This is a genomic window from Pseudactinotalea suaedae, assembly GCF_009733815.1.
In the GTDB taxonomy this organism is placed as follows: domain Bacteria; phylum Actinomycetota; class Actinomycetes; order Actinomycetales; family Beutenbergiaceae; genus Pseudactinotalea; species Pseudactinotalea suaedae.
In genome coordinates, this window is sequence record NZ_WNXY01000007.1 from 1 (window position 1) to 115,343 (window position 115,343).

At 72.3% G+C, this 115,343-nt stretch carries 100 protein-coding genes (1 of these 100 running past the window's edge); 31 read left to right on the plus strand and 69 right to left on the minus strand.

Annotated features, from left to right (window positions below; translation table 11 throughout):
- Positions 1 to 810: 810 nt before the first annotated feature.
- The 11 genes from GPA04_RS11680 to hemE all read right to left on the minus strand — a co-directional run bounded on the left by GPA04_RS11680 (position 811) and on the right by hemE (position 12,306).
- Complete coding sequence (locus tag GPA04_RS11680) at positions 811 to 2,133, minus strand: glutamate-1-semialdehyde 2,1-aminomutase (RefSeq protein WP_156224289.1); 1,323 nt, start codon at positions 2,131 to 2,133, stop codon at positions 811 to 813.
- Complete coding sequence (gene hemB, locus GPA04_RS11685; RefSeq protein ID WP_156224290.1) at positions 2,130 to 3,116, minus strand: porphobilinogen synthase; 987 nt, start codon at positions 3,114 to 3,116, stop codon at positions 2,130 to 2,132. Before hemB ends, GPA04_RS11680 begins: the two co-directional genes overlap by 4 nt.
- Entirely contained in the window at positions 3,113 to 3,844 is a 732-nt protein-coding gene (locus GPA04_RS11690) for a uroporphyrinogen-III synthase (RefSeq protein WP_156224291.1), read from the minus strand. The genes hemB and GPA04_RS11690 overlap by 4 nt, the downstream gene beginning before the upstream one ends.
- Entirely contained in the window at positions 3,841 to 4,728 is an 888-nt protein-coding gene (gene hemC, locus GPA04_RS11695; RefSeq protein ID WP_156224645.1) for a hydroxymethylbilane synthase, read from the minus strand. Before hemC ends, GPA04_RS11690 begins: the two co-directional genes overlap by 4 nt.
- A 5-nt stretch (positions 4,729 to 4,733) precedes the next feature.
- On the minus strand, positions 4,734 to 5,999 hold the full coding sequence (locus tag GPA04_RS11700) for a ferrochelatase (protein WP_156224292.1): 1,266 nt from the start codon (positions 5,997 to 5,999) through the stop codon (positions 4,734 to 4,736).
- A complete protein-coding gene (hemQ, locus tag GPA04_RS11705) occupies positions 5,996 to 6,679 on the minus strand; it encodes a hydrogen peroxide-dependent heme synthase (RefSeq protein WP_156224293.1) in 684 nt (227 codons plus the stop codon). Before hemQ ends, GPA04_RS11700 begins: the two co-directional genes overlap by 4 nt.
- 69 nt (positions 6,680 to 6,748) lie before the next feature.
- A complete protein-coding gene (locus GPA04_RS11710; RefSeq protein ID WP_156224294.1) occupies positions 6,749 to 8,068 on the minus strand; it encodes a protoporphyrinogen/coproporphyrinogen oxidase in 1,320 nt (439 codons plus the stop codon).
- Positions 8,069 to 8,087: 19 nt separating this feature from the next.
- A complete protein-coding gene (locus GPA04_RS11715; protein ID WP_156224295.1) occupies positions 8,088 to 8,888 on the minus strand; it encodes a carbohydrate ABC transporter permease in 801 nt (266 codons plus the stop codon).
- Positions 8,885 to 9,757, minus strand: a complete 873-nt coding sequence (locus GPA04_RS11720) for a carbohydrate ABC transporter permease (protein ID WP_156224296.1) — start codon at positions 9,755 to 9,757, stop codon at positions 8,885 to 8,887. Before GPA04_RS11720 ends, GPA04_RS11715 begins: the two co-directional genes overlap by 4 nt.
- Before the next feature lie 3 nt (positions 9,758 to 9,760).
- Positions 9,761 to 11,131: an extracellular solute-binding protein gene (locus tag GPA04_RS11725; protein ID WP_156224297.1), complete on the minus strand. Its 1,371-nt coding sequence runs from the start codon at positions 11,129 to 11,131 to the stop codon at positions 9,761 to 9,763.
- 101 nt (positions 11,132 to 11,232) lie between these two features.
- Positions 11,233 to 12,306, minus strand: a complete 1,074-nt coding sequence (gene hemE, locus GPA04_RS11730) for a uroporphyrinogen decarboxylase (RefSeq protein WP_241680757.1) — start codon at positions 12,304 to 12,306, stop codon at positions 11,233 to 11,235.
- Between the two features lie 269 nt (positions 12,307 to 12,575).
- Here hemE and GPA04_RS11735 point away from each other — a divergent pair, with 269 nt between their 5' ends.
- From GPA04_RS11735 to GPA04_RS11745, 3 genes are all read left to right on the plus strand, one after another.
- A complete protein-coding gene (locus tag GPA04_RS11735; protein ID WP_156224299.1) occupies positions 12,576 to 13,817 on the plus strand; it encodes a glutamyl-tRNA reductase in 1,242 nt (413 codons plus the stop codon).
- 125 nt (positions 13,818 to 13,942) lie between these two features.
- Positions 13,943 to 14,572: a hypothetical protein gene (locus tag GPA04_RS11740; RefSeq protein ID WP_156224300.1), complete on the plus strand. Its 630-nt coding sequence runs from the start codon at positions 13,943 to 13,945 to the stop codon at positions 14,570 to 14,572.
- Positions 14,573 to 14,620: 48 nt separating this feature from the next.
- Positions 14,621 to 16,402, plus strand: coding sequence for an ABC-F family ATP-binding cassette domain-containing protein (locus GPA04_RS11745; RefSeq protein WP_156224301.1), 1,782 nt, complete (start codon positions 14,621 to 14,623; stop codon positions 16,400 to 16,402).
- 32 nt (positions 16,403 to 16,434) lie between these two features.
- Here GPA04_RS11745 and GPA04_RS11750 read toward each other — a convergent pair whose 3' ends face one another.
- The 4 genes from GPA04_RS11750 to GPA04_RS11765 are packed head-to-tail and all read right to left on the minus strand — an operon-like array spanning position 16,435 to position 20,095.
- On the minus strand, positions 16,435 to 17,460 hold the full coding sequence (locus GPA04_RS11750; protein ID WP_156224302.1) for a glycine betaine ABC transporter substrate-binding protein: 1,026 nt from the start codon (positions 17,458 to 17,460) through the stop codon (positions 16,435 to 16,437).
- Entirely contained in the window at positions 17,460 to 18,230 is a 771-nt protein-coding gene (locus GPA04_RS11755) for an ABC transporter permease (protein WP_156224303.1), read from the minus strand. The genes GPA04_RS11750 and GPA04_RS11755 overlap by 1 nt, the downstream gene beginning before the upstream one ends.
- A complete protein-coding gene (locus GPA04_RS11760) occupies positions 18,223 to 19,461 on the minus strand; it encodes an ABC transporter ATP-binding protein (protein ID WP_156224304.1) in 1,239 nt (412 codons plus the stop codon). Before GPA04_RS11760 ends, GPA04_RS11755 begins: the two co-directional genes overlap by 8 nt.
- The gene (locus tag GPA04_RS11765; protein WP_156224646.1) at positions 19,454 to 20,095 is read right to left on the minus strand and encodes an ABC transporter permease; all 642 of its coding nucleotides are present in this window, start codon (positions 20,093 to 20,095) and stop codon (positions 19,454 to 19,456) included. The genes GPA04_RS11760 and GPA04_RS11765 overlap by 8 nt, the downstream gene beginning before the upstream one ends.
- 227 nt (positions 20,096 to 20,322) lie before the next feature.
- On the opposite strand from GPA04_RS11765, the gene GPA04_RS11770 reads away from it, so the two are divergent.
- Positions 20,323 to 20,820: a septum formation family protein gene (locus GPA04_RS11770; RefSeq protein WP_162458593.1), complete on the plus strand. Its 498-nt coding sequence runs from the start codon at positions 20,323 to 20,325 to the stop codon at positions 20,818 to 20,820.
- Positions 20,821 to 20,845: 25 nt separating this feature from the next.
- Positions 20,846 to 21,235, plus strand: a complete 390-nt coding sequence (locus tag GPA04_RS11775; protein ID WP_156224306.1) for a DUF4280 domain-containing protein — start codon at positions 20,846 to 20,848, stop codon at positions 21,233 to 21,235.
- Here the strand turns inward: GPA04_RS11775 and GPA04_RS11780 are convergent.
- The 3 genes from GPA04_RS11780 to GPA04_RS11790 all read right to left on the minus strand — a co-directional run bounded on the left by GPA04_RS11780 (position 21,216) and on the right by GPA04_RS11790 (position 27,175).
- A complete protein-coding gene (locus tag GPA04_RS11780; RefSeq protein ID WP_156224307.1) occupies positions 21,216 to 21,824 on the minus strand; it encodes a type III secretion system chaperone family protein in 609 nt (202 codons plus the stop codon). The two genes, GPA04_RS11775 and GPA04_RS11780, sit on opposite strands and share 20 nt — an antisense overlap.
- A complete protein-coding gene (locus GPA04_RS21150; RefSeq protein ID WP_206674207.1) occupies positions 21,821 to 25,087 on the minus strand; it encodes an eCIS core domain-containing protein in 3,267 nt (1,088 codons plus the stop codon). The genes GPA04_RS11780 and GPA04_RS21150 overlap by 4 nt, the downstream gene beginning before the upstream one ends.
- Positions 25,088 to 25,201: 114 nt before the next feature.
- Positions 25,202 to 27,175, minus strand: coding sequence for an ATP-binding protein (locus GPA04_RS11790; protein ID WP_156224308.1), 1,974 nt, complete (start codon positions 27,173 to 27,175; stop codon positions 25,202 to 25,204).
- A gap of 140 nt (positions 27,176 to 27,315) precedes the next feature.
- Here GPA04_RS11790 and GPA04_RS11795 point away from each other — a divergent pair, with 140 nt between their 5' ends.
- From GPA04_RS11795 to GPA04_RS11810, 4 genes are read left to right on the plus strand one after another with little or no spacing between them, the layout of a single operon-like run.
- Positions 27,316 to 27,882 carry a Pvc16 family protein gene (locus GPA04_RS11795; RefSeq protein ID WP_162458594.1) on the plus strand — a complete coding sequence of 189 codons (567 nt, stop codon included), beginning with the start codon at positions 27,316 to 27,318 and terminating at the stop codon, positions 27,880 to 27,882.
- A complete protein-coding gene (locus GPA04_RS11800; RefSeq protein WP_156224310.1) occupies positions 27,879 to 30,092 on the plus strand; it encodes a carboxypeptidase-like regulatory domain-containing protein in 2,214 nt (737 codons plus the stop codon). Before GPA04_RS11795 ends, GPA04_RS11800 begins: the two co-directional genes overlap by 4 nt.
- Positions 30,093 to 30,094: 2 nt before the next feature.
- Positions 30,095 to 32,620, plus strand: coding sequence for a carboxypeptidase-like regulatory domain-containing protein (locus GPA04_RS11805; RefSeq protein ID WP_156224311.1), 2,526 nt, complete (start codon positions 30,095 to 30,097; stop codon positions 32,618 to 32,620).
- Positions 32,617 to 38,430, plus strand: coding sequence for a carboxypeptidase regulatory-like domain-containing protein (locus GPA04_RS11810; RefSeq protein WP_156224312.1), 5,814 nt, complete (start codon positions 32,617 to 32,619; stop codon positions 38,428 to 38,430). Before GPA04_RS11805 ends, GPA04_RS11810 begins: the two co-directional genes overlap by 4 nt.
- Before the next feature lie 40 nt (positions 38,431 to 38,470).
- Here the strand turns inward: GPA04_RS11810 and GPA04_RS11815 are convergent, their stop codons facing one another.
- The 7 genes from GPA04_RS11815 to GPA04_RS11845 are packed head-to-tail and all read right to left on the minus strand — an operon-like array spanning position 38,471 to position 44,596.
- Positions 38,471 to 38,938, minus strand: coding sequence for a hypothetical protein (locus GPA04_RS11815; RefSeq protein ID WP_156224313.1), 468 nt, complete (start codon positions 38,936 to 38,938; stop codon positions 38,471 to 38,473).
- On the minus strand, positions 38,938 to 39,555 hold the full coding sequence (locus GPA04_RS11820; protein WP_156224314.1) for a phage tail protein: 618 nt from the start codon (positions 39,553 to 39,555) through the stop codon (positions 38,938 to 38,940). The genes GPA04_RS11815 and GPA04_RS11820 overlap by 1 nt, the downstream gene beginning before the upstream one ends.
- Entirely contained in the window at positions 39,552 to 41,498 is a 1,947-nt protein-coding gene (locus tag GPA04_RS11825; protein ID WP_156224315.1) for a putative baseplate assembly protein, read from the minus strand. Before GPA04_RS11825 ends, GPA04_RS11820 begins: the two co-directional genes overlap by 4 nt.
- On the minus strand, positions 41,498 to 41,938 hold the full coding sequence (locus GPA04_RS11830) for a GPW/gp25 family protein (protein WP_156224316.1): 441 nt from the start codon (positions 41,936 to 41,938) through the stop codon (positions 41,498 to 41,500). Before GPA04_RS11830 ends, GPA04_RS11825 begins: the two co-directional genes overlap by 1 nt.
- A gap of 11 nt (positions 41,939 to 41,949) precedes the next feature.
- On the minus strand, positions 41,950 to 43,716 hold the full coding sequence (locus GPA04_RS11835) for a phage baseplate assembly protein V (protein ID WP_156224317.1): 1,767 nt from the start codon (positions 43,714 to 43,716) through the stop codon (positions 41,950 to 41,952).
- Positions 43,713 to 44,378: a CIS tube protein gene (locus GPA04_RS11840; RefSeq protein WP_156224318.1), complete on the minus strand. Its 666-nt coding sequence runs from the start codon at positions 44,376 to 44,378 to the stop codon at positions 43,713 to 43,715. Before GPA04_RS11840 ends, GPA04_RS11835 begins: the two co-directional genes overlap by 4 nt.
- Positions 44,378 to 44,596 carry a hypothetical protein gene (locus GPA04_RS11845; RefSeq protein WP_156224319.1) on the minus strand — a complete coding sequence of 73 codons (219 nt, stop codon included), beginning with the start codon at positions 44,594 to 44,596 and terminating at the stop codon, positions 44,378 to 44,380. Before GPA04_RS11845 ends, GPA04_RS11840 begins: the two co-directional genes overlap by 1 nt.
- A 1,027-nt stretch (positions 44,597 to 45,623) precedes the next feature.
- Between GPA04_RS11845 and GPA04_RS11850 the strand changes: the two genes are divergently transcribed.
- Positions 45,624 to 46,466, plus strand: coding sequence for a hypothetical protein (locus tag GPA04_RS11850; protein ID WP_156224320.1), 843 nt, complete (start codon positions 45,624 to 45,626; stop codon positions 46,464 to 46,466).
- A gap of 345 nt (positions 46,467 to 46,811) precedes the next feature.
- Entirely contained in the window at positions 46,812 to 47,519 is a 708-nt protein-coding gene (locus GPA04_RS11855) for a hypothetical protein (RefSeq protein ID WP_156224321.1), read from the plus strand.
- A 184-nt stretch (positions 47,520 to 47,703) separates the two neighbouring features.
- On the opposite strand, the gene GPA04_RS11860 is transcribed toward GPA04_RS11855, so the two are convergent.
- The 5 genes from GPA04_RS11860 to GPA04_RS11875 form a co-directional block, all read right to left on the minus strand.
- Entirely contained in the window at positions 47,704 to 48,177 is a 474-nt protein-coding gene (locus GPA04_RS11860) for a phage tail protein (RefSeq protein WP_156224322.1), read from the minus strand.
- Entirely contained in the window at positions 48,164 to 48,337 is a 174-nt protein-coding gene (locus tag GPA04_RS21105; RefSeq protein ID WP_170299361.1) for a DUF6760 family protein, read from the minus strand. Before GPA04_RS21105 ends, GPA04_RS11860 begins: the two co-directional genes overlap by 14 nt.
- 6 nt (positions 48,338 to 48,343) lie before the next feature.
- The gene (locus GPA04_RS11865) at positions 48,344 to 48,838 is read right to left on the minus strand and encodes a hypothetical protein (RefSeq protein WP_156224323.1); all 495 of its coding nucleotides are present in this window, start codon (positions 48,836 to 48,838) and stop codon (positions 48,344 to 48,346) included.
- Positions 48,835 to 49,308 carry a phage tail protein gene (locus GPA04_RS11870; protein ID WP_156224324.1) on the minus strand — a complete coding sequence of 158 codons (474 nt, stop codon included), beginning with the start codon at positions 49,306 to 49,308 and terminating at the stop codon, positions 48,835 to 48,837. The genes GPA04_RS11865 and GPA04_RS11870 overlap by 4 nt, the downstream gene beginning before the upstream one ends.
- A gap of 67 nt (positions 49,309 to 49,375) precedes the next feature.
- A complete protein-coding gene (locus tag GPA04_RS11875; RefSeq protein WP_156224325.1) occupies positions 49,376 to 50,941 on the minus strand; it encodes a phage tail sheath family protein in 1,566 nt (521 codons plus the stop codon).
- Between the two features lie 350 nt (positions 50,942 to 51,291).
- Between GPA04_RS11875 and GPA04_RS11880 the strand changes: the two genes are divergently transcribed.
- From GPA04_RS11880 to GPA04_RS11890, 3 genes are all read left to right on the plus strand, one after another.
- Positions 51,292 to 53,871, plus strand: a complete 2,580-nt coding sequence (locus GPA04_RS11880) for a helix-turn-helix transcriptional regulator (protein ID WP_156224326.1) — start codon at positions 51,292 to 51,294, stop codon at positions 53,869 to 53,871.
- Positions 53,858 to 56,482: a helix-turn-helix transcriptional regulator gene (locus GPA04_RS11885; protein ID WP_156224327.1), complete on the plus strand. Its 2,625-nt coding sequence runs from the start codon at positions 53,858 to 53,860 to the stop codon at positions 56,480 to 56,482. Before GPA04_RS11880 ends, GPA04_RS11885 begins: the two co-directional genes overlap by 14 nt.
- Positions 56,483 to 56,552: 70 nt before the next feature.
- Complete coding sequence (locus tag GPA04_RS11890; protein ID WP_156224328.1) at positions 56,553 to 59,090, plus strand: DEAD/DEAH box helicase; 2,538 nt, start codon at positions 56,553 to 56,555, stop codon at positions 59,088 to 59,090.
- A 13-nt stretch (positions 59,091 to 59,103) separates the two neighbouring features.
- Here GPA04_RS11890 and GPA04_RS11895 read toward each other — a convergent pair whose 3' ends face one another.
- Positions 59,104 to 59,625 (minus strand): GNAT family N-acetyltransferase, encoded by a 522-nt coding sequence (locus GPA04_RS11895; protein WP_241680758.1) that lies wholly within the window; start codon positions 59,623 to 59,625, stop codon positions 59,104 to 59,106.
- 137 nt (positions 59,626 to 59,762) lie between these two features.
- On the opposite strand from GPA04_RS11895, the gene GPA04_RS11900 reads away from it, so the two are divergent.
- Both GPA04_RS11900 and GPA04_RS11905 read left to right on the plus strand, forming a co-directional pair.
- Positions 59,763 to 60,419 (plus strand): TetR/AcrR family transcriptional regulator, encoded by a 657-nt coding sequence (locus tag GPA04_RS11900; protein WP_241680759.1) that lies wholly within the window; start codon positions 59,763 to 59,765, stop codon positions 60,417 to 60,419.
- Between the two features lie 52 nt (positions 60,420 to 60,471).
- Positions 60,472 to 61,353: an alpha/beta fold hydrolase gene (locus GPA04_RS11905; RefSeq protein ID WP_156224329.1), complete on the plus strand. Its 882-nt coding sequence runs from the start codon at positions 60,472 to 60,474 to the stop codon at positions 61,351 to 61,353.
- Between the two features lie 2 nt (positions 61,354 to 61,355).
- On the opposite strand, the gene GPA04_RS11910 is transcribed toward GPA04_RS11905, so the two are convergent.
- Together GPA04_RS11910 and GPA04_RS11915 are read right to left on the minus strand one after the other, a co-directional pair.
- Positions 61,356 to 62,333 carry an ABC transporter permease subunit gene (locus GPA04_RS11910; protein WP_156224330.1) on the minus strand — a complete coding sequence of 326 codons (978 nt, stop codon included), beginning with the start codon at positions 62,331 to 62,333 and terminating at the stop codon, positions 61,356 to 61,358.
- Positions 62,330 to 63,280 (minus strand): ABC transporter ATP-binding protein, encoded by a 951-nt coding sequence (locus GPA04_RS11915; protein ID WP_156224331.1) that lies wholly within the window; start codon positions 63,278 to 63,280, stop codon positions 62,330 to 62,332. Before GPA04_RS11915 ends, GPA04_RS11910 begins: the two co-directional genes overlap by 4 nt.
- Before the next feature lie 98 nt (positions 63,281 to 63,378).
- On the opposite strand from GPA04_RS11915, the gene GPA04_RS11920 reads away from it, so the two are divergent.
- The 4 genes from GPA04_RS11920 to trxA are packed head-to-tail and all read left to right on the plus strand — an operon-like array spanning position 63,379 to position 66,273.
- Positions 63,379 to 64,473 (plus strand): DUF2510 domain-containing protein, encoded by a 1,095-nt coding sequence (locus GPA04_RS11920; RefSeq protein ID WP_162458595.1) that lies wholly within the window; start codon positions 63,379 to 63,381, stop codon positions 64,471 to 64,473.
- Positions 64,470 to 65,066: a pentapeptide repeat-containing protein gene (locus GPA04_RS11925; RefSeq protein ID WP_156224333.1), complete on the plus strand. Its 597-nt coding sequence runs from the start codon at positions 64,470 to 64,472 to the stop codon at positions 65,064 to 65,066. The genes GPA04_RS11920 and GPA04_RS11925 overlap by 4 nt, the downstream gene beginning before the upstream one ends.
- Positions 65,067 to 65,106: 40 nt before the next feature.
- On the plus strand, positions 65,107 to 65,832 hold the full coding sequence (locus GPA04_RS11930; protein ID WP_156224334.1) for a YggS family pyridoxal phosphate-dependent enzyme: 726 nt from the start codon (positions 65,107 to 65,109) through the stop codon (positions 65,830 to 65,832).
- Positions 65,833 to 65,892: 60 nt separating this feature from the next.
- Positions 65,893 to 66,273 carry a thioredoxin gene (trxA, locus tag GPA04_RS11935; RefSeq protein WP_156224335.1) on the plus strand — a complete coding sequence of 127 codons (381 nt, stop codon included), beginning with the start codon at positions 65,893 to 65,895 and terminating at the stop codon, positions 66,271 to 66,273.
- A gap of 13 nt (positions 66,274 to 66,286) precedes the next feature.
- Here the strand turns inward: trxA and lplAB are convergent, their stop codons facing one another.
- From lplAB to GPA04_RS11970, 7 genes are all read right to left on the minus strand, one after another.
- Entirely contained in the window at positions 66,287 to 67,333 is a 1,047-nt protein-coding gene (gene lplAB / locus GPA04_RS11940) for a lipoate-protein ligase LplAB (RefSeq protein ID WP_156224336.1), read from the minus strand.
- 53 nt (positions 67,334 to 67,386) lie between these two features.
- Positions 67,387 to 68,220 carry an endonuclease/exonuclease/phosphatase family protein gene (locus GPA04_RS11945; RefSeq protein ID WP_156224337.1) on the minus strand — a complete coding sequence of 278 codons (834 nt, stop codon included), beginning with the start codon at positions 68,218 to 68,220 and terminating at the stop codon, positions 67,387 to 67,389.
- Positions 68,217 to 69,836 (minus strand): citramalate synthase, encoded by a 1,620-nt coding sequence (cimA, locus tag GPA04_RS11950; RefSeq protein ID WP_156224338.1) that lies wholly within the window; start codon positions 69,834 to 69,836, stop codon positions 68,217 to 68,219. The genes GPA04_RS11945 and cimA overlap by 4 nt, the downstream gene beginning before the upstream one ends.
- A 280-nt stretch (positions 69,837 to 70,116) precedes the next feature.
- Complete coding sequence (locus tag GPA04_RS11955; protein WP_156224339.1) at positions 70,117 to 71,526, minus strand: ABC transporter substrate-binding protein; 1,410 nt, start codon at positions 71,524 to 71,526, stop codon at positions 70,117 to 70,119.
- Between the two features lie 10 nt (positions 71,527 to 71,536).
- On the minus strand, positions 71,537 to 72,463 hold the full coding sequence (locus GPA04_RS11960) for a carbohydrate ABC transporter permease (RefSeq protein WP_156224340.1): 927 nt from the start codon (positions 72,461 to 72,463) through the stop codon (positions 71,537 to 71,539).
- A 9-nt stretch (positions 72,464 to 72,472) separates the two neighbouring features.
- Entirely contained in the window at positions 72,473 to 73,378 is a 906-nt protein-coding gene (locus GPA04_RS11965; RefSeq protein WP_156224341.1) for a carbohydrate ABC transporter permease, read from the minus strand.
- A gap of 29 nt (positions 73,379 to 73,407) precedes the next feature.
- Positions 73,408 to 74,670: an ROK family transcriptional regulator gene (locus GPA04_RS11970; RefSeq protein ID WP_156224342.1), complete on the minus strand. Its 1,263-nt coding sequence runs from the start codon at positions 74,668 to 74,670 to the stop codon at positions 73,408 to 73,410.
- A 90-nt stretch (positions 74,671 to 74,760) separates the two neighbouring features.
- Here GPA04_RS11970 and GPA04_RS11975 point away from each other — a divergent pair, with 90 nt between their 5' ends.
- The gene (locus GPA04_RS11975; protein WP_156224344.1) at positions 74,761 to 76,431 is read left to right on the plus strand and encodes a bifunctional 3'-5' exonuclease/DNA polymerase; all 1,671 of its coding nucleotides are present in this window, start codon (positions 74,761 to 74,763) and stop codon (positions 76,429 to 76,431) included.
- A 22-nt stretch (positions 76,432 to 76,453) separates the two neighbouring features.
- Here GPA04_RS11975 and GPA04_RS11980 read toward each other — a convergent pair whose 3' ends face one another.
- The 5 genes from GPA04_RS11980 to GPA04_RS12000 form a co-directional block, all read right to left on the minus strand.
- Positions 76,454 to 77,542, minus strand: a complete 1,089-nt coding sequence (locus tag GPA04_RS11980) for a branched-chain amino acid aminotransferase (protein ID WP_156224345.1) — start codon at positions 77,540 to 77,542, stop codon at positions 76,454 to 76,456.
- A 114-nt stretch (positions 77,543 to 77,656) separates the two neighbouring features.
- Positions 77,657 to 78,712 carry a 3-isopropylmalate dehydrogenase gene (locus GPA04_RS11985; RefSeq protein ID WP_156224347.1) on the minus strand — a complete coding sequence of 352 codons (1,056 nt, stop codon included), beginning with the start codon at positions 78,710 to 78,712 and terminating at the stop codon, positions 77,657 to 77,659.
- Between the two features lie 48 nt (positions 78,713 to 78,760).
- On the minus strand, positions 78,761 to 79,456 hold the full coding sequence (locus GPA04_RS11990) for a GNAT family N-acetyltransferase (RefSeq protein ID WP_156224348.1): 696 nt from the start codon (positions 79,454 to 79,456) through the stop codon (positions 78,761 to 78,763).
- A complete protein-coding gene (locus GPA04_RS11995) occupies positions 79,453 to 81,678 on the minus strand; it encodes a hypothetical protein (protein ID WP_156224349.1) in 2,226 nt (741 codons plus the stop codon). Before GPA04_RS11995 ends, GPA04_RS11990 begins: the two co-directional genes overlap by 4 nt.
- A 159-nt stretch (positions 81,679 to 81,837) precedes the next feature.
- On the minus strand, positions 81,838 to 82,455 hold the full coding sequence (locus GPA04_RS12000; protein ID WP_156224351.1) for a hypothetical protein: 618 nt from the start codon (positions 82,453 to 82,455) through the stop codon (positions 81,838 to 81,840).
- A gap of 134 nt (positions 82,456 to 82,589) precedes the next feature.
- Between GPA04_RS12000 and GPA04_RS12005 the strand changes: the two genes are divergently transcribed.
- Positions 82,590 to 83,048 (plus strand): DUF4870 domain-containing protein, encoded by a 459-nt coding sequence (locus GPA04_RS12005; RefSeq protein ID WP_156224352.1) that lies wholly within the window; start codon positions 82,590 to 82,592, stop codon positions 83,046 to 83,048.
- 63 nt (positions 83,049 to 83,111) lie between these two features.
- On the opposite strand, the gene ilvC is transcribed toward GPA04_RS12005, so the two are convergent.
- The 4 genes from ilvC to GPA04_RS12025 form a co-directional block, all read right to left on the minus strand.
- Complete coding sequence (ilvC, locus tag GPA04_RS12010; RefSeq protein WP_156224354.1) at positions 83,112 to 84,140, minus strand: ketol-acid reductoisomerase; 1,029 nt, start codon at positions 84,138 to 84,140, stop codon at positions 83,112 to 83,114.
- Positions 84,141 to 84,204: 64 nt separating this feature from the next.
- Entirely contained in the window at positions 84,205 to 84,729 is a 525-nt protein-coding gene (gene ilvN, locus GPA04_RS12015; protein WP_156224356.1) for an acetolactate synthase small subunit, read from the minus strand.
- 7 nt (positions 84,730 to 84,736) lie between these two features.
- Positions 84,737 to 86,572 carry an acetolactate synthase large subunit gene (locus GPA04_RS12020; protein WP_206674208.1) on the minus strand — a complete coding sequence of 612 codons (1,836 nt, stop codon included), beginning with the start codon at positions 86,570 to 86,572 and terminating at the stop codon, positions 84,737 to 84,739.
- A gap of 283 nt (positions 86,573 to 86,855) precedes the next feature.
- The gene (locus GPA04_RS12025) at positions 86,856 to 87,503 is read right to left on the minus strand and encodes a 4a-hydroxytetrahydrobiopterin dehydratase (protein ID WP_156224359.1); all 648 of its coding nucleotides are present in this window, start codon (positions 87,501 to 87,503) and stop codon (positions 86,856 to 86,858) included.
- 132 nt (positions 87,504 to 87,635) lie between these two features.
- Here GPA04_RS12025 and GPA04_RS12030 point away from each other — a divergent pair, with 132 nt between their 5' ends.
- Genes GPA04_RS12030 through GPA04_RS12045 form a run of 4 tightly spaced genes read left to right on the plus strand, consistent with a single transcriptional unit; the run spans position 87,636 to position 91,847 of the window.
- Positions 87,636 to 88,709, plus strand: a complete 1,074-nt coding sequence (locus tag GPA04_RS12030) for a glycoside hydrolase family 172 protein (RefSeq protein ID WP_156224361.1) — start codon at positions 87,636 to 87,638, stop codon at positions 88,707 to 88,709.
- Positions 88,710 to 88,721: 12 nt separating this feature from the next.
- Entirely contained in the window at positions 88,722 to 90,062 is a 1,341-nt protein-coding gene (locus tag GPA04_RS12035; RefSeq protein WP_156224363.1) for an ABC transporter substrate-binding protein, read from the plus strand.
- On the plus strand, positions 90,059 to 91,003 hold the full coding sequence (locus GPA04_RS12040) for a carbohydrate ABC transporter permease (protein WP_156224365.1): 945 nt from the start codon (positions 90,059 to 90,061) through the stop codon (positions 91,001 to 91,003). The genes GPA04_RS12035 and GPA04_RS12040 overlap by 4 nt, the downstream gene beginning before the upstream one ends.
- On the plus strand, positions 90,993 to 91,847 hold the full coding sequence (locus tag GPA04_RS12045; RefSeq protein WP_156224366.1) for a carbohydrate ABC transporter permease: 855 nt from the start codon (positions 90,993 to 90,995) through the stop codon (positions 91,845 to 91,847). Before GPA04_RS12040 ends, GPA04_RS12045 begins: the two co-directional genes overlap by 11 nt.
- Positions 91,848 to 91,880: 33 nt before the next feature.
- Here the strand turns inward: GPA04_RS12045 and ilvD are convergent, their stop codons facing one another.
- A complete protein-coding gene (gene ilvD, locus GPA04_RS12050) occupies positions 91,881 to 93,590 on the minus strand; it encodes a dihydroxy-acid dehydratase (protein WP_156224369.1) in 1,710 nt (569 codons plus the stop codon).
- A gap of 199 nt (positions 93,591 to 93,789) precedes the next feature.
- Here ilvD and GPA04_RS12055 point away from each other — a divergent pair, with 199 nt between their 5' ends.
- Both GPA04_RS12055 and GPA04_RS12060 read left to right on the plus strand, forming a co-directional pair.
- Entirely contained in the window at positions 93,790 to 94,329 is a 540-nt protein-coding gene (locus tag GPA04_RS12055; RefSeq protein WP_156224371.1) for an aromatic ring-opening dioxygenase LigA, read from the plus strand.
- Positions 94,330 to 94,401: 72 nt separating this feature from the next.
- Positions 94,402 to 94,995: an alpha/beta hydrolase family protein gene (locus GPA04_RS12060; RefSeq protein ID WP_156224373.1), complete on the plus strand. Its 594-nt coding sequence runs from the start codon at positions 94,402 to 94,404 to the stop codon at positions 94,993 to 94,995.
- A gap of 125 nt (positions 94,996 to 95,120) precedes the next feature.
- On the opposite strand, the gene GPA04_RS12065 is transcribed toward GPA04_RS12060, so the two are convergent.
- The 8 genes from GPA04_RS12065 to GPA04_RS12100 all read right to left on the minus strand — a co-directional run bounded on the left by GPA04_RS12065 (position 95,121) and on the right by GPA04_RS12100 (position 102,768).
- A complete protein-coding gene (locus GPA04_RS12065; RefSeq protein ID WP_156224375.1) occupies positions 95,121 to 95,951 on the minus strand; it encodes a DUF4097 family beta strand repeat-containing protein in 831 nt (276 codons plus the stop codon).
- Positions 95,948 to 96,094 (minus strand): hypothetical protein, encoded by a 147-nt coding sequence (locus GPA04_RS12070; RefSeq protein ID WP_156224377.1) that lies wholly within the window; start codon positions 96,092 to 96,094, stop codon positions 95,948 to 95,950. Before GPA04_RS12070 ends, GPA04_RS12065 begins: the two co-directional genes overlap by 4 nt.
- Before the next feature lie 34 nt (positions 96,095 to 96,128).
- On the minus strand, positions 96,129 to 96,665 hold the full coding sequence (locus GPA04_RS12075; protein ID WP_206674209.1) for a toxin-antitoxin system HicB family antitoxin: 537 nt from the start codon (positions 96,663 to 96,665) through the stop codon (positions 96,129 to 96,131).
- Positions 96,666 to 96,766: 101 nt separating this feature from the next.
- On the minus strand, positions 96,767 to 97,579 hold the full coding sequence (locus GPA04_RS12080) for a bifunctional allantoicase/(S)-ureidoglycine aminohydrolase (RefSeq protein ID WP_156224379.1): 813 nt from the start codon (positions 97,577 to 97,579) through the stop codon (positions 96,767 to 96,769).
- Entirely contained in the window at positions 97,576 to 98,922 is a 1,347-nt protein-coding gene (allB, locus tag GPA04_RS12085; protein WP_156224381.1) for an allantoinase AllB, read from the minus strand. The genes GPA04_RS12080 and allB overlap by 4 nt, the downstream gene beginning before the upstream one ends.
- Positions 98,919 to 100,082 carry a glycerate kinase gene (locus tag GPA04_RS12090; protein ID WP_156224383.1) on the minus strand — a complete coding sequence of 388 codons (1,164 nt, stop codon included), beginning with the start codon at positions 100,080 to 100,082 and terminating at the stop codon, positions 98,919 to 98,921. Before GPA04_RS12090 ends, allB begins: the two co-directional genes overlap by 4 nt.
- Positions 100,079 to 101,326 carry a DUF6986 family protein gene (locus GPA04_RS12095; RefSeq protein WP_156224385.1) on the minus strand — a complete coding sequence of 416 codons (1,248 nt, stop codon included), beginning with the start codon at positions 101,324 to 101,326 and terminating at the stop codon, positions 100,079 to 100,081. The genes GPA04_RS12090 and GPA04_RS12095 overlap by 4 nt, the downstream gene beginning before the upstream one ends.
- Entirely contained in the window at positions 101,323 to 102,768 is a 1,446-nt protein-coding gene (locus GPA04_RS12100; RefSeq protein WP_156224650.1) for an NAD-dependent malic enzyme, read from the minus strand. Before GPA04_RS12100 ends, GPA04_RS12095 begins: the two co-directional genes overlap by 4 nt.
- Before the next feature lie 173 nt (positions 102,769 to 102,941).
- On the opposite strand from GPA04_RS12100, the gene GPA04_RS12105 reads away from it, so the two are divergent.
- Positions 102,942 to 103,700, plus strand: a complete 759-nt coding sequence (locus GPA04_RS12105) for an IclR family transcriptional regulator (RefSeq protein WP_156224387.1) — start codon at positions 102,942 to 102,944, stop codon at positions 103,698 to 103,700.
- A gap of 20 nt (positions 103,701 to 103,720) precedes the next feature.
- Here the strand turns inward: GPA04_RS12105 and pucL are convergent, their stop codons facing one another.
- The 5 genes from pucL to GPA04_RS12130 form a co-directional block, all read right to left on the minus strand.
- Positions 103,721 to 104,668, minus strand: a complete 948-nt coding sequence (gene pucL / locus GPA04_RS12110; RefSeq protein WP_241680760.1) for a factor-independent urate hydroxylase — start codon at positions 104,666 to 104,668, stop codon at positions 103,721 to 103,723.
- A 3-nt stretch (positions 104,669 to 104,671) separates the two neighbouring features.
- Positions 104,672 to 105,025, minus strand: coding sequence for a hydroxyisourate hydrolase (gene uraH, locus GPA04_RS12115; RefSeq protein WP_156224389.1), 354 nt, complete (start codon positions 105,023 to 105,025; stop codon positions 104,672 to 104,674).
- The gene (gene uraD / locus GPA04_RS12120) at positions 105,022 to 105,519 is read right to left on the minus strand and encodes a 2-oxo-4-hydroxy-4-carboxy-5-ureidoimidazoline decarboxylase (RefSeq protein WP_156224391.1); all 498 of its coding nucleotides are present in this window, start codon (positions 105,517 to 105,519) and stop codon (positions 105,022 to 105,024) included. Before uraD ends, uraH begins: the two co-directional genes overlap by 4 nt.
- A 68-nt stretch (positions 105,520 to 105,587) precedes the next feature.
- A complete protein-coding gene (aceB, locus tag GPA04_RS12125) occupies positions 105,588 to 107,174 on the minus strand; it encodes a malate synthase A (protein ID WP_156224393.1) in 1,587 nt (528 codons plus the stop codon).
- A gap of 55 nt (positions 107,175 to 107,229) precedes the next feature.
- On the minus strand, positions 107,230 to 108,981 hold the full coding sequence (locus tag GPA04_RS12130) for an alpha-amylase family glycosyl hydrolase (protein WP_156224395.1): 1,752 nt from the start codon (positions 108,979 to 108,981) through the stop codon (positions 107,230 to 107,232).
- Between the two features lie 33 nt (positions 108,982 to 109,014).
- Between GPA04_RS12130 and GPA04_RS12135 the strand changes: the two genes are divergently transcribed.
- Positions 109,015 to 109,524, plus strand: a complete 510-nt coding sequence (locus tag GPA04_RS12135; protein WP_156224397.1) for a PaaI family thioesterase — start codon at positions 109,015 to 109,017, stop codon at positions 109,522 to 109,524.
- A gap of 199 nt (positions 109,525 to 109,723) precedes the next feature.
- Here the strand turns inward: GPA04_RS12135 and GPA04_RS12140 are convergent, their stop codons facing one another.
- Complete coding sequence (locus GPA04_RS12140) at positions 109,724 to 109,972, minus strand: hypothetical protein (protein WP_156224399.1); 249 nt, start codon at positions 109,970 to 109,972, stop codon at positions 109,724 to 109,726.
- 28 nt (positions 109,973 to 110,000) lie between these two features.
- On the opposite strand from GPA04_RS12140, the gene GPA04_RS12145 reads away from it, so the two are divergent.
- Positions 110,001 to 111,221, plus strand: a complete 1,221-nt coding sequence (locus tag GPA04_RS12145) for a PQQ-binding-like beta-propeller repeat protein (protein WP_156224400.1) — start codon at positions 110,001 to 110,003, stop codon at positions 111,219 to 111,221.
- Here GPA04_RS12145 and GPA04_RS12150 read toward each other — a convergent pair.
- From GPA04_RS12150 to GPA04_RS12170, 5 genes are all read right to left on the minus strand, one after another.
- A complete protein-coding gene (locus GPA04_RS12150) occupies positions 111,206 to 111,442 on the minus strand; it encodes a hypothetical protein (protein ID WP_156224402.1) in 237 nt (78 codons plus the stop codon). The two genes, GPA04_RS12145 and GPA04_RS12150, sit on opposite strands and share 16 nt — an antisense overlap.
- A gap of 54 nt (positions 111,443 to 111,496) precedes the next feature.
- Positions 111,497 to 112,999: an Asp-tRNA(Asn)/Glu-tRNA(Gln) amidotransferase subunit GatB gene (gene gatB / locus GPA04_RS12155; RefSeq protein ID WP_156224404.1), complete on the minus strand. Its 1,503-nt coding sequence runs from the start codon at positions 112,997 to 112,999 to the stop codon at positions 111,497 to 111,499.
- Entirely contained in the window at positions 112,996 to 114,519 is a 1,524-nt protein-coding gene (gatA, locus tag GPA04_RS12160) for an Asp-tRNA(Asn)/Glu-tRNA(Gln) amidotransferase subunit GatA (RefSeq protein WP_156224406.1), read from the minus strand. The genes gatB and gatA overlap by 4 nt, the downstream gene beginning before the upstream one ends.
- Positions 114,519 to 114,818 carry an Asp-tRNA(Asn)/Glu-tRNA(Gln) amidotransferase subunit GatC gene (gatC, locus tag GPA04_RS12165; protein ID WP_156224408.1) on the minus strand — a complete coding sequence of 100 codons (300 nt, stop codon included), beginning with the start codon at positions 114,816 to 114,818 and terminating at the stop codon, positions 114,519 to 114,521. Before gatC ends, gatA begins: the two co-directional genes overlap by 1 nt.
- 162 nt (positions 114,819 to 114,980) lie before the next feature.
- Positions 114,981 to 115,343 carry the 3' portion of a VOC family protein gene (locus tag GPA04_RS12170; RefSeq protein ID WP_156224410.1) on the minus strand. Its footprint extends 9 nt past the window's final position, so the window shows 363 of its 372 coding nt (coding positions 10-372); its start codon lies off the right edge, out of view — the gene reads right to left on this strand; its stop codon occupies positions 114,981 to 114,983.

Genomic DNA, 115,343 nt, shown 5'->3' on the forward strand with positions numbered 1-115,343 from the left:
GGCCCAGTCCACGGCACCGATCAGGATCTGCACCTCGGCCGCGTCAGCAGTTCGGCGAGCTTCCCTCACCTGACCCAGCAGGTCCACATCACCACCGGCACCCTCACCACCACCGGCAGCCGAGGCCACGGTGGAGGGAGCAACAGCGGTGGTGGTCATGACTCAAACCTACGTTCGACCACCGACATCGCACCCGAGCACCTCACGACCAGCACAGCGCCATCGTCACCACCGGCGGCAGGAGCCGCCAGGGACGAGAGTGGAAGCGCCGGAGTTCTCATGAGCCAAACCTACGTTCGACCACCGACATCGCGCCCGAGCACCTCACAGCCAGCAAGGCGCTATCGACACCGGCGGCAGGGGCCGCGGGCGTCGACAGCGGAAGCGCTGGGGTGCTCATAGATCAAACCGACGTTCCACCACCGACATCCGACCCGAGGACCTCACCACCAGCGGGGCGCTGTCGACATCACCGGCGGCAGATGCCGCGGCGGAGGGAGCAACAGCGGTACTCATGGATCAGACCGACGTTCGACCACCGACGTCCCACCCGAGCACGCCCCAGTCAAGCCGAGCACGAGCGGACGCCTAGGAGATCGGAGGCCCAGCCGCTCAGGCAGTCCAGCGCCGCCCAGATCGAGGCCCAGATGAGCGAGGCCCGGAGCTGGAGAACGCCGGTGCCGGCTCCCCAGGACCGTCACCACGGATGCTGGCGCAGTACCGATGGCTTCACGGAGATCGAGGCCACGCCACGATCGGACCCCAACCGTGCGAGAGTCACCCACTCCGACCGCTGCCCAAACCAACGCCTCACACAGGCGCTGACACCCCTGCCGCAGCCCGCGCCGCCGCTGGGAGAGCCTCGAGGATCTGCCCGACCGCGTCCTCGTGGTGCGCAGCCGAGACGAACCACGCCTCGAACGCCGACGGCGGCAGGCTGACCCCCGCGTCCCGCATCGCGTGGAAGAACGCGGGGAACCGCCAGTGCTCGCTCGTCTGCATCCCCGCGTAGTCGCGCGGCCCGGCAGAACCGCCCCACAGGGTCGGCTCACCGAACGCGACAGAGAACAGGTTGCCGGCACGCTGCACGTGCGCCGCCACCCCCTCCTCCGCGAGTGCCCGCTCGACGGCGGAGCTCACCTCGTGCGCGACGGCGTCCAGCCGCGCGTAGACGGCCTGGTCGGCAAGCCGCAGCGTGGCGGCGCCGGCCGCCACGGCCACCGGATTCCCGCTGAGGGTGCCCGCCTGGTAGACGGGCCCGAGCGGTGCGAGCAGGTCCATCAGCGCGGCCGGTCCGGCGAGCGCCGCGACCGGGAGTCCGCCGCCCACGACCTTGCCGAAGGTCAGCAGGTCGGGCTGCCACCCGGTTTCCCGGTCTCGCTCGATCCCCCACCAGCCGGAGGCGTGCACCCGGAACCCGGTGAGCACCTCGTCGGCGATCACCAGCGCGCCGTGCGCGTGCGCGAGCGCGGTCAGATCCGTGTTGAAACCGGGGTCCGGCGCGACCACGCCCATGTTGGCCGCCGCGGCCTCGGTGATGACGGCCGCGATCCTGCCGGGGTGGGCCTCGAACGCGGTACGAACCGCGTCGAGGTCGTTGTAGGGCAGCACGATCGTGAGCGCGGCGAACGGCTCCGGCACGCCCGCAGAACCGGGCAGCCCGAGCGTCGCGACCCCGGACCCGGCGGCGGCCAGCAGCCCGTCGGAGTGCCCGTGATAGTGCCCGGCGAACTTGATGATCAGATCCCGACCGGTCGCCGCCCGGGCGAGCCGGATCGCCGTCATCGTGGCCTCGGTACCGGTCGAGACGAACCGGATCTTCTCGGCCACCGGCACACGCGCCCGCACCAGCTCGGCCAGCTCCGCCTCGCCCGGCGTCGATGCCCCGAACGACAGACCGCGCGCAGCCGCCTCCTGCACGGCCGCGACCACCTCCGGGTGCGCGTGCCCGAGGATCGCCGGACCCCAGGACCCGACCAGGTCCACGTACTCGCGCCCGCTCACATCCGTGACACGAGCACCCGACGCCGCCACCAGCATCAACGGGTCTCCCCCGACCGAGCCGTGCGCCCGCACCGGCGAGCTCACACCGCCCGGCATCAGGCCCCGCGCGCGCGTCAACGCCTCGCTCATCGTCTCGTCCACTCCGCCAGCTCCATCGCCCAGTACGTCAGCACCGCGTCGGCGCCCGCGCGCACGATCGCGGTCACGGACTCCATGATCGCCGCCTCGCGCGCGATCCAGCCGTTCGCCGCTGCCGCCTCCACCATCGCGTACTCCCCCGACACCTGGTAGGCCCACACCGGCACCGGGCTGACGTCGGCGACCTCTCGCAGCACGTCGAGGTAGGGCAGCGCCGGCTTGACCATCACGATGTCGGCGCCCTCCGCCACGTCCAGCGCGGCCTCGCGCACACCCTCGCGTGCGTTGGCGGGGTCGAGCTGATAGGTGCGCCGGTCGCCCTGCAGCTGGGAGTCGACCGCCTCGCGGAACGGCCCGTAGAACGCCGAGGCGTACTTGGCGGCGTAGGCCAGGATCGCGATGTCGGTACGGCCTGCGGCGTCGAGGGCCTCGCGCACCGCCGCCACCTGTCCGTCCATCATCCCGGACAGCCCCAGCAGGGCGGACCCGGCCTCGGCCTGGGCGAGCGCCATCTCGGCGTACCGCACGAGCGTCGCGTCGTTGTCGACCCGCCCCTCGCCGTCGAGGACCCCGCAGTGGCCGTGGTCGGTGAACTCGTCCAGGCACAGATCCGTGGATACCACGACGGCGTCGCCCACCTCGGCGGCGACGGCCGCCGTGGCCCTGTTGAGGATCCCCTCGGGGTCGGTCGCCCCCGACCCGACGGCGTCGCGGTGCTCGGGGATTCCGAACAGCATGACGCCGCCGACACCAGCCTCAGCCGCCTCGGACGCCACCCGGCGGAGGGAGTCGATCGAGTGCTGCACCACGCCGGGCATCGATGACACAGGGCGATCGTCCGCGTCGTCCGGCCCATCGATCACGAACATCGGCAGCACCAGCTGGCTCGCGCGCACCTGCGTCTGGCTCACCAGCCGGCGCATCGCGGCGCTGCTCCGCAGCCGCCGGGGTCGGATGGGGATCCTGGCACTCATACGACGCCTCCGGTGGAGTCGATGGTCGAGGCGATCGTGCGGGCCGCGCCCAACATCTCGGCGATCGACGGCGCCGCCGCCACCGCCGAGATCGTCAGCCCGGCGGCGCGGGCGTCCTCGGCGGTCTGGGCGCCGATCGCGACCAGCCGGGTGTCGTCGGGCAGACCGACCTCGGCGAGGCGGCGCGCCACGCTGCCGCTGATCACGAGCGCGATGTCGGCCTTGCCGGTGCGCAGCGCGTGCTCCTCGCTCGCGCTCAGGCTCGCGGGCGCCGTGCGGTAGGCGACCACGAGGTCGACGTCCCAGCCCTGGGCGCGCAGGCCGTCGGCGAGCAGCGGCCGCGCCAGGTCCGACTGCACCACCAGCACACGCCCTGGCCCCGGGGCCGGCCATGCCGCGAGTAGCTCCTGCGCCCCGCCGGACCCGGTCAGGCCGACCGTGAATCCGGCCTCCTGCAACGCGGTCGCGGTCGCGCGGCCGACGGCGGCCACCTGCGTCCGCTCCGGGATGTCCACGCCCTCCAGGGCCGGCACGGCGGCGGCGCTGGTGATCGCCAGCCAGTCGTAGTCACCGGCCCGCAGCCGCGCGAGCGCCTCGCTCAGCTCGGCCGACGGCGCCGGCAGCACCTCGATGAGCGGCAGCACCCACGGGACCAGCCCGACCTCGGTGGCCTCGGCAGCGACCGCAGCACCCCACATCCCGCCACGCGGCACCAGCACGACGCTCATGCCGGACCCTCCTGCAACCACTCCTGCACGCCCGCCTCGATCAGCGAGCGGGCGGCTCGCACGCCGATCTCCGCAGGGTCGCCCAAGCGGTCGTCCAACCGGGTGCCGTGACGTCGCCGTCCATCGGTCGAGTAGGCGACCGCCCGCAGGCTGACGCGGCCGAACCGTACCGCGGCCGTCGCGGCGACCGGCGCCGCGCAGCCGGCCTCGAGCTCGGCGAGGAAGGCGCGCTCCACCGCGACCGCCTGCCCGGTGCGCTCGTCGTCGACCTGCCTGACCTGCTCGATCACCTTCTCGTCCCCGGACCGGGCCTCGATAGCCAGCGCGCCCTGCGCGGGCGCCGTCGGCCACTCGAAGACCTCCGCGGTCAGCTCCTCCCGGCCGATCCGGGCGAGCCCCGCGGCGGCGAGCACCACGCCGTCGAGGTCGCCCTCGGTCACCATGGCGAGCCGGGTGTCGACGTTGCCGCGGATGTCCACGATCTCGAGGTCCTCGCGCGTCGAGAGCAGCTGGGCGCGGCGCCGCGGCGAACCGGTGCCCACCCGGGCACCCTCGCGCAGCTCCGCCAGCGGCGTCCGCGCGCACAGCACGTCGCGGTGGTCGGCGCGCGCCGGCGTGGCCACGACCTCCAGCCCCGGGTGCGGCGTGGTCGGCAGGTCCTTGTAGGAGTGCACCACCACGTCGCACTCGCCCGCGAGCAGCGCCTCCCGCAGCGCCGCCGCGAACACCCCGGTGCCGCCCAGGCTGGACAGCGACGCCCGGCTCGAGTCGCCGTGGCTGCTCATCGGCACGAGCTCGACGTCGACTCCGTGCCCGCGCAGCGCGTCCGCGACCATGCCCGCCTGGGTCTGGGCGAGCACGCTGGCGCGGGTACCGAGACGCATCGTCGTCACGGCGCGACACCTGCCACTGCCGGCGCGAACGGCCGGCGCGCGTTGGCGCAGCACTCCGGCCGGCACACGTCGATGTCGGGGCCGAGCTCGGTCAGCGCGGCGCGCTGGGAGCGCGGGCGGCCCTCGGCACGCTCCCGCACGAGGTCGGCCAGCCCGGCGACGAACGTCGGGTCCGCACCCGGGGTCGGCACGCGGATCGCGTCGAACCCGTGCTCGGCTGCGGTCTCCATCGCCTCGTTGTCGAGGTCCCAGAGCACCTCGAGGTGGTCGGAGAGGAACCCGATCGGCGCGATCACCAGCGCGTCGGGGCGGTCGGCACCGGTCTCCTGGGCGTCGCGGGCGATGTCAGCGATGTGGTCGTTGATGTCCGGCTCCAGCCAGGGCTGGCTCGGCGGGCCCGAGCGGGACTGGTAGACCAGCGCCGAGTCGAGCGCGACGCCGTCGGGCACGCCGGTCCGTTCCATGACGACCCTGCCGACGGCGAGGTGCTGGGCCTCGTAGGCCCCTCCCGGTCCGAGGTCGCGCCCGGGCGCGCCGGAGCGCTCGGCGTCACCGGTCGGGATCGAGTGGGTCGCGAACAGGACGGTGATGCGCCGCCTGCCCCGCCCGGCCAGCTCGGCCACCGCCCCCTCGACCGCCGTGACGAACGACTCCACGAACCCGGGGTGGTCGAAGAAGCTGCGGATCTTGTCGACCTCCAGCACGTCGGCGAGCCCGGTGGCCGCGAGGGCGTCCGCGAGGTCCTCGCGGTACTGCCGGCAGGAGGAGTAGGAGGAGTACGCGCTCGTCGCGAGCACCAGCAGCCTGCGGTGGCCGGCCTCGTGCGCCTCGTGCAGCGCGTCGGTCAGGTAGGGCGCGAAGTTGCGGTTCCCCCACAGCACCGGCAGCGCGGGCCCGGTGCGCGCGAGCTCCTCCTCCAGCGCCTGCCGCAGCGCACGGTTCTGGGCGTTGATCGGGCTGACGCCGCCGAAGTGGTGGTAGTGCTCGGCGACCTCGGCCAGGCGCTCGTCCGGGATGCCGCGGCCGGCGGTGACGTTCCGCAGGAACGGCATCACGTCCTCGGAAGCCTCCGGGCCGCCGAAGCCGAGCAGCAGCACGGCGTCATAGCTGGTCGGCTCGGTGACGTAGGTGGCGCCGCCTCGTGCCGCGGCGGTCGCCGCCGGCACCACAGCACCCGGCGCATAGGTCGCCTCGGTCGCGCGGGGCGGCTTCCCGCCCGCGCCGGCGCGCAGCCCGACCGTCGGCTGGCTCGCCCCGCTCATGACAGCACCTCCGCCAGCTCGGCGGGGGTGACCCGGCGGCCCGTGAAGAAGGGGACCTCCTCGCGCACGTGGCGGCGGGCCTCGGTGTAGCGCAGGTCACGCATCAGGTCGACGAGCTCCATCGGGTCGTCCGCCTCCAGCGGGAGGATCCACTCGTAGTCGCCGAGCGCGAACGCGGCCACGGTGTTGGTCAGCACCCCGCGGTGCGCGGCGCCCTTGCGTCCGTGGTCGGCGAGCATCGTGCGCCGCTCCTCCTCCGGCAGCAGGTACCACTCGTAGGACCGGACGAACGGGTAGACGCACAGCCAGCCCTTGGGCTCCAGGCCGCGCATGAAGGCCGGCACGTGCGAGGCGTTGAACTCGGCGGTCCGGTGCACGCCGGCGGCGTGCCAGGCCGGCGCAAGCGGTGCGAGCAGCGCGGTGCGGCGCAGCGTGCGCAGGCCCGCCTGCACGGCCGCCAGATCGGGTCCGTGGAGCCAGATCATGACGTCGGCATCGGCACGCAGGCCGGAGACGTCGTAGAGGCCGCGGATGCGCACGCCGGTGTCCTCGACGGCGGAGATCGCCTTCTCGAGCTCATCAGACCGGCCACCCGACGGCTGCTCGAGGCGGGCGAAGGTCGCCCACAACGTGTACTCGGTGGTCTCGCTCTCGGGTGCGGTGGCAGCGGATTCGGTCACCCCTCCACCCTAGGTCGGATCCCGGAGCAGGCGTCGCGACGTCGCGTCAGGTCACGGGTGGCGCGTGCCTCAGGACAGCAGGCGGCCGGCCGCCGCGGAGCCGTCCGCGATCGACCAGGCCAGACCGGTGCCGGCGAGCCAGCCACCGGCGGCCTCGAGGTCGGGCACCTCGGCCAGGCGGTCGCGCATCGTGTCGCGGTGCTCCGCCATCGAGGGCTCGACGGCGGAGCGAGCCATGCTCCATCGCGTCCGGTCGGACGCGCGCAGGTCGGCGACCGACCAGGCGCCGCCCGTGAGGGCGCCGGCGTCGGCGACCGCCTGCTGCACGAGGTCGTCGTCGGGGTGCTCGAGCGCGTCGTAGGTCAGCCGCAGCACCACACGGCCACCGGCCTCCTGCGCCAACCAGGCCCACTTGGCGCTCGAGAACGTCAGGGACCGGGCACGGACCCGGCCCCCGCCGTCGGCGACGATGACGCCGGAGCGCTCCGCACCGCCGTCGTGCGCGAGCACGAGCGTGACGAGGTCGACCGGCCGCGGCGCCGGCCACGAGCGGCCCGTGGCCGCGACCGGCTCGGGCAAGCCGCTGGGCCACCACCAGGGCGGGCACGCGAGCAGCACACGGTCGGCGTGGATCACCGTGTCGCGCGAGGTGCGCACCCGCCAGCCGCGCAGGTCGCGCTCGAGCGCGGTCGCCGCGGCGGGGACCATCGCCGCCCCGAGCGTGGTCAGGTCTCCGACCAGCGCGTCGACCACCTGGCCGAGACCACCGACCAGGCCGCCGAGCTGACCGCCGCCGCCTCGGAGCGCCGCCGCGAGCGAACCGCGCTCGGCCATCCGGCCCAGCACACCGGGCAGCAGCGTCTCCGGTGGCACCTCGTCGACATCGAGCCGGTGCACACCGCGGACCAGCGGTCGCGGCCAGGCGTCGAGCACGGCCTCACCCATGCGCGCGCGGACCAGCTCGCCGAGCGTGGTGGCGTCCGCACCCACGGCCGCCGGTAGCGACTCGTCCTGGCGGGCGCGCCGGTGGGCCGCCTCCCCCAGCACCGCGAGCGCGGGATCGGCGAGGTCCGTGGGGATGCCGAGCGCAGCGCCGTCAGGGATCCGCATCGAGCCCTCCGGTCGGTGCACACGCGTCCCGACCGGTTCGGGTGAGCAGATCCGGTCGGCCACGCCGAGCTCGGTCAGCAGGGCGTGGACGGTGCCGCCGCGCGTCGCGAAGCCCTCGGCGCCGACGTCGAGGTCCAGCCCGTCGAGGTGACGCCGGGCGATCGCGCCGCCGAGGTCGTCGGCGTCGAGGACCGTCACGACCTGGCCCTCCCGCGCCAGCGCGCGTGCGGCCACGAGCCCGGCGATACCGCCCCCGATCACGACGGTGGAGCTCAGCACCCTTCGAGCCTAACCCTGCTCATTCCCGCACAGCACCCTCGACCATGCCGCGGATGAAGTGCCGCTGCAGGAACAGGTAGACCACCACCACGGGCAGCGCCACGAGCACCGCGGCCGCGGCGAGCAGCCCGGTGGCCTGCACGTGCTGACCCTTGAAGAGCGCGAGCGCCAGTGGGGCCGTCCGGAAGGTGCCGTTGGGGCTCATGACCAGCGGGATCAGGAACTCGTTCCACGTCCACATGAACACCAGCAGCACCAGCGTCACGACCGCTGGTCGACCGATCGGCACGAGGATCGACCACAGCGTGCGCCAGGAGCCGGCCCCGTCGAGGACCGCGGCCTCCATCACCGGGCGCGGCGCGGCGCGGAAGTAGGCGCGCATCCAGTAGGTGCCGAAGGCGATCGACTGCGCGATCTGCGGCAGCGCGACCGCCCACAGGGTGTTGGTGAGCCCGAGCGTCCGGAGGTCGTAGAACAGCGGCACCACGATCGCCTCGGCGGGCACCATCAGACCCAGCAGGAAGAGCGGGAACAGCCACCCCGAGCCCCGCACCCTCATGGTGCCGAACGCGTACCCGGCCAGGATCGAGGCCAGCACCGCGACCGTGACGACGACGGCCGCCACGGTGGCCGAGGTCAGCATGTAGCGGCTGAACTCGCCCTCGGTCCAGGCCTGCCGGAACACCTCGAGGCCGCCGGGCGAGGTGGTGCTGGGCGTCAGCGCGGTGCCGAGCGCGACGACGATCGGAGCGAGCGCGAAGGCTGCGAACAGCACCAGCACCGCGTAGTTGGCTGCGCGCTCGGCGCGGGAGACGATCACGGCTCGACCCGGTCCACGTACCGGTTCACGACCAGGTTGATCGCGAAGATCAGCACCGTCAGCGTCACCGCGATCGCCGTGGCCGAGCCCACGGCACCCTCGCGGAAGGCGCGCTGGAACACCTCGTACGCCGGCACGGTGGTCGAGGTCCCCGGACCGCCGCCGGTCGTGACGTAGACGAGGTCGAAGGTCTTGAGCGCCGCCACGATCGTCAGCGTGAGCGCGACGGCGATCTCGGCGCGGATCGAGGGCAGCGTGAGCGAGAAGAACTCGCGCACCGCGCCCGCGCCGTCCAGCCGCGCGGCCTCGTACTGCTCGCGGGGCAGCCGCGCCATGCCGGCGAGCAGCAGCACCGTGACCAGACCCGTCTGCACCCAGGTCCCGACCATGCCCACGGCCGGCAGCGTCCAGGTGTAGTCACCCAGCCAGCTGCGGGTGAGCTGCTCCAGCCCGACCGCGCGGAGCACCGTGTTGAGGGTGCCCTCGGGTGCGTAGATCTGCCGCCACGCCACCGCCACGACCACCATCGCGATCACCTGCGGCAGGAACACCACGGTCCGGAACAGGCCCAGCCCACGCACGCGGCCCCGGTTGAGCACCGCGGCCAGCAGCAGCCCGATCGCCAGCGGCAGCACCGCGAAGAAGCCGATCAGCACCAGCGCGTGCCCGAAGGCGTCCCGCAGCTGCTCCTCCTGCACGAGCGCGACGTAGTTGTCCAGGCCGACGAACGTCGAGGCGCCCAGCCCGTCCCAGGAGTACAGCGAGTACTGCACGGACCGCGCCAGCGGGTACAGCAGGAAGCCGCCGAACAGCAGCAACGCCGGTCCCAGGTAGGCGTAGGGCAACCAGCGGCGCTGACCGCGCCGCAACGCTCAGCCGCCCTGGGTGAAGGCGCTGTAGTCGGCCTCGAGCCCCTCGAGGAACTCGGTGGGCGTGGCCTGGCCGCCGATGAGGTCCTGCAGCCCGGCGCCCAGGGTGTCGCCCATGGTCGGCGTCGCCCAGTCGAGGTAGGGCAGCAGGCTGCCGCTCTCGCTGACCGTGCCGAACGCCTCGAAGATCTCCGCGTTGACGCCCTCCGCCGGCGCGAGCTCGGCGGTGCGGTTCACCGGCATGTTGCCGGTGTCGGCCAGCATCTGCATGGCGTCGTCGCTGGTGATGAAGTCGATGTAGGCCGCGGCGGCCGCCGCGTTCGGGCTCTGCGCCGTGATCGCGAACGGCAGGCCGGTGCCGCCGGTGGTCGCGACCGGTCCCCCGGCCTCGGCCGGCGGCGGAGCCATGAAGCCCACATCCTCAGCCATCGCGGCCTCCAGGTCCGCGGCCAGCCAGGAACCGCCGATCAGGAAGACGGCGGAGCCCTCGGAGAAGGACTGCCAGGCGGCGTCGTAGTCGGTCCCGTTGGGCCCGTCGTTGAAGTAGCCCGCCTCGACCCACTGCTGCAGCTCGGCGGCGGCCGCCTCGTTCTCGGGCGTGGTCCACGACGCCCCCGCGTTGCCCATGCCGAGGGCGGCGATCTCGTCGGCGGGCACGTGCTGGCCCTGGATCGGGCCGAAGACGTGCCCGGCGGGCCAGCCGTCGAGGTTGCCGAGCTGGATCGCCGTCGCGCCGCTGCCCTGCGCGGTCGCGAGCGCGGCGGTGAAGTCCGACCAGGTGCCGCTGCGGAGCGCCTCCTCGTCGATCCCGGCGGCGGCGAGCGCGGCGCGGGAGTAGAAGATGCCGACGATCTCGCCGGTCTGCGGCAGCCCGTACAGCGCGCCCTCGCCGAATGTGGCGCCGCCGTCCCCGTAGGAGGACACCGCGAGCACGGACTCGCTGTAGCGGTCACGCCAGCCGTAGGCGTCGGCGTAGTCGTCGAGGTCGAGCAGCAGCCCCGCCTCGACGAACGCGCCCATGGTCCCGCGGGTGTTGTTCGCCTGGACGACGTCGGGCGCGTCGTCGCCGGTGAGCGCGCCGCGCAGCGTGGTCTCCAGGTCGTCGAAGGACGACGAGACGCGGTCGATGGTGACGTTGGGGTAGAGCTCCTCGAACGCCGCGTTGAGCTGGGTCATCTGCTCGTCCTGCCCGCCGCGGACCTCCTGGTCCCACACCGTCAGCGTGATGTCACCGAGCGCGGCGACATCGGTGCTGATCTCCTGCGGCTGCTCCGAGGGGGACTCCTCGGTCCCGGTACCCGGCGCGCACGCCGCCAGCATGAGGGCCAGGGCGAGCCCTCCGGCGGTCGCAGCGGTGGCGGTGGAGGATCTCATCGGTGCTCCTTCAGCGGAATTCGGTGGGGCGTCCGTGCCCGGCGCACAGTCTCCCACGCACGCTCCGCTCGCGGCGTGCGCGGCCCGCCGATCCGGTCGCGCTACAGGCTGTGCACCAGCTCCACGATGCGGGTGAGCACCGCCGGGTCGGTCTCGGGCGGGACGCCGTGCCCCAGGTTGACCACATGGCCGGGTGCCGTGCGGCCACGGGCCACGACGTCGCGGACGTGCGCGGCCAGCACCTCCCAGGGAGCACCGAGCAGGGCGGGGTCGATGTTTCCCTGCAGCGGGACAGCGGGCAGCTGAGCGGCAGCCTCGTCCAGAGGTGTGCGGTGGTCGACCCCCAGGACATCGGCGGCGCGCGACATCGCCGGCAGCAGGTGACCGGTGGCGGTGCCGAAGTGCACGGTCGGCACACCGCGCTCGCGCGCGGCCTGCAGCGCGGTGATCGAGGCCGGCAGCACCGCGCGCTCGTAGTCGATCAGCGACAGCGAACCGGCCCACGAGTCGAACAGCTGCACGGCGCCGGCGCCGGCCTCGACCTGCGCCAGCAGGAACGCCGAGGACAGCTGCGCCGTCCAGGCCATCAGCTGCTGCCACGCCTGCGGGTCGGCATGCATGAGCGCGCGGGCGGCCAGCTGATCCTTGCTGGGTCCGCCCTCGACGAGGTAGGCCGCGAGCGTGAACGGGGCGCCCGCGAAACCGATGAGCGGTATGCCCCCGGCGCCCTCGAGCTCGGCGACGACGAGCCGCGCGGCCTGGGCGACGGCGTCGAACATCTCGCTGCTCGCGCCGTCGGGTGCGTGGGCGACCAGCTCGCGCACGTCGGCAGCGGTGCGGACCGGGTGCGCGAGCACCGGGCCCTTGCCGGGCACGATCTCGACGTCGACGCCGACCAGCTTGAGCGGGACCACGATGTCGCTGAACAGGATCGCGGCGTCCACGCCGTGGCGGCGGACCGGCTGGAGTGTGATCTCCGCCGCAGTCGCGGGGTCCAGACAGGCGTCGAGCATCCGGGTACCGACCCGGAGCGCGCGGTACTCGGGCAGCGAGCGGCCGGCCTGTCGCATGAACCACACCGGCAGCCGTTCGGGCCGCTCGCCCCGGTAGGCGCGCAGCAGCGGCGAGGAGGCCGAGGCGGCGGCGGTGGGCAGGGCGGGCGATGGCGTGGACACGCCCCGATCGTGCCACTGCCGAGGACCGTGCAGTCGTGACGCCGTGTCGCTTCCCCGGCCGGCCGCGCCGGCGCGACGCGGCGAGGAGCAGGCCGGGCAGAACTCGTCGCGCATGGCGCCCAGGTGGCCGTCGCAACCGGTTGCCGCTCCGACCGGCGACGAATACTGCCCGCGCCATGGCTCGTCCGCGCCGGCGCGGACGAGCGACCACCTGGCGGACGTGACGGGGCGTCAGCAATCGGGGTGCGTCGGGCGCCTACCCTGTGAGGGTGCTCGTGTGCCTGGGAGCGAGCCACCGCACGGCGACGTTCGACCTGCTCGAGCGGCTCGCCTCGGGGCTCGCAGACGTCGTCGCCCCCGCCGCCGCCCGCGGTCGGGTGGCTCTGGCGACCTGCAACCGCTACGAGCTCTACCTCGACGTCGAGGAGGGCACGGACCCCTCCGAGCTGCTGGGCGACCTCGCCGCGGCAGCGGACGTGGACGCTGAGGAGCTGGCCGGCGGCATGCGGGTGATCGAGGGCAGCCGCGTCAGCGCGCACCTGTTCGCGGTGGCCTCGGGCCTCGACTCGATGATCTTCGGTGAGCGCGAGATCACCGGCCAGGTGCGCCGCGCGCTGGCCGACGCCCAGCGCGCCGGGGTCACGACACCCGCGCTGGAGCGGCTCTTCCAGGGTGCGACGGCGACGTCGCGCGAGGTGCGCGCGATCAGCGGCATCAGCCAGGGCGGGCAGTCGATCGTGCAGCTCGCGCTCGACCTCGCGGAGACGCGGGTCGGGCCGTGGCGCACCGCACGCGTGCTCGTGATCGGCACCGGCAGCCACGCCCGGGCCCTGTGCGGAGCGCTGCAGGAGCGCGGCGTCCCCGCGATGGCCGCGTGGTCGCCCTCTGGCCGCACCCTCCCCCACCCCGCCGTGCGCATGGTCGCCGACGACGCGAGCCACGCGCTCGACGCCGAGCTCGGCCAGGCCGACCTGATCATCACCTCGACCACGTCGCAGTCGCTGACGGCCGCGCGGCTCGCCGCCGCGCGTGAGCGGACGCAGCAGCCGACGCTGGTCGTCGACCTCGGCATGCCCGCGAACGTCGAGCCCGCCGTCGCCGAGCTGGGTGGCGTCGAGCTCCTCGACCTGCCGACGATCGGGCTGCACGCCCCGGTCCCGGAGCTGCAGGCCAGCGCGCAGGCCCACGACCTGGTGGAGTCCGCGGCGGGCGCGTTCGACGCCAGCGCCGCGGCCGGCCCGGTGATCGCGGCGTACCGCGACCACGTGAAGCGGCTGCTGGAGCAGGAGCTGGGGCGCATGCAGGCCCGGCCCGGGACGTCGGCGGAGACCGCCGAGGCCACGGAGCGGGCGCTGCGCCACTTCGCCGGCGTTCTCGTGCACGGCCCGACGACCCGCGCTCACACGCTCGCGGCCGAGGGCCGGCTCGCCGAGGTGATCGCCGCCGTCGAGACCCTGTACGGCCCACAGCCGGCGCTGGACCAGCAGCCGAGCCGCGCGGCCACCGGCTGAACCGGGCGGGCGCTCCCTGCCCGCCGGCGTCTGCTTCCTGCCTCCCCCCGTCGCGTCGCCGCTTTCACCCCGTTCCATCCGTCCCGAGCCGGCCGGACGATCGAGCGCCTCGCTAGCGTCGTCGAATGCGAACCCGACCCACCACCGTGGCCGCCGCGGCGCTGCTGATGACGTGTCTGCTCGTCGGCTGCAGCGAGCCCGAGGGTGTCGCGGTACCGACCGAGCCGACCTCGACCACGGCGACGGCGACGGCGACGGCGACGGCGACGGATGACTCCACCGTCGAGGACGAGCCGACCGTGACGGACGAACCCACCGTCGAGGTCGAGCCCACCGTCGAGGTCGAGGTCGCTGCGGGCGGACCGCAGACCTGCGGCACGGTCACGAGCGTCGTCGGCCAGCAGCTCACGGTCGAGATCGTCGTCGGTGACGTCGACTGCGCGTTCGCCGAGAACCTGCTGGACACCTACTACAACGATCCGCCCAGCCCGCCGGAGGGCAGCGGTGGCTATCTGGTGATCGGCGACTGGGAGTGCAACAGCTCCTCCAGCCAGGAGCCAGGTCGGGCGTCCACCTGCCACGGACCGGACGACGGCCTCGTCGTCGCGGTCCCGGCCGGCGGTGACAACGACCCGCAGCCTGGACCGGTCTGCTCGCAGATCGACCGGCCGACGTTGGATCAGATCTTTCCCGAGGGCGGTTTCGACGAGGCTCGCTGCCAGTCCTACATCGACGGGGAGAACGCGATCGGCTGACGTGACCGTGGTGACCCCGGTCGCCGACGCGCCGTAGGCTTGACCCCCGTGGCTCACCTACTCGGCGCGGAATCGGTGAGCGTCTGCTACCCCACGGCGACCGTGCTGCAGGGCGTCACGCTCGGCGTGGACGAGGGCATGCGCATCGGGATCGTCGGCCGCAACGGCGACGGCAAGTCCACGTTGCTGCGTGTGCTGGCCCGCCAGCAGGAGCCCGACGACGGCCGGGTCACCCACCGCGGCGGTCTCCGGGTCGGCGTGCTCGGGCAGACCGACGACCTCGCCGAGGACGCGACGATCACCGAGGCGGTGCTCGGCGACCTCGCCGATCACGAGTGGGCATCGGACCGACGCTCGCGGGAGGCGGTCGAGGCGCTGGTCGGCGACCTCGACATGAGCACCACGATCGGGAACCTCTCGGGAGGGCAGCGCCGCCGGGCCGCGCTCGCCGCGCTGCTGCTCGGCAGCTGGGACGTGCTGGTGCTCGACGAGCCCACCAACCACCTCGACGTCGACGCCATCACCTGGCTGGCCCGCCACCTGCGCGACCGCTGGCCGAAGGGACAGGGTGCCCTGCTGCTCGTCACGCACGACCGGTGGTTCCTCGACGAGGTGGCGACCACCACGTGGGAGGTCCACGACGGCGTCGTCGACCCCTTCGAGGGCGGCTACGCCGCGTACGTGCTGCAGCGGGTCGAGCGCGATCGGCAGAACGCGGTCCTGGAGGCCAAGCGGCAGAACATGATGCGCAAGGAGCTCGCGTGGCTGCGCCGGGGCGCCCCGGCGCGCACCTCGAAGCCGCGCTTCCGCATCGAGGCCGCCAACCAGCTGATCGAGGACGTGCCGCCGCTGCGGGACCGCGTCGAGCTGTCCCGGATGGCGACGGCGCGGCTGGGCAAGGACGTCGTCGACCTCCACGAGGCCGGTGTCACCTACAAGGGCGCCCCCGCGCCGGTGCTGCGCGACATCGAGTGGCGCATCGCACCGGGCGAGCGCACCGGGATCGTCGGCGGCAACGGTTCGGGCAAGTCCACCCTGCTGGCGCTGATCGCGGGATCGCTGGCGCCCACGGCGGGCCGGGTCAAGCGAGGCAAGACGGTACGCATCGGCATCCTCGACCAGCAGTTCGACCAGCTGGCGCAGATCAGCGGCGACCGGGTCCGGGACGTGCTGGCCCGGTACCAGACCACGTACTCGATCGACGGGTCCGATCTCACCCCGGCACAGCTGCTGGAGCGGCTCGGCTTCCGCACCCCGCTGCTGTCGGCGCGGGTGGGCGACCTCTCGGGTGGGCAGCGGCGACGTCTGCAGCTGCTGCTGGTGCTGCTCGACGAGCCGAACGTGCTGCTGCTCGACGAGCCCACCAACGACGTCGACACGGACACCCTCGCCGCGATGGAGGACCTGCTCGACACCTGGCCCGGCACGCTCCTGGTCATCAGCCACGACCGGTACCTGCTCGAGCGGGTCACCGACAACCAGTACGCGATCCTCGACGGCCGCCTGCGTCACCTGCCCGGCGGGGTCGACGAGTACCTGCAGCTGCGGGCGGCGATGTCCGCGCAGGCGGCGCCCGAGCCCGCGACCGCGGGTTCCGACACCGGTGCCACCGGCGCCCAGCGGCACGCCGCGCAGAAGGAGATCGCCTCGCTCGAGCGCCGAATCGAGCGGCTGCAGGCGCAGATCGAGGCCGAGCGCGCCGCGCTGGCCGAGCACGACCACTCCGACTACGTCGGCCTCGGTGCCGCGGCGGGGCGGATCGAGGGGCTGCAGAGCGAGCTGTCCGAGCTCGAGCACCGCTGGTACGAGGCGATGGAGGTCGCGGGTTAGCTAGCCGAGCACCGGCGACGACCGGGCGTGGCTCACGGCTCGGTGACGAACCCCATCTCGACCATGAAGTCGAAGGCCACGTCGGCGGGGAGCTCGCCGCCCTCGTCGACGCGCAGGTTGAGCTCGCGCAGCCGCTCGTCGGTCAGCTCGGCGGTCACCAGGTCGTAGATCTCCTCGAGCTCGGGGTACTCCTCCAGCGTCTCGGTGCTGAGCACCGGAGCCACGTTGTAGGCGGGGAAGTAGCCGCGGTCGTCCTCGAGGACGGTCAGGTCGAGGCTGTCGATCCGGCCGTCGGTGGTGAACACCTCGCCGAAGTTGCAGGTGCCCCGGTCGGTGGCCGTGTACACCGCGCCCGTGTCGAAGATCATGATGTTGTCGTTCGGCACCCCCTCGGGCGTGCCGCGCGGGATCTCGTAGGCATCGAGCATCGGCCCCAGCCCGTCGGCGCGCGAGTTGAACTCCGCCTCCACGCAGATCGTGCGCTCCGCGACCGGGAGGTCGGCGATCTCGCTGAGCGTCGAGATGCCGCCCAGCTCCTCGACCGCCTCGGAGCGCACCGCCATGGCGTAGGTGTTGTTCAGCGGTCCCGGCGTCAGCCACGTCAGACCGTTCTCGAGGTCGGCGTCCCGCACCGCCTGCCACTGCTCCTGCTGGTCCGGGATGCCTTCGGCCTGTCCCAGGTACGTCAGCCACGCCGTGCCGGTGTACTCGTAGGTGACGTCCGCCTCGCCCGAGAGCATCAGCTCGCGCACGGGCACGCTGCCCGGCACGTTGGTCAGGTCGGTGACCTGGAACCCGGCCGCCTGGGCGGCCATGACGGCGATCTTGCCGAGGATCAGCTGTTCGGTGAAGTTCTTGCCGGTGACGGTGATCGAGGCGTCCTCGGGCAGCCCGTCGATCTCATCGATCGTCCCGGGCGCGACCGGTGGCGTGTAGGCGGTCGCGGGATACAGCCCGCACCCCGCCAGCAAGCCCGCCGCGAGCGCGGCCAGGGCCCCACCGGCGCGCCGGCGGCCCCGGCGTCGTGTGCCCGTGGTCGTGGTCGTGGTCGTGGTCATCACATCCCCTTCGGCCGGGCCACGTGCTCGACCACGCGGCCGGCCCAGTCGATCAGCAGCGCCAGCAGCGCCGTCAGCAGGGCACCGGTCACCAGCACCCGGAGCTCGTAGAGGTTCACGCCCGTGGTGATCAGCAGCCCGAGCCCACCGCCGTTGATGAAGCTCGCCAGCGCCGCCGTGCCGACGAGCAGCACCAGCGCGGTGCGGACCCCGGACAGCATCACGGGGACGGCGAGCGGGAGCTCGACGCGGAACAGCACCGCGGGTGCCGTCATGCCCATCCCACGCCCGGCCTCGACCAGGCGCTGGTCGACCCCGCGGATCCCGACCATCGTGTTGCCCAGGACCGGCAGCGCCGCGTAGATGACGAGCGCGATGATCGCCGCCCAGAACCCGTCGGGCAGGAACGGTGCGGCCGCGATCAGCACGATCAGACCGACCGCGGGTGCGGCCTGGCCGAAGTTCGCGACCGCGAGCACGCCGCCGGCGAACCTCCGCATCGGGCCTCGGGTCAGCAGCACGCCCAGCGGCACCGCGATCGCCAGCACGATCACCGTGCCCACGACCGTCAGCCACAGGTGCTGGCCGATCAGCTGCAGCAACGACCTCGCGTTCAGCGTCTCCCGCTCGACCGGGCTGAGGTCGGCGGTGAGCAACCAGATCACGAGGGCCGCCGCCGCGGCGAGGATCGCCACGACCTGGACGACCAGGGGTCGCCATGCCCGCCTGGTGGGCGCGAGGTCGGTCGGGCTCGCGAGCGCCTCAGCCATCGCTGCCCCTGGCTGCCGGGTCCGAGGCGTTGGTGCCGACGGGGGCGCCGGCCATCGCGTCGCTCGCGGCCGCGCGCACGGCGCTGATGGCGGCCATCACGACCTCGACCGTGATGACGCCGACGAAGGCGCCGCGGTGGCCGGTGACGAGCGCGGCGCCGGCGCTGGAGACCAGCATCTCGTCGAGGGCGTCGTTGAGCGTGGCGCCGCTGCCGACCACGGGGGTCTTGGGGTCGGCGGCCTCGGGGATCGATGTCATCCGCTGCAGCGCACGGCGTGACGGCCAGCTCAGCGGCCGGTCGCGCTCGTCCACGACGACGACGTGGCCGTGGCCGGCTGCCTCGGCCCGGGCGAGCGCGTCGGCGGCGGAGTCCCCCGGGCGGGCGGTGACCGCTTCGGCCAGGTCCACGTCGCGGACGCGCTGCAGCCCCAGCTGCTTGAGCCCGGCGCCGCTGCCGATGAAGGACTCGACGAACTCGTCGGCGGGCTCGGCCAGGATCCGCTCGGGGGTGTCGTACTGCGCGATGTGCGCGCCCTCGCGGAACACGACGATCCAGTCGCCCAGCTTGACCGCCTCGTCGAAGTCGTGGGTGACGATGACGATCGTCTTGCGGAGCTCGTGCTGGATGCGGATCAGCTCGTCCTGCAGCCGCTGCCGCGTGATCGGGTCGACCGCGCCGAAGGGCTCGTCCATGAGCAGCACGGGTGGGTCGGCCGCGAGCGCGCGTGCCACCCCGACGCGCTGCTGCTGCCCGCCCGAGAGCTCCTTCGGGTAGCGGTCCCGGTAGGTGTCGGGGTCGAGCGAGACGAGGTCGAGGAGCTCGGTGGTGCGCTCCTTCACGCGGGCGTCGTCCCAGCCCAGCATCTTGGGCACGATCGCGATGTTCTGGGCGACCGTCATGTGCGGGAACAGGCCACCGGCCTGGATGACGTAGCCGATGCGGCGCCGCAGGTCGTCGCCGTCGATGTCGGTGACGTCCTCCTCGCCGAGGACGATCCGGCCCTCGGTGGGTTCGATCAGCCGGTTGATCATCTTGAGCGTCGTGGTCTTGCCGCACCCGGAGGGCCCGACGAGCATCACGACCTGACCGGCCGGGATCTCGAGGGTCACGCCGTCGACGGCGGGGCGCTGCTGCCCGGGGTAGCGCTTGGTCACGCCCTCGAGGCGGATCGCCTTGCCGGTGATCGTTCTCTCGTCGCCCTCGGAGCGGGCGGTAGCGGTGTCAGACACGGATACCTTTCGGGGTGGTGAGCCGCCCGATGGCGAGCAGCGCGAGGTCGAGCACGAGGGCGAGCACGATGACGCCCACCACGGCGGTGACGATCGACTCGATCGACCCGGCACCGCCCATGCGGGAGAGCCCTTGGAAGATCAGGCCACCGAGACCGGGACCGAGCACGAAGGCGGCGACGGCCGCGATGCCCATCACCATCTGACCGGAGATGCGCACGCCGCTCAGGATCACCGGCCAGGCGATCGGCAGCTCGACCCTCCAGAAGGTCCGGAACCGGCTCATGCCGATGCCGCGAGCCGACTCCACGACCGCCTGGTCGACCCCGGCGAGACCGACCACCGCGTTGCGCAGGATCGGGAGCACGGCGTAGAAGACGACAACCACGACCGCGGGTGTCACGCCGAAGCCGAGCGGTGCGACCATCAGGCCGATGAGGGCGAACGCGGGGATCGTCAGCCCGATCGCGGTGACGCCGTTCGCGACGGCGCTGAAGGTCGCGTTGCGATAGACGAGCGCGGCGATGCCGACGCCGAGGACGGTGGCGATCACGAGGGACTGCGCGACGAGACTCAGATGCTGCACCGAGGCGAAGGCGATCTCCCCGACCCGACCCGTCACGAACTCGCCCATGTTGTTGCCGACCCCATCGGTTTCGTATGACATCTCACGTTCCGTACCCAGCTGGCCCCTCCCGCACGCAGGAGGAACGGCCCAAGACGCTAGCGGCTCCCTGAGGACCTGTCCATCCGAGCGGCCGGCCCCGGATGTCAGTAACGACTACCGATGCCCGCGACGAGGCCCTCCGAGTAGCGTCGAGGTGGCGGGGATCGCCATGGAGCAGAAGGGGGCCGGCGCCCGTGCCCGGAGCAGACAGCACAGCAGCACGAGCGGCGCTCGCGCTGGTGGCGGCGACGCTGCTGGCGGGTTGCTCGAGCCTCGACGGCGACACCTCGACGACCTCGGTGTTCGACCTCGAGCCGGGCGTCTGCGTGCTGGCCCCGAGCCACGAGGACGTGGCGGTCGAGCTCTCGGAGGTGGCCACCGTCCCGTGCGAGGAGCCCCATCAGCTCGAGGTCTTCGCGCTCGTCGACTTCCCCGAGCGCAGCGACACCGACACCGAGCAGGCGGGCAGCACCTTCCCGGGTGATGCCCTGCTGAAGGACTTCGCCGACGGCGCGTGCGCCGAGCAGTTCGCGGCCTACGTGGGCGTCGACTACCGGGACTCCGAGCTGTTCTTCACCTACCTCGTCCCGTCGGCGCGCAGCTGGCAGGCCGAGGACGACCGCACCGTGCTGTGCCTGATCACCACCACCGGCGAGGACCTCAGCCAGTCCGTGGCCGGCACCGGCTGGTGACGGCGCACCGACGAGAGGAACCACGATGGGCAGACCAGCAGGCGCGACCGGCGGCACGCTGATGTGTCCGTTCGGGGCCGCGACGTCCGCGGTGGTCGGGCTCGCGTCTCCGACCGTCCTCATCGAGGGCAAGCCGGCCGTGACCATGCGGGACAACCTGCCGATGGCCAACGTGCCCTCGTTCGGTCTGTGCAGCTCGCCGTCCAACCCCACCGTGGTCGCCGCCACGGCGGCCGCGATGGGGGTGCTGACCCCGATGCCCTGCGTGCCTGTGCTGACACCCTGGACCGGTACGGCGACCAGGACCCTCGTCGGAGGGGCACCCGCGCTGGCGGCCGGGTCGATGTGCACCTGCGTCTACGGCGGGGTCATCCAGCTGGTCAACCCGGGCACGGTCAGGACGATGGTGGGCTGAGCCTGGCGTCGAGCGTGGAGAGCTCGGCCGCCAGCGCGTCGAGGTCGGCGCCCCGTGCGCTCGCCGCTGCGTCCGCCGGGCTCGTCTCGCCCGCGGCGACGGCCTCGATCGCCGCCCGGTAGCGCAGCAGCCGGCTCTCGGCCGCGTCGAGCGCGGTGCCGAGCAGGCCGCCCAGCACGTCCACGGAGATCTCCACGTCGCCGAGACTGACCGAGCTGCGGGCCGCGAACGTCCCGGACGTCAGGTCGACCTCGAACGCGACGTCGAACTCGGCGTCGGTCGCCCGCATCGCCAGCTCGACCGCCTGCGGCAGCAGCGGCGGCGGCACCGGCGTGGGGTGCACGGCGTAAAAGCTGACGCTCCGCGCGATCGGACGCACGACACCCAGCACCCGGCCCACCCACGGGTCGGCGGCGTCGACGTCGACCGTGGCGAGGTCGACGTCGAGCTCGAGGTCGTGCCCGCTCACCACGAGCGCAACCGCGACGTCCCTCAGGAAGGTGGGCTCGACGCCGTCGAGCTGGGCGTACGCGGCCCTGACGTCGACGGTCGACGCCGTCCCGGGGGTGCCCTCACCGGCGTCGGTCACGGGGCGCCCGCCCCGGCCGGGACGGACGAGCCCGACTTCAGCTTGATCAGGTCGCGGATCAGCTCGATGCCTGCCGGCGAGTTGCGTCGCGGCTTGCGTGCGAGCTCCGCCTCGAGGTCGGCCAGCGTCAGCTGATCCGTCCAGGCGTCCAGGTCCGCCTGGGACGTGTGGCGTCCGAGTGCGGTGTCTCCGATGATGGCGATCACTCCCTTGGGCAACGGTTCGACGTCAGCGTAGGCCTGCGTGCGCTCGGTCAGCTTGCCGCGCTTCTCGCTCGAGAGGAACATCCGCACCCGCCAGCCGAAGCCGCGGTCGGTCTTCGCGTTGTCACCCAGGTGACCCTTGGTGGCGAGGTCGTTGCGCTGCTGGGCGAGCGTCCCGGTGTCCTTCCACGTGGTGCGTGCCGACGCCACCGTGTCCCCGACGGTCTTGCGGACACCCTTCGCCTGCTCGAGATGGCCCATGATCTCGTCATAGGTGGTCTTGGGATCCGCGCTGGTGCTCATCGAGCCGAGCACCGCCGTGCGGATCTTGGCCAGCAGGATGCTGTGCTCGCCGCCGCCCTCCTCCGGATCGCTCCCCGGTCGCACCGACGAGGGGGTGATCTGCTGCACGTACGCCGCGGTGATCCGCTTCCCCTCGACGCGGTAGTGGGACAGGAACTCGAGCGCGACCTCGTCACCCTGTGCGGCGCGCACGACGATGCCGTCGACCGCCATCTTCGGGTGCTGCTTCAGCTCGTCCTCGGCGGCGCCTTCCAGGTGCAGCAGCTCGGACTCCTTCTGAGCGCGCTTGGCCATCGCGGCGAGCACGTTGTCCGCGATGAAGTGCCCGAGCGCGTGCAGGTTGTCGAGCACGGCCTTGCCGGACTTGATGGCGAGCGGGATGCCGTACCCGCCACCGCTGGCGAGCTGCGCGATCGACAGCACGAGGTCGCCGATCCCGGAACCGAGGGTCCAGCAGTGGTTCTCGAGCTGCTTGGTGTAGACCTGCGAGACCTTCATCAACGGGTACACCGTGACGTCGACCTTGTCGGTGGAGCGCGCCCGCGCGCCGAACATGCTGACGTCGGTCTCGCGCTGGCGCATACCCGTCATCGTGACGTCCATCGTCGCCTTGACGATCGACAGCACCGCCGAGGCGATGTCCAGCCCCGGCACGACCTTGGCGACGCCGGCCGAGACACCGGAGTCGATCAGCTTGGCGAGGTTCGCCGTCTGCTTCGCGGCCCCCACCAGCCCGTCGAGACCGGCAGCTCCCGCCTTGGTGGCCTTCAGGCCCTCGTAGGCGTCGTTGTTCTCCCACGCCGACTTGATGGACGTCACCATCGCGAAGGCCGACTGCACGGCGCCGAGCAGGCTGGTGAAGATGCCCGCGACCTGGCCGAAGCCGGTCTTGACCTTGGTCGCGTCCGACATCGGCAGCGCCGCCGGACCGTTGAGCTGGTCCTTCGACTTCCAGTCGTGGGCCTGCCGGCTGTCCCGGACGGCCTGCGAGATGCCCTGGTCGATCTTCGACGGCAGCACCGGGCCGTAGCTGGTCTTCTCGATGCCCTGCTCCTCGCGGAGCTTCTTGTCCTGGGGCTTGCCGATCTGGCCGGCGATGCCGCCGCCGACCACGTTGATCGCCGTCATCGCGGCGCCGCCGTAGGTCTGGACGTCCTTGAGCACCGCGCTGCCCTGGGTCAGGGCGTCGTCCTCCTTCTTCTGGAAGGCGACCGGGGTGGCGTCGAGCTCCTGCTGCTTCTCCGCGCGCTTGTCCTGCGGCAGCAGCATCAGCGAGGTCTCGATCGAGTCGCGGTCTCGCTGCGCCTGCCGCTGCTTGGCCGCGACGCGCTCGGAGGCCTGCGCCCACGCGGCGACGTCGAGCGCGCCGTCCTTGGGCGGCATCTGGTCCGCGAGCTTGTCCTCGAGGCTCGCGCGCACGGTGGCTGCTGCCTGGTCCTGCGCCAGCGCGGGATGCAGCGAGGGGTCCTTCGCCAGCAGCTCCCCGCGCAGCACCGCCATCCGCTCGTAGGCGAGCTCGACGTTCTTGCCGAGCATCCGCAGCTTGATCGTGGCGGTGTCGGCGGAAGTGTCGTCCTCGAGCTGCTGCTGCCGCACCGCACCATCGGTGCGGACCCGACGCACCTGGATCACCAGCCGCTCCGCGGCGGTCTCACGCGGTGGTCGCACCGACTCCAGCGCGCGGTACTTGACGTGCCAGGTCTCGTGATAGGCCTGGTCCGCTGCCTCCTGCTCGCTGAGCGGCTGGCCCCCGGACCGCCGGCTGCGCGGCAGCAGGAGGGTCTTGAACAGGCCGGTCTCGTAGTCGAGCGCCTCCTGGAACTGCTTGTTGACGGCGGCCATCCGGACGCCGGAGTCGTCGTCACCGCTCAGACCCGGACGGTAGATGGCGTCGCCCAGGGCGGCGCGGCCGGCCTTGCCCTGCTTGCGGGACTCGCTGAGGTTCTTCTTCTCGGTCTTCTCGGTCTTCTTGCTCTGCTTGGCGGCAGCCTTGCGCGCCTTCTCCTCGTCCTTGGCGCGCTGCTCCTCGGCCTTCTTCTCCGCCTGCTCGCGCTTCTCCTCCTCGGTCAGCTCCTCCTTGCCGAAGAGGCGCGTGACGAAGTTCCGCCGGACCGCCCGGGTGCCGGCCGGCTCCGAGATCACGTGCGCGATCTCGTGGGCGAGGATCCCCTCGGCGGCGGGCCCGCCCGCCGCGGCGCGGGACCCGAGGAACACGTCGTCGCCGACCGTGAACGCCTCGGCCGACATCGCCTGGTTCAGGCGCGAGGCCTCACCCCCGCGATGCACGCGCACCGACGACAGCGAGGTACCGAAGGCGCTCTCCATCCGGGTGCGCTCGAGGCCGCCCAGCCCGGTTCCGGTGGCCCGGGCCGCCTCGATCCTGCCCGACAGCGCGCCGTCGACCGCACCGCCCGCGGGCCCGACCGCGGCGCCCGGGAGCGCCACCGGTGTCGAGGACCGCCGCAGGTGCCCGCACCCGGCACCGTGGCGATGGGCCTCCGCGCCCTCGTGCGCCTCGGGGCTCGCCTCGGGACCGGGATCCCGGCGCAGGCGTGCCAGCGCGGTGTCGGCGAGTCGGTCGGCGTGGTGCTCGGCGGGATCGTCCGCACGCCCGACGACCAGTCCGCCCTCGGTGGCGGCGACCCCCGCCAGCGGCACCGGTGCGGCCGGCGCGGGCGCTGCCGAGGCGGCGTCCTCGTTCCGGACCGCGCGGGTCGTTCCCGCAGGCACGTGTGCCCGGGTCTCGTGCGTGCTCATACGCCCTCCGTCCGCCGCCGTGCGCGCAGGGTCTTCCCGACGGCCGACCCCGCTGGTAGCAGCGTGGCGCGCAGGGCCACGCGGGGGCATCGGTAACGGCTACCGAGATTCGCCTCAGCCGCGGGCGCGGCCGCTGCCCCAGCGCGCGTCGCCGATGCGGCGGCCCAGCTTGGCCATCTCGCGCTCGGACGCCAGCCGCAGGTCGCCCATGCCCACGGGACGTCGCGCGGCCACCGCGTCGTAGGTCGCCGCGAGCACGATGTTGCGGATGTCTCCGCCGGCGATCTCCAGGGCACCGGAGAGCAGCTCCAGGTCCACCGGGTCCTCGGGGTCGGTCCCGGGCAGCTGCGCGAGGTGGTGCTCCCACAGCCGCAGCCGTGTCGGCGCGTCCGGGTCGGGGAAGTGCACCATGAAGTGCAGCCGGCGGGCGAACGCCGGGTCGAGGTTGCCGCGGAGGTTGGTGGCCAGCACCGTGATGCCCTCGAACGCCTCCATCCGCTGCAGCAGGAACGCGACCTCCTGGTTGGCGTACCGGTCGTGGGCGTCGTTGATCGAGGACCGGCTGCCGAACAGGGCGTCGGCCTCGTCGAAGAACAGCACCGCGTTGAGCGACTCCGCGCGGGCGAAGGTCCGCTCGAGGTTCTTCTCGGTCTCGCCGATGTACTTGTCGACGACGGTCGACAGGTCGACCTGGAACAGGTCGGCACCGAGGGAGTCGGCGACGACGTGCGCGGCGAGGGTCTTGCCCGTGCCGGGGCTGCCGGAGAACAGCGCGCAGATCCCGGTGCCCTTGCCACCCTTGCCCTGCAGGTCGCCCAGCCCCAGCACCTCGTCCCGGTCCCTGGCCCAGCCGATCAAGCGCTCGACCTCGCGCCGGGTGTGGTCGGGCAGCACCAGGTCGGTCAGCGTCGCCGGCGAGGTCGCGGCGCCCACGCGCGAGCGGTGGCCGGCGCCGAGCCGTCGCACCGCGTCCCGCACGTCCTCGACCGAGGGCGCCCGGTCCGCGCGCGTCGCGTCGGAGCGCGCGCGCGCACCGACGAGGTCGATCTCCTCCGGCGTGATCCGCATCGCGAGCACCTCCTCGGCGACACCGGCAGGGCCGACCGCGTGCTGCCACAGGTCCTCGCGCTCGGCGCGGCTGAGCCGCCCCGCGGGCACGGTCGCGGCCAGCCGGTCCGACCAGTGCGGGTCCCACGGCGTGCGTCCCACCGCCACGACCGGCACCACGGCTCGCTCGAGCAGGTCCAGGTGGCCGGCCGCGTGCTGGGCTCCGAGGAGCACCAGGACCGAGCCCTCCAACGACGCCTCCAGAACCAGCGCGCGCAGGGTCGGCCGCACCAGCGCCGCGCGGGGGCCCTGGTCGGGCTCCGATCCGTCCGACCCGGTCGCGCCCTCCCCCGGTACCCGGTCCAGATCGCCCACCAGGCAGCCGACGCCGAGCTCGCGGCAGGCGGCCACCGCGAGGGCGGCCCCGGCCGTCCCCGCCGGTGCGTGCACCCACACCAGCGGCTCCCCCGCCTCGAGCGCGGTCGCGACCTGTCGGAACCCCTCCACGTCCACGGCGCGCGGCTGCGCGAGCACGCGGACGACCTCCTCGGGCACCAGGGTGGAACCGAGCAGGTGCGCACGCACGCGGTCGGGGAGCCGGAGCCGCCGCGACAGCAGCACGTCGTCGCCCTCGACGGCGATCAGGCCGGTGGCACGCAGCACGCCGCCGGCGTCGAGCAGCGCGTGGGAGTCGGGGTCGACGGTCCCGGTCGCGGCCGACTCCCAGCCCAGCGCCACGCTCGGCCGCGCCGGACCGGCGTCGCCGGAGAGGAGGCCTGCGAGGAGGTGGGCGCTGGGGTGGGCCTCCGGCAGCACCGCCACGGCGAGCAGCATCCGCTCGCGGTGCTCGAGCCCGAACCGGTCGCCCAGCGCCGTCAGTCGGACCTCGAGGGTGCGCAGCACCTCGGCGTCGGCCTGCAGCGCGGCCAGGCTGCTGCGGGCCGCGCCAGCAGGCTCCCAGCCGCCGGCGCTCTCCCGGCGGTCCACCGCACGTTCCCACGCGGTGAGCACGCCGTCGACGAGGCTGCCGGTCGCGGTCATGGCTGCACCTTGGCACAGCCGCGGAGCCTCCTGGAGGAACTTCCGTAGCGATTACCGATGCTCGGTGCCGCACGCGTTCCTAGCCTGAAGCAGCCGCGGACGAGGACGCTCTGGCACGGCGCCGCAGCAAGGGAGAAATGGTGCTGATCTCTGCAGTCGAGGAAGGCATCGAAGACCTCCTGCGACGCACGCTGCCGCTCAGCCGCGAGCAGGGCGACGTCTCCTTCGAGGCTCCGTCGACCACGTGGTCGGCGACCGTCAACCGGCTGACGGTCAACGTCTTCCTGTACGGCGTGGCGCGATCACCGCAACCGCCCCGGGTCCAGGCCCCGCAGCGCACCGACGGGCTCGTGACCCGACGATTCGCGCTGCCGATGGTGCAGCTGACCTATCTCGTGAGCGCGTGGGCGGGCTCGCCGCGCGACGAGCACGAGCTGCTCGGCGACGTCTTCCTCCGGTTCCTCACGAACCCGATCATCCCTAGCACCGAGGAGGGTGCGCTGGAGACCGCCGTCCAGCTCGCCGTCGAGAGCGACGAGCACAACCGCCCTCGGGACGTGTGGAGCGCCGTCGGTGGCCACCTCAAGGCCTCGTTCTGCCTGCAGGCGACCGTCGCTGCCGACGCCTACCCGTGGGAGACCGCCCCGCCGCTGGTCGACCGCATCAGCGCACGCGCGTTCCCCATCCCGGAGCCTCGCCGCCCATGAGGGTCGCCAGCACCGTCGAGCGCGCCGAGATCGCTCCCGGGGAGTCCGGGACGATCCCGCTCGACGTCGTCAACACCAGCGCGGTCATCGACGCGCTGAGCGTGCGGGTGCTCGGCTTCCCCGCCTCGGCGACCGTGCGCAGCCAGCCCGAGCACCTGACGCTGTTCCCGCAGTCCGAGGGTGCGCTCGAGGTGCACATCGGGCTGCCGGCCACGTTCCCTGCCGGCACCTATCACGTGACGCTGGTCGTCGAGGGTCGGGCTGCGGGCGCGACCGACGCTTACCACGACCTCGAGGTCGTCGTGCCGCCGCAGCCGGCGGTGTCGGCGAGCGCCACCCCGTCGGTGGTGCGCGCCCGTGGCCGCGCGCTGTTCACGGTCACGGTCGCGAACGAGGGCAACACCCCGCTCGACCTGGCGCTGCGCGTGGTCGACACCGACCGCAGCCTGCGGACCACGCTGACGCCCTCGACGCTCTCGGTCCCGATCGGCCGCACCGCGGTGACGACCGTGTCGGCGCGCGGGCCCCGCCAGCTGCTGGGTGCGGACCGGGACCGGCCGCTGCGTGTGGTGGCCGAGGCCGAGGGCGCCGCCGCCGAGGTGGCGCTCACGCTCAAGCAGCGCTCGACGTTCGGCCGCGGGCTGATCACCGCGCTGATCCTGCTGGTGATCCTGGCGGCGTGGGCGGTGGCGGTGACCGTGGGGATGCGCGCGGTGCTGGGCGCCGACCCCGGCACCAAGGTCGCGCCCCCCTCCTTCTTCGCCGCGACCGAGGTCCCCGGCGAGGCCGCGGGGGCGGCTCCCGCGGGCGCGCTGCCGCGCGACGGCCTGCTGCCCGCCGGCGTCGGCGCGACCATCACCGGAACGGTGCAGGGCGCCGAGGACCCGGTCGGCGTGGGCCGGCTCACGGTCGAGGCGCTCCGGACGTCGGCCGACGGGCTGGTGCTGGTCTCCTCCGCCGCGACCCAGGCCGACGGCACGTACTCCTTGGCGGGCCTGTTCCCCGGCGAGTACCTGCTGCGGGTCGCCGCCGACGGCTACGAGACCGTCTGGTACCCCGGCGCGGCCGACTCGGCGGGCGCCACCGGCGTGCAGGCGTCCGCGCAGCAGGTCACCACCGACATCGACCTCGTCGTGGCCGGGGACCTCGCCACGATCACCGGGATGGTCCACGCCGGAGGTGAGGACGACGTCGTCGTCACCGTGACGGCGGTCCCCGTCTGGCTCGCCGGCGACGACGCAGCAGCCGCCCCGATGCAGGTGCAGGCGGCCGCCGACGGGAGCTACGCACTGCCCGGTCTCGTCGCGCCCGGCAGGTACGACCTCACCTTCGAGGCACCCGGCTACCAGCCGACCACCATCACCGAGCAGGTGCTCGGCGGGCAGCAGCGGCTGGCGCTGGACATCACCCTGGGCGCCGGGCTCGGTCAGATCGAGGGCACGGTCACCGACGGCTTCGCCGCGCTCGGCGGCGTCGAGGTCTCGACCACGCTCGACGGCGAGGAGATCGTCGTCGGGACCCCCACCCAAGGTCGGGTCGGCACCTTCGTGATCCCCAGCCTGCCGACACCGGCCACCTACGTGCTGACCGCCAGCAAGGAGGGCTACGGCACCCAGACGGTCGTCGTCGCCCTGGCCGCCGGGGAGTCCAAGAGCGACGTGACGCTGCTGCTGACCGGCGGGGTGGGAACCATCTCCGGTCACGTCGTGGGGACCGACGGGCAGGGCGTCGGCGGCGTGACGGTCGTGGCCGGCGGCACCTCCGAGGGGGTCAGCGCGACGAGCCTGACCGCCGGTGACGTCGGTGCCTTCACGCTCACCGGCGTGCAGGGCTCGGCCACCGTGACGCTGACCTTCACCAAGGAGGGGTACGCGCCTGCGTCGGTCCCCGTCAGCCTGGCCGAGGGGCCACCGGGCGACATCCGGGTCACCCTCAGCACGATGCTCGGTGCGGTCCAGGGCCGCGTCACCGACGGCGGTCAGGGCGTGACGGGGGTCCGCGTCGAGGCCACCGACGGCAGCACCGTGCACAGCACGGTCTCGACGGCGACCGGGTCCGAGGGTTCCGGCTCCTACCTGATCCCCGACCTCCGGCCGGGCACCTACGCCGTGACGGTCGTGAGCTCCGGCCGTGTCGTGACGACGGCGATCGTGACCGTGCTGCAGGGCAGCACGGCGCAGGTCGACCTCCCGTTCCCGAGCGGGGGCTGAGCATGCACGTCGATGTCGCGCCCCGTCGGGTCGCCGTCGTCCCCGGGATGTCGAGCGAGCTCCTGGTCACCGTGACCAACACCAGCGAGGTGATCGGCGGCTACTCGCTGCGCGTCCTGGGCGTCGACCCCGAGTGGGCAGGGTTCGACCAGCCCGAGCCCCGGCTGTTCCCCGGCGAGTCGACGACGGCGCGCCTGAGCCTGCGGCTGCCCGACAAGTCCCCCGCGGGCGACCGGGCGCTGTCGATCCAGGTGACCGACCTGCAGAACCCTGCCGACGTGGTCGTCGAGGAGGCGATCCTCGAGATCCCGGCGGCGCCGCGCAGCTCGATCGAGCTCGATCCGCCGACCCTGACCGGCGGCAGCACGGGCGGCTACACCGCCATCGTGCACAACGAGGGCAACACGACCCAGCTGCTGCGCCTGGACGCCGTCGACCCCGAGGCGCGCACCACCTTCACCTTCACGCCGCCGGAGCTGCGGCTGACCCCCGGTTCGAGCGCCGTCGTGGACCTGACCGTGAAGGCACGGCGACCGCTCGTGGGGGACGCCGCGCTGCGTCCCTTCACCGTGCGGGCCGCGGGTCCGCAGGTCAGGGAGACCGACGGCCCGCCGGCCGTGGCGGGCATGTTCATCCAGCAGCCGATGTTCTCGCGTGGGTTGCTGGGGCTGATGGGGCTGCTGGTGGCGATCACGGTGTTCGCGACGGTGATCACGATCGCGCTCAGCTCGATCGTGCAGCGCACCGCCGCCGATCGCGACCTCGCGCTGCAGGTCGCCCAGGCCCGTGAGGCGACGTCGCAGACGGGACGTTCGGAGGTCGGCGGCTCGGTCGTCGAGCTGAGCACGGGGGCACCGGCGGCCGGGGTGTCGGTCGAGCTGTTCGCCGCCGACGACCCCGGCACCCCGCTCACGACCACCGCCACCGACGACGCGGGTGCCTTCACCTTCGCCAGGCTCCCTGCGGGCGAGGTCCTGCTCCGGGTCCGCGGCGCGGGTTTCGCCGAGGTCTGGTACCCGACCGCCGGCGCCGCCGCCGACGCCACACCGCTGACGCTCGTCGAGGGTCAGAGCCTGGACGACCTCGTGGTCATCGTCGGAGGCGTCCCGGCCGCTGTCAGCGGGGCCGTGGTCGGCGATGACGTGGGTGGGGCGACGGTCCGGGTCGAGCTGCCGCTGGAGGTCGCACCCCTGGCCGGTCAGGTCGACCCGGTCGCGGGCGAGGTGCCGTCGACCACCACGGGCGGTGGCGCGCTCGTGCGGAGCGTGCCGATCAGCGAGGACGGCACGTTCGAGATCGCCGACCTGCCCTCCCCCGCCGTGTACGACCTCGTCGTCACGAAGCCCGGTTTCGCGCCCTCGGCGCAGCGGCTCGACCTGGCCGCCGGCGAGAGCCGTGACGGCATCGAGCTGGCGCTGCTGGTGGGTGACGGCTCGATCGAGGGCACCGTCAGCGGTCCCGACGGCCCGATCGGCGGGGCCGGCGTGGTCGCGACCGCGGGCCAGGCCAGGGTCGAGACCGTGAGCCTGACGCAGGACCCGGTGGGCGGGTTCGTGCTGCGCGGGCTGCCCACGCCGGGCTCCTACACGGTGGTCGTCTCCGCCGACGGCTACGCGACCGCCACGCTGACGCTCTCGCTCACCCCGGGGCAGCAGCTCACCGGAGTCTCGGTGGTGCTCGGACGCGACCAGGGCACCCTCGGCGGCACCGTGACCGTGCCCGGCAGCAGCGCGGGCGGGGTCACCGTGACCGTCTCCGACGGCGCGACCACGCTGCAGACCGTGACGCGCTCGACCGACCCGGTCGGCTCGTGGGAGCTCTCCGGCCTGCGGGTACCGGGTGACTACACGGTGACGTTCTCGCGGACCGACCTGGAGTCACGCGTGCTGTCGGTCAGCCTCGACGGTTTCGGCCTGGTCACCGCCGGTGCCGCGAGCGCCACGTCGGTGGACGCGACGATGCGCTCCGCCACCGCCGTGCTCACCGGCCGGGTGACGCAGACCCGTGGCGAGGGCTCGGCCCAGGCGGTGGGCAACGTCGTCGTCACCATCAGCTCGGGCTCGGTCGAGCGCATCGTGACGACCGCGTCGACACCCTCGGGCGACGTCGGGGTGTACCGGATCGAGAACCTGCCGCCGGGTACCTACACGGTGACGTTCGCGCGCAGCGGCACCCGCACCACCTCGGAGATCGTGGTGCTGAGCGCCGCTCAGGTGCGCACGCTCAACCCCGTGCTGGTCGCACCCGCGCGCATCACCGGCGTGGTCACCCAGGGCGGTGAGCCGCTGGCGGGCCGCACCGTGTGGCTGTACCGGGCGGCTGAGTACGGCACCTCGGCCGCTCCCGTGGCGCAGACCACCACGGACGCCTCCGGCGGCTACGCGCTCGACGACATCGAGGCGCCCGAGCACTACGTCGTCGAGATCCGCACCACCGGAGGCACCGTCGTCGGCTCCTCGGCGCCGTTCACGCTCGATGCGAGCGAAGACCGCACGGTCGACATCGAGGTCGGAGAGCAGCCCCAGTGACCGATTCCCCGCCGCGTCGCAGCGGACCCGACGCTCCGAGCGTCACGATCGAGGCCGGCTCGCACACCACGGCCGGCGGCGTGGCGACGCTGCGGCTGCACGCACGCAACCTGGCCGCCGATGCTCGCGACCTGCAGGTCAGCATCCTCGGGCTCGAGGAGAGCTGGCGCCCGGCGGTCAGTATCGTGAACGCGGTCGCCGCCGACGAGACCGTGACGCTGGAGCTCGTGCTGACCCCGGGCGCCGGCGCGGCGCCGGGCGACTACCCGTTCCTCGTGATCATCGAGAGCGGGGCGGGGCGCACCGTGGCCGACGCGACGCTGCGCGTCGACGGCGCGAGCGACGTCGTGCTCTCGGTGGAGCCCGCCGAGGTCCGTGGGGTGCGCCGCAAGCGGGTCGACGTCGTCGTCGGCAACACCGGCCTGCACGTCGCCGACGTGATGCTCGACGCGACCAGCGACGCCGGGCTCGAGATCGCGCTCAGCGAGCCCTCGGTGCGGCTGGGACCGGCCGAGACCGTGCGGATCCCGGCCACCGTGCGCGCGCGGCTACGGCTGGCGGGCTCACGGGAGCGGTACTCCTACGAGGTGGTCGCGACCGGGCGGGCGGCACCCCGGCGGGCGCAGGGGACGTTCAGCTCTCGGGCGCTGCTCGGCAGCGGCGCGATCCGGCTGACCGCCGTGGTCGCGGTGATGGCGCTCTGGATCGCCGGCGTCGTGGTCGCGATGCCACGGATCTCCGACTACCTCACCCAGGACAGCTCGACGGCGGCGGAGGGGCCCGACGGCGGTGACGCAGGCGGCACCGACGGCGCCGACGCCGACGGACAGAGCGGAGGCGCGGGAGGCGACGACGGTGCAGGCGGTGCCGAGGGCGAGGAGGGCGACGAGGAGGGCTCGACGCCCGTCGACGGCGTCCGCGTCTCGGGCACGGTCGCCGGCGCCGACCCGGGCGGCACGGTGATCGAGGTCGTCCCGACCTCCAGCCTGTGGTCGACCGCCCTGACCGACGGCTCGCCCGCCTCGCGCAGCGCAGCCGCGCCGGGCAAGGTCGCCGCGGCGGCGATGCCGATGGCGCCGGTCGGAAGCACCCAGCGCCTGACGACACGCACCAACGACAGCGGCGTCTGGGCGCTCTCCGGGCTGTCGGCCTCCGCGCGCTATCTCGTGACCATCTCGAAGCCGGGGTTCGCGACGCAGCGCGTGGCGATGACGGGCGCCGAGCTCGCGGCCACACCGCTCGAGACGGCGATGGAGGCGGGCCAGGGCACGATGTCGGGCGTCTTGTCCGGACCCGGCGGACCCGTCGGCGGCGTCGAGATCACCTTGACCGACGGCACGACGACCGTGACGACCCGCACCGCGACCACGGGGGCGGTCGGGCGATGGCGGGTCGACGGCCTGGTCACACCCAGCACCTACCTGGTGACGGCGGAGTCGGCGGACCTCGGCACCCAGTCCCGGCTGGTCTCGCTGGCCGCGGCCGGCAGCAGCGAGGTCGACCTCACGCTGGACGCCGGTGTCGCGGCGATCAGCGGTCAGGTCGTGGGCGTCGACAGCCTCGGCGGAGTCGGCGGCCTCGGTGGCATCACGGTCACCGCGACCAACGGCACCACGACGCGGACCGCCACCACGGTCACGGGCGAGGGCGCCGGCCGGTTCCTGCTCCCCCGGCTGCCGGTGCCGGCCAGCTACACGGTGACGATCTCCGGCACCGGATACTCCACCGTCACCCGCGAGGTGAGCCTGACGTCGGCGGGCATCTCCGGGTGGACGGTCTCGCTCACCTCCTCGGGGGGCGCGGTCACCGGGACCGTGACCGATGACTCCGGGGCGGGGATCGCCGCAGCGGGGCTGGTGCTGACCCACGGGGCTGACACCGCCGCCGTCTACAAGACCATGTCCTCCTCCGACGGCACCGGCACCTTCCGGTTCTCCGGCGTGGCGCCGGGCAGCTATGTGCTGTCCGCGGCTGCCTTCGGGCACGAGACCACCTACGCCGAGGTCGTCGTCCGGCCCGGCGGGGTCGTCGACGTCGACCTGGTGCTGCGGCGGATCGCGCGGGACGGCCTCGAGGCCACGGCCACGATCGTGGGCCGCGTCGTCGACGCCAGCACCGGCGGCCAGATCACCTGCCCGATCCTCGCCGAGGACCAGGACTGCGTCATCACGGCGCAGGTGACCGCCGAGGACCTCGACGGCACCAGCCGCACGATCACCTCGGTGGCCGAACCGGACGACCCGTACCGGCTCCCGGCGACCGGCTCCGCCGTCGACGGCTTGCTCCCCGGCCGTTACGTCGTCACGATCACGGCTCCCGGTTACGAGCCGGGGCGGGTGACCGTGACCGTGCCGATGGGTGCGGAGGCCGAGGCCGCGACCGTCGCCCTCGAGCCCTCGCCGTCGTTGACCGGCGCCATCCTGCCCCGCACCGGTGTGCTGCCGCCGGGGGTCTGCGTGGTCGCCCGGCAGGCCGGCACGCCGGCGATCGCCGATCCCTGCGGGGCGGAGGTGCCCGAGTGCCACAGCGCGACGGCACGATGCGCACCCGTCGTCGACGGCCTGTACCGGATGGACCGGCTCAGTGCCGGCGCCTACGTCGTCAGCATCGAGGGTCTGACCGGCGGGTACGTCGCGCCGCCGCCGCAGAACCTCAACCTGCTCCCCGGCGAGGTGCGGCGGTACGACGTGGTGCTCGAACGGCACGGCATCGTCTCGGTCACCGCGCTGCTCTCGGACGGCGCCGGTTCGGTCAGCCCCGCCGACGGCTACTTCGTGCGCGCCGAGAGCTCAACAGGCGCGGTGGTCGGCGAGCCCGTGCAGGTGAACAGCGAGGGTTTCGCCCAGCTCACCGACCTGCCTCCCGACACCTACAGCATCATCGGTTCCCTCGAGCAGAACGGCGAGGAGATCGCCAGCGCCACGCTCGCGATCGGCCTCAACCAGGAGATCAGCATCCAGCTCGTGCTGGCCTCGACGATCCCCGCCGTCCTCGCGCAGGTGAGCTATCAGACCTCGGGAGGCAGCACGCTGCCGGTCGAGGACGCGACGATCACCGTCGTCGGCGTCACCGGCTACTCCGGCACCTGGCCGCAGCGTGAGGAGGCGCAGTTCGTCACCGACGGCACCGGGGGCGTGATGATCTGCACCACCGCCGCACCGGGCTGCACCAGCTCGCTGGGGCTCGTGGAGAACCTCGTGGACGTCCGTGTCAGCGCCGACGACTTCGAGACCTACTCCGCGAACGGTGTCCCGCTCTCCTCGCTCGCCACGATCCTGCTCGTCCCCTCGGCGCAGCAGTTCTCCGGAACTGTCGCCGTGCTGCCGACCGGGGCCACGGAGAACGTCCGCTTCGAGGTCACCGAGGCGCCGCCCGGCGTCGTCAGCCCGTCGCTCCGGGCCGATGAGTCCGGCGACGTCACGTTCACCGACCGCGCGCTTCCGCCCGACTCGATCCGTCCCGGCTGGTACACGGTCGTCGCCCGGCTCGACGGCTACTCGAGCTCGTCGCTGACGTTCCAGATCGGGGTCGGTGGCACCGCGGTCCCCGAGAACCAGCACTGGGAGCTGCTCAAGGACGCCCGTGTCGGCATCATGGCGGTGGACGGTGCCGGCGCACCCGTCCCCGGCGCGGTGATGACGCTGCGCGGACCGAACGAGATCGTGCTCACCCGGACCGCGGTGCCGACGCAGACCGTGCTCGACTTCGGCACCCTGCCCTCCGGCAGCTACACGATCGACGCCGCTGCCGCCGGGTACGCACCGGTCACGGCCCGCCCGCTCGAGGTCCCGGCAGGGCAGACCTTCGCCGTGCCGCTGGAGGTGAGCCTCGAGCAGCTGGGCACGATCGGGGGCGAGGTCGTCACGGTGCTGGGCGACTCCTGGTCGCAGGCGCTGCCGGGCGCCGCGCTGGTCGCGGACCAGGTGGACGGACCCGGTGAGTTCGACGGGACGACCGATTCCTACGGGGACTACACCATCACCGGCACGATCGAGGAGCCGGGGCTGGCGCCGGGTGCGTGGGAGGTCACGGCGACCGCTGCGCAGCACGTCGCACGCCCGGAGGGCAGCGACCCCGCGTCGTCGGCGACGGTCACGGCCGTCAACGGCGCGACGCTTCCGGTGGACACGATCGGGCTCGCACCGCTTCCGGCCTCGCTGCTCGTGACGGTCGTGGACGGCACGACCCCGATCGACGGGCTGCAGGCCCAGCTGGTGTACTCCGACCTCACGCGGGTCGTGACGGCCGTGCCGTGCGCCGAAGGCGCCGCCGGGTGCCAGACCGATGCCGCCCAAGGGCTCTACCACTTCCGCGACCTGCTGCCGCTGACCTACACCCTGTTCCTCTCCGGCCGCGGTTACATGCCGCTGAGCACACAAGTCAGCGTGGCGGCCGGCGAGAGCCCGAGCCTGCGGGTGCCGATCACCGCACCCACCGGCTCGATCCAGGGCCAGGTGCTGCGGACCCAGCACGACGGCTCGACAGCGCCGTTCCCCGGCGAGGGTGATCTCACGCGCGTCGCGCTGCTGCAGGAGGGCACCGAGATCGGTGCCTCCGAGATCAGCGCCACGGGTGCCTACCTGCTCGAGGAGGTGGGCGCCGGCACCTACACCGTGCTGGCGCAGGAGCGAGCCGATGACGAGGCCGCCTGGAGCACCGTCGCCACCAAGACGGTGATGGTGCTCTCGGGCCAGAGCGCCGTCGTCGACCTCGTCGTGCCGCTCGTCTCGCGACCCGTCCGGGTCACGGTGACCTCGACCAGCGGCACCGATCTCGCCGGTGGTCTCGTCACGCTGCAGGGCACGGTCGACGGCGAGGACCTGACGTTGGGCCCGCAGCCGCTGGGCCGCTCCGGGAGCTCGTTCGCGGCCACGTTCACGCAGGTGCCGCCGGGCACGTGGCAGGCCTCGGTGGCCGGACCGGCCGGGCACCACGGGAGCTACCTCGGCCCCGTGGTGACGATCACCCCGAGCAGCCCGGCGACCGTGACGACCAGCATCAGCGTCGCGGAGACCGAGCTGCGCCTGCAGGTGGCGCCGGCGACCGGGCCGCTCACGCCGCCGGGCCAGGTGCTGGCGACCGCCTCCCCCGTCGCGCCGCTGCCGACCGGTATCAGCGTCGCCGCCGTGACCACCACCCTGATCCCGGGTGCGAGCGACTCCGTGCTGTACGTGCCGGCCGTCGGCTGGAGCCTCACGGTCGCCGACCCCGGTGGCCCGTGGGACGCCACCATCGCGCCCGCCGCCGTGGCGGCCGCGACCACGCGGGTGCTCGCCCGGGTGACGCTGACCGCCGCCCCGATCACCACGGTCACCGCGATCACCGCCACCACGCCGGTCGTCATCCCCGCGACGCTGTCGGTGACCGCCACGGTCACGCCCAGTCCCGCCGGGAGCCCGGCACCGACCGGTGGCACGGTGTCCCTGCAGTACCGGTTGGGGACGGCCGGTACGTGGACGACCGTCAGCCCTGCCGTGCCGCTCTCCGGCGGCACCGCCTCCCTGACCGTGGCGACCACCGGATGGACGCCTGGCTCCTACTCCGTGCGGGCCAGCTACGACGCCCCGGCCGGATGGGCTGATTCCACGAGTGTCGTCAGCACCGTCGCCGTCGAGGCCGCGGACGAGGGCGGCACCGACCCGGACGCCGGGACGGACCCGGACGGCGGAACCGACCCGGACGGCGGGACCGACCCGGACGGCGGGACCGACCCGGACGGCGGGGCCGGCACCGATGGCGCGGGCACCGACGGAGCCGGCACCGATGGCGCGGGCGCCGACGGGGCCGGCACGGACGGCGCCGGGCCGTAGGGCCCGCGGGCGGACGCGACCGACGAGCGTGGTGCCGGGGTCAGGGCCAGAGCAGGAAGGCCGTGACCACCAGCACGGCGGTGACCAGCGAGGCGATCGTCGCGACCGCCCAGCTGGGCCAGTGCGCGCACTCCACCACCTGCGCGGGAGGGTTGATGACGATCGGCTGCGGCGCCTGGGGCGGCTCGGGCGCAGGCGCCGGGGCCGGGTGCAGCTCGGACCCGCAGCGCAGGCAGAGGTCACCGTTCGGGGGGTTCCGCTCGCCGCAGGCGGGGCACGCGATCGCGGACGGGGCGCTCGCACCCGATGTGCCCGGCGCGCGGTAGAGCGCGTCCTCGGACGTCGTGTCCGTGGCGCCGCGCCCGCCGCTGCTGCCCGCCCAGAACAACGGGTAGTCGCACGAGGGGCAGAAGTCGCTCGCCGCGCGCCCGGTGGCGCTCACGGTCGTGATCGTGGCGCACTCGGGGCACGTCACCTGGGTCATCGACCCGTTCGTCGTCGCCGACATCAGTCGCCTCCTGGTGGGGTGGTCAGCGGGGTCGTCGCGGGCCAGACCCGCACCCCGGCGACCACGATCTCGGTACGGACGTGGGCGGGCACCTCGTCGAGCACGAGCGCGACGAAGTCGTCGGTGGGCAACGGTCCGGTGGAGGTGACCTCCAGGCGCACCCAGGCGACGTCGTCGGGGACGCGGTTCTCCTCGAAGACGCCACCACCCTCGGAGAGCGTGGCCGGCGCGCCCGAGTAGAGCTCGAGCAGCCGGAGCAGCGCGTACCGGGTGCCGCGCCACGGCAGGGTCTTGGCGACCATGCCCAGCACGGCGCGCTGCGCGGCCTCACCGTAGGAGTCGTCGATGCTCTCGGTCCCGAGCCACCGCGCCATGTAGCGCACCATCTCGATCGGTGCGATGCGTGCATCGGCCAGGTGCGGCAGCGTGTCGGCGTGCGCCAGCAACGTCTCCGCCTGAGCCTGGAAGATCCTGACGAACCGCACGAAGAAGTCGTCGGCGAGCATGCCGGCCGGCAGCTGGTTGACCAGCCAGTCGCCGCGGCGGGCGGGCGGCGTGGTCGGCGGGACGAGGGCTTCGGGCACGTGCTGCCCGACCGCCGTGACGGCGTCGTTCATCTGACCACGACCCGATGGTCGGCAGCGAGGAACAGTGCGTTGTCGTTGAGCGAGACGCTCTCGCGGCCCTCCCCCAGCCGGCGTCCGTTGCGCAGGTCGTAGGAGAACAGCTGCAGCTCGTCGACCGCCAGCACACCCTCGACCGACTCCACCACGCGGGTCGCGGCAGCCATCGTCAACGCCTGGCCGAACGGCCAGCCGGTGCCGTCCGACCCGCCCACGAGAGGGTGGACGAACCGGGTCAGGGCCTCGGAGACGCGCTGCCGCACGGCCGCCGCGGGCCGGCCGGGCAGCACCCGGATCAGCGTCGCGACGCTGACGCCCTGGTAGTAGGGGGTCCCGATCTCGACGGCGACGCCGACCGTGCGGCGCTCGTCGATCGCTGCGGCGACCTCCTCGAAGAGGCGCGTCGAGAGCGCGTAGTCGTCGATGCCGTGGGTCTCGATCCGGGTGCGCACCTTCGGCACCACGAGCACGCGCACGGCTCCGGACCCGGTGCTCTGGCTGGGCAGGCACCGCGCCCGCGCGACCTCGATCGAGGCCTGTCGGGCCACCTGCTCGAAGTCACCGGCCGTGACCGCCCGCTGGCCGGTGCGCAAGGTCAGCGGTCCGCGGATCTTGGCCTCCTCCACGGTCTCGGCGTCGACGCCACCCACGGCCGCCAGCGGGTTCGAGACCGAGGCCACGAACGGCACCGCGGAGCGCAACGAGGTCAGCGTGCGCGCACCCACGTTGCCGCGGGCACCCCCACCGGTGCGGTAGTCGGTCACACGGACGCTCGCGCCGTCGGGCGGCACGGCGCCGTGCTGACGGTTGGTGCCGTCCGGCTGCCGCACCGAGGGGCCGAACCGCACCTCCCCGGTGTTGGAGTCCCACACCACGTGCCGGTCGCGCGGTCCCGACGCGGCGAAGTCGGCGACCTCGGTCCAGCGGTGGGTGCCGGTCTGGTCGGTGACGAGGACTCCCTCCTCGCCCCGCCGGGCGGCCACCGGGGCCGTCGAGACGGTGAAGGACTGCCCCGGCACCCCGGTCGAGCGCCCGAGCACCTCGCTCGGGACCGTGGTGGCGTGCTCGGTCGGGATGCTGACGCCGACCGTGCTGAGCGCCACCGAGCCGACGCGGGGAGAGGCCTCGTAGCCGGGCCGCTCGGGCGTCGCCCGCAGCAGCCGCACCCGGATCCAGTAGGCGCTCACACCTCCCAGGACGAGCGAGGCGTGCTCCTGCCCGATCACGAGCACCACCTCGCCGTCGGTGTTGAGACCTCCGGTGCTGTCACGCTCGACGACGGCGGGGATCCACGCCTGGCCCGACCACACCTCCCAGCTCAGCGGCGGCCGGCTCGGGTCCACCCCGATGCCCTCGGCGTGCGCGCTGATCTCCAGCCGGACGGCCTGCCGCGCGAGCGAACCGCGGGTGCCCAGATAGAGGGCGTCGCCCTCCACCAGGCGGTCGCTGAAGCAGACCACCTCGGCGCCCGGGACGTGCAGCGACTCCCAGACGTCGAGCATCTGCTCGCTCTCGGCAGCACGCGTGTGGGCCGCGACGAGCTCGGGCGGCTGGGCGAGCGCCTCGACCGAGGTGGTGAACACGACGGACGACTCCCCCGATCCCGCGGTGGTGGCGACCTGGGTGCCTGCGGGGACCACGATGGGCCGGATCGCTGGTGCCGAGAGCCAGAAGGTGACGTCGGTCCTGGCCACGCTCGGCGGGAACGGCTCGACGCCCACGAGGTTGAGGAAGTGCACGTAGAGGCGTTCGGGCACCTGGTTGACCCGGTACAGCACCATCTCGCTCATCCACGCGAACAGCTCGATCAGCGCGACGCCCGGGTCCGACAGGTTGTGGTTGGTCCACTCGGGGGTGAAGCGAGGAATCAGTCGCTTGGTCTCGTCGACGATGTCCTGGAAGCGACGGTCGTCGAGGTCCGGGGGGTCGATCGGCATCAGGACTCCTCGCGGGGGATGACGTAGAACGGGTAGACGAGATTGCGACGGTCGTTGGTGGCGCGCACCCGGTAGTCGATGCGGATCCTCACGAGGCCGGTGGCGTCCTCGTCCTGGACCGGTTCCACGCCCAGGACCTCGATACGCGGTTCCCACTGGGCGAGCGCGTCACGCACGGCCTCGCGGATCAGGCCGATGAGGTTGGCGGTGATCGGTTCGAACAGCAGGTCCCAGATGCGGCAACCGAACTCGGGCCGCATCACGCGCTCACCGGGCGCGGTCAGCAGCACCACGCGGATGGCGTCGTCGAGGTCGCTGCTGCCGCTCGTGAGCGCGAGCGCGCCGGTGTGGTCGACGCGCATCGGCCAGGCGAACCCCCGCCCGACGAAGTCGACGGTCTGGCCTGTGGCCCCGGAGCCCGGAGCCGGTTGGATCGACATCGTGGTCCCCCTCAGTTGATCTTCACCAGGGAGCCGCTGATCTCGACGATCGCGCCCTTCACGGTCACCGGCCCGCTGCCGCTGATGGTGGCCTGCGCGCCAGAGGCCTCGAACTTGCCGGACGCCTTGCCGGTGACCTCGACTCCTTCGAGCCGCACCGACTGCTTCGCCTTGATCGTCACGGTGCTCGCGTCGATCGTGATGCCCCCCGAGCCGTTGAACTCGATCGAGGCACCGCCGGAGGAGATGGTCAGCGGCTTGTCACCGGCTGCGATCTCCGAGGAGTCCTTGCCGATGCGCATCCGCTTCTGGTTGTCCGCCAGCGCCATCTGCACGAACTCCCCGTTCCGCCCCTCGCCGTCGGCGAGCTCCAGCCGGTGGCCCCGACCGGACACCAGGTGCCGGGACACGACGCGGTCGCCGTCGATGGCAGGCGGCCCGGCGACCTGAACCGTCTTGCTGAAGAGGCCGCCGAGCACCACGGGGCGGCGTACGTCGTCGTCCTCGAACGCCACGAGCACCTCGTCGTTGACCTCGGGGAGCACCACCAGGCCATGGTTCGCCCCACCCCCCAGGGAGAGCACCCGAGCCCAGGCCGAGGACGTCGTCTCCGAGATCCCGGGGAGCGCGACCCGCACCCGCCCCAGCTTGTCCGGGTCCTTGACGTTGTCGACGACACCGATCGTCAGCCCGCTGCGCCGCATGCTCGACGAGCGCGGCGGGCCGCCCCAGGGGTCGCTCAGCTGGATGGGTGCCCGGTCCCCCACCACGAAGGAGGTCCGCAAGGAGCCGGCATCGACCTGGTGGCTGACCTCCCGCACGTAGTACGTGCCGTCGGCGCTGCCCGTGCCACCGATCCTGATCTCGCTGCCGGGCACCAGCTCCGGGTCGAAGGCCGACCGACCGCGACCGCTGATCCGACCTGCCGCCGCGGCCAGGCCTGCGGCGACCGCCCTGACCTCGTCGTTCGAGGATGTGACCTCGTGGGTCGCCAGCACCTTCGCCGGCGCCGAGGCCCTCGAGGCGCCGCGGGGGGCGAAACCGTCGCGAGCCGACGTCGACTCCACGGTCGCGGTCCGTGCCCGTCGGATGCTGCTGTCCCAGCCACGGACCGTGAACGATGTGGGGCCCAGCTCGGCCCGCCGTGCGGAGAACGTCATCAGCTCGGCACCGAGGCGCATCTGGCGCGACGTCGCGTGCGGGGCGGTCTCGGTGACCGACCACAGAGCCAGCGTGTTGTCATCGACCGCCCAGTCGAGTCCGAAACGTCCGGCGATCTCGTCGACGAGGCCGAGGTGCGAGTCGACCTGCAGCAGCCAGTCGAACCGTTCGCTCAGACCCCCGTTGGGGAGCTTCGCCTTCATCCCCGCGCTCGTCGCGATCTTCGAGATCACGTCGCGGTAGCTCTGCTCGCTGAAGGTGTCGGCGCCGCGGCTACGTGTCAGCTTGTGCGCGTGGTCCTGGACGGTGGCGGTCACGGTCGTCCCGCTGAGGTCGGCCTCCATGTCGAGCGCCGTGATGGTTCCGGTCAGCAGGACCTTCTTCGGCAGGACGGAGGCGATCGTGACGCTCGTCCCGACCTCCAGCAGCGACGGCCCGGTCTGGCCGTCGCGGTCGAGGAAGGTCAGCTGCGCCCGGCCCACCGCGCGCACGCCGAGCTCGACCCGGACCTCGACCAGGTCGCGGGCGTGGTCCAGGCTCAGCGACTGGCCGTCCAGCGTGATGGCGAGCTGGGTCTGGGTGTGCGGGTGCACCCGCGGCTGCCCGGTCACGCTCACGATGCGTCCATCCTCGGGACGGCGAGCAGCGCGCCGGGTCGGACGGCGAGCGGGTCGGAGATCCCGTTGGCGTCGGCCAGCAGCCGCCAGCGGGTGGCGTCGCCGTAGTACCTGGCCGCGATGCGATCGAGGGTCTCCCCCGCGAGCACCCGATGGACGCGGTGCGGATCCGGTGTGCCCGACGTCGGGTTCTGGGGTCCGAAGGCGCGGGACTCCTCGTACTGGCGCAGCACGAGACCGAGCCGCGCCCGCAGCGGCGTACCGGTCGAGGAGAAGTAGGTGAAGGTGAGGTCGAGCGAGGCGACCACCGCCTTGAAGGAGTGCAGGTCACCCCAGTGGAACGTCACGGCCGGGGGACGAGCGTTGCCGCTCGGCTCGTCCGTCCCCGGCAGCGACGGGTCGATCTCCATCAGCTGAAGGATCTTGCCCGTGTACCTGGTGACCGCTGTGCCGTCATGGGTGGTGTCGAAGAACAGGTCGACCACGAGCGACCCGGACTCCGAGCCGGCGTACCGCAGCCGCGGCACACCGCGGCCAGGGCGCGACTGCCCCTCCCAGCGGTTGACGCGCGTCAGCTGGAGCTGCGCCGGGTTGAACAGGCAGGGCAGCTTGTCGCCGCCCTCGACCTCGAGGAACGCCTTGACCGGTCCGGCGCCAGCCATCAGAACACCCCCGGTCCACCGCGCCACACGCGGCGCTCGGTCTCGTCGCGGAGCCTGTTCTCGACGATCCTGATGACGCGGTCGTCCAGCTCGGCGGAGAACCACTCGTCCACGCGGTCGAGGATGCGCCGCTCGACCTCCCCAGCCCAGGCGGGCTCGGACGGCGATGCACCGGGCGCTCCTGTCCGGTCGGCGTCGGGCAGGAACGTGTAGCTCATGGTGGTGCCCTCTCGTGAAGGGGATCCAGGGTGGCTCGCGGGGGCTGCGGCGGCTGCTGGGGGTGCGGCTGACGCGGGTACCGGCGGGGCGACGACGCTCCCGGTGGTGCTCCGGGAGGATCTCGGGGCGAAGGGTGCAGCTGATCCGGCGGACCTCCTGGGCCCGCCGAGCGTGCGTGGTGGGAGCACCGCCAGCCCGGCGGCGGCTCCCGCGACCGCGCCAGGAAGGCCTGCCGCGGCAGCGCCCCCGCGGGTCCCGCGCGAGCCGGCCGTCCCGGTCGCACCGGCCTCACCGGTGCGGCTGCTGCCGCTCCGACGCTCGCCCAGCAGCGGCCCCTGCACGTCCGCCACGGCCGGCGCGCTCGCGGTGGCGGCGGGGACGCCACGATGTCCGCCGAGGCGACCTGCGGGGCGGGGTGTGCCGGGCGCTCGGTCCGGACCGTGGGTCGTCGGGACGCCGTGGCGTTGTTGCGGTCCCTGCTGCCGGGGGGAGGCCGGGACGGCGGGCCAGGCCGCTGCCGGCCGGGGCTCGCGATGGTGACCGAGGCGGGGCGTGTCCACACCGAGACCGGTCGCGACCCGACGTCGGACCACGGTCGCCGCTCGCCGGTGCCCGACACCCGGGAAGGAGGGCGCATGACCGGGCTGCGTCGCCGCCGCCGCTGCCGCGTCGCGGACCGCGGGTGGACCGTCGGGCGTCGTGCGCGACATCGCCGTGCTCGAGGGTGTCGGGAGAGACCGGGTCATCGCCGGGGGCGCGGCCCAGGACCGAGCACCCGCCGACCGGACGGGGCCGGGTGCGCCGCCAGCCCCCGCCGTTCGGACGTGCACAGCGAGCTCGCCGGCGGGACCCACCGTCGCGCTGCTCGTGCTGAGGCGTCGCACGATCGACCGGGCGAACCCACCGGTGCGGGGACCGCTCTGCGGCTGCCGCCCCGTCATCGCGGCGGCCATGCCGGGCAGGTCGCCGGGCACCCGCGGTGACGTGGCAGCCGGTCGCGCTCCGACATCACCCTCGGCCCCACCGATGGCGCCGGCGCGGCGCACGGCACCAGGCAGACCCGCCAGGGCCGACGACGCCGACCACGCACCGGCAGCGGTCGCGACGCCCGGCAGGTGCGAGCGCGCCGAGGAGGAGTCACCCATCGAGTCGGCGACCGAGCCGCTCGACGGCGTGCCCGGCGTCGGCGTACCGGGCACGGACGCTGTCGACCCCGCCGTGGTCGACCGGACCGGTGCCCCTGTCGCCGCCTTCGGTGCTGGAGTGGACGAGGACGCCACCGGTCCGGCCGGTGACGACACCGAACCCGCCGAACCCGCGGGCGCCGATCCCGTCCCCACCGGCTGGGCTGAGGCCGACACGGCGCCCGCCGGAGCCGCCGGCGACGACGACGGGCTCGCGGTCCCCGCGGGACCCGGTGCGGGTGCCGGCGGCGACAGTGGCGCTGCGGAGGACGCCGACGACGGCGTCGACGTCGGTGACGAGGTCGACGCCGACCGCGCGGACGAGGCCGGCTGTGCCGCCGCCGGGGTCGGCGCCGTCTGTGCCGCTGACGTGAGCGGAGCCGATGTCGCCGTCGATGACGGGCTCGAGGTGGAGCTGGACGGCGGGTGGGAGCTCGAGGTCGAGCTCGACGAGGTGGTCGCGCTGGACGGCGCGTCGGCGCGGCCGGTGCGCGCCAGCCCGGGCGGCCTGGCTGTCGGCAGCGCGGAGCGTGTCGTCGCGGAGCCGCTCGCCGACCTCGCGGCGCTCCCCGCGCGTGCACCCGCGTTCGCGCCGGGGCGGACGGCGAGCGCGGCGGAGCTGCCGCCGATCGACCCGGCGCGCGCCGTGGACCGCCGCACGATCGCACCTGCGGCTGCCGGCTGAGCCGTGGGGTGCAGGGCACGTGCGACACGGGTGATCGGGCCGACCCGCAGCGGCGACCGCGCGAAGGAACCTGGCGCTGGGAATCCGGCTGCCGCGGCAACCGAGTCCTCGGCGAGGACGGACGACGTCGTGGTGGCAGAGGCCACGGTCCCGGTGCGAGCCGCGGTGCCGGTGGCGGTTGGCGCGGTGCCGGTGGGAGCCACGGTGCCGGCCGTAGCCACGGTGCCGGCCGTAGCCACGGTGGCCGTTGGCGCGGCGGTGCCGGTGAGAGCGGTGCCGGCAGGTGAGGCGCCGCCGACCGGAGCCCCAGCCGCGCCGCGAGCAGCCGCGGTCGTGGTGGTTGCCGTGGTGGCTGACGCGGCCGTGCCCCCGGAACCGGCGTTCGCGGCGGGGGCCGCGGCAACGGCGGCGGTCGCGCCGGTGCTGCCCGTGTTCCGGTTCAGATCGGCCGACCCGGCACGCGGCGCGGCTGGGGCCGCTGCTGCGGGGTTCGCGCTCCGGCTCGGCGCGCGGCGAGGCGTGCTGGTGCGCGAGGTCGGCGCGTTCCCGGCCGGGTGCGCCGATGCCGGCCGTGGCGCCAGCGCGTCGAGGCTCTCGCGCACGCGTGCCCGGCGCCGCACGAGCTGGGAGGCGAGCGCCGGTCGAGGTGCGTGCGAGGTGCCGGCGGCAGTCGTGGCTCGAGCAGGCTCCGCAGGGGCGTCGGGATCGGCGGCCGACCCCGCACGGTTCGCTGCGGCGCCGCGCTCCCCCGGTCCTGCTGCCGGCCGCGGCGCTCGCGAGGAGACACGGCGAGTACGGGCGTCAGCGGGCGTGGTCATGCGGCCGACCGCCGCGACCTCGTCCGGGAGCGCCATCGGGACCACGCGGGCCGCCAGGCCCGCGGGCACGGTGCCCGGGCGTCGCGAGCCCTCGGCCGGGACCGGTCCGACGGCGCGTCGCAGCCCACGCGGGGGCAACGGGTCCTCGGTGGTGCCGTCACCGGACCACCACCGCGGCGGCCGCACACCGGCGTCACCGATCTCGACCTCGGGTCGGACCGTGCCCTCCGGCTGAGCCAGGAGCCGTCGCACCATGCCGGTGCGCCCCCAGCTGCGGGCGAACCGCACCGACGACGACGCCACGTCACCGATCCTCGTCAGCCGCCTGCCACCGGCAGGACCCGGTCGGCGGAACCTCCGCGCGACCTCCACGCCGAGACGAGGCGTGGGCTCGGATGCGCCCTCGGCAGGCTCGGTGCTCACTTCGTCACCGACCGGAAGCCGTTGTGGGCGACCTCGAGGGTCTCGTTGAGAGCCTCGTCGGAGTCCGCGAGCAGCTGGGGTCCGCTCCAGCTGACGGCGAAGACGCCGTCGAGCTCCCACGAGCGCAGCCGCACTCCGGTGTGGTTGATGACCGTGACCGCGCCCGTGGAGCGGGTCAGCTTGTTGTCGTTGCCGGAGAACCCCTCGCCCGAGGACCTGCCCACCCAGGCGAACAGCGCGTCGGACTGCACCAGGCCACGCGTGAACATCAGGTGAGGCCACCGCATCACGCCCGGGAGCTGGTGCACGTAGCCGTTCTGACCCCCCTCGACGTACTCCTCGACCGTGACGTCGAGACGCAGCCCGGAGACCTCCCGGAACATGCCGATCTCCACGCCGTCGACCTCGAAGAGGAATCGACCGGCGGTGGAGGGCTCGCCACCGAGAGGTGACGAATCAGACGTGCTCACGGACCATCTCCCAGGCGTGCTCGTTCATCGTGGAGACCGCGCGGACCATGCGCACCCGGTCGAGGTGCTCCAGATCGAGCAGGTCAGCGAGAGGCCAGTGCAAGTGGTAGGCGAGGTAGGCGATCTCCTGCCAGAGCGCTTCCGGCGGGTAGTGCAGCATCCCCGATCACCTGATCTCGGCCGGGATCTCCTCGATCGCCGACCGTCGGGCCCGACTGAACGAGCCCTGCTCGGGAACGGGGTCGAGCCGAGGAGTGCTCTCGAACCCGTCGCTCTCCTCGGCCGCCGGCGCAGGCTGCGCCGGGACCGCCGCGGGAGCGGGCGTCTCGACCTGCTGGGCCGCGACGAACTCCTGGAACTCCGCCTCGGTGCCGAAGTTGATGACACCGTAGAAGTCCTGCAGGTACGCCAGGTCCGCCGCGAACAGCCCCTCGATCTCGTGCGGTGTCACCAGGGTCAACGACCCCAGCGACGTGACCACCCGCGCCAGCACCACGATCGTCAGCCGCGGGTCGTCCGGGCCGGAGATCGTGGGGTCGCGCAGCGGCTCCAGCTCGTCGCGTGCCGTCGCGAGTCGCATGATGCCGGTGCGGTGGACCGCCCCGTGGTCGTCGACGTAGCCGCGCGGGAGCGTGAAGTCGTAGGTGGTCCGGAGACTCACTTGATCCGCTCGAGCCGCTCGATGACGATGGTGATCGTCTCCTTCAACGCGTCGGCGCCGTCGACCGAGAGCTGGTCGGTGGAGATCTTGCTCGGCCAGCCGTTGAAGAAGTTGAAGCGAGCGACCTCCTTCTGAGCGGCGTCGTACAGCACGACCGAACCGTTCTTGCGGTTCTTGGCGCGGTCGCCCGCGAGCCCGCCCTCACGGACGGCCTTGAACCACTTCCAGAGCTCGTCCGCGGTGATGTCGGCGGGTGCCACGCGGGTGAGCGACAGGTCGGGGACCTCGACGGTCTGGCCGAGGAACTTGACCTGCTGCTTCTGGCCGTTGGCACCGAGCTGGGTGGACTTGCTGACACCCACCTCGACGTCGAGGCCGGAGACGGTCATGAGGGCGGAGACGACCTTGCCGTCGATCTCCAGGAAGAAGTTCTGCGTGATGATCGGGTCGGCGGTGAACAGGCCAGCCATGGGGTGCTCCTTGTGTGGTTCGAGACGTGGGGTTTGTCGCTGGTGCGGCTGATCGGCGGCAGCGTGATCAGGCGGCGCTCAGCTTGTTCTGGCTGACACGGAAGATGACGAACTCAGCAGGCTTGACCGGCGCGAGACCGACCTCGACGACGAGCTTGCCCGCGTCGATCGACTCCGGCGGGTTGGTGCTCTCGTCGCACCGCACGAAGTACGCCTGGTCGGGGGTCGAGCCGAACAGCGCGCCCTCCTGCCAGAGCCCGTGAAGGAACCCGGTCAGCGTGCGCTTGACGCCCTCCCACAGCGTGACGTCGTTCGGCTCGAACACCGCCCACTGGGTGCCCTCGAGGATGGTCGCCTCGACCATGTTGAACAGGCGACGCACGTTGAGGTAGCGCCAGTCGGTGTCGGAGGCGAGCGTGCGTGCGCCCCAGATCCGGATGCCGCGGGTGCCGAACGGACGGATCGCGTTGATGCCGATCGGGTTGAGGACCGACTGCTCGTTCTGGGTGATCGAGCGCTCGACGTCGAGGACGCCACGGATGGTGTCGTTGGCCGGCGCCTTCCAGACCCCGCGGGAGTCGTCGGTGCGGGCCCACACGCCGGCGACGTGGCCGGACGGCGGGATCAGCAGCTCGGCGGTGCCGTTGGTCCCGGTCGGGTTCTCGACCTTGATCCACGGGTAGTACAGCGCGGCGAAGGCGGAGTCGTACTGGGCCACCTCGGCGCGCCAGTCCCGCATCTCCTGCGGCGAGAGCCCGGGGGGCGAGTCGAGCAGCGCCATGCGGTTGGAGTGCTGCTCGCAGTGCGCGATCAGCGCCGTCTGCACGGCCTTCCACATGCCGAGGTCGAGCGAGCCGTCAGCCTTGGTGGCTGCGGTGACGAGGTCGGGCACGGCCACGATCGTGACGTCCTCGGCCAGCGCGAGGCCGTTGATGCCGCTCCGTGCGGCCTCGGAGCCGGCGAACTTGCGCCCGGTCACGGGCACCGGGACCGGTGCCGCCTTCTCCAGCGGGTACAGGCCCGGCTTCAACAGCTCGAGCTGCTCCTCGATCGAGACGGCGTCGTCGATCTCGACGGCCACCTTCACCTTGGTGGAGCCGTCGTTGACGATCGTCGCCGCGTCGCGCTTGCCGCCGAAGCCGAGGTTGGTGAAGGTCTCGACGACCTCGCCGTTCTCCAGCACCGTGAGGTTGAAGGGGGTCGGACCCTCGAGGTCGTCGGGAGCGTCCGTGCTCTCGATGGCGATGGTGATGTCGGCGTCGGGCTCCGTGGACTCGACCAGCAGCGGCATGCCGAGCGCACGGTCGGCGGCCGGCAGCGCCAGCTTCGCCGGCTCCCCTGAGGGCTCCGCGTTCGGCACCCGCACGATGTAGGCGAGCGAGCCCCCGTTGAGGAAGTACCCGTAGACCGAGAGGGGCAGCATCGCGCCCTCGACGAAGCCGCCGTAGAGGCTCTCGAACTGGGACCAGCTGGTGACGAGCCGAGGAGCGAGGCCCTGCGGGTCGTTCTCGTCGGTCGGCGCCGTCGCGGTGAATCCGACGAACGCGGTCACCGCCGTCGGTGCAGCGGTCAGGACCTTCTGTGACGACGGGATCTCTTCGACGTAGACGCCGGGCGCGGTGTAGGTGGGCACTGGTCATCCTTCTCTGGGGCGAACCGGCTTGCGAACGGCCCCGGTTCTCGACTGCGGCCGGAGCTGGCGGATCCTGCAGGACCCGCTCCGGGTCAGCGTAGGAACGGCGCCATGAACACCTCATCGGTAATCGGTACCGAGATTTCTCGCAGGCCCTCGGCGTGCTCCTGAAGGCATTCCAGGACGGCCGTCAGGACCGCTCGCGCGGGTGTGGACGACCTGTCTAGGTAATTACTACGGAGGTTCCGCTGCCAGCGCTGGAACGTGGATGCGTGATGCTTCAACTCTGCCCTAGGATGCGGGCTTGAGGACGCCGGATGTCGTCCAGACACCACCTCCGGGGGAGGATCATGCGTGTCGCCAGCAGCTCGGCGGAGTCGCCGATGGGCGAGCGCGAGCGCGCCGTCACCGACGTCGCACGCACGCTCCGGGGCGGCCGCGGCACGCTGGTGCTCGGCGGCGCCGGCGTCGGCAAGACGCACCTGGCCGCGCGCGCCGTCGAGGCCAGTGCGCTTCCCGTGCCCGGCGCCGACCGGATCGCACCGCACCTGACGGCCCGGGCCACCGCACCGTACGAGGGCATCGCCCAGCTGCTCGGCTCCGATCGGTCACCGCGCTCGGACGCGGCCGCCGGGCACGCCCTCCGGGACCGGCTCGCCGTCGAGGGGAACGGTCGCGCGCCGCTGCTGCGGATCGAGGACGTCCACCTGCTCGACCGGCAGAGCGGCGAGGTGATCGCCGGGCTCGCCCGTCGCGGAGAGCTGGTGCTGCTCGCGACAGCGCGCCCGGTCGCGGGGGCGATGTCTCCCTGGCACGAGCTCTGGCGCGACGACGTCGTCGACCGGCTCGACGTCCACGACCTGTCCGCGGGCGATGCGGGGCTGATGCTGGTCTCGCTGCTCGGCGGGCCGGTGCACCGGGACAGCGTCGAGATCCTGTGGAACGAGACGAGCGGCAACCCGTTCCACCTGCGTGAGCTGGTGGCGGACCAGCAGGCGGCCGGAACGCTGGTGCAGCGCGCCGGCGAGTGGGTCCTCACCTCCCCACCGGCGGTCGGTCAGCGCCGGCTCGACGCGACCCGCGAGGAGCTGCACGGGCTGTCCGAGGACGGTGTGCTCGCGCTGCAGACTCTCTCGCTGCTCGGACCGCTGCAGCTGTCCTGGGTGCTGGACGCCGTCGGGCGCGCACCCGTCGAGGAGGTGCTCCGGCGCGGGCTCGTCCGCACGACCTCACCTCGCGAGCTGCCCGACGTCATGGTCGAGATGTCCCACCGGTTGCTCGCGCACGCGGTGCGCAGCGACATCCCACCCGAGGTGCGCCGCGACATCCTCGAGCAGGCCGCCGCACCCCAGGCGCATCTCGCTCTCGCTCCGCAGACCGTGCTGCTGATGCTCGACGACGGGGTCCGGATCCCCGCCGCGACCGTCCGCTCCGCGGTCGCGGAGGCGCTGGCTCGGCAACGTCCGCAGGACGCCGTCTCGATCGTGGACGCCGCGCTCGCTGCGACCGGTCTCACCGACCTCGACGACGTCGCGACCGCGGGCCTGATGACCGCCCGGGCCCAGGCTCACGAGCGGCTGCAGCGTCCCCTCGCCGCGCTGGCCGATCTCGAGGACGCTCTCCCCCGCCTGCGACGCGCGACCGGCGCGGCGCACGACGGCGAGCTGCCGCGGCTCGTGGTCACGGCGACGAAGCTCCGTGCCGACCTCGCTCGGCGGCAGAGCGAGGCTGACGGCGACGCCGGCGTCGACATCGCGCTGGCGGTCCTGTCCGACGGGGTGTCGTGGCTGGGCGCCTTGACCGAGCAGCCCGACCGGGCGCGCCGGGAGCTCGAGCTCGAGGTGGCACGGCTGACCTTGCTGGGCTACGCGGGTCGTCACCAGCGGGCTCAGCGGGAGTCGGTGGGGCTGCTCGACAACAGCCCCGACGCGCAGCTCACGCTGCCGCTGGTGTGCCCCACCGGGCTCGGGCTGCTGCAGGCCGGTCGGTTCGAGGACGCGCGGCGGATCGTCACCCGGTACCGCCCCTGGGCGAGCCGCGACGTGGCGCGCGACGCCGCGAGTGAGATCGCCGTCGTGGCCTTCTTCGCCCAGCTGTGGTCGGGCGAGATCGCCAACCTCGACGGTCCGGCGTCCTCGGCGCTCGACGTGCCCTACGGAACGATCCCGTGGGCCGGCTCGCGCGTCAGCCGCGGTCTCGTCGCGGCCGCCAACGGTGCGTGGTCGCCCGCTCGGCGCGAGCTGCACGCGGCCAACGCGAGCGCAGCCGCCCAGGGACGTCATGCCGCCGCTCGGTACGGGCTGGCCGTCGAGGCACTGGCTGCGGCCGCGTGCGGCCAGGGCGCCGACGCCCGAGCGCTGCTGGCCGAGCTGGACGCGCTCCCGACCGACGCGACCGCGGTGCTCGACGGCGAGATCCGGCTGCTGCGCCTCGACACGCTGGTCTGGTTGCGGGAGCCGAACGCGCTCGCGACGGCCCGCGCGCTGGCGGAGGGGGCCCGGGTCGACGGGCTCACGAGGATCGAGCTCGAGGCGCTCCACCGCGTCCTGGTGGTGCGGCGCTGGACCGACCTGGCACCGGAGCCGGTGGTGCTCGCCCGTATCGAGCAGCTGCGCCCGCGGGTGCGGTCAGCCCGGGCGACCGCCCTCGTCAAGCACGCCTACGCGCTCCAGCACGAGGACGTCGACCTGATCGAGATCGCTGAGCGCGAGCTCAACCGCCGTGGGTTGTGGCTGCCACCCGGGCGGCAGGCGCTCGCCCTCACGCACCGCGAGCGCGAGATCGCCGCGCTGGCGCGGGCTCGGCTGACCAGCCGCGTCATCGCCGCCCGCCTCGGTCTGTCGGCACGCACGGTCGACAGCCACCTCGCGAGCGTGTTCAGCAAGCTCGGCGTCTCCTCGCGGGAGGACCTGAGCCATGCGCTCACCTGATCGGACGCACCACGTCGCGGTACCGACGCGGGCGCACCTGCCGGAGCCAGGCTCCGCCGTCGATCAGGAGCAGCTGAGCCGGACCCAAGGGACCCCAGGGACCCCAGGGATCCGGGCGGCGCTGGAGGCGGGCAAGCACGTCGTCGTGCTCGGCGAGGCAGGGATCGGCAAGACGCACCTGGTCAACGCCGCGCTGCGCCCCGGGCCGCCCGCAGGCACCCGCCTCGTCAACCTGACCCCGATGGTGCACGGTCCGGGTGATCAGCCCGGTCCCGGCACGCTCGACCACCTGCTGGGCGCGCACACGGTCCGCACCGACCCCGACGCGGCGGCCGACGCCCTGTGGCGATGGGCGAGCTCGGGCACCGAGGGCACGCGGGTGCTGCTCCGACTGGAGAAGGCCCACCTCGTCGACGAGGCCAGCCTCGCCGTCGTCAGGCGTGTCGCCGAGCGACCCGAGGTGACCCTGGTGGTCACCCATCGCTCCGACCCGAGCCTGCCGCCGCTGCTCGGCGACCTCGCCGATGTCGCCCGGTTCACGGTGCGGCCCCTGGACACCGCGGGGGTCGAGACCCTGCTCGTCGAGCTGCTCGGCGGCTTTCCCACCGCCGACACCGTGCACCGGCTCTGGGTGGCGACGCGCGGCAACCCGTTCTATCTCTGCGAGCTCGTCCGCGACCAGCGTGCCCGTGGCGCGCTCAGCGCAGACGACGGCATCTGGGTCTGGACCGGCGCGCCCGCGCTGAGCCTGCGCCTGCTCGACTCGACACTGCACGACCTGGCCCATCTCAGCACCGACGAGCGCCACGTCGTCGAGCTGGCCGCCATCGCCGGGCCGATCCCCGCTGACGCGATGACGTCCGCGGTCCGGGACCGGCTGCTGCGGCTCGGCATGCTCCGGCCCACACGCGCGCCTGCCGACCGGGTTCCCGCCGCACGGTTCGAGGTGGTGCACCCGCTCCAGGCCGACGCGATCTGCGCGCAGATCGGCACACGGCGTCGACGCGAGCTGCTGAGCCAGGCACGTGCCTGGGAGGACCGGGCGGAAGCCGCCACCGACGAGCTGGTGCGGTCGGTGATCCAGAGCGTCGGCGCGCAGGTCGAGGTCGCGCTCCCCGAGCTGCTCCGCGCGTGCGGGCACGCCGTGCGCGCGGACGACCCGCACGCGGCGGTCGAGCTCACCAGCGCGGCCCTGCGGACCACCACCGCCGACCTCGACAGCGTCGCGATCCTCACCGCGCGCGCCGACGCGCACCTGCACATCGGCGACATCGACGCCGCGCTGCGCGACCTCGGCGAGGTACGTCGCACCCTGGAGGCGCTCGACGCCGACGGCCGAGGCGTCCTGGACGCCTACCTCCGCTCGGTCAGGCTCGAGGCGATGGTCCGGCACTTCCTGAGCACCGACCTGGCCTCCACGCTGGCGATGCTGGACCGGTCGGCAGCCTGGCTACGACCGCACGCCAGCACCCTCGAGGCGGCTGCACGCGCGCTGCAGACCGTCGAGGCGCTGCGCCTGGCGCACGTCGCCTGGGGCGGGCGGCACCCGGAGATGCTCGAGGTCGCGCTCGAGACGTTGCGGCGCGCCGAGCACGCCGAGGACGTGGTGCCGCTGGTCGCACCGACGGTGTTCGCGCTGTCGCTCGCGGGCCGCCCCGCCGAGGCCGAGCAGCTGAGCCGGCGGTACCTGCCGGTGATCGCCGAGCACCCCGCGCTGCACCGGTGGGAGCCGGGCACCTTCACGCTGACCCGGTTCTTCACGCTGGTGCTCTCGGGCGAGATCCAGGCCGCCGAGCAGACCTCGCCCCTGACCGGCGGCATGGTCGACATGGTCAGCCGGCACCAGCGGCGCGGCGTCGTCGCCGCCGCCCGGGGCGACTGGACCATCGCCCGGCACGAGCTCCGGGCCGCCAACGCCCGGCTGCGGCTGCGGGACTCGCTCGGCGTCCTGCCGTACACGCTCGGCGTGGAGGCGATGGTCGCCGCCGCGGCCGGTGAGGCGGTCAGCGCGCGCGCCCTGCTCGCCGAGCTGCGGTCCACCCCGCGCCGCTGCTCCCTGGTGACCGGTGCCCATCTGGACATGCACGTCGTCGACGCGCTCATCTGGCTCGGCGACCCGGCCGCCGTCACCCTCGCGACGCGGCTGGCCCGCGCAGCCGCGCGCGACGGCCAGTGCGCGATCGAGCTGGAGGCGCTGCACCGGATCGCGGTGGCAGCCGGCACCGCGGCGGCACGCCGAGCAGTGCCCACGGGTTCTCTCGAGGAGCGGGTGACGTGGTTGGCCGACCGCACGGACGGCCGCCGCCACGCCGTGCTGGTCGACCACCTGCGAGCCATGCTGGGCCGGCGCGCACACGCGGTCGAGGAGGCCGCCGCGATGCTGCAGGAGGTCGGGATCGGGCTGCCGGCGACCGTGGCACCGACCCGGCTGACGCGCCGCGAGCGCGAGATCGCGACGCTCGCCGCGGGTGGGATGACCAGCAAGGCGATCGCGCAGCGTCTCGTGCTGTCGGTCCGGACCGTCGACTCCCACCTCGCCGGTGCCTACGCCAAGCTCGGCGTGCACTCACGGGAAGGTCTGCAGGAGGCGCTCGCCGAGACCTCCGGGTGAGGCGCCGGCGCGGACCTGGCTCGCGCGGGCCGTAGGCTCGGGTCGACAGCGCGCAACCGGGAGGAGCGTCATGAGCCTCGCCGGGGTACGGAACGGCACTCCGGACGACGCGGCCGACAGAGCCGTCGTGGCGGTCACCGAGTGGGCCGCCGGTCGCGGCCTGGAGCTGTACCCGCACCAGGAGACCGCGCTGCTCGAGGTCGCCTCGGGTGCGAACGTGATCTGCTCGACGCCCACCGGTTCGGGCAAGTCGCTGATCGCGATGTCCGCCCACACGGTGGCGCTCGCCGAGGGCCGCCGCAGCTACTACACCGCGCCGCTCAAGGCGCTGGTGAGCGAGAAGTTCTTCGACCTCGTCGAGGTGTTCGGCGCCGACCTCGTCGGGATGGTGACCGGCGACGTGTCGATCAACGCCGACGCCCCGATCATCTGCTGCACGGCCGAGATCCTCGCCAACCTCGCCCTGCGCGAGGGTGAGCTGGCCGACGTCGGCCAGGTGGTCGCCGACGAGTTCCACTACTACGCGGACCCGCAGCGCGGGTGGGCGTGGCAGGTGCCGCTGCTGGAGCTGACGCAGGCGCAGTTCGTGCTGCTGTCGGCGACCCTGGGCGACGTCACCCCGATCGCCGACGACCTCACCCGGCGCACCGGCCGCCCCACGGCCGTGATCGACGACGCCGTCCGCCCCGTCCCCCTCACCTACGCGTACTCGCTCGAACCGTTGCCGGAGCTGCTGCAGGAGCTGGTGAGCACGCACCGCGCGCCGGTGTACGTGGTGCACACGAGCCAGGCCGCCGCCGTCACCACGGCGCAGGCGCTGACCTCGGCCCAGGTCGCCACCCGCGCCCAGCGGGACGCGGTCGCCGCCTTCCTCGATGCCCACCGGGTGAGCTTCTCGCGCGGCTTCGGGAGCACCCTGTCCCGGCTGCTGCGTCACGGCATCGGTGTCCATCACGCCGGCATGCTCCCCCGCTACCGCCGGCTCGTCGAACGGCTCACACAGGCCGGGCTGCTCCCGGTGATCTGCGGCACCGACACGCTCGGGGTCGGCATCAACGTCCCGATCCGCACCGTGGTGCTCACCTCGCTCGTCAAGTTCGACGGCGTCCGGCAGCGGCACCTGAGCGCTCGGGAGTTCCATCAGGTCGCCGGGCGCGCTGGCCGCGCCGGGTACGACACCAAGGGCGAGGTGATCGTGCAGGCGCCCGACCACGTCATCGAGAACGCGAAGGCGCTCGCCAAGGCAGGTGACGACGAGCGCAAGCGCCGCAAGATCGTGCGCAAGCAGGCTCCCTCGGGCCAGGTGAACTGGACCGACAAGACCTTCGAGCGGTTGCGCGACTCGGCACCGGAACCGCTGACCTCGCAGATGCGCGTGACCCACGCGATGGTGCTGTCGGTGCTGTCCCGCTGGGGCGACCCGGTCGAGGCGATGGCCAAGCTGCTCACCGACAACCACGAGCCTGCGACGCCCCGGAACCGGTTGGTGCGCGACGCCGTCAGGATCTATCGCTCGCTCCGGGCCGCAGGGATCGTCGAGCGGCTGGCCGAGCCCGACGCGCAGGGCCGGCGCCTGCGGCTGGCCACCGAGGTCCCGCTCGACGTGGCGCTCGACGCGCCGCTGTCGGTGTTCGCGCTGGCGGCGCTGGAGCTGCTCGACCCCGAGGACCCGGGCTACGTGCTCGACGTCGTGTCGGTCATCGAGGCGACGCTCGAGGACCCCCGCCCGATGCTGGTCGCGCAGGAGAAGGCGGCGCGCGGCGAGGCGGTCGCGGCCATGAAGGCCGACGGCGTCGAGTACGTCGACCGCATGAACGCCCTCGACGAGGTCACCTATCCCCGGCCGCTGGAGGAGCTGCTGAGCGCCGCGCTCGCCGAGTACGCGCAGGCCCACCCGTGGGTGAGCGACCACGAGCTGAAGCCGAAGTCGGTGGTGCGCGAGATGCTCGAGCGCGCGATGACGTTCGGCGAGCTGATCTCCGCCTACGGGATCGCCCGCAGCGAGGGCGTGCTGCTGCGCTACCTGACCGACGCCTACCGCGCGCTGCGCCGGATGGTGCCGCCGCACCTGCGCACCGAGGAGCTCGAGGACGTCGTCGAGTGGCTCGGTGCCACCGTGCGCGGGATCGACTCCTCGCTGCTCGACGAGTGGGAGGCGCTCGCCGACGGCGGCCTCGCGCGACCGGCAGCCGACGGCGACGGCGTCCTCGATCTCGCTCCCCCGGTCCGCCCCGTCACCGACAACGTGCGCGCGTTCCGTGTGATGGTGCGCAACGCGATGTTCCGGCGGGTGGAGCTGCTGGCCCGGGAGGCCTACGGCGAGCTGGGCGAACTCGACGGCGAGTCGGGCTGGGACAGCGAGGCCTGGCGCGCGGCCGCCGACCCGTACTGGGACGAGTACGAGGACCTGGGCATCGGCCCCGACGCGCGCGCCCCCTCGATGCTCAGCATCGACGAACGTGGTGACGCCTGGGTGCTCACGCAGGTGCTCGACGACCCTGCCGGCGACAGGGACTGGCGGCTCGTCGCCGTCGTCGACATCGCCAGGAGCGCCGAGACCGGCGAGCCGGTGCTGACGGTCGACTCCCTCGCACCTGCGACCGGATGAGCGGCGGGCTTCCTCACCGCTCGCGCACCGTGAGGAGGCTGGCACCGTGCTCGGAGCGTCGCTCGACCTGCCCGGTCACGCGGAAACCGAGCTTGTCCAGGACCCGCAGCGAGGCCACGTTCCAGTCCCAGACTCCGGCGCGCAGACGGCGATAGCCGGCCTCGTCGGCCCACGCGACGACCGCACGGGCGGCCTCGGTCGCGTAGCCCTGTCCATGGCAGTCGCAGAGCAGCTCGTACGCCAGCTCGGGTTCCTCGGGGGTCCCGCTGCCGTGCCCGTTCAGACCGCAGTAGCCCAGGACCTCACCGCCCTGCGTGCGCACCACGGTGAGCAGTCGCAGCCGCGCGGACTGGCTCTCCGCCCGGATCGACGCGGCGACGTCCTCCACGGTGGGTCGCCCGCCGGCATCGATCCGCCGGTGCGGCGGCACCCGGTGATCGCGCTCCTTCCAGAGCGTCCGGAACGTCACGGCGTCCTCCGGCCGCTGCGGGCGGAGCGTCAGCCGCTCGGTCTCGAGGGTCTCCAGGCGTGCCACGCCACCATCGTCTCAGCCGCGTCGGTCCGAGAACGGCCGTGGCTGAGCAGGCACGCCCCTGCCGGACGAGCACGTCGGACCGAGGTCAACCATCGCAGCGTGCGGCGCATCGCGATCACCCTGTTAGGATACGATACGTGCCGTATCCCAATGACCCACCCCGCCGACCCGGTCGTCCACGTGACGAGGCTCGCGAACGCGAGATCCTCGGCGTCGTCCTGGCGCTGATGGCCGAGTCGGGCGTCGACGGTGTGACGTTCGAGGAGGTCGCGCGTCGAGCCCATGCGTCCAAGCGCACGCTCTACCGCCGCTGGGTCACGAAGCAGGAGATGGTGGTTGCCGCGATCAAGGCGGGTCCCGCCGCCGGCAACCGGCCCGACCCGATCGACACCGGGTCGCTGCGCGGCGACCTCCTGGCGTTGCTGGCCCGTCTGGACGACCAGATGAGCGCCGGGTCGCCGGTCGGTCTCACGATCCTGCAGGCGGGCCTGCGCGACCCCGAGCTCTGCCAGCACATCGAGGACACCGTGGGTCCGACCGGCGCCCGGCTCACGGACACGGTGCTGCGGTCGGCCGTGGCACGAGGAGAGCTCCCCGCCTCGGCCGATCCGTTCGCGTACGAGGAGGTCGGCGCCGCTGTGCTGCTGATCCGCAAGCTCAACGGCCTCAGCACCGACGAGGCCTACCGCGAGGCCCTGGTCGACGCCGTGCTCATACCCGCGCTGCGCAGCGGCGTCGACGCAGGGCAGCACGGCATCTTCTCCGGCCGCCCCACGCCTGCCGCGTCGACCTGATCCCCACCGACCGACCCCAGACCAGCCACCCGTCACCGATCAAGGACATCTCATGACCGCTCTCACCATCCCCGCACTCAGCTACGACCGCATCCCTGGGACGGACGGCGTCGAGCTCAACGTCGCGCACGGCGGCCAGGGCTCGCCCGTGGTCCTCCTGCACGGCTTCCCGCAGACCCATCTGATGTGGAGCGAGGTCGCCCAGGACCTCAGCCGCGAGCACACCGTCATCGTTCCGGACCTGCGCGGCTACGGCGACAGCGACAAGCCCGCCGCCTCCTCCCCGGACACCTACTCCAAGCGCACGATGGCAGCGGACCTCGTCGAGGTGCTCTCCCGGCTGGGTCACGACCGGTTCGCCCTCGTCGGCCACGACCGCGGGGCGCTCGTCGCCGTCCGCGCCGGGCTCGACCATCCCGACACCGTGACCCACGTCGGGATCCTCGACGTGCTCCCGACCATGGACACCTGGGACGTGCTGCGCGGCGTCGACGCCAAGGTGGCCTGGCACCTCTACCTGATGGCGCAGCCCGAGGGGCTGCCCGAGAAGATGATCGGCGCCGTGGCCGAGGAGTTCTTCGCCTCCTTCCTGGACGCCTGGGACCCCTCCGGGACCACGTTCTCGCCCGAGCTGCGGCAGCACTACGTCCGGTCCTCCTCCAACGCGGTGCCCTCGATCGTCGCCGACTACCGGGCCACCGCGAGCGTCGATCTCGACATGGATCGAGCCGACCGCGCCGCCGGACGCCAGCTCGCGATGCCGGTCGCCGTCGTCTCCCAGGACTGGGGAAGCCAGCTCGGCTTCGACCCCACGCAGATCTGGGGCGCCTGGGCGCCCGACTTCACCTACGAGGCGATCGACGCCGGTCACTTCATGGCCGAGGAGAAGCCGGACCGCATCGCCGGGTTCGTGCGTCAGCTGCTGGCGCGGTAGACCTAGACGTCGCGGTGCCGGAAGGTGAGAAGTGCGACCACCGTGACGACGAGCACCATCGCGAGGGTGACGACGCCGCCCTGCGACATCGAGACCGTGCGCTCGACCCAGTCGCACACCGTCCCGCCCGCCTCGACGGTGCAGCTGTCCTCGTAGTAGGACACCGGCCGCCCCGTGATCCAGGCGGTGATGTTGTTGACGAGCGTCCATCGTTGTCCACCCGGCACCACGGCGCCCAGCAGGATCATGTCGACGCCGATCAGGTAGCCGATCGCGATGCCGAGCGCAGCCGCCGTGTGCCGCACCACGAAGGCGAGACCGGCACCGGCCACCGCGACCGCCATGGCCAGCACCGCCGCACGCGCCACCGTGTGGACCTGCGTGGCGGCGATCGTCACCTCGCTGCCTGCCAGCGCGTAGCCGGCGGCGTTGGCCGCCATGAACAGGGCGGTCCAGACCAGTCCGAACAGCAGGCCCGCGAGGGCGGTCGCGCCGATCTTCGAGACGAAGACCGGGATCCGGCGCGGCTCGAACGTCAGCCACGTCCCGATCGAGCCGCTGGCGAACTCCGCTGCCACGAACGTGACGCCCACCATGAGCGCGACCAGGCACAGGATCATCTGCCCTGACGACAATGCCGCGCCGACGAACTCGTCGAACGGTGGCGGCTGCCAGAAGAACCACTCGCGCTGCGGCGCCAGCTCGTCGCACCCGAAGTCGAGCTCCTCGCCGGCGGCCTCGGACTCTGCAGCCTCGGCCTCCTCGCACGAGGCGACCTGCTCGTCACCGGTCTCCTCCCAGTCCTGGCGAGCGAGCTCCCACTGCGTCTCGGCCTCCGCGAGCTGGGCGTCGGTCATCGGCTGTGCCGAGCCGAACGCCGCCCACGCGAACAGGGCCGTGCTCGCCAGCCCGATCGAGAGCAGGAGCACGATGGCCAGCCGCGACCGCAACCGCGTCAGCTCCACCCCGAGCAGCCTCATGACCGCTCACCTCCCTCGGGTGCCACGTGCGGCGGCGCGCCCAGCTCGTGCCCCGAGGTGAGCTCGAGGAACACCGACTCCAGCCCGGCGCCGACCTGGCTCAGGCTGTTCACGTACCGACCCTGCTGCGCGAGCAGGTAGGTGACCCGCGCCGGATCCCGTTCCCCCTCCACCACCAGGGCCTCGCCGTCGCGACGCACGACCAGGCCGGCGGTGCCGAGCACCTGGGCGGCGCCGTCCGGATCGGCGATGCCCACCCGCACCGCACCCGAACGGTCCCCCACGACCTCGGCCACCGACCCCGAGGCGAGCAAGCGACCACGGCCGATGATCGACACCGTGTCGGCCACCTGCTCGACCTCGGCGAGGATGTGGCTGCTGACCAGCACGGCGTGGCCCTCGTCGGCCAGCCTCCGCATGGTCCCGCGGATCTCGTGGATCCCGGCCGGGTCGAGCCCGTTGGTCGGCTCGTCGAAGATCAGCAGGTCGGGCGACTTCAGCAGGGTCGCGGCGATCGCCAGCCGCTGCTTCATGCCCAGGGAGTAGCCGCGGTACGGCTCGTTCGCGCGGTCGCGGAGCCCGGTCCGGTCCAGCACGTCCTCGACGGCGGTACGCGGCGCGCCGATCGCGCGGGCCAGCAGGTCGAGGTTGCGTCGCGCGGTGAAGGTGGGGAAGAACTTCGGCGACTCGACGATCGCTCCCACCCGGTTGATCACCTCCGGCAGCGCACGCGGCACCGACGTCCCGAAGATCCGCATCCGCCCCGAGTCCGCCCGGACGAGCCCGAGCAGCATCCGGATGGTGGTGGTCTTGCCGGAGCCGTTGGGCCCCAGGAAGCCGTGGACGCCGTGCGCAGGGACTCGCAGGTCGAGGCCGTCGACGGCGGCCCGTCCCCGGTAGCTCTTGCGCAGGTCCTTCGTCACGATGGCCCAGTCGCCGTCGGTCATCTCGTCCCCTCGAGGTCGCCTGGTGCAGCACGCTATCGGGAACCTCTGCCCGCAGCCGTGACGCCGGGCGACCGGCGTGGCCACCTACCATGGGCGGGGTGAGCGACAAGGCCGCGGGCTGGTACCCCGACCCCGACGGCGAGAACCGTCAGCGGTACTGGGACGGCGACTCCTGGACCGAGTACTTCACGCCGATCGCACCCCGGCAGGCAGAGCTGCACGGGTCGAGCACCGCGTCCGCCGACTACCCGTACCTGGTCGCCAGCCGGAGCGGCCCTCACCCCGACCTCATGGCGCCACCGGTCCCGGTCGGTTCGACGCGGGGCTGGCCGGCCGCCCCGGCACAGGCCGGCGACGGCGAGACCCAGGAGTTCAGCGGCGGCGGCAAGCGTTCCCGCGCGAGCGTCTGGGCCCTGATCGCCGCGAGCGTCCTGGTGGTGATGCTCGTTGTCGGCGTCGGCTGGTGGGCCTTCGGTCCCGAGGGTGCACCCGTCGACGACCCCACCGGGGCCGGGACGACCCAGCCGACCGACGGCGGCGAGACCGTCACCGCCGAGCTGGACCTCGGCACCTCGACGAGCGCCACGGTCCCCCAGGCCGGTCTGTGGGTCGGCATGCTCACGCTCGACGCCGACGCGACGATCCTCGTCGACGCCCGCGGCGAGCGCCGCGAGGACGACCTGCGCATCGCCATCGTCCCCGAGGGCGGCGGCGACCCGGTCGCGGCCAACGACGACCGCGACGCCACGCTCGCGATGGGTGGCAGCGGACTCGACCCGTTGGCGGCGGCGACGCTGACCGCCGGGACCTACGAGGTCCGCGTCGACGAGCGCAACAGCGCCGAGGTCACCTTCGACATCGCGGCGACCGAGGTGACCGACGCGCTCACCTCCGGGGACACCGTGGACGTGCAGGCGGCCGAGGACGGCTTCTGGGCGGGCTCGCTGACCGTCACCGGTGCAGGAGCCACCGCCATCGACGTCACCGCTGTCCCGACCTCGGACAACGACGAGCCCGACGCCGTGATCCTCGTCATCGGCAACGGCGATCGCGAGTACATCAACGACGACCGCGACGCCGACAGCCGTGACCCGCTGCTCGAGCAGGACCTCGCCGCCGGCACCTGGGTGGTGCTGGTGTTCGACTACCACGGCCGCAGCCTCGTCGCCGAGGTCACGGCCACCACCCCGTGACCGCGCTCCCCCCGGCCGGGACCACCACCTCCGCCGCCGCGTTCGACGGCGCCGTGTGGATCGCCGCCGAGCTCGACGAGGTGGCGGTGGAGTCCTCCACGCTGACGCGGCTGCGTGCCAGCGGCGGCACCTGGACGCGCACCTCGTTCATCGACTGCGCGCTCGACGGCGCCGACCTCGCTGGCGTGATGACCACGGACTCCGCGCTCGTGCGCTGCACGCTCGACGGCGCCCGGCTGACCGGCAGCCAGTGGCTCCGCTCCCGCTGGCGGCAGCTGGACGTGACCGAGGCGGTGGCCGAGGAGCTGTCGGCGCACGGCAGCACCTGGACCGACGTCACGTTCACGAAGACCCGGCTGCGTGACCTCGACCTGTCCGAGGCCCGCCTGGTCCGCGTGCGGTTCGTGGACTGCGACCTCACGGGTGCTCGGTTCGCGGGCGTGCGCTGCTCCGACGTCTCGTTCAGCGGCTGCACGATGGAGGGGATCACCGGCGTGGCGGGGCTGCGCGGCGCCCGGCTCGGCCGCTCCGACGCGGCGAGCGCGCTGCCGGCGCTGGCCTCCGAGCTGGGCATCCGCGTCACCGACGAATAGCCGTGCCCCCGGGATCAGGTACCGCCGGTAGTCTCGCGGGGTGAGCGAGGACGTCCCCCAGGCCCTCGCGCGGGTGCGCGCCCGGGTCGACGCGGCGGCACGCGAGGCGGGCCGAGACCCCGCGGAGGTCGCGGTGCTGCTGGCCGTGAAGACCGTCACCGCCGAACGGGTGCGGGAGGCGATCACCGCCGGCTACCCCCTGCTCGGGCAGAACCGCGCGCAGGAGCTGACCGCGATCGAGCCCGACCTGGTCGACCTCGAGCACCGCACCCACTTCATCGGCCACCTGCAGTCGAACAAGGTCAATGCCGTGCTGCGCTGGGTCGACTGCGTGCAGAGCGTCGATACCGCCGCGCTGGCGGAACGCCTGGACCGTGCCCGTGCGCGGCTCGCGGAGGCCGACAGCGCGCAGACCCCGCTCGAGGTCATGATCCAGGTCAACACCTCGGGCGAGGACTCCAAGTACGGGATCGCGCCCCACGAGGTGCTCGACCTCGCCGCGGCCGTCGGGGCCCTCCCCTGGCTGCGGCTCACCGGGTTCATGACCATCGGCGCCAACTCGACCGACACCGGTCGGGTCCGTGCCTCCTACCAGGGCCTCGCCGAGGTGCGCGACCAGGTGCTGGCGAGCGACGCCGTCGGCACGGGCGAGGCGCACGAGCTGTCGATGGGGATGAGCGGCGACCTCGAGATCGCGATCGCCGCCGGCGCGACCATGGTGCGCGTGGGGTCGGCGGTGTTCGGCTCGCGGCCCGCGCCCGCCTGAGGCGGAATACCTGTACCGCGGCGCCCGTTACGCCCACAGACCCCACGAACAAGGAGAGCTGTGGCCACCGTCGACATCACCACCGAGACCTTCAACGACACCATCGAGGGCGGCGGCATCGTGCTCGTCGACTTCTGGGCCGACTGGTGCGGCCCGTGCAAGAGCTTCGCACCGATCTACGACGCGGTGTCCGAGCAGAACACGGACATCACGTTCGCGAAGGTCGACACCGAGGCCGAGCAGATGCTCGCCGGCCAGGCCGGCATCACCGCGATCCCCACGCTGATGGCGTTCCGCGACGGCATCCTGGTGTTCAACCAGGCCGGGGCGCTGCCCAAGGCACAGCTGAACCAGCTGGTCGAGGCCGTGCGCGGGCTCGACATGGACGAGGTCCGGGCCAAGGTCGCCGAGCAGGAGTCCGCGGGTCAGAGCCCCGCCTGATCACGCCGGCCGCTCAGGGTACGCGCGCGAGCCAGTCCGGGGTGCTGAACTTCTCGGCGACCAGCTGGTCGGCGCGCGCGTACTCGGCGGCGGTGATCTCACCCTCGACGGTGTCGTAGCGGCGCCGGAAGTGCCCGACCATCGCCTCGATGACATCGGCACGCGACATCCCGGTCTGGCGGCGCATCGGGTCGACCCGCTTCTGAGCAGATTTGGTGCCCTTGTCCGAGAGCTTCTCTCGGCCGATCCGGAGCACCTGCAGCATCTTGTCGGCGTCGATGTCGTAGGACATCGTGGCGTGGTGCAGCACCGCACCGCCCGCGAGCCGCTTCTGCGCGGCACCGCCGATCTTGCCCTCGGGTGAGGCGATGTCGTTGAGCGGCACGTAGCTGGCGTCGATGCCGAGCTCGCGCAACGCGCCGAGCACCCAGTCGTCGAGGAACGCGTAGGACCGCTCGAAGGAGAGCCCGTCCACGAGCGAGCCCGGCACGTACAGCGAGTACGTGATCGAGTTGCCGGGCTCCACGAACATCGCGCCGCCCCCCGAGATGCGGCGCACCACCTCGATGCCGTGCTGCTGCGCGGCCGCCTCGTCCACCTCGTTGGCCAGCGACTGGAAGCTGCCGATGATGACCGCCGGTCCGCCCCACTCCCAGATCCGCAGCGTGGGCGCGCGGCGTCCCGCACCCACCTCCTCGAGCAGCACCTGGTCGAGCGCGAGGTGCATGAGCGGCATCAGCGGCCCGGGGTGCACGATCTCGAACGTGTGGTCCCCCCAGCCGGACGCGCGCCCCTGCGCGCGCCGCACCGCGATCGCCACCGCCTCGGGCGTGAACCCGATCATCTGGGCCTCCCCGACGGCGTCGCGCACCGCCGCGGACAAGGTCGCCACGTCGGCGTCCTCGGCGAGGCCGGTCAGCGCACGGTCGATGCGTTCGAGCGCCTCGTCGGGCTCGACGAAGAAGTCACCGCTGACACGGACCTCACGCAGGACGCCGTCGGCGATCTCGACGTCCGCGGCCACGAGCTTGCCACCCGGCACCTTGTACTCACCACGCACCCGCCCAGCCTAGGCGGCCCGTCCCCCTTGACCGATGTCAGGGCGGGGTCGGGTCAGCCCAGCGTGAGCACCGCGTGGACCGCGGCGTGGTCGCTCGGGCTGGCACCGCCCTCGGCCGCGGGGTTGATCGCCGCCGCTCGGACCTGAACCTTGCCGCCGACGAGCACCCAGTCGATGCGGTCACCGTCGGGTACGGGGGCCTGGTAGCCGGTGAACGTGCCGATCGCGGGCGTGCGCCGATCGGCGGCGTCGAGCCACGCGTCGCGAAGGCCGGTCCCCTCCAGCAGCACGCGGTAGGCCTCGGACCGCTCCGCCGCCGCGTTGGTGTCGCCGGTGAACACGACCGCGTCCACCGACTCCCCGGCGGCGCGGAGCTGGTCGGCCACGACCGCGGCGCTGCGGGTGCGCGCCTGCCCGGACGCGTGATCGAAGTGCGAGTTGACGTGGAGCAGCGTCCGGCCGGTGGCGAGGTCGCGCAGCCGGGCCCACACCACGATGCGTGGGAGCGTCGCACCCCAGCCCGCGGAGCCCACCACGGACGGCGTGTCCGAGAGCCAGTACTGGCCGGTCTCCATCGCCTCGAAGCGGGCGATGTCGTAGAAGATCGAGGAGTGCTCGTCCGCGGGGTCGATGTCGCGGCTCACGCCCACCATGCGGTAGCGGTCCCCGAGCCCGCCGCGGATCACGTCGAGCTGGTGCCCCATCGGCTCCTGGACGCCGATCAGCGCCGGCTGCTCGGTCGCGAGCAGCCGGCTCAGCAGCGGTGCGCGGGTCGGCCAGTGGTCCGGGTGCCCGGCCGGTGAGCCGGCGTCACAGCGGACGTTGAAGGACATCAGGTGGATCGCCGGCGGCTCCTGCGGTCCGATCACAGCGGCGGTGCCGGTCATGACGCGGCGCCCACACCACGGTGCAGCAAGCCGAAGGTGATCGAGTCGACCAAAGCCTCCCAGGAGGCCTCGAGGATGTTCGGGCCGACGCCGACCGTGTTCCAGGTGTGCTCGCCGTCGGTCATCTCGATCAGCACGCGCGTGACCGCGTCGGTGCCGTGGGAGCTGTCGAGCAGGCGGACCTTGTAGTCGATGAGCTCGAACTCGTCCACCTCGGGGTAGGCGCCCACGAGCGCCTGCCGCAGCGCGTGGTCGAGGGCGTTCACCGGTCCGTTCCCCTCGCCGGTGCTCACCACGCGGCGGTCGCCCGTGCGGAGCTTGACGGTCGCCTCGGCATCGACCTCGTCGGCGTGCGCGCCGTGCTCGACGATCGCCCGCCAGGACTCCAGCGTGAAGTACGAGGGCCGCCGGCCGTCCATCTCCTCGCGCAGCAGCAGCTCGAAGCTGGCGTCGGCGGCGTCGTAGGTGTAGCCGTTGGCCTCGGCGTCCTTGACGCGGTTGGTGACGCGGCCGAGCAGGTCGCCCTGCCCGGCGAGGTCGAAGCCGAGCTCCCGTCCTTTGAGCTCGATCGAGGCACGCCCGGCCATGTCGGAGACGAGCATCCGCATGTCGTTGCCCACCGCGCGCGGGTCGACGTGCTGGTACAGGTCGGGGTCGACGCGGATCGCCGAGGCGTGCAGCCCCGCCTTGTGCGCGAACGCGCTCGCCCCGATGTAGGGCTGCCGCGCGAACGGGGCGATGTTGGTGAGCTCGCTGATCGCGTGCGCGATCCGCGTGATCTCGGTCAGCCCGCCCGCGGGGAGCAGCGCGCGCCCGGTCTTGAGCTCGAGGTTGGCGACGACGGAGAGCAGGTCCGCGTTGCCGGTCCGCTCGCCGTAGCCGTTGATGCAGCCCTGGATGTGCCGCGCGCCGGCCTCGACCGCGGCGATCGAGTTCGCCACCGCGCAGCCGGAGTCGTTGTGGGCGTGCATGCCGAGGCGGCCGTCGGTCTCCGCGCGGACCTTGCCCACGACCTCGCTCACCCAGCTCGGCAGCATGCCGCCGTTGGTGTCGCACAGCGCGACGACCTCGGCACCGGCCTCGAACGCCGTCGTGACCGCGCGCAGCGCGTAGGAGGGGTCGAACCGGTAGCCGTCGAAGAAGTGCTCGACGTCGACGAAGACCCGACGGCCGGCGTCACGCAGGTACGCGACCGTGTCGGCGATCATCGCGAGGTTCTCCTCGCCGGTGGTCCGCAACGCCCGCTCCACGTGGCGGATGTCGCTCTTGGCGACCAGCGTGATGACCGCGGCACCGGAGTCGAGCAGCGCCCGGACCTGCGGGTCCTCGTGGGGCCGGATGCCGACCTTGCGGGTGGCGCCGAAGGCGGCCAGCTCGGCGTTGACGAGCTCGACCTCCTTCTCCATCCGCTGGAAGAACTCGGTGTCCTTGGGCACCGCACCCGGCCAGCCGCCCTCGATGAAGCCCACCCCGAGCTCGTCGAGCAGCGCCGCGATGGCGAGCTTGTCGCCCACCGAGAGGTTCATGCCCTCCTGCTGGGCGCCGTCGCGCAGCGTGGTGTCGTAGACGTGCACGTCGAGGTCACCGGAGTCCACGGGAACCGGGCTGGTACTCATCGTTGCCTTCTTCCGGACGACGGCGTCGCTCGCCGCCCGTAGGTCTCGTTCCTTCGCTGCGCGGGTGGGGTGGTCCCGCGTCCATCATCTGCCCGTCACCGGGAAGAGGTGGCCCCGGCAACAAAAAGACCTCCCGGGTGGGGAGGTCTGCGCGCTCGGGGTGTCCCGTGCGCGCTAGCCGATAATGAGCTGTGTGTGAGCCTGGTGTGCCACCGCGCCATCATGCCACACGGTGGGCGGCGACCCCGTCTGCCCGCTCCCGGGCAGACGGGGCCTCCCTTCATCCGATCAGCTCGTTCACCTGCTCGTTCAGGTCCGCCAGGGTCGCCGGGTCCCGGCTGCCGATGTAGATCTCGTCCATCACGGGTGTCATCAGCGCGGAGATCGACCCGTAGCCGTCGGTGACCGGGAAGAAGAACGTGTGCCCCGCGTCCACGAGGTCGGTGAACGGCTGCACGTCGACGCCCTGGTCCGCGAACGCCTCGACCGCGGCGTCGGTCCCGGCGGGGATCGCCGGGAACACCACGCCGGCCTCCCCCACGATCACCTGGCACGCCTCCGAACCGAGGAACGCCACCAGCCGGGCCGCTTCCTCGGGGTTCTCGGTCTGCGCGCTGATCGAGTCGGCGAGACCGTTGTACATGGACATCGGGGTCCCCACCGGACCGGCGGGCAGCGGCGCGACGCCGAGGTCGATGCCCTCCAGCCCGGTGTAGCTGCGGATCATCCACGACCCGTTCGACGAGAGCACCGCACGCCCTGAGCCGAGCGCCTGCGTGGGGTTGGGGGCCGTGCCCACCTCTTCGTACGGCGCCATGAACCCCTTCTCGACGAGCCCGAAGTACCAGGCGAGCGTCTCGTGCAGCCGCGGGTCGTCGAAGTGGTACTCGGTGCCCCACACCGGCTGGTCGGTGAACGTCCACCCGGTCGAGGCGGCGAGCCAGGACCACTGGGTCTGCCCCTCCGCACCGCCGGACCCGTTCGAGGCCATCCCGTAGGTCTGGACGTTCTGCGGGTCGAAGCCCTCCTCGTCGCCCCGGACCCCGTTGGCGTCGATGCTCAGGTGGGCGATGACGTCCTCGAACGTTCCCCCGTCATCGGGGTTCCACGTCAGTCCCTCGAGGTCCTCGGGGCTCATCCCCGCCTCGGTCAGGACGTTGAGGTCGTAGAACAGGGCGATCGTGTCGAAGTCCTTGGGAAGGCCGTAGCGGCCGCCTTCGGGCGTGACCCAGAGCTCGGCGAGGCCCGGCTGGTAGGTGTCGGGGTCGACGTCGGCCGTGGCCTCGAGCGTGTTGAGATCCAGCAGCAGCTCGCGGCCCGCCAGCTCGGGGTACCGGGTCAGGTGGTCGGTGAACACGTCCGGCCCCGCGCCGGCGACGAACCCCGCCGTGAGCTTCTGCCAGTAGTCGTCCCACCCGTACTGGCTGACGCGCACCTCGATGTCCGGGTTCTCCTCCTCGAAGGCGTCGACGCACGCCTGGTAGGCGGGCAGCTGGTTGGCGTCCCACAACCAGTAGTCGAGCGCCGTGGTCCCGCTGCCGGCGTTCGGGCCGGCCGCGCACGCCGCGGTCAGCGCGGCGAGGCCGGTCACGAGCGTCGCCGCCGCGAGCCGGCGACGGCGAGGGCTCGCGTCGGTCTTCGTGGTCCGGGTCGTGGTCCGGTCGGGGGTCCGGTTCCGCACATTCGTCATCGTGAACACCTCACTTGATTCCGCTGAACCCGATGGAGCTGACGATCCGACGGGCGAAGGCCATGAACAGCACCAGCATCGGCAGGGCGGCGACGAGGGTCGCGGCCATCAGACCCGCCCAGTCGGGGCCGGTCTGGGGTGTCTGGGCGTTGAAGTTGCCCAGAGCGACGGTCAGCACGCGCGAGTCGTCCGTGTAGGAGACCATCAGCGGCCAGAAGTAGTCGTTCCAGGAGTTGATGTAGGTGAGGATCCCGATCGTCGCGATCGGTCCCACGGTCATCGGGATCGCGAGCACGAAGAACACCCGCGCCTTGCTGGCGCCGTCGATCTGGGCGGCCTCCTCCACCTCGGTGGAGATGTTCATGAGGAACTGCCGCAGGAAGAAGATCGCGAACGGCGTCATGAACAACCCGGGCAGCATGATGCCGAACAGCGTGTCGATGAGGCCGAGCTGACGGATCAGGAGGAAGTTCGGCAGCAGCGTGAAGATCGTCGGCACCATCAGCGACAGCAGGAACAGGCTGAACACCTGGTTGCGCCCGCGCCAGCGCAGTCGCGAGAACGCGTAGGCCGCCATCGCGGAGAAGAAGACCTGGAAGAGGGTGACGGCGGTGGCCACGACGATCGAGTTCCGCAGGTAGAGCCAGAAGTCGATCGAGGCACCGGAGCCGCCCTGGGCGATCGCCTCCTCGACCGACTGCTGCCCGAAGACGCGCGCGAAGGCCCCGAACCCCAGCCCCACCGGGCCGAGCGCCGACGGGTCGACGTAGAGCGCGGCGTTGCTGGACAGCGCCGTGCGCAGCACCCAGTAGAAGGGGAACAGGGTCACGACGAGGATGATGATCATCACGACCCACGCGAGCACGCGGCCCGGGCTCGTGCGAGCCCGACGGCGGGAGCGCTGGTTGCGGGCGGTGCCCGCGACTGCCTGTGTCATCTCAGCCCCTCAGCTCAGGTCCGACTGGCCCGCGCGCGTGACGCGGTACTGCAGGAAGGTCACGATCATCAAGAGCAGCAGCAGCGCCACGCTCAGCGCCGAGGCGTACCCGAAGTCGAACTGCGCGAACGCCTTCTCGTAGATGTAGAGCTGGAGCACGCGGCTGGCGTCGACCGGACCGCCGCTCGTGGTCACGGCGACCGTGTCGAACACCTGGAACGAGCCGATCACGGACACGATCAGCACCAGCCCGAGGATCGGCCGCAGCAGCGGCAGCGTGATCGCGAAGAACGAACGGATCTCGGAGGCCCCGTCGACCCGGGCGGCCTCGTACATGTTCGGCGGGATCGCGAGCAGCCCGGCGAAGATCAGCAGCGCGGTGTAACCCATGTGCCGCCACACGTTGACGAGCGCGATCGTCGGGATCACCCAGCTCTCGGAGGTGAAGAACCCGATCCGGTCGAGGCCGAGACCTTCCAGGATGTTGTTCCCGACACCCAGCTGGAAGTCGAGGATCCACAGGAACACGAGCGCGGCGACCACGTTGGAGACCAGGTAGGGCGTCAGCACGAGGGACCGCAGCAGGATCGACTGGCTGAGCCGTTGCATCAGCACGGCGATCAGGAGCGCGACCACGGTCTGCACGCCGATGTTGATGACCACGTACAACGCGGTCACCCGGAGCGCGTTCCAGAACACCGGGTCGGCGAACATCGTCGTGTAGTTCTCCACGCCGATGAACGTGGCCGGGGTGAGCACGTCCCAGGAGGTGAAGCTCAGCCAGACGCCGCGCAGCAGCGGCCAGAAGTAGAAGACGAGCAGGCCGATCGTCGCGGGTGCGATGAACAGCAGCGCGAGCCGGGTGTCGTCGCGTCGGCGTCGACGTGCGCCGGTCGGTGGTGCGGCGGTGGTCATCGGTCCTCCTTGCGTGGTGGGCACAGCTGTTACGCCTCGATCGGGACGGCGTCGTTGCGGCGTCGTCGATCGCGATCTCGACCGCGGGCTCGCACCCCGGGCCGGCGGGTGCCGACCCAGCGCGGTGGTTCGAGCAGCAGCCACTGGCACGCGACGACGGCGGCCCCGCGCGCCCACTCGTCGAAGTCCGAGACGAGGAGCTGGACGTCGGGCGGTGACGCGTACCGATCGAGGTGGAGCGCGAGCGACTCCTCGATCTCGGGCCGGGCGCGCATGACCGCAGGCAGCCCGTCGCCCGCGAGGATGACGTTGGGCAGGTCGAGGGCGTTCACGAGGCCGGCCACGACCGCACCCAGCGCGCGGCCGGCGTCGGCGAGGACACGGCGTGCCGCGGCGTCGCCGTCGTCGGCCAGCGCACAGACGCGCTCGAGGGTCATCGACGGCTCACCGTGGGCGACGGCGACCGCCCGGGTGATCGCGCCCGTGGTGAGGTAGCTGTCGGCACAGCCGCGGTGCCCCTCGGAACAGATCGGTCCCGAGTCGCTGATGCGCTGGTGACCGATCATGCCCGCCTTGCCGCGGGTCCCGGCGACCGTGCGGCCCTCGATCACCAGCCCGATCCCGACCCCCACCCCGGTGGTGACCACGGCGACGTCGTCATGGCCACGCGCCGGCCCCGACCAGTGCACGCCGGCGGTGAGCGCGCGGACGTCGTTGCTGATGACGGTGGGAAGCCCGCACGCGTGCTCGAGAGCCGCGCCCAGCGGCACGTCGTCCCATCCGAGGTAGAGGTTGCGCCGCACCCGGTCGTCGAAGCGCGACATGGTGCCGGCGAGCCCGACGCCGATCGCCTCCACGGGTGCGTCGGCGGCCACTTCGTTCACCAGGTCAACGATCGTGTGGGTGACGTCGTCGACGTCGGTCGAGGCGAGCTGCCGCTGGGCGCTGCCCTGCACGTGCCCCAGCGCATCGGTCCGGACCCCGTAGACGCCGTCGCCGGTGACCTTGATCCCGACCATCTGGTGGCGCTCCACGCTCACCTCCAGCGGCGTGCCGGGGCGACCGCCGGTCCCGGCCGAGGCTGCTCCGGACTCACGGATCGTGCCGGTGTCCAGCAGCTCACGCGTGACTCGCGTGAGCGCCGCGGGTGAGAGCTGCAGCCGGCGCGCGAGCTCGGCGCGGGGCAGCGCACCATGCACCAGCAGCTCACGGATGACGGCCCGGGCCGAGGCTCCGTGAGTGGCGAAGGTCGCGGTGTCCACGCGGTCGGTGCTGCTCTGCACCCTCGACATTGTGGTCACCTTTCTTCACCTCGTCAATAGTCCGAGGTCCTCCAGGATCGGGCGAGCGACGAGGGCGGCGCCGCCCCGTAGCGTGCCCCTGTGGATGTGATCGCGGTGCCGAGCGGTGCGGGCGTCGCGGTCGCGCCGGACGGCGCCGCGAGCGAGCGCCTGACATGGCAGCAGGCGGCCGAGATCGCGCGGATCGAGCCTGAGGCCCGGTGGATCTGGCCCGACACGGCCACCTGCTACCCGCGGCTGCTCGCGGCGGGTGCTCGCCCCGCGCGGTGCGTCGACCTGAGGCTGTGCGGCCGGATCCTGCAGCTCGCCGCACCCGAGGCGCCTGCCGGCCCGATCTGGCTCGACGTCGGTCCGGCGCCCACCGCGGAGCGCACGCTGCTGGACGAGCTCGACCTCGCGACCGACGTGAGCCCTGCCGACGTCGCGGCCGAGCACGCGCGCCAACAGGCTGCGGTGGCGGGCTCGCCCGAGCCGGGCCGGCTGCGCCTGCTCCTGGCCGCGGAGTCGGCGGGTGCGCTGATCGCCGTCGAGATGCGCGCCGACGGGCTCCCCTGGTCCCGCAGCCGGCACGACGCGCTCCTCACCGCGGCGCTCGGGCCGCGCCCCGCCGCCGGCTACCGGCCGCAGGTGCTGGAGCGGCTCGCCGTCGAGATCGCCGGTCACCTGGGCGCGCCGCACCTCAACCCCGACTCCCCCGTCGAGCTGCTGCGGGCCTTGCGCGCCAACGGTCTGGACGTCACCTCGACGTCCAAGTGGGAGATCTCGCGCTCCGACCACCCGGTCGTGGCTCCGCTGCTGCAGTACAAGAAGCTCGCACGGCTGCTCAGCGCGAACGGGTGGACGTGGCTCGACACCTGGGTGGAGCCCGGCACCGGTGGCCGCGCGGACCGGTTCCGCACCGACTACGTGCCCGGCGGCGTGGTCACCGGCCGCTGGGCGACCAACGGCGGCGGTGCGCTGCAGATCCCGAAGTCGCTGCGCGCCGCCGTGGTCGCCGACCCGGGATGGCGGCTCGTGGTCGCCGACGCGGCCCAGATCGAGCCGCGCGTCTTGGCGGCGATGGCGCACGACACCGAGCTCGCGGCCGCCGGGCAGGACCGCGACCTGTACGCCGGGCTGGTGGACGCCGGTGTCGTCGACACCCGACCCCACGCGAAGGTCGGGATGCTCGGTGCCCTCTACGGCGGCACCACCGGCCAGTCCGGGGTCGTGCTGCCCCGGCTTCGCCAGGCCTATCCGCGTGCGCTCGGCCTGGTCGACGACGCGGCCCGCGTCGGCGAGCGCGGCGGCACGGTCCGCACGTGGTTGGGCCGCACCTCACCGGCGCCGGGCGAGTCGTGGCGGACCGCGCAGCACGCGGCCGCCGTGGTGGAGGCGAACGAGGCAGACGAGCGTCGCGCCCGCACCCAGGCGCGCAACTGGGGCCGGTTCACACGCAACTTCGTGGTCCAGGGAACGGCGGCGGAGTGGGCGTTGTGCTGGATGGCCGAGCTACGCCGTCGGCTGCGCTCGATGAGCGCCACGGCCGCCGACGGCGCGACCGACCTGCCGGGTCAGGGCCGACCCCACCTCGTGTTCTTCCTGCACGACGAGATCGTGGTGCACACACCCGCCGAGCAGGCGGAGGCGGTCGCCACGGCCGTCCGCGAGTCGGCGCAGGCGGCCGGGCGGCTGCTGTTCGGCGAGTTCCCGATCACCTTCCCGCTCGACGTCGCCGTGGTCGAGCGCTACGACCAGGCAGACCCAGCCTGAGCCGGCGTGCCGCCGGGCGCGCTCAGACGAGCCGGTGCATCCAGCCGTGGACGTCGTCGCGGCGCCCGTACTGGATGTCGGTGATCGTCTCGTAGAGCTCGGTGGTGACCGGTCCGGCGTCACCGGAACCGATCGTGACGTCGAAGCCCGTGCCCTTGAGGCGCCCGATCGGCGTGATCACGGCGGCGGTGCCGCAGGCGAACACCTCGGCGACCTCACCCGAGGCGATCTGCTCCAGCAGCTCGGTCAGCGGGATCTGGCGCTCGGTCACCTCGCGGCCACCCTCGCGGCACAGCTGCAGGATCGAGTCGCGCGTGACACCTTCCAGGATCGTCCCCAGCGCCGGGGTGGTGACCGAGCCGTCCTTCTTCACGAGGAAGACGTTCATGCCGCCCAGCTCCTCGAGGTAGGTGCCGGTGGCCGCGTCGAGGAAGCAGACCTGGTCGCAGCCCTCCTGGTACGCCAGCGCCTGCGGCAGCAGGCTCGCCGCGTAGTTGCCGCCGCACTTGGCAGCGCCCGTGCCGCCGGGACCGGCGCGGTTGTACTCGGCGTCGACCCAGATGGCGAGCGGCTGGAACCCGTTGGTGAAGTACGGCCCCACCGGCGAGGCGATCACGAGGTAGTCGACCTGCTTGGCCGCCCGCACCCCGAGGAACGCCTCGGAGGCGAACATGAAGGGCCGCAGATACAGCGAGGAGCCCGGCACCGAGGGCACCCACTCGGCATCGGTCGAGACCAGCGCCTGGATCGAGTCGAGGAAGTCCTGCTCGCTCAGCTCGGGGAGCGCGAGCCGGTTCGCGCTGCGGGCGAGGCGCGCGGCGTTGCGGTCCGGCCGGAACACCCAGACCGAGCCGTCGGCGTGCCGGTAGGCCTTGAGACCCTCGAAGATCTCTTGCGCGTAGTGCAGCACGGCGGCCGCGGGGTCGAGGCTGAGCGGCCCGTACGCCTCGATGCGGCGGTCGTGCCAGCCGTCGGCCGCCGTCCAGGTCGCGCGTGCCATGTGGTCGGAGAAGACGACCCCGAACTTGAGGTCGGCGAGCGCTGCGGTGCGCTCGGCCAGGGTGCGGGGGTGCGAGCTCGGTCGCACCTCGTAGGTTGTCGCAGCAGTCATGATGGCTCCACCGTAATGTCGTGAGGGGTGACATGGCGCCCGTTCCGCCGTCGACGGCGAGAACGGGTGAGCGGGCCGAGGCGGGTGGGTCGGACGGTCACCCGGGCGGCGCGCTCAGCCGGCTACTCGAGCGGCGATCGCGTCGCCGATCTCGGTGGTGCTGCGTGTCGCGGCGGTGCTCGAGCCCGCACGGTCTCGGATGTCTGCCTCGACGGCCGCGCTCACCGCGGCCGCGGGCTCGACCAGACCCAGGTGCTCCAGGAGGAGCGAGATCGACAGGATGGCCGCCGTCGGGTCGGCCTTGCCCTGGCCGGCGATGTCGGGCGCGGAGCCGTGCACCGGCTCGAACATCGAGGGGAACTCACCCGAGGGGTTGACGTTGCCCGAGGCGGCGAGGCCGATACCTCCGGTGATCGCGGCCGCGAGGTCGGTGAGGATGTCGCCGAACAGGTTGTCGGTCACGATCACGTCGTACTGGCTGGGGTTCGTCGCCAGGTAGATCGTGGCGGCGTCGACGTGCTGGTAGCTGATCTCCACCTCGGGGAACTCGGCGGCCACGGCCTCCACGGTGCGGCGCCACAGGTGACCGGCGTGCACGAGCACGTTGTGCTTGTGCACCAGCGTGAGCTTCTTGCGGGGGCGGGCCTGGGCGCGGGCGAAGGCGTCACGGACCACGCGCTCGACGCCGTGCGCGGTGTTGACGCTGACCTCGGTGGCGATCTCGTGCGGCGTGCCGACGCGCAGCGCGCCGCCGTTGCCCACGTACGGGCCCTCGGTGCCCTCGCGCACGACCACGAAGTCGATGTCGCCGGGGTTGGCGAGAGGGCTGGGCACGCCCGGGTACAGCTTCGAGGGGCGCAGGTTGACGTAGTGGTCGAGCGCGAACCGGAGCTTCAGCAGCAGGCCGCGCTCGAGCACCCCGGAGGGGACGCTCGGGTCACCCACGGCGCCCAGCAGGATCGCGTCGTGCGCCTTGATCGACTCGAGGTCCTCGTCGGTGAGGGCGTCGCCGGTCCGGTGCCAGCGCGCGGCGCCGAGGTCGAACGGAGTCCGCTCGATCACCACGTCGCTGCCCTGGAGCGCGGCGTCGAGGATCTTGAGGGCCTCGGCCACCACCTCGGTGCCGATACCGTCACCGGGGATCACCGCGAGCTTGATCGTGCGTGCCATGCGCTGCAGCCTAGTACGAGCGTCCCAGGTGCTGGGATGACCGTCTCATCATTCAGGCGCGGCGGAGGAGTCCTCGACGGCTGCCCACTCCTCGGTGTGACGCAGCGGCACCGCTGGGCGGCGAGCCGCAGCGCGCAGCGCCGCCTCCCGTGGACCGTCGTCGCGCTCCTCCCCCATGATCGCGTCGAGGGCGCGAGCCACGACAGCGCCGTCGATCGAGCCGCCGGCGTCGCGGAGCAGCGAGGGCGCGATCTCGAGCGCCAGCAGCAGCATCCCCGGCACCGGCTCGGCCCCGGGTCGGGCCGGCGGTTGCACGTACGGCAGGTCGAGCACCACGGCGCCCTGGCGAGCGTAGAAGCGCAGTCGCGCCGTGGGGTCGCCGTGCTCGGCAGAACCGGCGTGACAGTCGGGGCGCTCCACCTCGGCCAGGAGCAGCCCCACCCCGGTGCGGCGAACCTGCTGGCGGACGCGGTCCAGGAGCCGAGACCCGATCCCCGAACCACGGCTGGCGGGCAGTGTCGCGAGGTAGCTGAGCAGCATCACCCCTGGCGACAGCACCTCGGTCACGGCGGCCGCCATCGGGATCTCGCCCTCGTACGCCGCCACGACGGTGACGGTCCCGTCGCCGACGCCGTCGAGCACCCAGTCCCGAGTCACGAGCTCGGACATCGGGAAGCTGGGCACGAGGACGTCGTCATAGACCCGGGACACGGCAGCCGCGTCGGTCAGGCTCTGCAGCTTCACTCGCTCGCGCCCCTCCGGCCGCCTGGCACCTTCGCACGCTGCCGCTCGCGGCGCCCGACCTCGCTGCGGTAGCTGATCACGCCCACGAGCGCAGCGACCACCAGGACGAGGGCCACGAGCGTGGCCGAGCCCCACCCTGTCACCGCGAACCCGTCCTGCACCATCGACAGCAACCCCGAGATGCCGATGCCGGCCAGCACCGCCAGCAGCGTGTTGACCAGCAGCCGGTTGCGCCTCTCGAGCTTCTCCTCCTTGCGGCGGCTCCAGCTCTCGATGAGGTCGGTGACCCGGTCCGTCAACGCCTGTCCCGCGTTGTCGGTGAACTCCGCGCGCTGCCGCCACACGGTGCTCAGCTCGAGCAGGTCGCTCACGGTGCGCCGCATCACCGGTGAGGTCACGAGCGCGGGCGCGGCGATGAACAGCAGGTTCACGCGTGCGGAGGTCAGGAACTGGCGCAGCCGCAGCTGTCGTCGCTGCAGGTCGGACAGGATGCGCTGCAGGTCGTCCAGGTCCGGGTCCTCGTCGTCGGCTGCGTCGAGGCGATGCAGGTGCGGCCGCAGCCCGAGGTAGAAGTCGCTCAGCTCGTCCTGCCAGGCCGCGAACATCCCTTCGAGGCTGACGACGAACTCGACGGCCTGCGCCACGGTCGCGACCATGTAGTCCGCCGAGGTGAAGGACGCCAGCAGGGTGTGGTTCTCGGTCACCAGGACGACGTCGTCGGTCAGCCCCGCACAGTGGAGCGTGGTCCCGTGGGGTACCTGGTAGCGCGCCCACGGCGCGACCGACCCCCAGCCGGACGGCAAGGGGTGGCACAGGGGCTGGGCGCCGAACAGGCCGGCGATCGCCCGGGCGTCCTCGAGCGTGCTGGCGTCCTCGGCACGACCACCGGGGAGCACCGACGCCTGCCGCACCGTCGTCACGACGTGGAACATGCCGGGACGCCAGCTCAGCGCCACGGGTCCGAGATCGGTGGTCGCCAGTGCGGCCGTCAGGTCGTCGAGCACGTCCTTGGCGAAGGCCGCGAGACGAGGCCATGCGGCTGCGGGCCCGCCACCACCAGCGAACCGGAGCGGTCGACCCAGCTCTCCGAGGTGCCCGTACTCGGGAGCGGCCGCCCAGACGCGCGCGGCGACCTCGTGCGGCATGGCGCTCTCGAGCGGGATCTCGACGCGCAGGCAGTGGTTGCCCAGCTGGGAGATCAGCACCGTGACACGTGCGGTCGTCGGCTGCTGCCCCAGGTCCGGCAGCTGCAGGTCCGGCAGGTCCAGCTGTGTGCCGTCGTACCGGCGCTGCAGCGGGTCGTCGCCGCGCCAGCAGTCATCGATCAGCAACAGGCTCGTGGGGCGGTTGCCCAGATGCTTCCCGCCCAGACTCCAGCTCGCCGCGTGCCTCTTGACCGCCTCCACGATCTGCGTCTGCTCGGCGTGGCGAAGTCCGAAGGGGAACAGGCACACCACCATCCCGTCATCGATCCTGAGCCAGTCCCGATCCGCCGCTGCCAGGACGCTCTCGATCGCGGCTCGGTGCGCGCGGATCTCGCTGAGCGAGGCATGGTCGGAGGCCTCACCCGCGTCGGTTGGTGCGAAGAACTCCTCTGCCGCGCGGAGCTGTGCCAGCGCCGCGGCGGCCTCACCGACATCGCGGCCTTCGCCGGCCAGCGCGTGGCTCGCCGTCCGTGCGGCGAGCCCGACGGCCTCGGCGTAGTGCAGACGATCGTCCAGCATGGTTGCCAGGTGGGTGGCCACGCCCGACGTCGGGACCACGCCCGCCATGCTCGCCAGAGCGGCGAGGCTCGTGCTCAGGTCGGCTGCGGCCTCGACCATCGCAGCCAGGTCGCCGGTGCTGCCGGCCGACTCCAGGGTGAGCTCATCACGTAGCGCCAGCATCGTCTGCAGCGCGATGTGCTCCTCGCTACCGGCTGAGGGTGGCGTGAGGAGCCACGCCCGTTCGGCCGTGCTCAGCAACGACAGCAGCGGGAAGTGGTCCCACGTCAGGTCCCACGCAGCCTCGCAGACCAGTCGGATGTACAGCGCCAACGGCACCGCTGCTGGTGAGCCCGCTGCGCGTTCCACGGCCCGCGCGACGACCTCGGAGCTGGTGCTGAGCGCCTCCGCCGCCGTGCGCGTGCTCCACCACACCCCCTCGATCAGCTCGCGAAGGACCGCGCGGTCGGAGGCCCGCAGGCCACGCTGCGCGAGGAGCTCGTCCAGCGCCATGCCCATGAGGTCGACACGTTCTTCCCGCAGCGGCGTCAACCAGTCGGTGGTGGTGCTCAGGGCGGGCCTCCTCTGCCGACTGACGTATCCCGGTTCACGGCAGCAGGCGCCGACGGATGCCCCATCATTCCGCGCCGCGAACCGCCGCGATAGAGGCCGTCCGGATCAGATCGTGCCGACCGCTCGCAGTGCCACCGCGGCGGGGACCAGCAGCCACGCCACCGCCCCACTCCAGGTCACGATCTGCGCCAGCAGCCACGTGGTGCCCACCTCCGGCGGCACGAACCACTTCGCGCGGTCGAAACGTGACGTGTGCTCACCGACGTCGAGCCGTCGCAGGATCCGCCAGAGCGCACGTGCGCGCGAGACCGCGCGGATCCCGGCACCACGCGAGGTGAGCTCGGCGAGATCGGCGAGGGTCGCCGTCGTAATCTCGCTGAGGTCGACCAGACCCACCAGCTCGGCGGCGAGCGCCTCGCGGTCGCGACCGGCCAGGAAGGTGGCGCGGGCCCGAAGCAGGAAGGCTGCCGCGGTTCCGAGACCCGCGATCGCGAGGCCGAGCAGGAGCCACCCGAGCGCGGTGGGCACGTCCGCGACCGCCGCGCCGGCCAGGATCGCGAGCACGAGGAAGGCCATACCTGCCGCGGAGCCGACGGCGAGGGCCGGTACGACCAGCACGGTCGCGGCCAGGCCGAGCGCCTTCGCCACCACTGCCGCGTTCTCGGCGAGACCGGTCGGGGTCTCCCACCGGTCGGTTCCTGCAGGCTCGGGTGCGTCGCTCACCGGAACATGATGCCCGTGCTCGCGCGTTGTGGTGGATAACCCCCGGGGGCTGCCCGGCTCGACGCAGGCGACGCCCACGGGGACACTAGAGAGGTCCGGACATCCCGGACCCTCACCTCGAGCAAGGAACAGACGTGACGTACCCATCGCCAGACCAACGGCACGAGCAGGCTGCCTGGGGAACGCCGCAGTCAGGCCAGCCGAACCCGGACCAGCGCGCAGTCGATCCCACCGCCGGCACCGACGACCGCCTCCTCGCCTCGTTGGCCCACCTGTCGCCGATCATCGCCGCGATCGTGAGCGCCGGATCGCTGAGCTTCCTCGGCCCACTGATCCTGTACTTCGTCTACAAGGACCGCAGCCCGCTGGTGCGCAACGCCGCCGCGTCCTCCTTCAACTTCCACATCACCGTGTGGGCGTGCTGGATCGCCGCCTGGATCTTCTTCTTCACGATCGTCGGCATCCCGGTCGCCATCGTGCTGTGGGTCGTCCCGGCCATCGCGCAGGTCGTGCTCTCGGTCATCGGGGCCCTGCGCGCCTGGAACGGTGAGGTATACCGCTACCCCTTCCAGCTCCCGATCCTCCGGGGCTGAGCCGACACAGCAAGACGCCCCTCCGACAGCGAGAGCTGCCGGAGGGGCGTTCGTGCTTCTGGGTCAGCGGGAGGCGCTTCCCTCCTGGTAGTCGGCGTCCGTCGGCTTCACCCACGCGAACAGCTTGCGCAGCTCACGGCCGGTGGCCTCGATCGGGTGCGCCTCACCCTTGGCGCGCAGCTCCTTGAACTCCGGCGCGCCGGCGTCCTGGTCGTCGATGAACCGCTGGGCGAAGGCGCCGTTCTGCACGTCGGCCAGCACGGCCTTCATGTTCTCCTTCACGCGGGGATCGATGACCCGCGGGCCGGACACGTAGTCGCCGTACTCCGCGGTGTCGGAGACGCTCCAGCGCTGCTTGGCGATGCCGCCCTCGTACATGAGGTCCACGATCAGCTTGAGCTCGTGGAGCACCTCGAAGTAGGCGACCTCGGGCTGGTACCCGGCCTCGGTCAGCACCTCGAAGCCGTACTGGACCAGCTGCGAGGCGCCGCCGCACAGCACGGCCTGCTCACCGAACAGGTCGGTCTCGGTCTCCTCGGTGAAGGTCGTCTTGATGCCGGCGGCGCGCAGCCCACCGATCCCCTTCGCGTAGGAGAGCGCCAGCGGCCACGCGTTGCCCGAGACGTCCTGCTCGACGGCGACGATCACCGGGACCCCGCGACCGTCGACGTACTCGCGGCGCACGAGGTGACCCGGGCCCTTGGGGGCGACCATGATGACGTCGTTGCCGGCCTTGGGCTTGATGTAGCCGAAGCGGATGTTGAAGCCGTGCCCGAACACCAGCGTGGCGTCCTCGGCGAGGTTGGGCTCGATCTCCTCGGCGTAGACGTTCCGCTGCACCTGGTCGGGGGCGAGGATGACGACGACGTCGGCCTCCTTGGTCGCCTCGGCGACCGTGAGCACCCGCAGGCCCTCGTTCTCGGCCTTCTCGCGCGAGGGGCTGCCCTCACGCAGGCCGATGCGGACGTCGACACCGGAGTCGCGCAAGTTCAGGGCGTGCGCGTGCCCCTGGCTGCCGTACCCGATCACGGCCACCTTCGTGGCGGCGATCAGGGATAGGTCGGCGTCGTCGTCGTAGAAGAGCTCGGCCACAGGATCAATCTCCTTCTTTGGGGTGGTGCGGACTCGTGGGTGTTGCGGTCCGCGTTTCTGTCGGTCAGGCGCTGCGAGCGATGCGCTCGAGCGCCCGATCGGTCATCGAACGGCTGCCACGGCCGATGGCCACGGCGCCGGACTGGACGATCTCGCGGATCCCGTAGGGCTGGAGCGCGGTCAGCAGCGCTGTCAGCTTGTCCTCGCCACCGGTGGCCTCGATCGTCACGGCGTCCGGTGCCACGTCCACCACGTGCGCGCGGAACAACTCGACGACCTGCAGCACGGCGGTCCGCGAGGCGTCGTCGGCCTTCACCTTGACCAGGAGCAGCTCGCGCTGCACCGAGGCCTGCGGGGTCAGCTCGACGATCTTGAGCACGTTCACCAGCTTGTTGAGCTGCTTGGTGACCTGCTCGAGAGGGTTCGTGTCGACGTCGACCACCACGGTGATACGCGAGATGTCCGGGTGCTCGGTCGGCCCGACCGCGAGGGAGTGGATGTTGAAGGCACGTCGCGCGAACAGCGCTGCGACCCGGGTGAGGACACCCGGCTTGTTCTCCACGAGCACGGAGAGGGTGTGTCGGCTCATGATCTGCTCACTCGTCCCGATCGAAGGCCGGGGTGATGTCCCGGGCGTACTGGATCTCGTCGTTGGAGACGCCGGCCGCGACCATCGGCCACACCATGGCGTCCCTGCTGACCACGAAGTCGACGACGACGGGGCGGTCGTCGATCTCGCGGGCCTTCTTGATCGTCGCGTCGACGTCCTTGATGGACTCGCACCGCAGGCCCACGCAGCCGTAGGCCTCCGCGAGCTTGACGAAGTCCGGGATGCGGCGCGTCTCGTGACCGGTGTTGAGGTCGGTGTTGGAGTAGCGCTCCCCGTAGAACAGGGTCTGCCACTGCCGCACCATCCCGAGCGAGGAGTTGTTGATCAGCGCGACCTTGATCGGGATGTCCTCCAGCGCGCAGGTGGCCAGCTCCTGATTCGTCATCTGGAAGCAGCCGTCGCCGTCGATCGCCCACACCTCACGGTCGGGCATGCCGGCCTTCGCGCCCATCGCGGCGGGGATGGCGTAGCCCATCGTGCCGAGGCCGCCGGAGTTCAGCCAGGTGCGCGGACGCTCGTAACGGATGAACTGCGACGCCCACATCTGGTGCTGTCCCACTCCGGCGCAGTAGATGGCGTCGGGACCGGCCAGCTCGCCCAGCCGCGAGATCACGTGCTGGGGTGCCAGCAGACCGTCCGCGGTCGGTGTCCATCCGAGCGGGTAGCGCTCGCGCAGGTCGTCGAGCGCGGTCCACCAGGCCTCGAGGTCCGGCAGCCCGTGCTGGGTGTGCTCGCGCCGCAGCTCGGCCGCGAGGTCGGTGAGCACCTCCCGCAGGTCGCCCACGATCGGCACGTCAGCGATGCGGTTCTTGCCGATCTCGGCAGGGTCGATGTCGGCGTGCACCACGGTCGCGTTCGGCGCGAACGAGTCCAGCCGCCCGGTCACCCGGTCGTCGAACCGGGCGCCCAGCGCGACGATGAGGTCGGCCTTCTGCAGCGCAGCGACGGCGGACACCGAGCCATGCATGCCGGGCATGCCCACGTGCTGCGGGTGGCTGTCCGGCAGCGCGCCACGGGCCATCAGGGTCGTGACCGCGGGCGCACCGGAGAGGTCCACGAGCGCACGCAGCTGCTCGGAGGCATCGGCACGGATCACGCCGCCGCCCACGTACAGCACGGGCCTGCGCGAGGTGGCCAGCAGGCGCGCCGCCTCACGCACCTGCTTGATGTGCGGCTTGGTGATCGGGTGGTAACCCGGGATGTCCAGCTCGGTGGGCCACACGAACCGGGTCTCGGCCTGCATGGCGCTCTTGGCGATGTCCACGAGCACAGGGCCGGGTCTGCCGCTCTGGGCGATGTGGAACGCCTCGGCGATCCGGGCCGGGATCTCCGCCGGATCGGTGACGAGGAAGCTGTGCTTGGTGATCGGCATCGTGATGCCCACGATGTCGGCCTCCTGGAAGGCGTCGGTGCCGATCATCGGTGCCGCGACCTGACCCGTGATGGCCACGATCGGGACCGAGTCCATGTGCGCGTCGGCGAGCGGCGTCACCAGGTTGGTGGCACCAGGACCCGAGGTCGCCATGCACACCCCGACACGGCCCGTGGCGGCGGCGTAGCCGGTGGCGGCGTGACCCGCGCCCTGCTCGTGACGCACGAGGATGTGCCGCATCGAGGAGTCGAAGAGCGGGTCGTAGACGGGGAGCACGGCCCCGCCCGGGATGCCGAAGATGACCTCGGTACCGACGGCCTCGAGCGCACGTACGACGGCGGCCGCGCCCGACATGGGCTCCCCGGCAGCGGATGCCGGTTCGCGGATCGCGGACGTGGGCCGCGGCGGCGTCGGCCTGGGCGGCGCCGGGTGCGGGACCTGTGTCGTCATCGCTCCTCCTGGGCGGTTCAAGACGGCGGGTCGAACGGGTGCAGACATACAAAAACCCCTCGGCCCTGGTGGGCGATCGAGGGGCGCGCGCTCAGCGTGAGGTCGACGTTCAGACCGCCGCGCTGGCGCGCTCGGTAAGTACGACGACGATCACGGTGCTGGACACGTTCGTCACTGTAGACCCGCAGACGCCGTTCGCCCAACTTCCCGCGGGGCCCATCTCACATCGTGGATCACGGGTCCGCATCCCGGACACATCTGCCGGTCCCTGCTCGCCGACCGCTCAGTCCCTTCCGGCGCTCGTGCAGACGCAGACCTCGTTGCCCTCGGCATCGGCGAGCACCCAGAACGCGGGCGCTGCGGCCTCGCTGAGGAGCCTGCCGCCCGCCGCGACGGCAGCGGCGACGCGCTGCTCGGCGACCTCGACGGGGACTGCGACGTCGAGATGGATCCGGTTGCGCTGGGGACGCGGGGCGTCCATCTGCTGGAACCAGAGCGCCACCTGCCCCACCCCGGCGGCAGGCAGGTTGCCGTCCGCGTCGGGCTGGAGGCCGGTGACCGCCTGCCAGAACGGGCGGACGGCGTCGATGTCGAGGGCGTCGATGGCGTACTCCATCACCTGACGGCGGCCGGGCTCCGGCTGCAGACCCATCCCGGCGGCGATGCCGGAGATGGTGCGCGCCATCTCGACGTCGCGCACGGTCAGCCCGCCGGCGTCGTGGGTGACCAGGTCCACCTCCACGCGCGGATAGGTGAGGACGAGGTCGGGATGGTGGTTCGCCTCGTTCGCGGCGGCCACGACGGCGCCGACGAACTCCACGCCGGTCGACATGTCGGGCGTCGCGAAGCTGGCGCGCAGCACCCCCAGGATCACCCGCCAGTCCGCCAGCCCGTCCTGCTCCTGGATCTGCGCGAAGGTCAGCGTCGCCATGCCCCCACGCTACGACCGCATCGCGATACCGGGGTTGCGATTCCGCGGAGGGCGCGCCTAGGGTCGTCCGGTAATCGATTTCTGGTGATGCGTTCCCGCGTCGCCCCTCCCCGACCACGAGGCCGTGACCCCATGCACTTCGCAGACATCGCCGTCCTGCGCGACGTCGAGACCCGTTCGATCAGCCCCGAGAACTTCACGGGCGCCAAGGGTGGTGGGGGCCGCGCCACCGAGGGAACCGGAGCAGCGGCCGCGCGCGACCTCGGCGTCGGGTGGAAGGTCTCCCCCAGCGTCGAGATCGCCCCGGGTGCGACCCACGACCTGGCGCGGATCGAGGGTGCCGGCCGGATCACCCACGTGTGGTTGACCACGCACACCGACAACTGGCGCCGGCTGCTGCTGCGCGCCTTCTGGGACGGCAGCGCGGAGCCCGCGATCGAGGTCCCGGTCGGTGACTTCTTCGGCCAGGGCTGGGGCCGGTTCGCCCAACTCAGCTCCCAGGTGGTGGCCGTGAACCCGCACGGCGGCTTCAACTCCTACTGGCCGATGCCGTTCTCCGACGGCGCGCACCTGACGATCGAGAACCTGTCCGACGTGCCCGTCGTCGTGTACTACCAGGTGACGTACGAGCTCGGTGCGGAGGTGGCGACCGACGGCCGCCTGCACGCCCAGTGGCGCCGCAGCAACCCGCTCGCGGCCGCCACCACCCACACGCTGCTCGACGGCGTGCGCGGGCGCGGCCACTACGCCGGGACCTATCTCGCCTGGGGCGTGAACTCCAGCGGGTGGTGGGGCGAGGGCGAGATCAAGTTCTACATGGACGGCGATGCCGGCGACCCCGCTGACCGGTACCCGACGATCGCGGGCACCGGCACCGAGGACTACTTCGGTGGCGCCTGGAACTTCGACGTGCCCGGGCAGGGGTACACCGAGTTCACGACGCCCTACCTCGGGCTGCACCAGATCATCCGGCCGGACGGGCTGTACTCCTCGCAGCAACGGTTCGGGATGTACCGCTGGCACCTGCCGGACCCGATCCGGTTCACCACCGACCTCACCGTGGACATCCAGGCCCTGGGCTGGCGCAGCGGGCACCGCTACCTGCCGCTGCACGACGACATCGCCTCGACCGCGTTCTTCTACCTCGACGCACCGAGCACAGCTCGGCCTGCCACGCCGTCCCTCGACGACCTCGAGGTGCTCTGAGGAAGAGTCCACATGACGACCTCCCTGAGCAGACGGGACGCCCTGCGCGTCGGAGTCCTCGGCACAGCGGCGGCCGGGCTGGGGCTTGCCGGCTGCAGCAGCGGCTCCTCGGCGTCCTCACCGCTGCAGTTCTGGCAGCAGTACGCCCCGGCCACCCAGACCGAGCCCAACCTGGTGGCGCAGAACGACTGGTTCCTCGACGCCGTGGCCCGCTGGCAGCAGGCCGGCGGGCGGCCGATCGAGCCGGTCTTCATCCCTGCCTACACCGACCCCACCAACACCCGGCTCGCCACCGCGTTCGCCTCGAACGCCGGGCCGGACCTGTTCCTCATCTCGCCCGGTGACTTCCTGCGCTACTACAACGGCGGCGTGCTCGAGGACCTGACGCCGTACCTCGACGACGACGTCGTGGAGGACTACTACCCCGAGGCGCTCGCCACCCGCACGATCGACGGCCGGATCTACGGGCTGCCGATGGAGCAGGAACCGCTGGCCATCTTCTACGACGTCGCCGCCCTCGAGGACGCCGGGCTGTCCGAGGCCGACCTGCCCTCCACGTGGGAGGACATGCTCGAGCTCGGGCGTCGGCTCACGACCGGTCAGCGGGCCGGGCTGGTGCTCGACACCACGCCGTCGTACTACCAGAACTTCACCTTCTATCCCTGGATGTGGCAGGGAGGCGGTGAGGTCGTCGACCCGGGCACGCAGCGGTCGGGGTTCGCCTCCGACGCGGTCGTGCAGGCGTTGCAGCTGTACTCCGACTCCGTCTCGACCGGAGCGGCGCCGCGCACGCTGCCGGCCGCGGGCGACGTCGTGGGAGCCTTCCGCAACGGCTTCGCCGCGATGTGGCAGACCGGCGTGTGGCAGGTCGAGGCGTTCGCGCAGAACGCACCCGACCACGAGTACGGCGTGCTCACGCTGCCGACGCCACCCGGCGGTGAGGCGGTCACCTCGCTGGGCGGCTGGGCGTTCGTCGTCAACAGCAAGGGCCGCGACCCGGAGGCCGCCGCGCAGTTCACCGCAGCGACGATCGGGTCGATGAGCCAGGAATCGATCGACGCCGGTGTGCAGTGGAACGGCGTCGGCAAGGGCAACATCCCGGCCCGGAGATCGGTCACGGAGGCCATCGGCGACACCGGCGCGTTCGAGAACCCCTGGCTGCAGTACTTCCGTGACGAGGTGCTGCCCGGAGGGCGCGGCGAACCGCGCTATCCGCCGCCGGTGCTCAAGGCGGTGTCCAACGCGATCCAGGCCGTGCAGCTCGCCGGTGCCGACCCGGTCGAGCAGGCCGAGACGGCGCACCGTGCGATCGAGAGCTATCTCGTGACGTACGAGGGGGCGGAGCTGCGATGACCCTCGCCCTGTCCCGCACCGCGGGCCGCCGTGCGCCCGCCGCGCCCGCCACGAAGGCACAGGCGCTGCGCAGCCAGCGGCGCGCCGCCTTCTGGTTCCTGCTGCCCGACACCCTGGGCCTGCTCGTCTTCGTCGCGATCCCCATGCTGCTGTCGGTGCTGCTGGGGTTCTTCGCGGTCGACGGTTTCGGCAACATCTCCTTCGCCGGCGTCGACAACTACGTCCGGATGGGCAGCGACCCCCAGTTCTGGCGCAGCGTGCAGATCACGCTCACCTACCTCGTGGTGCTGGTGCCGCTGCTCTACGTGGTCGGGCTCGCGCTGGCGCTGCTGGTGCAGCAGCGGATCCCGCTGGTCGGGCTGATCCGCAGCATGCTCTTCGTGCCCTACGTGATCAGCCTCGTCGTCGTCGCGCTCGTGTGGGAGTTCATCCTCGGGGAACGCACCGGCGTGCTGGCCCAGCTGCTCGCCGCCCTCGGGATCGAGGGCGTCTCGTTCCTCGGCGACCCGACCCTGGCACTCGGCACCGTGATCGTGGTGACCCTGTGGTTCCAGATGGGGTACTACATGATCATCTTCCTCGCCGGGCTGCAGGACATCCCCGGCGAGTACTACGAGGCCGCCCGGATCGACGGCGCGAGCGCGTGGCAGCGACTGCTGCTCATCACGATGCCGCTGCTGCGACCCACGAGCTTCTTCGTCATCGTCACCGCGACGGTCAGCGTCATCACCGGTGGTCTCGACCTCATCTTCGTGCTGACGGGCGGCGGTCCGGCCGGCTCCACGTCGCTGCTCATCTACTTCGTCTACGAGCAGGCGTTCCTGTTCGGCGACCTCGGCTACGCGGCCGCGATCGGATCGGTGCTGACCCTCGTGCTGCTCGCCTGGACCGGACTGATGTTCGCCGTCACCCGAGGAGGGCGGTTCGACCATGACAGCTGACACCGCGACCACGACCCGGTACCGCGGCGAGCGCCGCTGGACCCCGAGGAACGTGCTGCTGGTGGTGGTCGGCCTCCTGGTCGGCGCGCTCACCGTGTTCCCGCTGGTCTGGATGCTCTCCGGAGCGTTCAAGACGGTCGACGAGGTCAACGACCCGGCGTTGATCCCGGCGTCGCCGACCTGGGAGAACTTCACCTACGTCTTCACCCAGGTGCCGTTCGCCCGGTACCTCCTCAACAGCCTCCTCGTCGCGGGCGCCGTAACGCTGATCGCGTTGTGGTTCCACTCGATGGCCGCCTACGCGCTGGCGCGGCTGCAGTTCCCGGGTCGCGAGAAGCTGTTCGCCGCGATCTTCGCGACGCTGCTGGTCTCGCTGCCCGTGGTGATGATCCCGACCTTCCTGGTGATCCGCACCCTCGGGTTGCTCGACAGCTACGCGGGCCTGATCGTGCCGGCGATCTTCAACGCGTTCGGCATCTTCCTGCTGCGGCAGTTCTACATCTCGCTGCCACCGGAGCTTGAGGAGGCGGCGCTGGTGGACGGCGCCAGCTACTGGCGCATCTACCGCAGCATCATCGTGCCGTTGTCACGCCCGATCCTGGCCGCGCTCGCGGTGTTCTTCTTCCTCGCGAACTGGAACGCCTTCGTGTGGCCGCTGACCATCACCTCCGACCCGGACCTGCGGGTGGTGCAGCTCGGCATCGCCCTGTTCCAGCAGCAGTACGCCTCCGACTGGAACTACGTGCTGGCCGCCTCGACGGTCGCCGCGCTGCCGACGCTGCTGGTGTTCTTCTTCTTCCAGCGCCAGATCGTCGAGTCGATCAAGAGCGCCGGGTTCAAGTGAGGTGACGGTGGCGGGAGCCGCTGCGCGGTCCGCTCAGATCAGCACCGCACCCGTCGAGGCCGACTGCACCAGCTTGGTGTACTTCGCGAGCACGCCGCGCGTGTAGACCGGAGGCAGCGGCTGCCACCCGGCCCTGCGGCGCTCCAGCTCCTCGGGCTCGACCAGCAGGTCCAGGGTCTTGTTCGCGACGTCGAGAACGATCCGGTCGCCGTCCTCGATGAACGCGATCGGGCCGCCGTCGACCGCCTCCGGCGCGACGTGACCCACGCACAGGCCGGTGGTGCCGCCGGAGAACCTGCCGTCGGTCATCAGCAGCACCGTCTTGCCCAGCCCCGCGCCCTTGATGGCACCGGTGATCGCGAGCATCTCCCGCATGCCAGGCCCACCCTTGGGCCCCTCGTACCGGATCACGACGACGTCGCCGTCGGTGATCGTGCCGTTCTCGAGAGCGTCCATCGCGGCACGCTCCCGGTCGAACACCCGCGCGGTGCCCATGAACGTCGTCGAGTCGAACCCCGCGGACTTCACGACCGCGCCGTCGGGCGCCAACGACCCGTGCAGGATCGTGATGCCGCCGGTGGGATGGATCGGGTTCTCCATGGCGCGCAGGATCTTGCCGTCAGGGTCCGGCGGTGCGATGTCGGCGAGGTTCTCCGCGAGCGTCTTGCCCGTCACGGTCAGGCAGTCGCCGTGCATGAGGCCGGCGTCGAGCAGCGCTCTCATGATGACCGGCACGCCCCCGATCCGGTCGACGTCGTTCATCACGTAGGCGCCGAACGGCTTCAGGTCGCCCAGGTGGGGCACCTTGTCGGCCACGCGGGAGAAGTCGTCGAGGGTGAGCTCCACCTCCGCCTCGTGCGCGATCGCCAGCAGGTGCAGGACGGCGTTCGTCGAGCCGCCGAACGCCATCACCACCGCGATCGCGTTCTCGAAGGCCTCCTTCGTCATGATGTCCCTCGCGGTGATGCCGCGCCGCAGCATCTCGACGACGGCCTCGCCCGAGCGGTGCGCGAACGTGTCGCGGCGTCGGTCGGCCGACGGCGGTGCCGCGGACCCCGGGATCGACATCCCGATCGCCTCCGCCACCGAGGCCATCGTGTTCGCGGTGTACATGCCGCCGCACGCGCCCTCGCCCGGGCAGATCGCGCGCTCGATCGCGTCGACGTCTTCCCGGCTCATCAGGCCCCGCGCGCAGGCCCCGACAGCCTCGAAGGCGTCGATGATCGTCACGTCCTTCTCGGTTCCGTCGCTGAGCTTGACCCAGCCGGGCATGATCGAGCCCGCGTAGAGGAACACCGAGGCCAGGTCCAGCCGCGCCGCGGCCATCAGCATCCCCGGGAGCGACTTGTCGCAGCCCGCCAGCAGCACCGACCCGTCGAGCCGTTCCGCTTGCATGACGGTCTCCACCGAGTCCGCGATCACGTCACGCGACACCAGCGAGAAGTGCATCCCCTCGTGACCCATCGAGATGCCGTCCGAGACCGAGATCGTGCCGAACTCCAACGGATACCCACCGGCCGCGTGCACACCCTGCTTGACCGCCTGCGCGAGCCGGTCGAGCGAGAGGTTGCACGGCGTGATCTCGTTCCAGGAGCTGGCGACCCCGATCTGCGGCTTGGCGAAGTCCTCGTCCCCCATGCCGACGGCGCGGAGCATCCCTCGCGAGGCCGTGGCCTCGAGCCCGTCGGTCACCACCCTGCTGCGGGGCTTGATGTCGGGCGTCGGATCATCGGTGATCGGCATGCTGGCGAGTCTAGGACCGCTCCGGGGAGGGAATGCGCCCCCCGGCCGCGACGGCGGGCATCCCTGTGACGCAGGCGACACCGCGAGCGGCGGCATCATCCGAGCATCCGGGACCTCGGACCCAACACAGGCGGCCCGAGCGGGGGAAGACTTGGTCATGCAAGCCCGCCCGCAAGACCAGCTCCTACAGGAGGCACCCGTGTCCCGCTCCACCGTCAACACCTCTCTTGCCAAGACCGCCGGCCTCGCCGCCCTGGTCGCCGGCCTGATCTTCGCCATCGCCGGCATCGCCGTCTGGATCCTGGTGAGCACGCAGCTCCAGGCCCAGAAGATCACGGTCGGCGAGGACGCCGGCGAGGCGGTCCCGGCCTTGTCGTGGACCACCGGCCGCACGGTCGCCGACCCCTTCACCGCGTACGCGCAGGCCGAGATCATCGACATGCACGCCTCCGCCGCCGCGGAGGGCTACACCTACGCCGAGCTCGGCACCCTGGTCCGGGAGGCCGAGGAGTCGGGCGACGAGGAGCGCGCCGGTGAGCTGCAGGAGATGCGCACCACCGTCATGAACGCCTCGTTCCTGCGGGCGTCGCTGTTCACCTCAGTCGTCTCCTACGGCGTCGCCGCCATGGCCATCGTCCTCGGTGTCCTGCTCGTCCTGGGCGGGCTGGGGCTGCGGCAGGTCGCCGCTGCGGTGGGCACCACGGCTCGGCGCACCGAGAAGGAGACCGATCTCGACTGACCCCGCGTCGAGATCGCACGGCCGGCCACCAACGCAGGTGGCCGGCCGTTCCCGTGCGCCTAGCCTGGGCAGGTGGAGATCGAGACGCCGCACGGACCCGCCGCTGCCGAGGTGACCACCGGCACGCGGGGAGCGCTCGTGCTCGGTCACGGGGCGGGTGGCGGCACGCATGCGCCCGACCTGCGCGCCGCCGGTGCGGTCGCCCAGGCGCTCGGCTGGACGGTCGCCTACGTCGACCAGCCCTACCGCGTCGCCGGTCGCCGCGCACCCGCACCTGCCGCGCAGCTGGACGCCGCCTGGCTGGCCGTGCTCGCCGCGCTGCGCGAGGCGGAGGTGATCGGGGCGGGGCCCTTGGTGGTCGGCGGCCGGTCCTCCGGTGCCCGGGTCGCGTGTCGGACGGCCGACGACGGCGGCGCGAGCGGTGTCCTGTGCCTCGCCTTCCCGTTGCACCCGCCCGGCAAGGCGGACGACCCGAGCAGGTCACGGTTGCCCGAGCTCGAGGGCGTCGAGGTGCCGGTCCTCGTGGTGCAGGGCGAGGCCGACCCGTTCGGGATGCCGCCGCCGTGTCCGGACCGGACGGTGGTCCGGCTGCGGGGCAACCACTCGCTCCGCTCCGACATGCCAGGCCTGCGCTCCGCCGTCGAGACCTGGCTGGGCGGGTTCTGACCCGCCCAACCCAGCTTTCAACACGATTCCGTTCACCCACCAGGTCGGTGGACGGAATCGTGTTGAAACCAGGGGGTGGACGGAATCGTGTTGAAACCAGGGGGTGGACGGAATCGTGTTGAAAGCTAGGCGCGCTGCACCCGGATGTCGCCGCTGACGGTGCGGAGGCGGACGACGACACCGTTCTCCTCCTCGCCCGGCTCGTCGCCGGCCTCGAGGTCGGAGGAGACCCGACCGGAGATCGAGCTGCAGTCGAGCAGGGCGGCGGTCCCGCGGGCGATCCCGACCACCACGTCGCCGGAGGCGGCCTTCGCGCCGACCTCGCCGTGCTGGATGCTCCTGACCACGAGGTCGCCGGACCCGCTCGCGAGCTGGACCCTGCCCGCGGCGGCCCCGACCGTCGCGTCGCCCGAGCCGGTGGAGACCGAGACGTCGGTCGCGTGATCGACGAGGACGTCGCCCGAGCCGCTCCGGAGCTCGGAGCGTCCGTGCGAGCGGCCGAGCCGGATATCGCCGGAGCCGCTGGTGATGACGGCACGCCCGGTCTCGCCGAGGCTGATGTCCCCGGACCCGCCGACGAGGCGCGCATCCTCGGCGGCCTCCAGGCTGACGTCACCGGAACCGCTCCTGATGTCCGCGGTGGCCAGCGGGCCCTGGGCACGGACGTCACCGGAACCGGTCTCGACGTCGATCGCGCTGCCGGTCGGCAGCGTCACCGTGACGAGCACCGAGCCGCGGCTGCCGAACAGCCCGCCGGTCGACTTGGGCACGGCGACCTCGAGCCGCCCGTGGGCCAGCTCGACCCGGGTGGCGGCCGCGAGGTCGTCACCGCCGCGGCGGGGCTCGACGTCGACCACGATCAGCGGAGCGGACTCGCTCGCGATCACGGTCAGGTCGCTCGCCCGCATCTTGGCGGCGAGCGTCACCGGGGCCGTGGTCTCGAACTCGTACCTCACAGCTGCCCTCCGCGGTTGTTGGCCGGGCGGAACGTGGTGCTGAGGGCACGACGACCACGCGGCTTGGTCATCCGGGCGATCTGGTCGTCGAGCGGGGAACTCATGCGCTGGGCGAGGATCGCCTCGTTCGCGGTGCTGTACATGGCGTGCTCCTTCGAGAGTGTCAGGTGGGGATGGTCAGCGGACCCAGCCGGTCATCGAGCGCCCGATGCGCACGCGACCGCCGGGGGTGGTGATGTCGATGCCCGACTGGGGCGTGAGCGCCTGCTGGATGGCGCGGACGAGCCAGGTGTTCACGGAGACGCCCTCGGCGGCCGCGGCCTCGTCGACCTGGCTCTTGAGGTAGTCCGGCAGCCGGAGCGAGATGCGTGACATGCCGCCGTCGTCGTCGACCGGGGGCTGCGGCGGTGCCGGCGGCGCCGGGGGCTCGGGCGGTGTGCCGAACGGGGTCGTCGGCCCCTCGTGGGAGACGCTGGCGCGGTCGACGACGATCTCCGGGTTGCCGCCCCGGAGGCGGACGTCGATGACGTCACCATCCAGGCGGGCCGTCACCTCGGCGGCGACGTCGGAGGCCATCTCCATGAAGGTGAGCCGGATCGCCGGCTCCATGCCCTGGGCGAGACGCTCAGCGGCCTCGCGGACCTCGGGGCTCGAGGTCTGCGCACTGGTGACGAGAGCCGAGTTGAGGCTCGAGACGTACGGGGTGAGATCCATGACGCCATCTTGACATCACTATGACGTCACTGTCAACACTGTGCGACATCATTCTGATGTCAGTCCGACGCCAGCGCGGCGTCACACTGGCGTCACGCGCCTCACCACAGGTCCGCATGACGGTTGACGTCCTTGTACAGCAGGTACCGGAACGGCCCAGGACCGCCCGCGTAGCAGGCCTGAGGGCAGAAGGCGCGCAGCCACAGGAAGTCCCCCGCCTGCACCTCCACCCAGTCGGTGTTCAGCAGGTAGACCGCCTTGCCCTCGAGCACGTAGATCCCGTGCTCCATGACGTGGGTCTCGGGGAAGGTGATCGCTCCCCCGGGCTGGAACGTGACGATGTTGACGTGCATGTCGTGGCGGATCTCGGCCGGGTCGACGAACCGCTGGGTGGCCCAGGCGCCGTTCGTCCCGGGCATCTCGACGGCGTCGACCTCGCGCTCGTGGGTGACGAACGAGGTCGGCGCCTCGATCCCCTCGACCACCTGGTAGGCCTTGCGGATCCACTGGAACGTGGCCGTGGCGGCCGAGGGATTGCGGATCGTCCACGACGCACCCGGCGCGAGGTACACATAGCTCCCGGGCACCAGGGCATGCCGCGAGCCGAACAGCTCCAGCGAGATCTCGCCGTCGAGCACGAACAGGACCCCCTCGGCGCGGCGGTCGCTCTCGGGCCGGTTGCTGCCACCGCCCGGTGACACCGCGACGACGTACTGCGAGAACGTCTCCGCGAACCCGGTGAGCGGGCGAGCGAGCACCCAGAGCCGGGTCGCGTCCCAGTGCGGCAGCAGGCTCGCCGTGATGTCGCTCATCGTGCGCCCGGGCAGCACCGCGTAGGCCTCGGTGAAGACCGCACGGTCGGTGGTCAGCACGGTCTGGGGCGGCAAGCCGCCGCGCGGGACGTGGTAGCTCATGACGCACCTCTCCAGATCAGCCGGCCTGCCGGTCGGTCGAACGCGACGTCGATCTCGACGCCCGCCAGCACCGTGCGCCGCACCACGCCCCACAGCGTGGCGCCCGCGTAGGGCGTGATCGCGTTGCGGTGCTCGAGCGCCGCCGGGTCGACCACGAACGCCTCGTCGGGCGCGAGCACCACGAGATCGGCGTCGCGCCCGACGGCGATGGCGCCCTTGGCTCCCAGCCCCACCAGAGCGGCCGGCGCGGTCGACATCCATCGCACCACCTCGGCGAGGTCGATGCCCCTCTCGCGGGCCGCGGTCCACACGATCGACAGCCCGAGCTGCAGGGAGGCCACACCGCCCCACGCCGTCCCGAAGTCGCCGGTCTCGAGGTTCTTGAGATCGATCGTCGAGGGTGAGTGGTCGCTGACGACGCAGTCGATCGTGCCGTCCTGCAACCCCTGCCACAGCAGCTCCCGGTTGCTCGCCTCACGGATCGGCGGGCAGCACTTGAAGGCGGTCGCGCCGTCCGGGACGTCCTCGGCCGCGAGCGCGAGGTAGTGCGGGCAGGTCTCGACCGTGATCCGGACGCCGTCGCGCCTGGCGGAGGCGATCATCGGCAACGCCTCCGCGGAGGACAGGTGCAGCACGTGCACGCGCGCACCCGTCCGTCGCGCACGCTCGATCACCTCCGCGATCGCACGGTTCTCGGCGGCGCGGGGTCGGGAGCGGAGGAACCCGTCGTAACCGGCCCCCGCGGCGGGCGGTGCCTGGTCGATGGCCTCGGCGTCCTCGGCGTGCACCACCATGAGCGCGTCGTAGCCGGCGAGCTCGCGGAGGGCATGCTCGAGGCCGTCACCGTCCAGGTGACCGAACTCCTCGACGCCGGAATGGAGCAGGAAGCACTTGAAGCCCATCACACCGGCGTCGTGCAGGCTGCGCAGCTCGCCGAGGCTCTCGGGGGTGGCACCACCCCAGAACCCGACGTCGACGTGCCGCTTGCCCTCGGTCGCCGCGACCTTCTCCCGCAGGGCCGCCACCGAGACCGTGGGCGGGATCGAGTTGAGAGGCATGTCGACGAGCGTGGTGACGCCGCCGCGCGCGGCGGCCCGGGTGGCGGTCTCGAAGCCCTCCCAGTCGGTGCGTCCGGGTTCGTTGACGTGCACATGGGTGTCGACGAGGCCGGGGAGCAGCACCTCGTCGGCGGCGAGCTCGACCACCCGGTCCCCCGCGAGCGCGGTACCGAGCGGCGCGATCACCTCGATCCTGCCGGCTCGAGCACCGACCTCGCACGGCTGGAACCGGTCACCCGTCAGGACCCGCTCGCCGCGCACCACGAGGTCGAGGCGGTCGGTCATGACAGCTCCTGGAGATGGTCCGCGACGATGCGTGCCCCCACATCCTCCAGCAGCCGGCCCGCCTCGGTGATGCAGACCGCCACGTCGGCCTCGATCTCGGTGAGGACGTACCGGTCCACGATCCCGTGCTCGGCGAGCGCTGCCCTGGTCAGCGTGGTGCGACCGGCGACAGCGATCGTGCGCACGCCCGCCTCGCCGGCGGCCGCGGCGACGCCGACGGGCGTCTTGCCGAACAGCGTCTGCTCGTCGAGCGAGCCCTCGCCGGTGATCACCAGCGCGGCACCCTCGACGAGCTCCCGGAACCGGACCAGGTCGAGGACCACATCGATCCCTCGACGGCGGTGCGCACCCATGAGGGCGAGCGCGGCATAGCCGACGCCCCCGGCCGCACCCGCTCCCGGGCGGTCGGCGGCGGCGCGTGCATCCGCGACGCCGACGCACGCCAACACCTCGACCCATCGGGTCAGCCCCGTCTCCAGGTCGGCGACCGCCTGCGCGTCGGCCCCCTTCTGCGGGCCGTAGACCGCGGCCGCACCGTCGGGTCCCAGCAACGGGTTCGTGACGTCGGCGGCCAGCACCACCTCGACGTCCTCGATCCTGCGGTCCAGGCCCGAGAGGTCGACGTGGTCCAGCCGGCGCAGGGCGTCACCGCCGTTGGGCAGCGGTGCGCCGTCGCGGTCCAGCAGGCGGGCGCCGAGCGCAGCGATCAGACCCGCGCCGCCGTCGGTCGAGGCGCTGCCACCGACGCCGAGCACGATGCGGCGGGCACCGGCGTCCAGGGCGTCGGCGACGAGCTCGCCGGTGCCGAAGGACGTCGAGCCGCGGGCCGCGTCGTCATCGGCGTGGGTGTGCGCCAGCCCCGACGCGAGTGCCATCTCGAGGACCGCCGTCGGGCCTCCAGGACCCTCCAGGAGGGCGTAGCGGGCGTCGACGGGCGAGCCGAGCGGTCCGGTCACCGTGACCTCACGCACGCGCCCGCCCGCCGCGACGGCGGCGTCGACCGTGCCCTCACCGCCGTCGGCGAGCGGGATCTCACGCACCTCGATGCCGGGACGGCCGCGCCGCAGCCCGGTCGCCAGGTGGGCCGCCACCTCGGCCGCGCTGAGCGAGCCCTTGAACTTGTCGGGTGCGACGACGACGTGGGACGTCGAGGCGCTCATGCGGGCGTCGGCAGCACGAGCATGGCGCGCAGCTCGTCCGCGTCGAACGGGATCTCCTCCGCTGCCACCGCACCGCAGTCGAGCCCGCGCACGAGGAACGAGGCCATGGCACGAGCGGTGGCGGGCTCGTCCATGACATCGCCCTCACCGCGGGCGAGGTAGCTCTCGAGCCGCCGCGTGATGTCGGCGAGCCCGGTGCGGAAGAACGCATACGTCGCGGCGAACCGGCTCGGCAGCTGGGCCGGGTGCAGGTCCCAGCCCTGGTAGAACCCCCGGTGCAAGGACCGGGTGACGAGCCGACCGTGCAGCGCCCACGCGGCGTCGACCGCAGCCTGCTCGCCGACCGGGACCCGGTTGGTCGAGCCGTCGGACACTCGCACCGCGGTGCCGGCGACGGCGACCTGCATCACCGCCTTCGCGTGATCGGCCGCCGGGTGCTCCATGCTCTGGTCCCCCGGTGCCAGGCCCAGCGACGCCGAGTAGTCGTAGGCCCCGTACGGCATCCCGGTGACCCGGCCTCGACCTGCGGTGATCATCCGGGGCAGCAACGAGACGCCGTCCGGGCCGAGGATCGCCTGCGGCGTCTCGACCTGGATCTCGAACGTCAACGCCCCCGCCGCCAGCCGCAGCTCGTGCTCAAGCGCCTCGAGCACGAGCACCATCGCCTCGACCTGCGCCACCGACGTCACCTTCGGCAACGTCAGCACCAGCCCCTGGGGCAGCCCGGCACCCGAGTGGAGACCGCGGACGAACCGCTCCAGCGAGCGCAGCCCGCGCCGGCGCGTGGCCGCCTCGAGGCACTTGAAGCGGATCCCCACGAACGGCGGCAGCTCGCCGCGGTGCTGCAGCCGACCCAGCGAGGCCACGGCCGCGTCCACCGCCGCGTCCTCGGCGGCGTCGCCGATGTCGCCCAGGCCGTCCTCGAGGTCGATCCGGAGATCCTCGATCGGCTCGCGCTGCAGCTTCGCCACCACCAGCTCGGCCACCCGGTCCCGCTCGGCGCCGGCGGGCAGCAGGCCGTGCACGTCCAGCAGGGCGCGGGCACCACCCGCCGCGGTGAGCGACTCCAGCGCCGCGCTCCCCCACGAGACGATCGTGGCGTCGTCGAACGCGGTCGCCGGCACGTAGACCGAGTGGATCGGCTGCCGCGTGACCGGCGCCCCGGGATAGCGACGCGCCAGCTCGGCGTCCGGCTCGGCGAGCAGGCTCGTGACCTGCGCGAGCGCGTCGGAGAGAGCCGTCACCGGCCGAGCCCGAGCGGCAGCGCGGCCGTCGTCGGCTGCTCCTCGCCCGAGGCCTCACGCTCGGCGCGGACCACCTCGACAACCGCACGCGCCACCGCCTCCGCGACCTCGGTGTCGAACACGCTCGGCACGATGAAGTTGGCGTTCCGCTCGGCGTCGCTGACGACCTCGGCGATCGCGAGCGCCGCCACCCGCAGCACGTCGTCGGAGATGCTGACCGCTCGCGCGTCCAGCAGCCCGCGGAAGATGCCCGGGAAGGCCAGCACGTTGTTGATCTGGTTCGGGTAGTCGCTGCGGCCGGTGGCCACGACCGCGGCGTGCTCGGCAGCCTCCAGCGGGTCGACCTCGGGCGTGGGGTTGGCGAGCGCGAACACGATCGCGTCGTCGGCCATCGTGGCGATGTCCGCGCCCCCGAGGATGTTGGCCGCGGAGACCCCGATGAACACGTCGGCGCCCGCCAGCCCCTCGCGCAGCGAGCCGTCGACGTGCCCGAGGTTGGTGTGCTGGGCGATCCACCCCCAGTTCTCGTCCGGCGCCACCTTGCTGGCGCTCACGGCCCCGTTGATGTCGTAGCCGACGATGTCCCGTGCGCCCTGCTTGAGCAGCAGCCGGATGATGGCCGACCCCGCGGCCCCGACGCCCGAGACCACGATGTGCACGTCCTCGAGCCGTTTGCCGACCACCTTGAGCGCGTTGATCAGCGCCGCGAGCACCACGATCGCGGTGCCGTGCTGGTCGTCGTGGAACACCGGGATGTCCAGCTCGGCCCGCAGCCTCCGCTCGATCTCGAAGCAGCGCGGCGCGGAGATGTCCTCGAGGTTGACACCGCCGTAGGCGGGCGCGATCGCCTTGACGATCATGATGATCTCCTCGGTGTCCTTGGTGTCCAGGGCCACCGGCCAGGCGTCGACGCCGCCGAACTGCTTGAACAGCGCGGCCTTGCCCTCCATCACCGGCATCGCGGCGGCGGGACCGATGTCGCCGAGCCCCAGCACCGCGGTGCCGTCGGTGACCACCGCGACGGTGTTGCGCTTGATCGTCAGCCGGCGGGCGTCCTCGGGGCGCGCGGCGATCGCGAGGCACACCCGGGCGACGCCGGGTGTGTACGCACGCGAGAGGTCGTCACGGTGGCGCAGGTTGACCTTGGGCTTGACCTCGAGCTTGCCGCCGAGGTGCATGAGGAAGGTCGCGTCGGAGATGTATCTGACGTTGAACCCCGCCATCGAGGAGATCCGCTGCCGCATCTCCTCGACGTGCGCCTCGTCGCGCGCGTTCGCCGAGACGTCGACGACCATGCCGCTGTCGGTCGACTCGACGACGTCGATACCGGTGACCGCCGCACCGGTGTCGCCCACCGCCGAGACGAGCGCCGTGGTCGTCCGGGGCCCCGTGGGAGACTCCACACGGATCGTGATCGAGTAGCTGGGGCTGGGGATCGCCATCGGTTCCGCCTCGGACGTCGGGTGCACGGTCATGGGACTGCTCATGGTTGGTATCACGGCGCCAGTGCTGGCTCCGGACGTTGCGGCACGGACGCGCCCACGCGCAGGCCATCCTCGCGCAACTTTCGCGATATGGAGTATCGTTTCCATACTACGGAACCAGGAAGGTGACGATGAGCGACAGCCCACGTAGCGGCTCGGTCCAGTCGGTCGAGCGGGCTGCCGAGCTCCTCGAGCTGCTGGCTGATGCCGGCGGCGAGTCCGCGCTCAGCGAGCTCGCCGGCCAGACCGGGCTGCCGCTGCCCACGATCCATCGCCTGATGCGCACGCTGGTGCAGCTCGGCTACGTGCGTCAGCTGCCGAGCCGGCGATACGCCCTCGGACCGCGCCTGATCCGGCTGGGCGAGAGCGCCGGCCGCCAGCTGGGAGCCGATGCCCGCCCCCACCTCGCCGAGATCGCCGACGAGCTCGGCGAGAGCGCCAACCTCGCGATGATCGACCGCGACATGGTCGTCTACATCGCGCAGGCCTCCTCGCGCCAGTCGATGCGGATGTTCACCGAGGTGGGACGTCGGGTGTTCATGCACTGCACCGGCGTCGGCAAGGCCGTGCTCGCCCAGCTCGACGAGAGCGCGGTCCGTGAGATCGTGCGCCGCGTCGGCATGCCTGCGGCCACCGAGCACAGCATCACCGACCTCGAGGCCCTGCTGGCCGAGCTCGCCACCATCCGCGAGCGTGGCTACGCCATCGACGAGGGTGAGCAGGAGATCGGCGTGCGGTGCTACGCCGTCGCCGTCCCGGGCGCGCCGACGCCCAGCGCGCTGTCGGTCTCGGGCCCGGACTCGCGGGTGACCGACGCCTTCGGCGAGCGCGCGGTGCCGCTGCTGCAGCGTCGCGCCGCCGAGATCGGCTCCGCGCTCCTGCAGGCCTGAGCCGCGTTCCGAGGGCAGCCTCATGCGAACGCCGGCACCGTGCTCCAGGCCCGCGGCTCGCTCGGGACGCCCTTGCGCGTCACCGAGGCCTCGATCTTGCCGTAGGGCCGATCCGCGGCGAAGAACACCACGTTGGGGTTGTCCTGGCCGAACGGGCTCAGGTCGACGACGACGTGGTGGTTGTTGGGGCAGGAGAGCCGGATCTCGGTGATATCCGCGTGGGTCTCGATCACCGTGACCGCCATCGCCCACAGGGTCTGCTGCAGCGCCAGCGAGTGGAGCTCGGCGAACCGGCTCAGGATGATCTGGCGCACCGAGTCGTAGACCGCGTCGAAGTCGACCTCCCGCGCGCGAGCCGGGTCGTAGCTCCACCAGGCCGTGATGTCGGTGGCCATGATCCGGTCGGTCGCGTCGGCGAGGGTGCGGTAGGTGTCGTCCACGAACCCCACGAACTCCGAGCCGGAGGACTTCAGCACGGTCAGGTCGGTGACGCCGGAGACCACGAACAGGTCGTCGCCGTCACGCTGCACGACCGTGCGGCGCACCTCCTTGCCCGCACGCACGAACGCGTGGTCGTGCGGTCCGTTCTCGGTGACGATCCGGTTCCACGCGAGCTGCTCGACCTCCCAACGGCCGCCGGTGACCCAGTCGTAGGTGCCGGTGAAGTGGTCGGCGAGCCTGGTCGCGAACGCCTCGGGAGCGCCGACACCCTCGCGCGCGAGCGAGAACACCGTGTTCTTCTGGCTGTCGGTCGCCACGCAGGCCGCGTTGTCGCCGTGGGTGTGCACGCGTGCGAAGTCGCCGCGCAGCTGCGAGGAGACGTTGACGTCGGTGAGCTCGTGGCGTGCGCCGTCCCGTTCGACGTGCACGAGGCGGATCTCGGACTTGCCGTACTGGTTGAACCCCAGCTCCGCGACGTCGCTGGTGATCTCGTAGGGAGGTGTCGGCGCTGCAGGGTCGGTGGACACGGGTCAGCTCCCTCGGTAGGTGGAGTAGGCGAACGGGCTCAGCAGCAACGGCACGTGGTAGTGCGGCTGTCGGCCGTCGATCTGACACATCACGCTCACCTCGGGGTAGAACGTCGCGGTACCGCGTGAGGCGTAGTAGGGCCCGACGGCGAAGGTCAGCCGGTAGGTCCCGCTCGCCAACCGAGCGGGGCCGAGCGCCTCGATGCGCCCGTTCTCGTCCGTGGTCCCGACGGCGATCTCGACCCAGCCGGCACCCTCTCGACCCTCCAGGACCACACCGACCCCGGCGGCCGGGGCGCCGACGGCCGAGTCGAGCACATGGGTCGTGACGAAGGACCGCTCCGGTGCGCTGGTCATGCGCTCACCATCTCTCTCAGTCGTCCTGCGGCGATCTCGCGCAGGTTGCCGGCGGCGAGCGCGCGCTCGCGCGCCGGTGTGTTGAGCAGACGCTGCTGCAGCTGCTCGAGGATCTCCCCGGGTGTCCGGCCCGCAGCGCGGATGAGGAAGACGTGGCCGAACCGGTCCTCGTAGGCGCGGTTGCCGGCGGCGATCCGGTCCTGCACGTCGGCATCGGCATCGGCCACGGCGGCCTGCTCGCGCCGAGACAGCCGGGCCTCGGACCCGTCACCGCTCGGCCGCTCTCCGATCCGGGGATGGCGCGCGAGCGCGGCGTCGATCTCGGGCTCCGTCCACGGGTCGGCCGCCCGTTCCGCCGCCGCGACCAGCTCCTCGACGCTGCGGTACGGCCGTCCGGTCACGACCTCCTGCACCCAGCGCTCGACGTCGGCACACGCCCGCACGAGCCGGGCTGCCGCCTCCGCCGGCGCCGTGTTGAACTCCTCCAGCAGCACTGCTGAACCTTCCGTTCGGGGCCTCGACGTGGACCCGCTCTGGGTCGATCATCGGGCCTTCGCGACCGCTAGTCCATCCGCGCGTAGGCGGGTGTCGTGAGGAAGTCGACGTACTCGTCCGAGACCGCGACCTCGAGGAACAGCTCCTTGGCCACGTCGTAGTCGCTCGGCTCGCCCGGCAGGGTCTGCACGACCTCCTCGACGATCTGCTGCACCAGGTCCTTGGTGACCGTGCGGCCGGTGTCGCTCATCACGATGCCGCCCCGCAACCACTGCCAGGTCTGCGAGCGCGAGATCTCCGCGGTGGCGGCGTCCTCCATCAGGTCGTGGATCGCCACGGCGCCGAGGCCGCCGAGCCAGGCGCGCAGGTACTGCAGGGCGACGTCGACGTTGCTCCGCAGGCCCGCCTCGGTGACCTCGCCACCGGCGGAGGCGATGTCGAGCAGCTGATCGGCGGAGACCTGCACGTTCTCACGGAGGTTGTCGAGCTGGTTCGGGCGGTCGCCGAGGACGCGATCGAACACCTCGCGGCACGTGGTCACCATGCCCGGGTGCGCCACCCACGACCCGTCGAAGCCGTCGCCGGCCTCGCGCGACTTGTCCGCCGTGACCTTCTCGAACGCCGCGGCGTTGGCCGCCTCGTCCTTGCTCGGGATGAAGGCCGCCATCCCGCCGATCGCGTGCGCGCCGCGCCTGTGGCAGGTACGCACCAACAGCTCGGTGTAGGCGCGCATGAAGGGCGCCGTCATCGTGATCGCGTTGCGGTCCGGCAGCAGGAACTCCGCGCCGCGGCTGCGGAAGGTCTTGACGATCGAGAACAGGTAGTCCCAGCGCCCGGCGTTGAGCCCGGCGGAGTGCTCGCACAGCTCGTACAGGATCTCCTCCATCTGGAACGCGGCGGGGATCGTCTCGATCAGGCAGGTGGCGCGGATGGTGCCGCGGGGGAAGCCGAGGTGCTCGGAGGCGATCACGAACGCCTCGTTCCAGAGCCGTGCCTCGAGGTGGTGCTCCATCTTGGGCAGGTAGAAGTACGGGCCGAGACCCTTCGCGATCTGCGCCAGCCCCGCCGTCGAGACGTACAGCGCGAAGTCCACCAGCGCGCCCGAGGTGGGTTCGCCGTCGACCTCGATGTGCTTCTCCTCCATGTGCCAGCCGCGGGGTCGCACGACGATGGTGGCCAGCTCGGCGTCGTCGCGCAGCGCGTAGCTCTTGCCGTTCTCGGCGGTGTGATCGATCGTGCGGTTGACGGCGTCCAGCAGGTTGAGCTGGCCGCCGATCACGGACGCCCATCGCGGCGTGCTGGCGTCCTCGAGGTCCGCCAGCCACACCCTGGCGCCGGAGTTGAGGGCGTTGATCGTCATCTTGCGGTCGGTGGGACCGGTGATCTCCACGCGGCGGTCGACCAGTCCGGGCGCCGGCGGGACGACACGCCACCCCTCGTCCCCACGTATGCCCGCGGTCTCCGGCAGGAAGTCGAGCGTGCCGCCCGCCGCGATGTTCGCCACGACCTGCGCGCGCGCGGCCAGCCGTTCCCGGCGGCTCGCGTTCAGCTCCCGGTGCAGGCGCGCGACCAGCTCGAGCGCGCTGGGGGTGAGGACCTCCTCGGCACGCTCGGGCAGCGGTGCTGTAAGAGTGATGCCGGCGGGCGTGTCCATGTCGCTCCTCGTCGAGTTTCCACGATGTGGTAGATGGTTTCCACATCGTAGCGGCTCAGCGCGTGTAGACCAGCGCGGCGTAGGGGCCGATCGTGATCTCGGCCTGCGGGTGCGGCTGCCCCTTCCTGACCCGGGCGTCGACGTCCGCGCTCGGGTGGTCGGTGAACAGCGCCGAGTAGGTGCCGGCGTCGGAGTTGAAGCGCAGCCGCCATGCGCCCGCCGCCGGGAACCTGATGCGCGCCCTGCGCGGCTCGACCGACAGGTTGGCCACCACCACCGCGACGTCGGCATCGGCGACGCGCGCGTACGCGAGCAGCTTGGTGTGGTCATCGGCATGAAGGACGTCGGTGCGCTGACCCGACAACCCGGCCGAGTCCCCGCCGAGGTTGCGCCGGAGCTCGATCAGGTCGCGATAGAGCCGCACGAGGTCGCGCAGGCTCTCGGCGCGCTCCCAGTCGAGCGGCACGGTGTCCCGGAACCACTCACCCTCGAGGAACTCCTGGCCCTGGAACAGCATCGGGATGCCGGGCGACGTGAGCACCAGGACCGCGCCGAGGGTGGCGCGCTTCTGAGCCGGCCACCCGGTGGGGTTCGCGGGCTCGATCTCCGAGGGCACGCGTGCCTTGCCGTTCGCGACCTCGTCGTGCGACTCGGTGTAGATGACGCGGGTGAAGGCGTCGTCGTGGTCTCGCGCCGTGACCGCCGCGACCACGGCCGGGAGCGAGCGGGCGCCGTCGTCCATCGCGATGATCGCCTGGCGGATCGGGTGCACGAACCGCGCATCCCACTGGGACTGCAGGCGAGCGCCGTCGGATGCGGTGATCGCCGGGTCGGACTGCAGGTCCTCGGCGATCGTGATGGCGTCGGGCCGCTCGGCGCGGACCGCGTCCGCGATCTCGCGCATCATGCTCCAGCCCTCGTCGATGTCACCCCCGTGCGCCTCGATCCGGCGCATGTACAGGGTCATGTCGAGCCGCAGCCCGTCGACGTGGAACTCCCGCAGCCAGGACAGTGCGTTGTCGACGAGAAATCGACGCACCTCGGGGCGGCCGTAGTCGGGGCGGGTCTCTCCCCAGGGCGTGCTGCTTCGGTGGTCGTTGTAGAAGTAGATGCCGCCCTTGCCGTTCTCGGACCAGCCGTCGAGCTGCCAGACCGACAGGTCGCTGGGCCCGAGATGGTTGTAGACGACGTCGAGGATCACCGCGATGCCGTGCCGGTGCGCCTCCCGGACCAGTCTCTTGAACGCGTCGGGCCCGCCGTAGGAGGACTCGACGGCGAAGATGTGCGCGGGGTTGTAGCCCCACGAGTAGTCACCGGCGAACTCGGCCACCGGCATCAGCTCGATGGCGTTGACGCCGAGCGTGTGCAGGTAGTCGAGGCGGCCCACCACGTCGGAGAAGTCACCGGGCTCGCCCTCGCTCGCCACGAAGCTGCCGATGTGCGTCTCGTAGACGACGAGCTGGTGCGCGGGCGGGCACCGGAAGTCGTCACCCTGCCAGTCGAAGGCCTCCGGGTCCCAGACGAGGCCGTTGCCGACCGAGTTCGTGACGGCGCGCGCGTAAGGGTCGATGCGCTGCAGCCGGCCCACCGCCGTGTCCAGCGCGTACTTGTACTCGGCGCGGGCACCGACGCCCTCGACCACCGCCTCCCAGATGTCTCCCTCACCTCGGGCCATCGGGTGGACGGAGGCATCCCAGCCGTTGAAGTCCCCGATGACGGCGACCGCGCTGGCGTGCGGCGCCCAGAGCCGGAACGTGGTGCCGGCCGGGCCGACCGTCGCACCGAGCGGTCGTGAGGGGTCGTTCATGTCGTCACGCTACTCACGCGGCATGATGCGTGCATGGACGAGAAGCCCACCGGTCCGACGGAGACCCGCACGATCGAGTTCACCGACCCGCTGGCCACCGCCAGGCTCGGCATGACGCTGAGCGGCCTGGAGTTTCTCCGTGGGATGGCCGACGGTACCGTGCCGCCACCTCCGATCGCCGTGCTGATGAACATGGACATCGAGAGCGTCGAGGAGGGGCGGGTGAGCTTCGGCGGCACACCGGACCCCTCGCACTACAACCCGATCGGGATGGTCCACGGTGGTTTCGCCGCGACGATGCTCGACACCGTGTGCGGCTGTGCGGTGCACTCGACGCTCCCCGCCGGCAAGGCGTACACCTCGATCGAGATCAAGGTCAGCTACCTGCGCCCGCTGCAGGCCGGCACGCGGCTGGTCGCGACCGGCGTGGTCACCAAGCCAGGCTCGCGCGTGGCCTTCGCCGAGGCGACCCTGGCCGGCATGGACGGCACCCTCGTGGCGACGGCCTCCAGCAGCCTGCTGGTGTTCGACCCGCGAACCTAGGACCCTGCGCGCTGGATTACGCTCGATTCGTGGGACGGCTGGCTGACTGGTGGCAACGGCTGTCAGGGACAGGCCCCCGGCCGGCAGCGTTCCGGCCACCCCCTGAAGCGAGGTTCACGGAGATCGGCACCAACTACCCCGGTGCGGGCAGCAGCAGCACGGAGTCGACGAGCTGGTCCGCCCCGAACCCCTACGCGGCCTACATCCTCACCCCGGCGAGGCCCAGCGGCGCCGGAACGGGACCACGCCGGGACCCGAGCGGCCCACCCGCCTGGGGGACGCCGTCGAGCGCGATTCCTGCGGGACCGCCGAGGACCACGAGCACGCCCGCCGCCACCCCGGCGGCCAGTCCTCCGGTCAGCTCTCCTCCGAGGCCGCCGAGCGCCTCCGCGCCGGGCGGCGCGGCGCGCAGACGGATCCGCACCGGCCGGCGATCCCGCGCAGCCACGGGCTTCTCCTTCAGCGCCATCGCCGCCGTGGTCGTCGTGGGCGTCGCGGTCGCGATCGGTCTCGTCGCGGGCGCGAGCGACGACTCCGGCGGCGGGAGCCCGTTCGGCGGTGGCGGCGCACCCGAGCTGGAGGCCGAGTGGAGCCTCAGCTCCTACGACTTCGGCGACCACGGCAGCTTCGACAGCGCCGACGGGACGGTGCCGGGAACGATCCTGTCGACCTCGAACGGCTGGGTCACCATGGTGGAGCCGGGGACGCTGGAGGCCACGCTGGTCTCGGTCGAGCCGGATACCGGCGAGGTGCACTGGAGCACCCCGATGCCCGAGGGCCGCTGCACCAGCACCGATCCCGACAGCATCCTCTGCCTCACGCGCGACGGCGGGAGCCAGTTCCAGCTGCTCACCCTGACCGCCGAGACCGGTGAGGTGGTCGGCGACCCCGTCCCGACCGACCTGACCCGCGTCCCCGTTCTCCTGGTCCCGATGGGCGGCGAGGGTTGGGTCACGCTCTCGATCACCGCCGAGCTGGCTGGGCTCGACCTGCAGGGCCGCACGCTGTGGACCGAGCAGATCGAGCTGGGCGACTACGAGGTCGAGTGGCTCGACGTCGACACGGCGGCATACGCGTCCTCGGTGATCCTGTCCCTCGGACCCTACGTCGGCACCGTGCAGGCCGGCGTCGAGGGCGCCGCCGTGCATGAGTGCCGGGGCGTCGCGGTGACCCCTGAGGCCTGGATGTGTCAGGGCGAGGACGAGGCGGTCGGCCGTGCGCCCGACGGCACCGAGCTGTGGCGCGAGGACTGGCAGGACTACTACCTCGTGGACCAGTACCAGCGGATCGCCCCGGTCATGATCGTGGACAACTGGGACGGCACCGTCTCGGCGGTGGACCCGCTCACGGGCGAGCACGCCGCTGCCGTGGACATGGGCAGCCCCGAGGGGTCCTTCAACTTCCTCGGCGACACCGAGCACCCGTTCGTCCTCACCGAGGACTCGATCAACCTGCTCGACACCGGGTTGACCACCGTGCTGTGGTCCGCGCCGATCCGGGACGAGTACCTCAACATCGCAGGGGGCGGGGTGATCGGCGAGGTGCTCGTGATCGACGGCGAGAGCTCCTGGGGCTTCGACCTCGCCACCGGCGACGAGCTCTGGAGACGAGGATTCCTGCCCTACGACGTCATGGTCATCGACGAGGCGCTCGTCGGCCTCCGGATCACCGAGCTGCTCCGCTACGCGCTGCCCTGACCGGGACCCGCACCGGTCACCAGTCCGCGCACCGGGTCGACGTCGTGACCCGGCCCGGGCTGATCGAGCCCGTGCTCGACCGGCAGCTCGGTGCTGCCACCCTCGAGCGCCACGGCGGCCGCGACGAAGCCGGCAGCGGCGATCGCCAGCGCGACGACCAGCGCGAGCGCGCGCACCACGAACGGGGACGACCACCGGCCGCCCGTGCCGTCGTTGCGCACGCCCATACCTCTGACATGTCCTGAGACCGCCAGAAATAACACGGCGGACCGGAATCAGTCCTGCACACGCTCCATGACGAGCTCACGCACGCGCCCGGCGTCGGCCTGCCCACGGGTCGCCTTCATCACCGCGCCGATGATCGCGCCGATCGGTCCAAGGTTGCCGCCCTTGATCTTCGCCACGATGTCCGGCTGCGCCGCGAGCGTCGCGTCGATGACCTCCAGCAGCGGGCCGTCGTCGGAGACGATCTCCAGGCCGCGGGCGGTGAGCACCTCCTCGGGGCTCCCCTCCCCTGCCAGCACGCCCTCCAGCACCTGCCGCGCGAGCTTGTCGTTGATGCGACCGGAGTCGACGAGGGACTGCAGCTCACCGATCGCCGCCGGGGTGACCGGCAGCTCCTCGAGCGAGACGTCCTGGCTCTTCGCGGTGCGGGCGAGCTCGCCCATCCACCACTTGCGTGCGGCCGCCGGGCTGGCCCCCGCGGTCACGGTGGCCTCGATCAGCTCGACCGCCCCCGCGTTGACCACGTCGCGCATCTCGGCGTCGGCGTAGCCCCACTCGCCCTGCAACCGGCGACGGCGCGCGGCCGGGAGCTCTGGAAGGGTCGCGCGGATCTCCTCGACCCACTCGCGCGAGGGCGCCACCGGGACGAGGTCCGGCTCGGGGAAGTACCGGTAGTCCTCGGCGTCGGACTTCACCCGGCCGGGCGAGGTCGAGCCGTCGTCCTCGTGGAAGTGGCGCGTCTCCTGCAGGACCGAGCCGCCACCGTCGAGGATCCCCGCCTGGCGGGCGATCTCGAAGCGCACGGTGCGCTCGATCGACCGGAATGAGTTCACGTTCTTGGTCTCCGTGCGGGTGCCCAGCGGCGAGTCCGGCGTGGGCCGCAGCGACACGTTGACGTCGGCCCGGACGTTGCCGCGCTCCATGCGCGCCTCGGAGACCTCGAGCGCCCGGAAGATGTCGCGCAGGGTCTGCACGTAGGCGCGCGCCACCTCGGGTGCCCGGTCGCCGACGCCGGTGATCGGCTTGGTGACGATCTCGACCAGCGGGACGCCGGCGCGGTTGTAGTCGACCAGCGAGTGGGACGCACCATGGATCCGCCCGTCCGCGCCGCCGACGTGGGTGTTCTTGCCGGCGTCCTCCTCCATGTGGGCGCGCTCGATCTCGACGCGGAAAACCGTGCCGTCGGCGAGCTCGACGTCGAGGTAGCCCTCGTAGGCGATCGGCTCGTCGTACTGGGAGGTCTGGAAGTTCTTCGGGATGTCGGGGTAGAAGTAGTTCTTCCGCGCGAACCGGCAGCTCCGCGCGATCTCGCAGTTGAGCGCCAGACCGATCCGGATGGCGTACTCCACGGCCGTGCCGTTGACCACCGGCAGCGCGCCGGGCAGCCCCAGCGAGACGGGCGTGACCAGCTGGTTCGCGTGCTCCGGCTCCGTCCCGCCCGCAGGCGAGGGGGCGTCGTCGAACATCTTGGTCCTGGTGCCGAGCTCGACGTGGACCTCGATGCCCAGCACCGGGTCGTAACGCGTGATCGCGTCCTCGTAGGTGACGCTCATGCCTTCACCTCCAGCTCCGGCGCCCTGCTCAGCAGCGGCGCGCCCCAGTCGTCGAGCAGCAGCGTCTCCAGCGCGGCGCCCACCGTGTACAGGCGGGCGTCCTGCCGCGCCGGGGCGAGGAGCTGGAACCCGACCGGCAGGCCGTCGTCGGAGAGCCCGCTCGGGAGCGACATCCCCGGCACGCCCGCGAGGTTCGCCGGGATCGTGGCGACGTCGTTGAGGTACATCGCGAGCGGGTCGTCGAGCTTGGCGCCGAACGGGAACGCGGTGGTGGGCGCGGTCGGCGAGACCAGCACGTCGGCCTGCTCGAAGGCGGCGGCGAAGTCACGCTGGATCAGCGTGCGGACCTTCTGGGCGCTGCCGTAGTAGGCGTCGTAGTAGCCCGCGGACAGCGCGTAGGTGCCGAGGATGATGCGGCGCTTGACCTCGTCGCCGAACCCGGCGCCGCGGGTCGCGGCCATGACGCGCTCGGCGGTGGCGGGGCCGTCACCGGGTTCGACCCGCAGCCCGTACCGCATGCCGTCGAACTTCGCGAGGTTGCTCGAGGCCTCCGAGGGCAGGATCAGGTAGTAGGCCGCGAGCGCCGCCGAGAAGCTCGGGCAGGACACCTCGACGATGTCGGCACCGGCCGCCGTCAGGGCGGCGAGCGCGGCCTGGAAGGACGCGCGCACGCCGGGCTCGTAACCCTCGCCTCCCAGCTCGGTGACCACGCCGACGCGGATCCCGGACAGGTCACCGGTCGCGCCCTGGCGGGCCGCCTCGGCGTACGACGGCGCAGCCTCGGGCAGCGAGGTCGAGTCCCGGGGGTCGTGGCCGCCGATGACGTCGTGGAGCAGCGCCGCGTCGAGGACGGTGCGGCTGCACGGGCCGGCCTGGTCGAGGCTGGACGCGAGGGCGATCAGCCCGTAGCGGGAGACGCTGCCGTAGGTGGGTTTGACGCCGACCGTGCCGGTCACGGCGGCGGGCTGCCGGATCGAGCCGCCGGTGTCGGTCCCGATCGCCAGCGGCGCCTCGAACGCGGCCACCGCTGCTGCGGAGCCACCGCCCGAGCCGCCGGGGATGCGGCCGAGGTCCCACGGGTTGCGCGTGGGCCCGTACGCGGAGTGCTCAGTGCTCGAGCCCATGGCGAACTCGTCCATGTTGGTCTTGCCGAGGATCGGCAGGCCGGCCTCGCGCAGCCGGGTGACCAACGTCGCGTCGTACGGCGGCACCCAGTTCTCGAGCATCTTCGAGCCGGCCGTGGTGACCTGGCCCTTCGTGACGACGACGTCCTTGACGGCGATCGGCACGCCCGCGAGCGGGTGGAGCGTCTCCCCCGCCGACCGGGCGTCGTCCACGGCGCCCGCGCTGGCGAGCGCCTCCTCGCTGTTGACGTGCAGGAACGCATGCACGTCGTCGTCGACCGCGCTGATCCGGTCGAGGTGCGCCCGGGTGGCCTCGACGCTGCTGACCTCGCCCGCGGTGAGCGCGGCGGCGAGATCGGCGGCGGAGAGCCGGAGCAGGTCTGCGTGATCGCCCATCAGGCCTCTTCCCCCAGGATCTGCGGCACCGCGAACTTGTCGTCGAGCGCCTCGGGCGCCTGCGACATGATCGCCTCGCGGTCCAGCGTGGCGCCCGGCACGTCCTCGCGGAAGACGTTGCTGAGCGGGATGGGGTGGCTCGTGGCGGGCACGTCGGGGCCGGCGACCTCGCTGACGGTCGCGACGGCCTGGACGATCACGTCCAGCTCGCCGGCCAGTCGCGTCACCTCGGCCTCGGAGAGGTCGATCCGGGCCAGTGCGGCCAGCCGGAGCACCTCGGCAGAGTCGATCGTGGACATGGTGGCGAGTCTATGAGGGTTCGCCGACCCGCTCGTCCCCCGTCCCCGGGGCCTGACCCCGTGGGGACGCGCCGCCCCGGTGACCGAGATCGGTCCCCGACGGCGAGATCGCACCGCGCGATGTGTGTTCGCCGTGGATGTCCGAGGTCGAGGACGGCCTGGTCAGCCGCCGCTGCCGGAAGCGGTGGTCTCGTAGATCCCGATGTGGTTGCCGTCGGGGTCGCGGAAGCTTGCCGACCAGCTGGTCTCGCTGATCGGGGTCTTCGGGTCGACGATCTCGCCGCCGTTGTCGGCGACCCTGGCGAGCGCCTCGTCGATCGAGTCGACCTCCACGTAGGACCGCGGCTGGGTCAGGGCCTCGTCGCGCTGGATGAGGGCGCCGCCGCTGATCTGGTTGGGCGCCCGCCACATGGGGTAGCCCTCGAAGCCGGGGAGCTCCTCGATCGACCAGCCGAACAGCGCACCGTAGAACGCGGTCGCGCGGGCGGTGTCGGTGACGGGGATCTCGACGTGGGTGATGTCACC

Excerpts from the sequence above, each read along its gene's own strand:
- GPA04_RS11805 (WP_156224311.1), top strand. The coding sequence starts at position 30,095 with ATGCACGTCGATGTCGCGCCCCGTCGGGTCGCCGTCGTCCCCGGGATG.
- GPA04_RS11725 (WP_156224297.1), bottom strand. The coding sequence starts at position 11,131 with ATGAGATCCTCCACCGCCACCGCTGCGACCGCCGGAGGGCTCGCCCTG.
- gatB (WP_156224404.1), bottom strand. The coding sequence starts at position 112,999 with ATGAGCGTCACCTACGAGGACGCGATCACGCGTTACGACCCGGTGCTG.
- aceB (WP_156224393.1), bottom strand. The coding sequence starts at position 107,174 with ATGGACACGCCCGCCGGCATCACTCTTACAGCACCGCTGCCCGAGCGT.
- GPA04_RS11765 (WP_156224646.1), bottom strand. The coding sequence starts at position 20,095 with ATGGGCGAGTTCGTGACGGGTCGGGTCGGGGAGATCGCCTTCGCCTCG.
- GPA04_RS11980 (WP_156224345.1), bottom strand. The coding sequence starts at position 77,542 with ATGACTGCTGCGACAACCTACGAGGTGCGACCGAGCTCGCACCCCCGC.
- GPA04_RS11850 (WP_156224320.1), top strand. The coding sequence starts at position 45,624 with ATGGCGCCGGCGCGGCGCACGGCACCAGGCAGACCCGCCAGGGCCGAC.
- GPA04_RS11905 (WP_156224329.1), top strand. The coding sequence starts at position 60,472 with ATGACCGCTCTCACCATCCCCGCACTCAGCTACGACCGCATCCCTGGG.
- GPA04_RS11995 (WP_156224349.1), bottom strand. The coding sequence starts at position 81,678 with ATGGGCATGGCGCTGGACGAGCTCCTCGCGCAGCGTGGCCTGCGGGCC.
- GPA04_RS12030 (WP_156224361.1), top strand. The coding sequence starts at position 87,636 with ATGCACTTCGCAGACATCGCCGTCCTGCGCGACGTCGAGACCCGTTCG.
- GPA04_RS11965 (WP_156224341.1), bottom strand. The coding sequence starts at position 73,378 with ATGACCACCGCCGCACCACCGACCGGCGCACGTCGACGCCGACGCGAC.
- GPA04_RS11775 (WP_156224306.1), top strand. The coding sequence starts at position 20,846 with ATGGGCAGACCAGCAGGCGCGACCGGCGGCACGCTGATGTGTCCGTTC.
- uraH (WP_156224389.1), bottom strand. The coding sequence starts at position 105,025 with ATGACCAGCGCACCGGAGCGGTCCTTCGTCACGACCCATGTGCTCGAC.
- GPA04_RS11960 (WP_156224340.1), bottom strand. The coding sequence starts at position 72,463 with ATGACACAGGCAGTCGCGGGCACCGCCCGCAACCAGCGCTCCCGCCGT.
- GPA04_RS12040 (WP_156224365.1), top strand. The coding sequence starts at position 90,059 with ATGACCCTCGCCCTGTCCCGCACCGCGGGCCGCCGTGCGCCCGCCGCG.
- GPA04_RS11890 (WP_156224328.1), top strand. The coding sequence starts at position 56,553 with ATGAGCCTCGCCGGGGTACGGAACGGCACTCCGGACGACGCGGCCGAC.
- GPA04_RS11885 (WP_156224327.1), top strand. The coding sequence starts at position 53,858 with ATGCGCTCACCTGATCGGACGCACCACGTCGCGGTACCGACGCGGGCG.
- GPA04_RS11840 (WP_156224318.1), bottom strand. The coding sequence starts at position 44,378 with ATGGCTGGCGCCGGACCGGTCAAGGCGTTCCTCGAGGTCGAGGGCGGC.
- GPA04_RS11880 (WP_156224326.1), top strand. The coding sequence starts at position 51,292 with ATGCGTGTCGCCAGCAGCTCGGCGGAGTCGCCGATGGGCGAGCGCGAG.
- GPA04_RS11680 (WP_156224289.1), bottom strand. The coding sequence starts at position 2,133 with ATGAGCGAGGCGTTGACGCGCGCGCGGGGCCTGATGCCGGGCGGTGTG.
- GPA04_RS11820 (WP_156224314.1), bottom strand. The coding sequence starts at position 39,555 with ATGAACGACGCCGTCACGGCGGTCGGGCAGCACGTGCCCGAAGCCCTC.
- GPA04_RS12080 (WP_156224379.1), bottom strand. The coding sequence starts at position 97,579 with ATGAGCTACCACGTCCCGCGCGGCGGCTTGCCGCCCCAGACCGTGCTG.
- GPA04_RS11815 (WP_156224313.1), bottom strand. The coding sequence starts at position 38,938 with ATGTCGGCGACGACGAACGGGTCGATGACCCAGGTGACGTGCCCCGAG.
- GPA04_RS12020 (WP_206674208.1), bottom strand. The coding sequence starts at position 86,572 with ATGACGACACAGGTCCCGCACCCGGCGCCGCCCAGGCCGACGCCGCCG.
- GPA04_RS11985 (WP_156224347.1), bottom strand. The coding sequence starts at position 78,712 with ATGGCACGCACGATCAAGCTCGCGGTGATCCCCGGTGACGGTATCGGC.
- GPA04_RS11755 (WP_156224303.1), bottom strand. The coding sequence starts at position 18,230 with ATGGCTGAGGCGCTCGCGAGCCCGACCGACCTCGCGCCCACCAGGCGG.
- gatC (WP_156224408.1), bottom strand. The coding sequence starts at position 114,818 with ATGTCCACGATCGACTCTGCCGAGGTGCTCCGGCTGGCCGCACTGGCC.
- gatA (WP_156224406.1), bottom strand. The coding sequence starts at position 114,519 with ATGGGCGATCACGCAGACCTGCTCCGGCTCTCCGCCGCCGATCTCGCC.
- ilvN (WP_156224356.1), bottom strand. The coding sequence starts at position 84,729 with ATGAGCCGACACACCCTCTCCGTGCTCGTGGAGAACAAGCCGGGTGTC.
- cimA (WP_156224338.1), bottom strand. The coding sequence starts at position 69,836 with ATGAGTACCAGCCCGGTTCCCGTGGACTCCGGTGACCTCGACGTGCAC.
- GPA04_RS11910 (WP_156224330.1), bottom strand. The coding sequence starts at position 62,333 with ATGAGGCTGCTCGGGGTGGAGCTGACGCGGTTGCGGTCGCGGCTGGCC.
- GPA04_RS11845 (WP_156224319.1), bottom strand. The coding sequence starts at position 44,596 with ATGAGCTACACGTTCCTGCCCGACGCCGACCGGACAGGAGCGCCCGGT.
- GPA04_RS11825 (WP_156224315.1), bottom strand. The coding sequence starts at position 41,498 with ATGCCGATCGACCCCCCGGACCTCGACGACCGTCGCTTCCAGGACATC.
- GPA04_RS12130 (WP_156224395.1), bottom strand. The coding sequence starts at position 108,981 with ATGAACGACCCCTCACGACCGCTCGGTGCGACGGTCGGCCCGGCCGGC.
- allB (WP_156224381.1), bottom strand. The coding sequence starts at position 98,922 with ATGACCGACCGCCTCGACCTCGTGGTGCGCGGCGAGCGGGTCCTGACG.
- GPA04_RS12025 (WP_156224359.1), bottom strand. The coding sequence starts at position 87,503 with ATGGCGACGCTGACCTTCGCGCAGATCCAGGAGCAGGACGGGCTGGCG.
- hemB (WP_156224290.1), bottom strand. The coding sequence starts at position 3,116 with ATGAGTGCCAGGATCCCCATCCGACCCCGGCGGCTGCGGAGCAGCGCC.
- GPA04_RS11945 (WP_156224337.1), bottom strand. The coding sequence starts at position 68,220 with ATGACCGGCACCGCCGCTGTGATCGGACCGCAGGAGCCGCCGGCGATC.
- GPA04_RS11970 (WP_156224342.1), bottom strand. The coding sequence starts at position 74,670 with ATGTCGAGGGTGCAGAGCAGCACCGACCGCGTGGACACCGCGACCTTC.
- GPA04_RS11955 (WP_156224339.1), bottom strand. The coding sequence starts at position 71,526 with ATGACGAATGTGCGGAACCGGACCCCCGACCGGACCACGACCCGGACC.
- GPA04_RS12075 (WP_206674209.1), bottom strand. The coding sequence starts at position 96,665 with ATGGATCTCACCCCGTACGTCTCGAGCCTCAACTCGGCTCTCGTCACC.
- GPA04_RS11700 (WP_156224292.1), bottom strand. The coding sequence starts at position 5,999 with ATGAGCGGGGCGAGCCAGCCGACGGTCGGGCTGCGCGCCGGCGCGGGC.
- GPA04_RS11915 (WP_156224331.1), bottom strand. The coding sequence starts at position 63,280 with ATGACCGACGGCGACTGGGCCATCGTGACGAAGGACCTGCGCAAGAGC.
- GPA04_RS11800 (WP_156224310.1), top strand. The coding sequence starts at position 27,879 with ATGAGGGTCGCCAGCACCGTCGAGCGCGCCGAGATCGCTCCCGGGGAG.
- GPA04_RS21105 (WP_170299361.1), bottom strand. The coding sequence starts at position 48,337 with ATGCTGCACTACCCGCCGGAAGCGCTCTGGCAGGAGATCGCCTACCTC.
- GPA04_RS12045 (WP_156224366.1), top strand. The coding sequence starts at position 90,993 with ATGACAGCTGACACCGCGACCACGACCCGGTACCGCGGCGAGCGCCGC.
- GPA04_RS11830 (WP_156224316.1), bottom strand. The coding sequence starts at position 41,938 with ATGTCGATCCAACCGGCTCCGGGCTCCGGGGCCACAGGCCAGACCGTC.
- GPA04_RS11750 (WP_156224302.1), bottom strand. The coding sequence starts at position 17,460 with ATGACCACGACCACGACCACGACCACGGGCACACGACGCCGGGGCCGC.
- GPA04_RS21150 (WP_206674207.1), bottom strand. The coding sequence starts at position 25,087 with ATGAGCACGCACGAGACCCGGGCACACGTGCCTGCGGGAACGACCCGC.
- GPA04_RS12090 (WP_156224383.1), bottom strand. The coding sequence starts at position 100,082 with ATGAGCGCCTCGACGTCCCACGTCGTCGTCGCACCCGACAAGTTCAAG.
- GPA04_RS12070 (WP_156224377.1), bottom strand. The coding sequence starts at position 96,094 with ATGTACAGCACCGCGAACGAGGCGATCCTCGCCCAGCGCATGAGTTCC.
- GPA04_RS11790 (WP_156224308.1), bottom strand. The coding sequence starts at position 27,175 with ATGACCGCGACCGGCAGCCTCGTCGACGGCGTGCTCACCGCGTGGGAA.
- GPA04_RS12105 (WP_156224387.1), top strand. The coding sequence starts at position 102,942 with ATGAGCGACAGCCCACGTAGCGGCTCGGTCCAGTCGGTCGAGCGGGCT.
- GPA04_RS11690 (WP_156224291.1), bottom strand. The coding sequence starts at position 3,844 with ATGAGCGTCGTGCTGGTGCCGCGTGGCGGGATGTGGGGTGCTGCGGTC.
- GPA04_RS11740 (WP_156224300.1), top strand. The coding sequence starts at position 13,943 with ATGCGAACCCGACCCACCACCGTGGCCGCCGCGGCGCTGCTGATGACG.
- GPA04_RS12100 (WP_156224650.1), bottom strand. The coding sequence starts at position 102,768 with ATGGCGATCCCCAGCCCCAGCTACTCGATCACGATCCGTGTGGAGTCT.
- GPA04_RS12135 (WP_156224397.1), top strand. The coding sequence starts at position 109,015 with ATGGACGAGAAGCCCACCGGTCCGACGGAGACCCGCACGATCGAGTTC.
- GPA04_RS12035 (WP_156224363.1), top strand. The coding sequence starts at position 88,722 with ATGACGACCTCCCTGAGCAGACGGGACGCCCTGCGCGTCGGAGTCCTC.
- GPA04_RS11870 (WP_156224324.1), bottom strand. The coding sequence starts at position 49,308 with ATGGCTGGCCTGTTCACCGCCGACCCGATCATCACGCAGAACTTCTTC.
- ilvD (WP_156224369.1), bottom strand. The coding sequence starts at position 93,590 with ATGCCGATCACCGATGATCCGACGCCCGACATCAAGCCCCGCAGCAGG.
- hemC (WP_156224645.1), bottom strand. The coding sequence starts at position 4,728 with ATGCGTCTCGGTACCCGCGCCAGCGTGCTCGCCCAGACCCAGGCGGGC.